Source organism: Rhizobium sp. 01L410 (genome assembly GCF_056400165.1).
The window spans coordinates 1-113,493 of record NZ_JBFTST010000012.1 but is presented as its reverse complement, the minus strand read 5'-3'; the positions used below and the strand labels follow the sequence as shown (position 1 = coordinate 113,493).

Sequence of the window (113,493 nt, the reverse complement as noted above, 5' to 3'; positions counted from 1 at the left end):
GTCGCCGTCGCGCTCGTCGGCGGCGCGTGGCTGGTGTTGCGCGGCAGCGGGATCACGCTGACGCAGGCAACGCACGCCATGGAGATCGCCAGCTTCGTCATGGTGATTGCCTTCGGCGGCTGGCTTCTCTTCCGCAAGCTGCGCTCGATGATCTCTGGCATGCCGAAACGCGAAGTCGTGGCGACGCCGGAAGGACCGATCAGCATGATGCTCGACTGGAAAGATAACGAGACGGAAAAGAACGCCTACGCATTCGGCGAGGTCCAGGCCCGCACCGCCGGCCACAATTTCATATCGGGCATGGCCTGTGAAACCTGTGGCCAGTCACATATGCCGGATCCGTCATTGCTTGGCTCCGATACGTTCAGTATTCGCGAAGCCTGGTCGGCGATCATCGCCGTCGGACTGCGTCCCTGTTCCGGCGCGTTGCTGGTCATGACTTTTTCGCTGCTGAACGGGCTTTATCTCGGCGGCGTGCTTTCCGTGCTCGCCATGTCCTTCGGCACGGCGATCACTGTCGCGATCCTCGCAACGCTTGCCGTGACAGCCAAGGGTGCTGCCGTTCGCATCGCCGGCCGGGGCTCCGTGACATCGGTCTGGATCGGAAATGCGATCGAGATTCTCGGCGCCATACTCGTCATCTGCTTCGGCGCCTTGCTTCTTGGCGCCTCCCTGCAGGGCTGACGCTCAGCGGCTCTTGTTTCGCTGATAGCGGGCGCGCAGCCAGAAGATCGCGAAGAAACCAAGCAGCAGGATCGCGCCGACCGCAAACGCAAGCGGCGGCGAATATTGGCCGATCCACAAAACCAGGGTCGGCAGGAAATAGATGACCAGCCCTGCAACCAGGAGAATGACGGCGGCGGCGACGGCCTGCGAACGGCTTTCCGGACTCATGCCAGCCGTTCCTTTTCCAGGTCGGCGCGAATGTCCTGCAGCTTGCGCTTCTGGTCTCCGTTTCCATCGAAATTATCAGGCGACAGCCATGCCTTGAAGGCATCGTCGAGCAGCGGCCACTCGCTGTCGATCATCGAAAACCAGGCGGTATCACGGTTGCGGCGCTTCGAGATCATGTGCTGACGAAAGACGCCTTCGAAGGTGAAGCCATAGCGGGCCGCGGTTGTCTTGCTCGGCTCGTTGTTGTTGTCGCACTTCCATTCGTAGCGGCGATAGCCGAGGTCCTCGAACACATGCTTGGCCATCAGGTAATGCGCTTCTGTGGACAGCGGCGAACGCTTCATCGCGGCGCCATGAGCAACACCGCCGATTTCGACAACGCCATTCGCGGGATCGGCGCGCATATAGTTCGCCATCCCGACGATTTCGCCAGTCGCGTTGTCACGGAAGATATGCGTCAGCCAGCCGCCCTTCTTGGCGTTGTCGAGCCACGTACCGAAATCCTCGATACCGCCGAAATCGTCCTGTGCGAAATAGAGAAGCAGCGGATTGATGCCCATGCCGCCAAGACCGTCCCACAAGGCCTGCAGATGCTGTTCGCGAACGAACGGCTCAACCGTCACATAGCGGCCCTTCAGCGTCACATAGCCGGGGGCGGAAACCTTGTAGGTGGAAAGATCGCGCATGGTCACTCCTCTGGTGGAAGAGTGGATAGGCCAGCCGCCCCGGAAAGGCAACCGGCCCCTTTGTCACTGTGACAGCGTCACCTTCGCGGAAGACACAGTTGCCTCTATATGATCGACCAGCGCATCGGCAAGACCGAGACGGCCCGCCAGCAGATCGAGATAGCCGCGCTCGGCACGGGAATCCGGCTCGATCGTCAGGCGCGAGGCGGTATAGAGTTCCACCTTCTGCTCCTCGGTCCGGGCAGCGCCAACAAGCGCGTCGAGATCGGTTGGCGAGGCCAATTCCTTCTCAATGAAAGCGGCAGCTTCGCCGCTGACATCAGCGGCCTTCATCTTGCCCATGATCAGCGCACGTTCGCCATCGTCGATGTGGCCGTCGGCTTTCGCAGCGGCGATCATGGCACGGATCAGCACCAGCACGAACTCATTGCTGGCAGCAGGCGACTGCGGGCCGAAACCGGAATCGGCAGGCGGAGCAAGAACAAGCGGCGGCGATGAAGGAGTAGCCTCGGCAGGAGCGGCAGGCGTCTGCCCGGCCTGATAATTCTTGTAGGCCTGATAGCCGAGACCGGCGATAGCGGCCAGTCCGCCGATCGTCAGCGCATTGCCGGCAATGCTGCGGCCGGTCTTGGTGCCGAGAAGGGCTGTCGCCAGCGCTCCGGCCTTCCATGGATTGTCCTTGGCAAGCTGCACCGCGCCGCCCGCGCGATCGCGAACACTGCCGCCAACACCCGGGATCTGCGATCCCAAAAACTGATCAAGAAGCTTCTTTGCGTCGAACATTCCCCGTCGTCTCCCTGTTTTAAGGCTGGGATGAACATAGGAAGTGCAACTGTAAATACAAATGCAGGCGCAAGGCGCCTGCATCAATAGCGATCACTTAAATGTCAGGCCTGCAGCGCTGCGGCTTCGGCGGCAAGCTTGGTGATGCCTGCCCAGTCGCCCGCGGCAACCAGCTCCTTCGGCGCAACCCAGGAGCCGCCGACGCAGACAACGTTCGGCAGCGACAGGTAATCATTGGCGTTCTTCAGCGAAATGCCGCCGGTCGGGCAAAACAGCATGCCGGCGAGCGGCGAGGACAGAGCCTTGAGATAGGCGGCGCCGCCTGCCTGTTCGGCGGGGAAGAACTTGAGGACTTGGTAGCCCTCTTCGCGAAGTGCCATCACTTCACTCACCGTTGCTGCGCCCGGCAGCAGCGGAACGGGAGACTGGGCCGCGGCATCGAGCAGTTCCTGCGTCGCGCCGGGGCTGACGATGAACTTCGAGCCTGCGGCAACGGCAGCTTCCCAATGGGCGGCATTAAGGATGGTGCCGGCACCAACTTCAGCGCCTTCCACTTCGTCGGCAACGGCGCGCACGGCTTCGAGCGCAACCGGGGTCCGCATGGTGATCTCGATGGCCTTCAGACCGCCGGCGACCAGCGCACGCGCCAGAGAAACGCCGGACTTCACGTCGTCGATGATGAGCACCGGAACGACCGGCTGAAGCTTGAGGATGGAAAGGAGCTTCTGTGTCTTTTCGCCCATGGCCAAGATCCTTTGAAACGATTGAAATTCGGGCTCCGAGATACGCCCAAGGGTACACTTTGTCGAGACCAAACCGATCTTTGGCATAAATGGGTTTGAACCATTATTTTTTTGCGCTAGCTTAGCCCCTCGTCACGAAAGGTCACTGGCAATGGCGAAGGAAATCGAGCGGAAGTTTCTGGTACGCACCGATGGATGGCGCGCCAGGGCCGTATCGAAGGCAATTCTCAAGCAGGCTTACGTCGCCTCAATGGACGACCGTTCCGTCCGGGTGCGTATCCTCGATGACAGCAGCGCCCGGCTGACGATGAAGATCGGCCGCAGCACGTTGACGCGCGACGAATTCGAATATGACATTCCCGTCCCCGATGCCGAGGAACTGATGGAAAACGCCATCGGTATTGTCATCGAGAAGACCCGCTACCGCGTGCCCCACGAAGGCTTCATCTGGGAAGTCGATGTCTTTGGCGGCCCCCATCGCGGCCTCGTGATTGCAGAAGTCGAACTGAAGGCGGAAACTGACAGCCCCTCCCTGCCCTCATGGCTCGGCCGCGAGGTCACCGGCGATTTCCACTACTCGAACCAGGCGCTGGCGACCGAATACCAGTACGACCGCCATGCCCTTCCGCATTCGGCCTGACGCGGATTTTACCGAGAGCTTCAAGGATGCTGCGACCGGCGAACTGCTGGAAGCGATCCGCATGCTCGAACAGCGTCCGGATGGCACACACGAGGCAATCCATGCCTTCCGCAAGAACCTGAAAAAGGTGCGATCGCTCTACAGGCTGGTGGCCCGCGAGATGGGTGAAATCCGGAAACGCGAGAATATCCGGCTAAGGGATGCCGCCAGGGCGCTCTCCACCATTCGCGATGCCGAAGCGCTGATCGAAACCGTCCGCTATCTGCAATCTCTTGCGCGCGATGACGACGAGCGCGCCTCACTCGAGCGGATAGCTGTCATCCTCGAAACCCGACGGAACTGGATGACCGAGGCCGAGGCGGGCATCGAGCCGAAGCTTCGGGAAACCAGCGGCATTCTGAAAGAGGCGATCGCAGCGCTGGATGGCCTCTCTTTCCCGGGCAAACGTGACAAGACTGCGAAAATGATTGCCAAGGGGTGGGAGCGGACAGCGGTGAAAGCACGAGCCGCGCTTGACGCCTGCCATGGCGAGGCGTCCGACAGCGCCTTCCATGAGTTGCGCAAGCGAACGCAGGATTACCGTGCCAATCATAAACTCCTGACCGCCCTCTGGCCTGCTGCGATGAAAGCCAAGCGCGATGCTGCCAAGGCACTGGTGGATCGTCTGGGACACGTCCACGATCTGTCCGTGCTCAGCGATCTGGTAGAGGCCGAGCCGCAGCTCTTCACCCGCAACGACGATCTTGCGCGCCTGCTCGATGCGATCATCCATCGCCAGCAGGACGACCGCCGCGAGGCGTTGATCATCGCAGAGACCATCTTTGCCGACGATCCCGGTGAAGAGGCCAGGCGCATCCGGCTCCTCTGGAACGCAGCGGCAAAGTGACTTGAGCGCCCGGCCAACAGGCAATTGCACTGACGGGCCGAAAGCTGTATTTCCACCGCCCATGACCGACAGCATCAATAGCTCAAGCTCGTTCCTCGTGGCGGCGCTCTATCATTTCGTTTCCGTGCCGCGCTTCGAAAGCCTGCGTGAGCCGCTGCAGGCGCTCTGTGAGGCAAACGGCGTGAAGGGAACGCTACTGCTTGCCCATGAGGGCATCAACGGCACGATCGGCGGACCGGATGAAGGCGTCAGGACGGTACTGACCCATCTGCGCGCCCAGCCGGAATTCGCGACACTTGAGCACAAGGAAAGCCGCGCATCGAAGATGCCGTTCCTGCGCATGAAGGTGAAGCTGAAGAAAGAGATCGTCACCATGGGCGTCGAGAACATCGACCCCAACCAGGTGGTCGGTACCTATGTCGCGGCAAAAGACTGGAACGAATTGATTTCCGATCCCGACACGATCGTGATCGACACCCGCAACGACTACGAGACGGCCATCGGCGTCTTCCGCGGCGCCGTCGATCCGCAGACCAAGACCTTCCGCGAGTTTCCGGATTGGGTGCGCAACAATCCCGGCCTGCACAACAAGCCGAAGATCGCCATGTACTGCACCGGCGGCATCCGCTGCGAAAAGGCAACCGCCTTCATGAAGGAACAGGGCTTCGACGAGGTTTATCACCTCAAGGGCGGTATCCTGAAATACCTTGAGGAAGTGCCGCAGGAAGAAAGCCTGTGGGAGGGCGCCTGCTTTGTCTTCGACGAGCGGGTTTCGGTCGAGCACGGCCTGAAGGAAGGCGAGCACAAGCTCTGCCACGCCTGCCGCAACCCGATCACCACGGAAGAGATCACCTCACCACACTATGAGGAAGGCGTTTCCTGCAGCCATTGCTACGGCACGCGCAGCGAGGAAGATCGCCTGCGCTACCGTCAGCGCCAGCATCAGATCGCGCTTGCCAGGAAGCGCGGCCAGAAGCACATCGGAACCTAGGCTGCACTCGTCCGGCGCGGCGGGCGGCGCTGCTCGCGCCGCTCCTCCAGCATTTCGGTGATCTTGTCGGCCGTTACCGGCCGGCTGAAGTGATAGCCTTGCAGGCTGTCGCAACCGAAGAGACGGACGGCGACCGCCTGGGCTTCCGTCTCGATACCCTCGGCCGTCACCGGAATATTGAGCGATCGTGCAAGCGCGACGGTTGCCTGCAGCATCTCGCGCTGGCTCTCGCTCTCGGTAACGCCATCGACCAGCGAACGGTCGATCTTGATGCGGTCGAAGCCGAACTGGCGCAGGTAACCGATCGACGAAAAACCAGAACCGAAATCGTCGAGCGCAATCTTCACGCCGAGCGTCTTCAGCCGTTCGATCGACTGGCGCGTGCGCTGCGGGTTCTGGATCATGTAGCCTTCGGTGATCTCGAGCGTCACCCGGCGCGCTTCGATCTCCGTCTGCTTCAGAACGTAGCGCACATAATCGGTAAATGCCGGATTGCGGAACTGGCCGGGTGAGACGTTGACCGAGATCCGCAGATCCGGCCACTGCTTGGCCGTCTCGCAGGCCTTTCGCAAGACGAACAGGCCGAGCGCTTCGATCAGCCCGCTGGTTTCGGCGACCGGAATGAAGACATCGGGCGAAATAGGACCGAAGCCGGGACGGTTCCAGCGCACCAGCGCTTCCACCCCGTTCATCTCATAGGTCTCGGCATCGATCAGCGGCTGATAGGCAAGCGTCAGATCGCCGCTCTCGATCGCCGCGCGCAGATCGATCTCCAGCGCGTTGCGCTCTTCGCGGTCTGCATCCATCTCCGGATCATAAAGCATCATACGGGCACGGCCGGCCTCCTTGGCCTTGTACATCGCGAGATCGGCACGGCGCACCAGCTCTTCGCGGTCAGCAACGCCTTCGGGCGACATCGCGATGCCGATGCTGGCGCCGATGACGACGACACGGCGGCCGATTTCCAGCGGCTCGGCGAGGAAGTCGAGAATCTGTTCCGAGAGCTGCAGAGCTTCGGCATTGCCGCCTTCGGAATGGAAGGCAATGGCAAACTCGTCGCCACCGATACGGGCGAGAACCGCATGCGGCGGGATCAGAACCTTCAACCCGGCCGCAACGGCACGGATCAGCTGATCGCCAGTGCCATGGCCGTAGCTGTCGTTGACTTCCTTGAAGCCATCGAGATCGAGGTAGAGAATGAGGATGTTCTTCTTGTTCTGCTGGGCTTCCTCGACCATCGCGTCGATGGCGATCCCCAGCCCCTCGCGATTCCAGAGGCCGCTCAGCCGGTCGCGAAGCGCCTCTTCGCGGGCGGTGATTTCTTCCGCCTTGAGACGCCGTCCGGCCATCCAGCCGATCACCAGAAGCACGGCGAAGAACAAGCCCACTAGGCCCAAGGCTTTCACCACGGTCGGCCGCACCTGATCATAGCCGATGTCTCCCGGCGACCGCGACGTCCAGACGAGCTTACCGAGTGTGACACCCGCAGCATCATCGATCCTGACGGAATATTTTGCGGCGTAGTCCGCGGGCACGAGCTTCATGCCATGGATCACATAGGTGTCGCCAAGACCGGTCACCTTGGCATCATCGAGATGCCGCGCGAATATCAGGTAGCGGCGGCTGCCAGCTGGCTTGTCCAACGCGCCGGATTTCTCGCGTACCAGCGCGATGCCTGCAGCGGCGATGCCCGACTTCGTACCGACAAAACCGACCGCCTCCGGATCAGTAAGATCTGCCGCTCGAACCTTGTCGAGCAGGGTCCAGAGCGATGGTGCGAAGAAGTCGTCGAGACGGCCCTCCATCGCCTTGCCATCACGAAAGGCCATCAGCGGTTTCTTGTTGTCATCAATGACGATGGCCATGTCGAACAGCGAACTGTTGACGGACATCTCGCCGTAATTGCTGATCGTCCATGCCATGCCGCCATCGGCATAGACATTGGCGGCAGCATCGTCCCATGCGGCATAATCGTTGAGGGTCGCGCCGAGCTGCTCTTCGAAAGTCTTCAGCGCTCCAGCGGTGGTCTCCCGCGAGCGCTCGTCGTCGAGCACGTTGGCATTGTCTGCGACGCGCGAAATTGCGGTCAGGATCATCACAGTGACGATCGCGACGATGACGGCGAAGGTCAGCAACACGCCCGTGACGGTCGTGTGCCGGCCTATCCCCAAGGCCTGATTTTTTTGCCCGAATAACTTAGGCATTTATTGCTCCCCGATGGCAGGGACTGTGCCAGTCAAGAGTTCAAGAAACTGTTAAAAATCACGGCAAAACGATTAATCAGCGGGTGTTTTAAAGATAAATTTCGCTATCTATGCAAGAACCGCCCCCGGAGCACCGGAAGCGGCTGACTTTGCTGCATATTTTGCGGCCGCACCATGCTGCTTATTCAGCGCCGTGACGCGGAAAAACCGGATCAGAAACCGATTTCTGGACCCCATTCCGGTGGCCAAAACCACTCGTAAAACCCAGAGGCGATTTTCCGCATTTCTTGCTAAACGCCAGAGTAGAGCCAAGGCTTCGGTCAGGCTGTCTTATGGTTGCTCTTGGGGAACTGGGCAGCGAGATCGCGATACCACTTGCCGCTCTTCTTCACGGTGCGGACCTGGGTGTTGTAATCGACATGAACGAGGCCGAAACGCATCTTGTAGCCTTCCGCCCATTCGAAATTATCCATCAGGCTCCAGGCGAAGTAGCCGCGCATCGGATAGCCATCCTTGATCAGGTTGGCGACGACGTCGAGGTGGTCGCTGACATAGTCGAGGCGCATCGTGTCATCAACCTCGCCATCAGCAACGTCAGTGTTGTCGCAGGCGCCGTTCTCGATGATGTAGCATTCCGGCAGTTCGTAGCGGCGGTAGAGATCCTCGACCAGATGCTTGAGACCGGGCGCGTAGACTTCCCAGCCGATATCGGTCTTGATGTCACTCGCCGGTGCCGCCTCGACAGTCCAGGGGAAATCGCCCTTCTTCGAGGCATCGTCGTGGACGCGGTCCGGCTTGTAGTAGTTGAGGCCCCACCAATCGAGCTTCTGGTTGATGATCTTCAGGTCGCCGTCTTCGATGACGGGCATCCGATCGTCGAGTGCCTCGACGAATTCCTTCGGATATTCGCCCTTGAAAACCGGATCGAAGAACGCGCCGTTATGAAACTGATGGGCGCGCTCGGCAGCAGCCAGATCGGCCGGACTGTCGGAACCCGGAATGATCGACGAGGCGTTGAGCACCAGACCGACAGGAACATTCGGCGCCTCGGAGCGGATCGCTTCGACACCGAGACCATGGGCGAGATTCATGTAGTGCATCGCATGGAGCGCTGCCTGCATGTTGCGCTCGCCCGGAGCATGGATGCCATAGAGGTGGCTGAGCCAAACGATGCACCACGGCTCGTTGAAGGTTGCGACCGTATCGAGGCGGTCGCCGAGGCGGGCCATAACCGTCTTGGCATAGCGCTGGAATGCATAGGCGGTCGAGCGCGCCGTCCAGCCGCCGTCGCCGGCGAGCAGCAGCGGCAGATCCCAATGGTAAAGCGTCGCGAAGGTCTTGATGCCGCGCGCCTTGCAGCCGTCGACGAGGCGGTCGTAAAAATCGAGACCAGCCTCGTTCACCGGGCCGGTACCGTCAGGGATGATGCGCGGCCAAGCGATCGAGAAACGGTAGGCTGAAACGCCCATCTCCTTGATCAGATCGAGGTCCTCGTCGAGGCGGTTATAGTGATCGCAGGCGACATCGCCGTTGTCCCGGTTATAGACGCGGCCGGGCATGTTGCAGAACGCATCCCAGATGGAGGGCTTACGGCCATCGGCCTTGGAGGCGCCTTCGATCTGGAAGGCGGCTGTCGCTACGCCGAAGGTGAAGTCGCCCGGGAAGCGGGCTGCGAGAAGCTTCGGATCGATCATAATGTTTTCCGTCTTTAGTGCTGTTCAGGTCGGCCGGCGCGGCCATCGTTGGCGGCGGTTTAGCCAAGCCGGAATGTCTTGTACAGGTCTCGAATGTCAAAACTGTAACGTTGCAGATAGATTCCGGCTTCAGGACCGGCTTCCCGCTACGCTTCGTCCGGCCATCAGAGCATGGTTGCGCCCGACGGCATCAGAACCCGTCTCGTGATCCCGATATTGTCCAGAAACACTTCGTCATGGCTGACGACCAGAAGCGCGCCGTCATAGGCCGCGAGCCCGGCTTCGACGGCCGCAATCGAGTCGATGTCCAGATGGTTGGTCGGCTCGTCCAAGATGAGCAGCGGCGGCGGCTTCGGTCCGCCGAGCACGCAAGCGAGCCCGGCCCGCAACAGCTGCCCGCCGCTCAGCGTCGAGACTTGCTGCAGTGCTGCGTCGGCGCGGAACATGAACCTTGCCAGCGCCGCCCGACAGGCATTCTCATCCGCGCCCGGATTGAGGGCACGGAAATTCTCACGGACACTGAGCCCGGGATCGAGCAGGCTGACGCCCTGATCGAAGAACGCATGCCCGGCAGGAACCGAGACCGTGCCCTCCCATGGGGCGAGCGCGCAGGTGATCAGCGCCAGGAGCGTCGTCTTGCCGGAGCCGTTCGGACCAGCGACCGCCACGCGCTCCGGCCCGGTGAGCATAAGCGACAGATTGCGGATGACAGGCCGCCCCGGCTCATATCCAGCCGTCACGCCTTCGAGCCTCAGCACCACACGCGACGGCGGCAAGCCGATCGGTTTCAGCCTGATGGCAAAAGGCTGCAGGACTTCGATCTTGCCACGCGCCGCCGATGCCTCGCCAAGTGCCTGCTCCCGCCGTTTCTCGCCGAGCCGCACGCGCTCGCCGCGGGTATTCTCGGCCTTGCGTTTCAGCCCGCCGGCGACAATCCGAGGCATGTCGCCACGCGCCGCCTTGATCCGCCCGCCGCGATCGCTTCGCGCCTGCCGCTCGGCCGCAAGCTGGGCGCTGCGATTGACCTCGTCGATCCGCTTCTCGGCGTCGGCGAGATCATGTTCGGCAGCGGCAAGCTCGATCGCCTTGCGCTCCTGAAAAGCGCTCCAGCCGCCGCCATAGCGCCTAGCACCCAGCGCCGTCAGTTCGACGATCGCATCCATCGTCTCCAGCAGCTCGCGGTCATGGCTGACAACAAGCGCGCCGCCGCGCCAATCGCGCAGCAACGCAATCACCGCATCCCTGCCCTCGCGGTCGAGATTGTTGGTCGGCTCATCAAGGATGAGAAAATCGGGTTCGGCAAAAATCAGCACCGCCAAACCCGCTCGGGTGCGTTGACCGCCGGAAAGCGACGAAAGCACTGTTTCTGGCAGAGCATCGAGGCCGACGCGTTCGAGGGCCGAAGCCATGCGGGACTCGAGCGTCCAGTCGGCATGGGCAAGCTCCTCGCCACTCGCCTCGCCACGCTCGGCCCTCATAAGGACGGCGAGAGCATCGCTGGCGTCGAAGAGATCGGCGATTGTTGCCCCGGCTTCGACCTGAACCGACTGGCGGAGAACGCCGAGGCGCCCGTCGAAGGCGATGTTGCCGGACAGCGGCTGCAGCTCGCCGGTCACCAACTTCAGCAGCGTCGTCTTGCCGGCGCCATTGCGCCCGACAAGTCCTGTGCGCTCGGCACCGAAGCTCAGATCGAGACCAGAAAGAAGCGGCCGCCCGTCAGGCGTCGACCACGAAAGATTGGAAAGAGTGATGGAGGCAGGCATGGATAGAGAACTCCCGGATGGCAAGGCGAGACGGCATTGCGATCTGGGTGAAATCCATGGTGGCACACATCCTGTTGGTATTGCGGGATGACGGCAATCTAGGCAGGCAAGGCGGTCAAATCAAGGCGCATGCGGATGGCGCGCTCGCAGCGTGATAACGCTGATGTCAGAAGTCGTGACTTGAGATCGCCGGTGTGCCGGGTGAGAGCGGAGTGGGAGATAACAACGAAAGGAACCCGATGCTCGCTTCCATCCACCTGCTGCAGCCGCATCTTCTCAGCCTGCTGCGCATCGTCTCGTCGCTCGTACTCTTCAGCTACGGGACGCAGAAGATTCTGCATTTCCCTGCCGCGGCAAGCGTACCGCCGGTTGGCTCCATGTCATGGATTGCCGGCATGCTGGAACTGGTTCTCGGTTTCCTGGTGCTGATCGGCTTCAAGACGCGAGCCGCCGCCTTCGTTCTCTCGGGCCTGATGGCCTTCGCCTATTTCATCGCCCATGCGCCGAAGAGCTTCTACCCGGCGCAGAACGGTGGCGTCGCCGCGATCCTGTTCTGCTTCGTCATGCTGTATTTCGTCGCCGCGGGCGCCGGCTCGTTCAGCATTGATGCGCTCTTGAAGCGCAAGCAGGCCGCTGTCGCAGCCTGAAGCAGATCGCAAGGCTGAAGCGGCTTTCCGCTTCAGCCTGATAGGGCTTACGGCTTGTCGGCCTGACCCTTGAGCTTGACGGCCATCGTAACGGTGCCACGCACCGTGATGAAACTGCCATTGCCGCGATTAAGATCGGCATTGTTGCTGAGATTGGTGATCTGGCAGCTCTCGCCCACCGTCTCCAGAACCAGCGAGCACTGCCGCCCGGCCATAGCATAGAAGGTCTTCTGCGCCAGTTCGATCTGTTCGGAAGGGTTCTGCGTCGCGTCAGCCGGAACCGACATCGACATCGTCGATTGAACATTGACGGTTCCGGGCACACGCTGCCCGCCAGGAATGAGCTGTTGCGCCGATGCCGGAACGGCTGCCAGCGCCAGAATGCACGTCATGATGCGGAAAGAGAATGTCATCGGGCCTCCCCATATGGTTGCGGCCTTCTTCTTTCACAATCCCCTTAAACGCGAATGAGCGCATTCCCTAAGATTGAAGGGAATGCGCTCATTTGAAACGAACCGACCTTAGATCAGACCTTGACCCAGCCGCCGTTCTTCTTGGAAGACGCAACGCAGGCTTCGACGAAGGCCACGCCCTTCACGCCGTCATCGACCGTCGGGTAGACCACGGCCTTGTCGACCGGCTTGCCCTTCTTGGCAGCGTTGATGGCATGGGCCGCTTCCGTGTAGATCGTCGCGAAGGCTTCGAGATAGCCTTCGGGGTGACCGGATGGAACGCGCGAGACGCGGGCAGCCGCAGCACCCGAACCGGCGCCATTGCGGGTGATCAGCCGCTTCGGCTCGCCGAACGGCGTGAACCACAGATAGTTGGGGTCGGCCTGAACCCACTCGATACCACCCTTGGTGCCATAGACGCGAACCTTCAGACCGTTCTCATGGCCCGGCGCCACCTGGCTACACCAGAGCATGCCCTTGGCCGGCTTTTCCTTGCCCTTGGCCTTGTAGCGCAGCATCACATGCGCATTGTCATCGAGACGGCGTCCCTCGACGAAGCTGTCGAGATCGGCGGCGAGGCTGTCGAGCTCCAGGCCGGAGACGAAGCAGCCGAGATTATAGGCATGCGTGCCAATGTCGCCGGTCGAACCGCCGGCGCCCGATTGGGCCGGATCGGTGCGCCAGACGGCCTGCTTGGCGCCCTGCTGCTCGACGGCTTCCGTCAGCCAGTCCTGCGGATACTCGGCTTGCACCAGGCGGATATCGCCAAGCTCGCCATTGGCGATCATCTCGCGCGCCTGGCGGACCATCGGATAGCCGGTGTAGTTATGCGTCAGGATGAAGAGAGCACTGCTCTCGTCGGCGATCTTCTTCAGCTTCTTGGCATCGGCAAGATTCGACGTCAGCGGCTTGTCGCAGATGACGTGGATGCCGCGGCGGAGAAACTCCTTGGCGGCATCGTAATGCACATGGTTCGGCGTCACGATCGACACCGCTTCGATGCCATTCTTCAGCTTCGCCTCGCGGATCGCCATCTCGCGATAGCTGGAATATGTCCGCGACGGATCGAGACCGAGATCGCGGCCGGAGGCCTGCGCCTTTTCCGGCGTCGAGGACAGCGCCCCGGCGATCAGTTCATATTGGTCGTCCAGACGGGCCGCCATGCGGTGCACGGCGCCGATGAATGCGCCAGCCCCGCCGCCGACCATGCCGAGGCGAATGCGCGGTTCGCGCGTCTGTTCGTTTGATGCTTCGATTGCCATTGTGTCCTCCTCGAAATCAAATCTCGCGAAAGTCCCCTCTGCCCTGCCGGGCATCTCCCCCACAAGGGGGGAGAAAACTCGCCGCGCTGCCCCGCACCAATAATAGGTCGTAGCAACGCCGCGAGAAGCCCCTCCCCTTTGTGGGGAGGGGTTGGGGAGGGGTATTTTCGTTAAATCCCCAGCATCCGCCGGTTGGCTGCCTGATCGGTGCCGCCCGCGGCGAAGTCGTCGAACGCCTTCTCGGTGACGCGGATGATATGTGCCTTGACGAATTCGGCGCCTTCACGGGCACCGTCTTCCGGATGCTTGAGCGCGCATTCCCATTCGACCACGGCCCAGCCGTCGAAATTGTTGGCGGTCATCTTCGAGAAGACGGCGCCGAAATCGACCTGGCCATCACCCAGCGAACGGAAGCGGCCCGCACGCTCGACCCAGCCCTGATAGCCGCCATAGACGCCCTGCCGCCCGGTCGGGTTGAACTCGGCATCCTTGACGTGGAACATCTTGATCCGGTCTTTGTAGATGTCGATGTTCTCAAGATAGTCCAGGCACTGCAGGACGTAGTGCGACGGGTCATAGAGCATGTTGGCGCGTGGATGGTTCTTCACGCGCTCCAGGAACATCTCGAAGGTGACGCCATCATGCAGGTCTTCGCCCGGATGGATTTCGTAGCAGACATCGACGCCGCAGGAATCGGCATGATCGAGGATCGGCGTCCAGCGCTTGGCGAGTTCGTCGAAAGCGGTTTCGACCAGACCGGCCGGGCGCTGCGGCCACGGATAGATGAACGGCCAAGCCAGCGCGCCCGAAAAGGTCGCATGCGCCTTGATGCCGAGATGCTTGGACGCTGTCAGCGCCATCTTCACCTGCTCGACAGCCCATGCCTGACGCGCCTTCGGATTGCCGCGCACTTCAGGCGCCGCAAAGCCATCGAAGGCTTCGTCATAGGCGGGGTGAACGGCAACGAGCTGGCCCTGCAGATGCGTCGAAAGCTCGGTGATCTCGACGCCGTTCTGGCGCGCCACACCGGCAAACTCGTCGCAGTAATCCTTGGAGGATGCGGCCTTCTTGAGGTCGATGAGCTGGCTTGCCCAGGTCGGAACCTGGACGCCCTTATAACCGGTATCGGCCGCCCATTTGGTGATCGCATCCCATGAGTTGAAAGGCGCGGTATCGCCTGCGAACTGGCCGAGGAACAGGCCCGGCCCCTTGATCGTCTTCATGTCAGAAATCCTCCCTGATTAGCGACCGTAAACGTTTATGATAATCTGTCACACGCATTTTGGCGGGAGCAAGGCGCCTCCACGCACTTGCGGCAAATGTGGCTGGATAGCCGGAAGTCAAATGGTGAGCGAACTAAACACGCCTCACCGGCAGCTGCAAGAGGTACGTGCCGCAAATTCGTCCGCATGCGAAATCGGAACATGAAAAATGCGCCCATCCTTGCGAATGGGCGCATCTGAAGGCGAATGATCAGAACGGAGAATCCGGGAAGTAGAAGTCCTTGGCGTTGTCCTTGGTGACGAGCGTCGCATCAAGAACGAAGGTGCCGCGAACCGGAACCTGATCGTAGAGACCAGCAGCCGTCAGTTCCATGGCCGTACCGACCATTGCCGGCGGATAGAGAACGTCGACCGGAATCATCTTGTCGCCGTCCATGACCTTCTTGATCATGTCCTTGGAGCCTGCACCGGCGACGACATACTTGATGTCGGTGCGCTTGGCCTGCTCGATGGCCTGGAGTACGCCGACAGCCATGTCATCGTCCTGGCACCATACAACGTCGATCTTCTGATACTTGGTCAGGTAGTCCTGCATGACCTTGAAGGCATCATCGCGGTTCCAGTTGCCGTACTGGCGGTCGAGAACCTTGACCTTGGAGCCTGCAATGCCCTTATCGAAGCCGTCCTGACGCTGCTGATCGATCGGGATCGGCAGGCCGCGGATGATGACGACTTCGGCGTCCGGCGTCTGGGCAGCGATGTACTTGCCGGCGACTTCGCCGAGCGCCGGGTTGTTACCGGCAACATAGAGATCGCGAACCGAATCGTCGTTGGTGGACGGTGCACGGTCGACGAGAGCGACATACTTGCCCTTGCCCTTGACTTCCTTGATGGCGTTGACCAGCGGATCCGGATCCGACGGCAGGATGACGAGGGCATCGATGCCCTGCGTATCAAGGTCCTGCACGGCGTTTGCCTGGCTGGCAGCGTCCGGCGAGGTCTTGACGATGACGTTCAGGCCAGGATGCTCTTCCATCAGCTTCTTGGCGACGCGTTCGGCATGGAACACCACACCAGAGGTCCAGCCGTGGTCGGCGGCCGGAATGGACACGCCGATGGTGAACTTCTTGTCCTGTGCGTATGCGGAACCCGCCACTGCGACGGCCGCAACCGCAAGACCCAACATGAGTTTGCGCATGCTATTCTCCTCCCAACATAACTTCAGGGACTTTCCTACCCGTAAACCGGACGCCCTGTGAGCCCGGCCAATGGCTGTTGCGGTCCGTTATCCCTTCCGGACCAGCGAGCGCTGCACCAGCATGGCGATGATGATGATCGCACCCTGGATCGCACCGATGAGATATTCGCTGATGAAGTTCGACAGCAGCATGATGTTGCCGACGAGCTCGAGGATGAAGGCGCCGCAAATCGTGCCCCAGACACGCCCCGCCCCACCCTTGAGCGCCGTGCCGCCGACGACGACAGCCGTGATTGCCTGCAGCTCCCAGAGGATGCCGGTGGTGGCCGAGGTCGAACCGAGACGGGGCACGTAAAGAAGAACGGCGATCGCCACGCAAAGCCCCTGGATGACGAAGGCAATGGTGCGCACCTTGTTGACCGCAATGCCCGAGTAGCGGGCGACATCGCTGTTCGAACCGACGGCGACGACATGGCGACCGTAACGCGTGCGGTAGAGAATAAAGGCGGCAACGGCGGTGACCGCCAGAATGACGACGATCGGAACCGGCACGCCGAGGAAGCTGCCGAAATAGGCCGGACGGTAGAGCGTCTGGATTTCAGGCGAGCGCAGCGTGATAGCGCCGCCCTGCGACAGCCACGTCGTCAGGCCGCGATAGATGCCCATCGTGCCGAGTGTCGCAATGAACGGCTCGATCTTGCCCATGGTGGTGATCAGACCGTTTGCCAAGCCACAGAGCGCGCCCGCAACGACAGCGAACACAACGGCAACGACAAGCATCATCGTCGGATCGGCAATGACGCCGGAGTTGAGCAAAAGGATCATCAGGCTGGCGACGAAGGCCACCATCGAGCCGACGGACAGATCGAGGTCACCGGCGGAAATGACGAATGTGGCACCGACTGCGATGATGGCGATGAATGCACAGCGCGTCGCGACATTGGCGAGATTGGTGATGCCGATGAAATTCGGATTGACCAGGGCGCCGACGATCAAAAGCAGGAACAGCGCGGCGAACGGCGCTACGGCGCGCAGATCGACGTCCCGCCAGGAGCGGCGCCGGATCTCTCTGGTCTCCTCGTTGATGCTCATTGTCAAAACCAACCTCCCGACCCAAACCCTGTGGGCATCTTATCGTTGAAACGCGTGCCGAAGCGGCGCCTGCCGAATTGTCAGGCGGCCTTCCTCTTCAGGCCCGCGGCATAGCGCATGATTTCCTGTTCGGAGATTTCGTCGCCCTCCAGCACACCGACGATACGCCCCTCGCGCATCACACAGACCCGGGTGCAGAGACCGATAACCTCCGGCATTTCCGACGAGACGACAATGATCGACCTGCCATCGCGGGCGAGCGCCGAAATGAAATGATAAATCTGCTGCTTGGTGCCGACATCGATCCCGCGCGTGGGCTCATCGATGATGATGATGTCGGGCTCGGTCTCCATCACCTTGGCGAGCAACAGCTTCTGCTGGTTGCCGCCGGACATGCGGCCGGCAACGATATTGGCGTCGCGGACGCGGATATCGAAACGGCGCTTTGCCTTGGCCAGCGCCGCAGCCTCGCTGTTGGGGCTGAGATAACCGTGGGCCACATGCTGTCCAAGCGACTGCAGCGTCAGGTTCGTCACCATGTTGGAGCGCAGCAGCAGCCCCTTCGACTTGCGGTCCTTGGTCATATAGGCGAGACCGGCGCGATTGGCGGCATGCACGTCGCCGGACGCAACCTCTTGCCCCTTGATCACGACATCGCCGGAGAGGCGCGAACGCAGGCCGGCGATCGCCTCCATGAGCTCGGTACGGCCGGAGCCGATCAGGCCTGAGAAGCCGATGACTTCACCCTTGCGGACCTCGAAACTAGCATCCTGCACGTAGCCGGTCGCAACACCGCTGACGCTCAGCACCACTTCTTCATCGACATTGGGCTCGACCTTGGTCGGGTAGAGACTGGAAAGCTCACGGCCGACCATCAGCTGCGCAATGGATTCACCATCGAGAATGGAGGTCGGCGCCGTCTTGACCCACTGCCCATCGCGCAGAACCGTGACCCGGTCGGTCAATTCCATGACTTCATCGAGCTTGTGCGAGACGAACACGAAGCTCGTCCCCTTGTCGCGCAGCTTGCGGACCTGCTCGAAGAGAATGTTGGTTTCTTCGCGCGACAGAACCGCAGTCGGCTCGTCCATGAAGACCACGCGCGCATCGCGGCTGATCGCCTTGGCGATCTCGACCATCTGCTTGTCGGCGATCGACAGCGTGCTGATCAGCGCATCTTCATCGACATGCGAACCGAGCATATCGAGCACCCGGCGCGTTTCCTTGCGCATATAGCGCCGGTCAAGGACACCAAAATGCGTCACTTCACGACCGAGAAACAGGCTTTCGGTGACCGTCAGATGGTCGGCAAGATTGAATTCCTGGTGGATGATGACAATGCCAAGCGCTTCGGCGCCGCCATTGGGCGGCAGAACGATCGGCTGACCGTCGAGAAGGATCTCGCCTGATGTCGGCTGTTCGAAACCGGACAGGACTTTGACGAGGGTGGACTTGCCCGCGCCGTTCTCGCCCATCAGCGCATGGACTTCGCCAGCGCGCAGATCGAAATTGACGCTGAAGAGAACCTGTACCCCATTGAAGGATTTGCAAATTCGCTTCGCGGACAGCACCAAAGGCGCAGCCTCTGCAGGCTCCACAACCATCATTTCCTCCCTGCGGCTCCCCACCGCTTGAGAATGATGTAAACCTTTACATATGGGATGTAAAGGTTTACATCATTGATTTACACAGATCTGTGACTGGCTGCCTTTGACCTGTCGGCAAGTCTGTGTAGTGTCGCGGCGAAGACAGCCTATGGCGAGCCCCCAGTGTCGAATTCCACGCCCGCAACGATCGAAGACGTCGCCCGGATTGCCGAGGTTTCCATCGCGACCGTATCGCGCGCGATCCATATGCCTGAGAAGGTTGCGAACTCGACGCGATTGAAGGTCAATCAGGCGATCGCCATCACCGGCTACACGACGAATGCCATGGCGCGCAGCCTGCGCCTCGGCCGGTCGAACATGATTCTTGTGGTGGCGCCCGATATCGGCGACCCGAATTTCTCCAACATTCTCGTCGGCCTGGAAAACGAGGCGCGCGCCCATGGCTATGGGGTGCTGATCGGCCATACGCAGAACGACGCCCAGCGCGGCCTCGAATATCTGAAGTTCTTCAATTCGAACCAGGCGGCGGGCCTCATCCTCTTCACCGGCATCCTGCCCTTCGGCCACCAGACGATGACGGCCCGGCTGCCGCCGAGCGTCGGCGTCTTCGAACCCGTCTTTAATGGCGGCATTCCCTATGTCGGCGTCGATGACACAGAAGGTGCGCGCAAGGCTGTCGATCTCCTGCTGGCCGAGGGCCACCGCAAGATCGCCTTCATCGGCGATTCCCGCACCCGCCTTGCCTATACCCGCCGCCGCGAAGGGTACGAGGCAGGACTTGACGCCGCAGGTGTGCCGAAGGAAACCCGCATCGTTCTCGAAGGCGATGGCACGATCGAAAGCGGCCGGCATGCCGTCGAGCAGCTTTTCATGCGCGACACGCTGCCGACGGCCTTCATGTGCGTCAACGACCAGACGGCGATCGGCGTGATGATCGGCCTCAATGCGCGCGGCTACGATATCCCGCGCGACTTCTCGGTCACCGGTTTCGACGACGTGCCACAGGCCGTGTTCATGAGCCCGTCGCTGACCACCATCCGCCAGCCGCGAACGGCAATCGGCAAGCAGGCGATGGCGCTGCTGCTCGAACTCTTAGGCGATGGCCAGCCCTCGGAGACGGAAATCCTGCTGCGCCCGGATCTCGTCGTGCGCAACTCCGTGTCATCGCCGCCGAAGAACTGGCAGAGGCGATAATCGCGCAGCATTGCTGCCAAAATCCGGAAATCGGCGAAAGCCGCGGGAACAATTGCGAGGTTCAGCCGTTTGCTGACCCGGACGCTGGCTGCATCAGTCGATATTGTGGTTTGCACCCAGCGGCTGGCGTCCAATCAAAATGCGAAAGCCGGTCAGGCATTCGTTGTCCTTAATGCCGGGCGCTCGTTCCGGCTCACTTCCATTGAATAGCAATCTGTCGAGGCCGAAGATCTTTTTTGGACTCTCTGATGTTTCCGCTAGAAAATTCCGCCACCTGCCTACATTCAAGAATTGAAACAGCCACATAGGACCTGGGAATTCTGTGCCGCCGATACCCGATCGACACCATGCCGAAAATCAGAAGCGACTTGATGCGCTTGAAGCCTTCGACATTCTCGACACGGCTCCGGAACCAGAATTCGACGACATAGTCTTCGTTGCCTCCTCGGTTTGCCATACGCCCGTAGCGTTGATCAGCCTCGTCGAGATCGACCGGCAATGGTTCAAGGCGGCAGTCGGACTTGAAAGCTGCGAGACGCCGATCGACCAGTCCGTCTGCGCTCATGCGCTATCGAGTCCCCAGCCGCTCATTATCCCCGATCTGACGAAAGACGAGCGAACCAGAGACAACGTGCTGGTGACAGCACCGCCCGGTATTCGTTTCTACGCCGGAGCGCCGCTGGTGACCGCTGACGGTACGATCATTGGCACGCTCTGCGTCATCGACACGGTTGCACGCCCTGAAGGCCTGGCCCCGGATCAGCTGAAGATCCTTCAGGCACTCTCCCGGCAGGTGGTGGCGCTGCTGGAGGCACGGCGGATTTCGAGCCGCAAGGACGAACTCTTCCGCCGCCAGAAAAGCATCAGCTCGGCGATGCGCTCATCCGTCAACAAGAACATGGCGGCGCAGGAAGCCGGCCGTATCGGAACGTTCGATCTCGATATCGCCACAAGCCAGATGCGCGTATCACCCGAATTCTGCAGGATCTTCGACGTGCCGATCGCCGAAAGCTATCCGGCATCGAAATTCGAAGACATGGTGATTCCCGACGACCAGTCCGTCAAGACGAGTGCCTCGACGCGGATGGACGGCACGGCGCTGCTGGATGTGGAATACCGCATCAGCACCAAGCATCGAAGCGTGCGCTGGATATCCCGGCATGCCGCCTTCACGACCGACGCGGACGGCAAACCGATTGCTCTTCGCGGAACCGTCCAGGACGTCACCGCCGAGAAGCGCGCCAGCGCCCGCGCGCAGGCCTTGCTCGATCTTGGAGACCGGCTGAGAAATCTTGACGATATCGAATCGATGGCAATCGCCGCAGCTGATCTTATGGCCAAGGCGCTGGATGCCACGCGAGCAGGCTTCGGTCTGGTCGATGCCGGTAATGAGACTGTGTCGGTGCAGCCAGAATGGCAGGCGCCCGGCATCGCCTCGCTTGCAGGCATCCATAGTTTCCGCGACTACGGAAATTTCATCGACGATCTGAAACTTGGCGACACCGTGATCATCGAGGATGTCAGCTTGGATCCCCGAACCAGCGATCACGCCAGAGCGCTTCTGGATCTCGATATCCGGGTCCTGGTCAATGTGCCGATCTTCGACCACGGACATTTCAGCCTGGTGGTTTTCGTCCATCACAACCACCCCTACGACTGGTCGAACGAGGAGCTCGCCTTCGTGCGCAGCTTCGGCGATCGCATTCAGCTCGCCATTGCCCGCGTCAGGGCCGATGCCGAGCAGGATATTCTCAATCGCGAGATCAATCACCGCCTGAAGAACACCTTCGCGATGATCCAGGCCATTGCCACCCAGACCCTCAAGCCAGTGGCCGAGCGGGAGCATGTCGAGAATTTCGAGCGCCGCCTGCATGCTCTGAGCCGCGCCCACGACATCCTGCTGCAGGACAACTGGCTGAGCGCCAATGTCCACGACCTCGTCGTCAAGGCGATCGAATCGCTGGGCGTCATCGATCGTGTGACGATAGCCGGGCCGAAAACCTCTGTTGGCCCCAAGGGCTCGCTATCGATTTCCCTGCTTCTGCACGAGCTCGCCACCAACGCTGTCAAATACGGCTCTCTTTCGGCCGAAAGAGGCGCAGCTTATGTGCACTGGACCATTGAAGGTCGAGGTGAACAGGCTACATTCCACCTATCGTGGCGTGAAGAAGGCGGCCCGACCGCCTTCGAACCAACCAAAAAGGGCTTCGGTTCCAAGCTTATAAAAATGGGCCTCATAGGGTCCGGCGGGACGGAAACCAGTTACAGCCCGGATGGCTACTCGGTCAAAATGTCCGCGTCGCTCTCGCAAATGCAAAGGAGCGACTGAGTTATGGGCGATGATCACACAGGCACGAGACTACACGTTCTCGTTGTCGAAGACGAGCCGCTGCAGCGGATGATGGCCATCGACCTTGTTGAAGACGCCGGTTTCGAGGCGATCGGCGCCGCCGATGCAGAGGAAGCGGTGCGCATTCTGGAAGCACGCAGCGATATCTGCATCGTTTTCACCGATATCGACATGCCGGGAAGCATCGATGGAATGATGCTGGCCGCCGCGATCCGCGATCGCTGGCCGCCGATCGAAATCATCATCACCTCTGGCCATATCCGCGAAGAGGAAGTGGTCCTTCCGGTACGGGGCGTGTTTTTCCCGAAGCCTTACGATACCCGCCGGGTCACGCAGAAACTGGTCGAGTTCGGCGCACCGCACTGATCGGTCCATTGTTGTCTCATGAAAAAAGCCGGGAAGCTTTCGCTTCCCGGCTTTCTGTTTAGACGATCGACGCAATCAAACGTAACGGTTGACGACGTTCTCGAGCAGTTCCTGCTTGCCGGAACGCGGCTGCGGGTTGATGTCCTTGCTCTCGACCCAGCCGGTGATCTCTTCCAGCGAATATTCGCCGCGGAAAAGTTTCTGTCCTTCGGCCGAATCCCAGCCGGCATAGCGGTCCGCGAGCGGCTTGGAGAGAGCCTTTTCCTCAACCATCTTGGCAGCAGCCTTGAGGCCACGGGCGCAGCAATCCATGCCGCCGATATGACCGATCAGCAGGTCTGCCGGATCGAGCGACTGGCGGCGCAGCTTGGCGTCGAAATTTGTGCCGCCGGTGGTGAAGCCGCCTGCCTGCAGAACCTGGTAGTAGGCGAGCGCCATTTCCGGAACGTTGTTCGGGAACTGGTCGGTATCCCAGCCGGACTGGTAGTCGTTGCGGTTCATGTCGATCGAGCCGAAGATGCCGAGCGCGTTGGCCAGCGCGAGCTCGTGCTCGAAGGAATGGCCGGCGAGGATCGCGTGGCCCTGCTCGATGTTGAGCTTCACTTCGTTTTCCAGGCCGTGCTTCTTCAGGAAGCCGTAAACCGTCGCGACGTCGTAGTCGTACTGGTGCTTGGTCGGCTCCTGCGGCTTCGGCTCGATCAGGATCGTGCCCTTGAAGCCGATCTTGTGCTTGTACTCGACCACGAGGTTGAGGAAGCGGCCCATCTGGTCGAGTTCGCGCTTCAGGTCGGTGTTGAGCAGCGTCTCGTAACCTTCGCGGCCGCCCCAGAGAACGTAGTTCTCGCCGCCGAGCTTCTGCGTCGCGTCGAGGCAGGTCTTCACCGTCGCAGCGGCAAAGCCGAAGACTTCGGGATCCGGGTTGGTGGCGGCACCCGACATATAGCGGCGGTTCGAGAACAGGTTCGCCGTGCCCCAGAGCAGCTTGGTGCCGGTGGCAGCCTGCTTTTCGGCGAAGTAATCGACGATTTCGTTCAGGTTCTTGGTGTTCTCGGCAAAATTATTGCCTTCCGGGCGCACGTCGGCGTCATGGAAGCAGTAGTAGGGTGCGCCGAGCAGCTGGAAGAATTCGAAGGCAACATCAGCCTTCAGCTTCGCAGCCTTCATCGTGTCCTCGAACCACGGGCGCAGGAAGGTCTGACCACCGAAGGGGTCGCCGCCCGGCCAGGTGAACGTATGCCAATAGGCAACGGCAAAGCGCAGATGGTCTTCCATCCGCTTGCCGAGAACGATTTCGTCCGGCTGGTAGTAACGGAAAGCCAGCGGATTGGTGCTGTCTGGGCCTTCGTATTTGATCTTCTGGATGTCGCCGAAAAATCCGGTGCTCATGGTTGTTTCCTCCTATGGAACGATCGCGAGTGTCAAAAGTCCCCTTCTGCCTGCCGGCATCTCCCCCACAAGGGGGGAGAAAGCTGGTGGCACTGCCTTGCCCAATCGGCAAAGCAGGAACTCGGGGCAAAGCCCCTCCCCCTTGCGGGGAGGGGTTGGGGAGGGGTCTTTCAACGCACCTCCCGTCGAATGGAGTTCAATGCGCCAGCGACTTGATGGCCGGATAAAGCGCGCGGTAGCGCTTGTAGGCGTCCTCGTAGGCGCCCGTCAGCGCCGTCTCGGGCTCAATCGTGCCATCCGTCTCCGGCGGCGTGCAGACGGCAACCGGGTCTGCCCCTGTCGCTGCGATCAGGCCGAGACGCGCAGCACCGAAGGCCGCGCCGAAATCACCATCGGCCGGCAGATCGACCGGAACACCGAGCGCCGTCGCGATCGAGGCCAGCCAATAACGCGAACGCGAGCCGCCGCCGATCGCGGTGACGCGGGAGATCCCCGTGCCGGCCGAACGCAGCGCTTCGAGATTATCGCGGATCGCGAAGGAGACACCTTCTAGCACCGCCTGGGTGAGAACGGCACGGCTGCTCTCATGCTCGAGGCCGATAAAGGCACCACGGATGACCGCATCGTTATGCGGCGTACGCTCTCCGGAGAGATAGGGAAGGAAGGTGACACCCGACGGTGCCTTCAGCGCGTCGCCAAGCTCGCCCGTCAAATCGGCAGCGGACTTGCCCGTCACATGCGAATGCCAGTTGAGCGCATCCGTGGCCGACAGAATGACGCCCATCTGGTGCCATGTGTTCGGAAGCGCGTGGCAGAAGGCGTGAACGGCGCTTTCCGGCTTCGGCAGATAGGAGCCGTTGGCCGCGAAGAGCACACCCGACGTGCCGAGCGACACGAAGGCAGCACCATGGCTGACCGTACCCATGCCGCAGGCCGAGGCCGCATTGTCCCCTGCCCCGCCGGCGACGACGACGGTGCTCGCGATGCCCCACTTGGAGGCTAGCTCGCCGCGCAGCTTGCCGGCCTGCTCGGTGCCTTCGACCAGCGACGGCATCTGCTTTTCATCGAGGCCGGTTGCCGCGAGCAGTTCGGACGACCAGGCGCGCTTGCCGGTATCGAGCCAGGACGTGCCGGCAGAGTCCGACATTTCCGAAATATGTTCACCGGTCAGCCACAGGCGCAGATAGTCCTTCGGCAAGAGAACCTTGGCGACCTTGGCGAAAATCTCCGGCTCGTTCTTCGCCACCCAGACGAGCTTCGGCGCGGTAAAGCCGGGGAAAACGATGTTGCCGGTGAGCTTGCGGAAGCGCGGATCGGCATCGAGTGCGGCGGCTTCATGATAGCTGCGTGTGTCATTCCAGAGAATGCAGGGGCGCAGCACCTTGTCGTCAGCATCGAGCAAGGTCGCGCCGTGCATCTGGCCGGACAGGCCGATGCCCTTGACGGCGGCAAGCTCCTTCGGATGCTTGGCCTTCAAGCCGGCCACCGCCTCTTCGGTCGCGCGGATCCAGTGCGACGGCTCCTGCTCCGACCAGCCGGAATGCGGACGCGAGATATCGAGTGCGCCATTGGCCGAACCGATGATCTTCTGATCACCGTCGATCAGCATCGCCTTGACGCCGGAGGTTCCGAGATCGAGACCCAGATACATGTCATTCTCCCTTTGCCGTTACGGCAGATTGTCTTTCAAGAATATGTCGAGGCGGATGCGTTCCTGCGCATCGATCAGCGAAAGCCCGTCCGCCTTTGCCTTCAGAACACGGATGGCGCTGCGCACCTCATGTCCGGCATCCTGGTTCAAGATTGCGTCAATCGTTCCGTCGAGAAGGGCGGCGCGCGTATTCGGCGTCAGCTCATGCGCCACGACAGTCACCTGCCGCCCCGCGCCCTTGGCCTTCAAAGCCTTGATCAGGCCGCGGTTACCGGCGCCGAGGCTGTAGATGCCGACGATGCGATCGTTCTTCGAAAGCGCATCCGAGACCAGCATATGCGCCATCTCCGGATCGTCGCGCCCCTCGATGACGGGCAGGATGGAAAGACCGGGGAATTCCTGCGCCATCAGCGCCGCAAAGCCTTCCAGCCGCTCACGATGGTCGCGCACCAGCATGGAACCGGCAAGCACCGCGATCTCGCCCTTTGCGCCGCCAAGGAACCGCCCAAGCAAACGTGCCGCCGTGCGCCCGGCAGCGATGTTGTCGACGCCCGCATAGTGGTGGCGCAAGGAGCCCGTCAGATCGGAAACGAGGGTGACGACGGGAATGCCATCGCGCACCAGCGCATCGACGGCAGCAACGACTTCGGGCGCATCAGTCGCCACCAGCGCAATGCCCGCCGGACGCTCGGCGCCGAGCGCCTGCAGCGCCTTGACCAGCGCGTCGGGATCGAACGCCGGAACCTCGACCGTGCGGATCTGCGTGCGCTCCACCGGCGAACGGGCAACCGCGTCGCGGATCTCGGCCGTCAGTCCATGCATGAAGGAATTGTCGGAAGCCGGAAGGATGAAAACGAAGGAATAGGTCCGGCCCTTGGCGAGATTGGCGGCCGCCACATCCCTGACATAGCCGATCTCGCGAATGGCGTTTTCCACCTTCTCGCGGGTCACGTGGCGCACGCCCGGACGCTGGTTCAGCACGCGATCGACAGTCGCAAGGCTGACCCCCGCATGGGCGGCGATATCATGGACAGTAGGCTTCATCACTCCTCCTGACGAAACCCTTTAGCGCCAATTCTGATGTACGTAAATCAGAAAATCTCATCGACGCCGAAGCATCGATACCAGCCTTTGAAAAGATTGACTATTTCTTGCCGTCCCCGGCGATACGCGCCTCGATCGCCAAGGTGATCTTCCCTAGATTCCGACGCTTTCCGCCAAGCGTTTCGATCGCGGCAACGGCAAGGTCGCGGGCGACATAATCCGACTTGTGCCCGAGATTATGCACGACGATCAGCCGCGCGCCCCTGATATCCCTGGCCAGATGGGTGGAGTGGATAGTTGGCGAGACGACGCTATCGGTATCGCCGGTGATGATAATCGTCGGCGCCTTGATCTGCCGGTAGCGCAGCGAGGCCTTCTTGGTCCACTCCAGCAGGTTCGCGACATCCGTGGCATTGTTGTAGAATTCGGCTGGACGCAGCGCCAGAAGCGTTCGCGCCTTGGAAATATAGCCGGGCGGCCGCTTGTTCGGCGCAAACACGCCATTTGTCGCGCCGTTGACCATCGCCAGCCCGACCGGCGGCACGACCAGCGCGCTAAACAGCGGCCCGGTCACCGGCGCGGTCGCTGCGTCGTAGTACCAGGCGATCCCACCTGGCCACGGATAAACAGCGGGCGACAGGAACACGAGACCGGCAACCATATCGGGATGATCAAGCGCGAAAGCCGCCGCAACGGCGCCGCCAAAGGAATGGCTGACGATGATCGCACGGCTGATCCCGCGCTTCTTCATCAACGCTGCAATCGCATCCGCCTGCCCATCCGGAAAGGCATTCTGCGGCCCGCCCCGATCGGAGTGGCCATGACCCGGACGATCGACGAACAGCAGATCCGCCTTGCCCTCCAGCTTTTCACGGAAGGAAAACATCGGGTCATAGAGATTGGCGCTGGCGCCATGGATGAAGACGATGGGTGGAAGCGACGGCTTGCCGGATGCCGGAATGAAGACGCTGTTCAGCTTGTAGCCACCGACATCTATTCTCTCTTCCTTGACGGCGGCCTTGGCAGGCGTGGATGCGAACAGGGGCAGGACGATGCAGAGCCAGGCCATTGCCCTGGCGGAAGACTGAAACATAAGGCGGCATCCGCTGGAGAGATATGCAGCCCTATACGCAAAACGGCCGGCTTTGGTTTCCCAAGCCGGCCGTTATTTTGAAACTCAGACGTCAGTGGCCTCCGCCACCGCCCCCGCCGCCTTGCGGTGCGGGCTTGGCAATCATCGCAACGCCGAGAACCATCGCCAGGAACAGCACGGTCAGCATCAGGAAGATATCGCCGAACGACAGGATCACCGCCTGCTTCGTCGCCAGCCCGACCATCTGCTTGATCGCCACCGACGCGCCATCCATCCCGTAGGAATTGAAGTTGGCAGTCAGATTGTTCAGCTGGTCGATCGCGGCCGGATGACCCCAATCCATGTTCTCGCGAAGACGCTCGTAGTGAACATCCTGGCGATTGGTGAGCACCGTGTTGATGATCGCAAGACCCACGGCGCCGCCGAGGTTACGCGTCAGATTGAAGAGACCGGAGGCACCGCGCATACGGGCCGGCGGCATCGTGCCGAGCGCGATATTGTTGATCGGCACCATGCACATCATCAGCCCAAAACCGCGGAACAGCTGCGGCACGAGAAGCTCGTAGAAGTCCCAGTCGTCGGTCAAGCCGGTCATGATATAGGTACCGGCCGCAAAGCTGACGAAGCCGATGACCATCATCAGGCGCAAGTCCATCTTCGTCGAAAGCTTGCCGGCGATCGGCGCGGTGAAGAACATCGCCAGACCCGAGACGAACATCGTCTCGCCGATCATCAGCGAGTCATAGCCGCGGATGCGTCCGAGATAGACCGGGTAGATATAGGTCAGGCCATAGAGACCGATGCCCATGACGAAGGAGAAGACCGAGCCGAAGGCGAAGTTCCTATTGGCAAAGGCCCTGAGATCGACCACCGGAAAATCGACGGTGAACGCGCGGTAGAAGAAGACGACACAGGCGATCGCCGAGGCGATGGCGCCGATGACGATATAATTGTCGTTGAACCAGTCGTTCGAATTGCCCTCTTCGAGAACATATTCCAGCGCGCCCAGGAACACGCCCATCGAGATCAGGCCCCACCAGTCGAACTTCTTGAACAGCGAAAGCTCAGGCTTGTCGAAGTCGATGAAGTTCCAGGTGACGGTGGCGACGATGATGCCGGGAATGACGTTGACGAGGAACAGCCAGTGCCAGGAGAAGGCGTGGCTTAGATAGCCGCCGACCGTCGGGCCAATGGTTGGCGCCAGCGTGGCGATCAGGCCGATGATCGGCGAGACAACGCTGCGCTTCGACGGCGGGAAGATGGTGAAAGCAGCGGCAAACACCGACGGGATCATGCCACCGCCGATAAAGCCCTGGATCGCACGGTAGACGATCATCTGGTCGATATTCGTCGCCGTAGCACAGAGCACGCTCGACAGCGTGAAACCGGCCGCCGAAACGGCGAAGAGATAGCGCGTCGAGACGATACGAGCGAGCGTACCCGACAGCGGAATCATGATGACTTCCGCGATCAGATACGAGGTCTGCACCCAGCCAATTTCATCCGAGCCGGCGGAGAGGCCGGCCTGGATTTCGGCCAGCGAAGCCGAGACGATCTGAATGTCAAGGATCGACATGAACATACCGAGCACCATCGCAAAGAATGCGATGAGCTTGCGCGGGTCCATCCGTTCCTCGGCTCCGACGCCGGGAACGGTTCCTGCAGTGGTGGTCGCGGCCATTGGCCTTACTCCGGCTGGCTGATTACTTTGCCTGCTGTGCGTCCGGCGCCGTGCGCGTGTCGACATCGACGACGACGCTCAGGCCTGCACGCAGACGGCCGGTATCCAGTGCATCCTGCGGGAGCGCGATGCGAACCGGCACACGCTGGATGATCTTTGTGAAGTTGCCCGTCGCATTTTCAGGCGGCAGCAGCGAGAAGACCGAGCCGGAGGCCGGCGAGATCGACTCGACGGTGCCGACGATCGCATGATCGTCATAAGCGTCGACATGGACATTGACCTTCGAACCCGGAACCAGATGCTGGATCTGCGTTTCCTTGAAGTTCGCGTCGATATAGAGCTGGCGGGTCGGGACGAGTGCCATCAGGCGCTGACCGGGAGAAACCAGATCCCCTTCCTGAACCGAGCGATTGCCGACAACGCCGTCATAGGGCGCCTTCAGAACCGTGAAGGACAGGTCGCGGGCGGCCTTGTCGCGCTGCAGTTCCAGCGTCCGGACAGAGCCTTCGGCTTCCTTGCGCTGCGCTTCCAGGATGGTGATGTTGGCTTCGGCCGACTTGATGTTGGCGTCACCGCCAACGAGGTTTGCCTTAGCCTGATCGAGCGCGATGTTGGCGGTATCGAGATCGGCAGCGGTGCCGACCGACTTCGCCTGCAGGTCGCTCTGGCGCTTCTGGGTGATCTCGGCGCCGCGAACGGCGGCATCGAGAGACACCTTCTGTGCCTGGGCCTGGGCGAGAGCCGCCTTGGCACCGTCAACCTGTGCATCGATACGGCTCAGCGACAGCTTTTCCGTGGCGATCTGCGCTTCGGCCTGATCGAGAGCGTTCTGATAGTCGCCATTGTCGAGCGTCGCCAGAACGTCGCCGGCCTTGACCAGCTGGTTGGCAACGACATTGACCTTGGCAACATAGCCGGTGACCTTCGGCGAGATCGTCGCGATATCGCCTTCGATATAGGCGTCATCGGTCGAGACCATGAAGCGGCCGTTGGTCCACCATTCGTAGCCATACCAGCCACCGCCTGCGAGGAGCGCGAGCGCAACGATCGGCAGAACGAGACTGCGCTTCTTCTTGGCGGGCGCCTGTTCGGCAGCCTTCACTTCAGGTGCAGGCGCCTGCTGAGGAGCACTGCGAGCCTCCGCGGTGGGGGTGTCCGCGGAGGCTGCAGTTTCCGGCTTAGCCGCTTCGGCTTCGGCGGAATCGCTAACAATGCGTGCGACATTGGTTTTCTGAGTGGACATAGACGGACACCGGATAATGGAGTAGATTTAATCGAACTGAACGGTTCGGTTCAGTTGACATAGGCTCTTTTTACATCCATATCAAGTCATATCGAACCGAGCGGTTCGATTTTAGTAAAGAATCTTCGCAAGTGCGAAAAATGGTTAAGGAGAAGATGACAGAAGTGTCCAAGGTTTCAGCCGCCGAAACATCAGCTGCCACTGGCCGCTGGGCAGCCGGAGAAGATCCGGCCAAGCGCACGCAGATCCTCGAGGGCGCCAAGCACGTCTTCATGAAGATGGGCTTCGACGCGGCGAGCATGAACGACGTGACCCGCGAAGCCGGCGTCTCGAAAGGCACTCTCTATGTCTACTTCGCCAATAAGGAAGAGCTCTTCACGGCAATGATCGAGACCGAGCGCGCCGCCTTCGTGGCCGCGCTGCGTGTCGCTCTCGAGCACCATGATAACATCGAGGAAGGCCTTTACGACTTCGGCCTGAGCTTCATTGCTCACGTGACCAGCGAGAAGGTGATTAGCGCCATGCGCACGGTTCTCGGCGTTCGAGATCGGATGCCGGTGCTCTGTCAGCGCTTCTTCAATGGCCCGGAAAATCTGCGCACGGTCTTGCACGACTATCTCACGCGATATGTGAAGGCGGGTGAGCTCAATATCGATGACGTCGATCTTGCCGCCGGACAGTTCCTCGATCTCGCCAGCGGCAGCTTCTTCAAGTTCCGCCTGTTCGGCAGCATGCCCGAGCCGCCGTCCGAGGCCGAGAGGAAGCGTGTTATCGACGGTGCCATCCGTGTTTTCATGGCCGCTTATGGCGCCAAGCAGAACGAGCCCGCCTGACGAAGCGTGCCTCGCGGCATCGGAACTGCGTCATTCTTCATATGACTGACGGAATAAATACCCTCCTGCTTTCGTATACCCCTTGCGGCGCTTGCATCTCTGCGCCTTCACTCTAGATTTCGGCGTCAGCTGTCTGTGGCGCAAGGGAAAGACAATCATGCAAGATATCATGATCCTGGTTCAGGATCCGGCCGCCTGGGTGGCGCTGGTGACCCTGGTCGTCATGGAAGTCGTTCTGGGTATCGACAACCTTATCTTCATCTCCATCCTCACCAACAAGCTGCCGCCCGAACACCGTGAAAAGGCCCGCAAGGTCGGTATCGGTCTGGCGCTGATCATGCGTCTGGCGCTGCTCGGCACCGTTGCGTGGATCGTCAAGCTCACCACGCCGGTCTTCGAGGTCTTCGGCCACGGCTTCTCGTGGAAGGACCTGATTCTGATCGCCGGTGGTCTCTTCCTGCTCTGGAAGGCGACGAAGGAAATTCACCACAGCGTCGATCCCGCCGATCACAACGAGGATTTCATCGCGAACTCTGCGACGACGACCTTCGGCTCGGCGATCGTGCAGATCCTGATCCTCGACCTTGTTTTCTCGGTCGACAGCATCATCACCGCCGTCGGCATGACGCCGCATCTGCCGATCATGGTCATCGCCGTTCTGGCCGCCGTCACCGTCATGCTGGTAGCCGCAACGCCGCTGGCAAACTTCATCGAGAAGAACCCGACCATCGTCATGCTGGCGCTTGCCTTCCTGATGATGATCGGCACGACGCTGATCGCCGAGGGCATGGGCTTCCATGTTCCGAAGGGCTACGTCTACGCCGCCATGGCCTTCTCGGCGCTGGTCGAGGTGCTGAACATGTTCGCGAGAAATGCTCGAAAACGGAAGAAAGGCGAGAGCCACTAGCTCACAGGGCGCGGCTCCGGCCGCGCCTAGGACCCCGGCGGACATCCGGCCCTAGAGCATGTCCCCCAGGCTCCAATGATTGCCCCAGCGCGCATCGATCTCGTCGTCGACATTCTGGTAGCGGATATCGGTCGATAGACGGATCAGCCGCCCGGGGCTTTCATTCGCCGTCGAGGCATGGATCATGTAGGGGCTGTGCAGCATCACATCGCCGGCCTCGTAGTCGGCGATCAGCCAGCGCGTATCGAAGCGTTCGGCCATATCGGGCAGGTCTTTCGATACCCAGCCACCTTCGGTCATGTTGCGATTATAGGCGCTGATCCGCTCTTCGGCCGAAAGCCCGGCGCTCCCAGCGGCAAACTCCTTCTCCATCTGCCTGCCGATCGCATGCGACCCCTCCAGATAGACGAGCCCACCCATATCGACGGGAACATCGCCAAGCGGAATCCAGGCGGTGACGATGCGGCTGGTTCCGCCGCGCAGATAGACGAGATCGTAATGCGCCGGCGTCGTAGTAGAACTGCCAGGCAGCGTGTGACGCATGATCTTGCGCTTATGCAGATAGGAAATGCCGGACAAGAATTCGTCCATGAAAGCCGCGAGCCGCGGCTGGGCGCAAAAACCTTCATAGGCGACGGAGCGGACGAGCGACATGAGGATGCGGTTGGCCTGCTGCGGATCGCTCTCCGCAGTGGCGGCCAGACCGAGACACGGATCCGATCCCGGCTCGATCAACCCTGCGCCTGCCAGATGCCGGAACACCCAGCCGCGAAACGCATTGACGGCATCAGGATCGAGAAACCGCTTCAGCCAGACATAACCATGCTCTTCGTAGCGCTCGAGGATAGCCGCGATGCCGATCGCGGGATCGGTCGGAACAAGATAGCCAAGCCTGTTCCCGGCTGTCGAGAGCACCTTGCCACCGGCCCTCAGCACTGGCATCTCAGACATGGTCTTCATGGCCAAACTTGACATTTCGATCGTCCTCCTCTCCGAATTCAGGCCACAATGCTGCAGCGATAAAACGCAGATGGCCATGGATAGAATTCACAGCTGGACTTTTCGCTCATGAAATCCGCGCCGCTCGCGCTCTACCGCTCGCCACCATCGATCAACCCGCCCGCCTTATCGGTGACCGGCTTTGGGCGGCAGCGGATCGCCGTGCACGTCCGGGAGCGACGCCTGCCTTGCTATGCGGTGGTGCTTGTCGAGTCGGGGCACGGCACGCTGGAAACCGAACAGGCAGGCAGGCTCGCAATCGAAGCGCCGGCGCTGTTCTGGCTAACGCCGGGCAGCCTGCATTCCTATGGCCCGACCGAGGGCGAAAGCTGGGAGGAGCAATGGGCGCTGTTCGAAGGCTCTTTCGCTTCGAGCCTGATCCGCCAGCGTCTGATCTCCGAGACGGCACCGCATGTGGCACTCAACAATCTGCACGAGATGCAGCAGCTCTTTGCGGCGCTCCGCGCTGATTTCACCGATGGCAGCACATTGGCGCTGAGCTCGGCCGCGGCCACGCTTCACCGCATCGTCATCCAGGCCGCAAGGCAGGTGGATTCAGCCACAAACGACACTGTGAATGGCACCAGGATCGAGGCAGCCGTTTCCGCCCTTGCCGGGCGCGCCTTCGAGGAGCTCGACATGCAGAAATTCGCCGCCGAATTCGCAATGTCACCGGCAACGTTCCGCCGCCGCTTCATGGCGGCAACCGGACTTTCGCCAAAAGCATTCCAGCTCCGGCTGCGGAACGACCATGCCAAGCAATTGCTGACCACCTCCGATCTCCCGATCGAAGCCATCGCCCGGGAGATCGGCATCGGTGATGCCTTCTATTTCTCGCGGCTCTTCCAGAACCGCGAGGGCATGGCGCCGACCACTTTCCGCAGCCGCTTTCGCAGGCAGTAATCAGGTCTTGGACAATTCCTTGTCGATCGCCGTCACCAGCCGCTGATCGTCGGCGGTCACATCGGGCGCAAAACGCGCAATGATGTCGCCGTTGCGGCCGATCAGGAATTTCTCGAAATTCCAGAGAATTTCACTGTCAGCATCGCCTGCAAGGCCGTTGCCGCGCAACCGCTCGCGCATCGGTCCTTCGCCGGTGGTTGGCAGAGGTGCGGCGGTCAGCTGACGGTAGAGCGGATGCTTGTCGTCACCCTTGACGGAGATCTTCGAATAGATCGGGAATTTCACGTCATAGGTCAGCTGGCAGAACTCGACGATCTCGGCATCGGTTCCCGGCTCCTGACCCTTGAAATTGTTGGCCGGGAAGGCCGCAATGACGAAGCCGCGCTCGCGCTTGTCCTCGTAGAGCTTTTCCAGACCTTCATACTGCGCCGTCAGCCCGCATTTCGATGCAACATTGACGACGAGCATAACCTTGCCGCGATGTTCGTTGAGGCTTGTCTCGCGGCCGTCTGCGAGCTTTACGGCGATGTCGAGGATCTCGGTCATATCAGTCTCCATTCACGTCGGGCGGTGAAGCTATACCCGTGCTGCGCTTTGTCCAGCCTTCAAAACCGCCCTGATGCCAAAATCTTCCGCATGCGCTAACGTGCCCCACGGAGAGAAGAGAGGGGAAATCTCGGGTGCGTGAGATCATTGTTGCGGGATCAGTGTTCGTCTGCCTGACTATCGCCTCGATCGGCACCATGGTCGCCTATCCGCGGCTGCCGGCGCGCCACCGCGAAGAAGAAACCAATACCGTTGTCCGCCTCGTCGCCAACATCTTCGTCGTCATGACCTCGCTGGTCTTCGGTCTGATGATCAATTCCTCGAAGAACACATTTGCCGGCATCGACGACAGCGTCCATTCCTTCGCCACCGAAATCATCCTGCTCGACCGCACCTTGCGAACCTATGGCCTGGAAGCCGACGACACCCGCGCCAGCCTGATCCACTATGTCGAGCAAGCGCTGGCCAGCCCAATGCGCCTCGTGGATCCGGTACTCCAGAGCGATCGCAAATCGGAAATGGCACTGAATGCCATCGGCAACAACATTGCCGTCATGAACCCGACCGATCCCAATCACATGGCGCTCTGGACCGACGCCCGGCAACAATACAAGACCATCGTCGAGCGGCGATGGGTGATCGTCGAGCAGTCGGAAGGCGTCATTCCGATGCCGCTGGTCTTCATGCTGATGGCCTGGCTGACGCTGATCTTCGCGAGTTTCGGGTTCCGGGCGCCCAAGAATATCATCGTGCTGTCGATGTTCCTGATTGCTGCCTTTCTGATTTCCGCGTCGATCTACCTCGTGCTCGATATGGATATCCCCTTTGCCGGCATGATCCAGATTTCCGACGCGCCGCTTCGCCGGGCGCTCGCCGAACTGCAGCAATGATGCACGGGCGGGATTGATAAGCGCAGGCGGCGTTACAGTTACTCCTGTCGCGGAGCTTCTTCGCGTTCGGAATTCCAGCCTCTGGAGCAGCATGACCACCCCGCAGATTCTCGCCTTCGGCGTCATTGGCCTGATGATGGCCGTCTTCATCTGGGACCGCTTCCGCTATGATCTTGTCGCCTGCTGCGCGCTGGTGCTGGCGATCTGCGTCGGCATCGTCCCCTTCGACAAGGCCTTCTCGGGGTTCAGCGATGACATCGTCATCATCGTCGGCAGCGCCCTGGTGGTAAGCGCCGGCGTCGCCCGCTCCGGCATCGTCGACAGCGCCATCAAACGCTTCTTCCCGAACCTCAATTCGCTGCATACGCAGCTGGCGCTGCTGCTGATCGTCGTCGCCGTGCTCTCCGCTTTCATCAAGAATATCGGCGCATTGGCGATCATGATCCCGGTCGCCTTCCAGTTCTCGAAGAAGACAGGGAAATCGCCATCGCTCTATCTGATGCCGATGAGTTTTGCGGCCCTCCTCGGCGGCCTGATGACGCAGATCGGCACCTCGCCGAACATCGTCGTCTCCCGGCTGCGGGAGGAAATCACCGGCACATCCTTCACGATGTTCGACTTCACCCCCGTCGGCGCGACACTGGCCGTCGTCGGCGTGCTCTTCCTGATCTTCTTTCACTGGCTTGTCCCGGAGCGAGAAAACGAAAACCCGTCGCTGGAAGAAGCGCTGGGTTTGAAGACCTATTTCTCGGAAGCCACCGTCGTCGATGACTCCGGCTTCGATGGCAAGAAGCTCCGCGATATCCTCCAACTCGGCGATGGCGAGGTGGTGGCGACGGCCATCCTGCGGGGACATTCCCGCCTGTCGCCCTTTCCCGATGTGACGCTGAAATTAGGCGACACGATCCTGCTCGAAGGCGGCCCGGAGGCACTCGACCGGGTGGTTTCCAACGCCAAGCTCAAACTATCAGGAAAGCAGATACCGGCAGCGAAGGAAGAAGGCGACGTCACCTCGATCGAAGCCGTCGTGTCGTCGGAATCGACGCTCATCGGCTGGTCGGCGCGCCAGCTTTCGCTGTTCAACCGCCGCCGCATCAATCTGCTCGCCGTTAGCCGCCAGGGTCATCGGCTGACCGAGCGGCTGAGCGAAGTCACGCTGAAATCGGGCGACGTCCTCGTGCTCCAGGGCAGCCGCAAGAGCCTTCCGGCCTTCCTGCAGGAATTCGCCTGCCTGCCGCTTGCCCAGCGCGATATCCTGCTCGGCACCCAGCGCCGCGCCTATGTTCCGCTGCTGATCCTGGCGGCCGCCATGGGCGCCACCGCAGCAGGCCTTGCGCCGGTCGCAACCGCCTTCTTCTGCGCCGCGTTGGCTATGGTGGTCTTCCGCGTCATCCCACTGGCCGATGTCTACAAGGCGCTCGACGGCCCGATCCTGATCATGCTCGCCGCCCTCATTCCGGTCTCGGATTCGCTGCGGACGACGGGCGGCAGCGAGCTGATCGCCGGCTGGCTCGGCCATTTCGCGGCACAGATGCCGCCGTTCGGGGCGCTGGCGCTCATCCTGATCACCGCGATGGCGGTGACGCCGTTCCTCAACAACGCCGCCACCGTGCTGGTGATGGCGCCGATTGCCGCCAGCTTTGCCCAGACGCTCGGCTACAAGCCGGAGGCCTTCCTGATGGCGGTGGCGATCGGTGCTGGCTGTGATTTCCTCACCCCGATCGGCCACCAGTGCAACACGCTGGTCTTCGGCCCGGGCGGCTATCGCTTCAGCGACTACCCCCGTCTCGGCCTGCCGCTTTCCTTCATCATCATCCTCGTCAGCGTCCCCATGCTGCTCTACGTCTGGCCGCTGCAATGAGCCGAAGCGCCCATTTTTCTTGACGTCCGCGGTCGAATATGGCCTTAAGGCCAGCCAAACGGACAATCGCCGGGCGAAGTGCGCAACTTGCCCTCATCCGGCCGGTTTCCTGATCCAGTTATCTGCATTCTTCCTGCCGCACGCCGCTTTTCACAGCAAAAGCCGTCGGCATTCATTTGACGGGCACAAAACAAATGACAGCTTCCGGCGTCCGCGTCCGCATTGCTCCCTCGCCGACCGGCGAGCCGCATGTCGGCACCGCATATATTGCACTCTTCAACTATCTCTTCGCCAAGAAGAACGGTGGCGAGTTCATCCTGCGCATCGAAGATACCGATGCCACCCGCTCGACCCCGGAATTCGAGCAGAAGGTGCTGGACGCGCTGAAGTGGTGCGGTCTCGAATGGTCGGAAGGACCTGACGTCGGTGGACCCTACGGTCCCTACCGCCAGTCCGACCGCAAGGACATGTACACGCCCTACGGCCAGGAACTGCTCGACAAGGGCCATGCCTTCCGCTGTTTCTGCACGCCCGAGCGTCTGGAACAGATGCGCGAAGCCCAGCGCGCCGCCGGCAAGGCGCCGAAATATGATGGTCTCTGCCTGAAATACTCGGCCGAAGAAGTCAGCGCCAAGATGGCTGCAGGCGAAAGCTCGGTGATCCGTATGAAGATCCCTGCTGAGGGCTCCTGCGACTTCAACGACGGCGTCTACGGCGACGTGTCGATCCCGTGGGACAGTGTCGATATGCAGGTGCTCATCAAGGGCGACGGCATGCCGACCTATCACATGGCAAACGTCATCGACGACCATCTGATGAAGATCACCCACGTCGCCCGCGGCGAAGAGTGGCTGGCCTCGGTGCCGAAGCACATCCTGCTCTACCGCTATTTCGGCTGGGAAGCGCCTGTCTTCATGCACCTGTCGCTGATGCGCAATGCCGACAAGTCGAAGCTGTCGAAGCGCAAGAACCCGACCTCGATTTCCTATTACTCCGCTCTCGGCTATATCCCGGAAGCGCTGATGAACTTCCTCGGCCTGTTCTTCGTGCAGATCGCCGAAGGCGAGGAGCTGCTCGATATCGAGGAGCTCGCTGCCAAGTTCGACCCGGAGAACCTTTCCAAGGCCGGCGCCATTTTTGACATTCAGAAGCTCGACTGGCTGAACGGCCGCTGGATCCGCGAGAAGATGTCGGAAGAGGAATTCCAGGCTCGCGTCCTGACCTGGGCGATGGAGAACGATCGCCTGAAGGCCGGTCTTCGCCTGTCGCAGTCGCGCATCTCCAAGCTCGGAGAACTGCCGGAGCTCGCAGGCTTCCTGCTGAAGTCCGACCTCGGCCTCGATCCCTCGGCCTTTGCCAAGATCAAGTCGCCGCCGGAAGAGATCCTCGAGATCCTCAACACTGTTCAGCCGGATCTCGAAAAGATCCTCGAATGGAATGTCGAGACGATCGAAGCCGAACTGCGCGCGATTGCCGACCGCATGGGCAAGAAGCTGAAGGTCGTGGTAGCGCCGCTCTTCGTCGCCGTCTCCGGCTCGTCGCGCTCGCTGCCGCTCTTCGATTCCATGGCGATCCTCGGCCGCTCGGTCGTGCGTCAGCGCCTCAAGCTCGCATCCCAGGCAGTCGCCTCTCTCGTCGGCCCGAAGAACTGAACCGGACATTTGCACCATGACCGAAAAGACCGAAACAGCGACCCTTTCCTCCGACGCCACTGAAGTGCGCGCCCAGAAGCTCAAGCTGCTACGCGAGCAGATCGGCGACGTCTATCCGGCGCATTTCCACCGGACGATGACCAACGCCGAGCTGTCAGAAAAGTACAAGGATCTGGAATCCGACGTCGAGACGCAGGATGTCGTCACCGTCGCCGGCCGCGTCTATTCCTCGCGCAACTCGGGAATGTTCATGGATATCCATGACGCCGGCGGCAAGATCCAGATCTTCAGCCACAAGGACGTGACGCCGGAAGAAGCCCGCAACATGCTTGGCATGATCGATATGGGCGACATCATCGGCGTCACCGGCACCGTGCGCCGCACCAAGCGCGGCGAGCTGTCGATCAATGCCCGCAAAATCACCATGCTGACCAAGTCGCTTCTCCCCATGCCGGAGAAGTGGCACGGCATTTCCGACATCGAGATCCGCTATCGCAAGCGCCATCTCGACATCATGACCAACGAAGAGTCCAAGCTCCGCTTCCAGCAGCGCTCGAAGATCGTTTCGGGCGTGCGCCGCTTCATGGAAAATGACGGCTTCATGGAAATCGAGACGCCGATGCTGCATTCGGTCTATGGCGGCGCCACCGCCGAGCCGTTCAAGACGCATCACAACACGCTGAAGCTCGACATGTACCTGCGCATTGCGCCGGAACTGTTTTTGAAGCGTACGCTGGTTTCGGGCCTGACCGACAAGGTCTTCGAAATCAACCGCAACTTCCGCAACGAAGGCGTTTCCACCCGGCACAATCCTGAATTCACAATGATGGAGTGCTACTGGGCCTATGCCGACTACGAGGACATCATGGACCTCGTCGAGCGGCTGTTCGAAACGCTCGCACTGCAGATCCACGGCTCGACCGAATTCCCGTTCGGCGACAAGACGCTGTCCTTCAAGGGTCCGTTCAAACGCGTGCCGATGCCTGATGCCGTCAAGGAAGTGACCGGCATCGATTTCCTGGCAATGAAGACCGACGAAGAAGCCCGCGCGGCCGCCAAGGCTGCCGGTTTCGAAGTCGAGAAGGATTGGACCTGGGGCGAATGCCTGGCCTTCATCTTTGAAGAAAAGGTCGAGGCCACGCTGATCCAGCCGAGCCATGTCACTCACTTCCCGAAGGACATCTCGCCCTTCGCCAAGGAAGTGCCGGGCGAACCGCGCCTCGTCGAACGCTTCGAGACCTATTGCAACGCCTGGGAACTGGGCAATGCCTTCTCGGAACTGAACGATCCCGAAGAACAGCGCCGCCGCATGGTCGAGCAGCTGGAGCAGGCGCACGCCCGCGGTGAAAAGGACAAGCAGCTCGACGACGAATTCCTCGACGCCATCGACCAGGGCATGCCGCCCGCGGGTGGCCTCGGCATCGGTATCGACCGCCTGATCATGCTGCTCACCAACGCACCTTCGATCCGCGACGTCATTCTCTTCCCGGCCCGCCGCGCCAAGGCAGACTGAGAACAGATACTCTAAACGACAAAAGCGGAGCGCCCGAAAGGACGCTCCGCTTTTTCTTTGCCGTCACCGGCTGAACTGTTGAAAATCTCAGTGCCCGCTTTTGGCAGGCGCGGCCTCGCCGCCTTCGCCGCCACCTTCGGCTGCTGGCACTTCGCCTTCCTTGCCCTCGGCCGCGGGTGCTTCGCCCTCGCCCTCGCCGCCCTTGGCCTTCTGGCCCTTGCCGCCCTTCTTGCCGCCACCTTCTCCGCCTTCGGTCGAGGCGACAGCGGTCGGGTCGATGCAATCGGAATGCTCGTTGAACGAGGCGTTCAGCGCCTGGATTTCGGTTTCGGGAAGATCGACGCGCTCGCCGAAGAACAGACCGTTGGCACTTGCCTGGCCGTCGTAGTAGCGCGCCGTGAACGGCTTGTCGTCGATACCCTCGATCATCTTTTCGGGATGCGGAATATAGACGACATCGGCGCCGATCGCCCGGCCGCGGATATCCGAACGCACGGTCGGGCCGTTCTGATCCAGCACCACGACCTGCACCAGATCGGGCTTGCTGTCGTTATAGAGTGCCTGCGCCACGCGAAGCGCGGTGCGGACACGCGTGACGCCATCGGTCGGTTCTGTCTTGATGTATTTGCGGAGCCAGACATGGTCCTGTTTCTTGATCGTCACCAGCGTGACATCGGTACAGGAAACGCCGTTGACCTCCTCCGCCGGAGGGCCGAGAATCTTGTCCTTGCCAATATAAAGCGCTGCGCCGCCGGAAGCGCCCGCGAAAAGCGCCATGCCGCCGATAACGATTGCCAGCTTCCGGGAAGGCCGGAATATGCGCAGTAAGGCCTTCACGCCAACTGCTCCGCCATCGACAAGACTCCAACTCGATACATGTTCGGAAAGCTAGTGAAACGACGTTTCGGAATGCTTAAGTGGCATCAGTAAAAACGCATCGGTGAGAATAAAACACCAAAAAAGGTCCGGATATTCACAGACTTGTCAGGCTGTATTTCGGCATGCTCTAAAGCCGCATGGCCTTCACGCTTCGTCAGCTCCAATATTTTGTCGCCGTTGCCGAACAGGGTTCGGTGACGCGCGCGGCGCAGAATCTTTCGATCTCCCAATCGTCGGTCACGGAAGCCTTGAAGGAGCTGGAAACGGATCTCGGCGTCACGCTCTTCGATCGCCACCCGCGCGGACTGACCATCACCCATAATGGCCACCAGTTTCTGCGCCATGCGACGAAAATCCTCGCAACTGTTTCGGATGCCCGCACCAGCTTTTCCGGACAGCAGAGCGCGCTGTCGGGAACGCTCAATATCGGCGTCACCTCGCTGGTCGCCGGCTATGTGCTCTCCGATCTCCTGGCGCGCTACCGCCGCGCCTGCCCGGGCGTCGATGTCAGCGCCATTGAGGACAACGGCGGCTATCTGGAACATCTCCTCGTCGGCGGCGAACTCGATGTCGCCGTCATGGTGATCTCCAACCTGCGCGACCGCATGGCGCTTCAGGCGGAAATCCTGGAGACTTCGCCCTACCGCCTGTGGCTGCCGATGGGGCATCCGCTCGTCTCCGCCGACATCATCTCCGTCGCCGATATCGCCCGCGAGCCGCTGATCATGCTGACGGTCGATGAAATCGAGGAGAATACCGGCAAGCTGCTCTCGGCGCTCGGCGCCCGCCCGCATGTCGCCTTCCGTACACGCTCGGTCGAAGCGGTGCGAAGCCTCGTCGCAACCGGCGCTGGTGTCGCACTACTGCCCGACCTCGTTTACCGTCCCTGGTCGCTGGAAGGCGACCGTATCGAGAGCCGCGATGTCTCGGGCTCCCTGCCGGTGGTGCAGGTTGGCATGGTCTGGCGCAAGGGATCGAGCCTGCCGCAGGCGGCGCGGGATTTCGTCGGCATCGCTGAAAGCATGCGCTCAGGCCGTATCCGCTCCTGATCTATCGGAATTTCCGATATCACCTTTCTGATAAATGAATTTGCGAAAGCGGATTTTTCATCGCAACTTTTCAACCGGGAACAAAATGCCGCAACAAGCGGCTCAAACCGGGAGACAGACGATGACGAATCTCTTGAAATCCTGCACGGCCGCACTCGCGTGCCTGAGTTTCGCAACGCAGGTGATTGCCGCAGAACCGCTGAAGACATTGGGCAAGGGTGAAGGTGCTGTCAGCATCGTTGCCTGGGCCGGCTATATCGAGCGGGGCGAAACCGACAAGAATTACGACTGGGTCACCGGCTTCGAAAAGGACACCGGCTGCAAGGTCACCGTAAAGACCGCGGCGACGTCGGATGAAATGGTCTCGCTGATGAACGAAGGCGGCTTCGACCTCGTCACCGCCTCCGGCGACGCTTCGCTTCGCCTCATTGCCGGCAAGCGCGTCCAGCCGATCAACACCGATCTGATCCCTAGCTTCAAGAATGTCGATCCGCGCCTGCAGCAGGGTCCGTGGTACACGGTCGGCGGCGTGCATTACGGCGTTCCCTACCTCTGGGGACCGAACGTGCTGATGTACAACACCGACGCCTTCAAGGATAAGGCGCCGACCAGCTGGAAGGTGGTCTTCGAGGAAGAAACCCTGCCGGACGGCAAGTCCAACAAAGGCCGCGTCCAGGCCTATGACGGCGCGATCTATATCGCCGATGCCGCCATGTATCTCATGGCCCACAAGCCGGAGCTCGGCATCAAGGATCCCTACGAACTCAACGAAGACCAGTATAAGGCAGCTCTCGACCTGCTGCGCGGCCAGCGCAAGCTCGTTTCCCGTTACTGGCATGATGCCATGATCCAGATCGACGACTTCAAGAACGAAGGCGTCGTCGCTTCCGGTTCCTGGCCGTTCCAGGTCAACCTGATGCAGGCCGACAAGCAGAAGATTGCCTCGACCTTCCCTGAAGAGGGCGTCACCGGCTGGGCCGATACGACGATGCTGCATGCCGACGCCGAGCATCCGAATTGCGCCTACATGTGGATGGAACACTCGCTGTCCGCCAAGGTTCAGGGCGATGCCGCCGCCTGGTTCGGCGCCGTTCCCTCGGTCCCGGCCGCCTGCAAGGGCAACGAGTTGATGACCGACACCGGTTGCGCCACCAACGGCTTCGACCATTTCGACAAGATCAAGTTCTGGAAGACCCCGGTTGCCAAGTGCACGACGCAGAGCGAATGCGTGCCGTACCATCGTTGGGTATCTGATTATGTCGGCGTGATCGGCGGGCGGTAAACGCTAACCTCGGCGCTCGCAGCGCCCCCTCTGCCCTGCCGGGCATCTCCCCCACAGGTGGGGAGATTGGCTGGGCGGAGCCGCTCGCTCTGCGCCCACCGTTTTAGCGAGGCGCAAGCAACAGGTCGATCTCCCCCCTTGTGGGGGAGATGTCCGGCAGGACAGAGGGGGTGAGCCCCACGGCAGAACCGTCTCTCCGTCGACCGCCATCTTATAAATTGCGAGGAGCTTTCCCCCACATGACACCCGCCGTCCGTTTCCAGAAGGTCTCGCGTCACTTCGGCCAGGTCCGCGCCGTCGATGGCGTCGATCTCGAGATCGCGCCGGGCGAGTTCTTCGCCATGCTCGGCCCCTCCGGCTCCGGCAAGACCACCTGCCTCCGGCTGATCGCCGGCTTCGAGCAGCCGACCAGCGGCCACATCCAGATTTTCGGCGAAACTGCCGAAGGCGTTCCGCCCTACCGCCGCAACGTCAACACCGTCTTCCAGGACTACGCGCTCTTCCCGCACCTGAACATTCTCGACAATGTCGCCTACGGGCTGATGGTCAAGGGCGTCGGCAAGGCTGAGCGGCTGCGGGAAGCCGAAAAGGCGCTGGAACTGGTCAAGTTGCCCGGCTACGGCGCCCGCCGCCCCGGCCAGCTCTCGGGCGGCCAGCGGCAGCGTGTGGCGCTGGCGCGTGCCCTCGTCAACAAGCCGAAGGTGCTGCTCCTCGACGAGCCGCTCGGCGCGCTCGATCTCAAACTCCGCGAACAGATGCAGGAAGAGCTGAAGAGCCTGCAGCGCGCCCTCGGCATCACCTTCGTCTTCGTCACCCACGATCAGGGGGAGGCGCTGTCCATGGCCGACCGTGTTGCCGTCTTCAACGATGGCGGCATCGTTCAGGAAGGCACGCCGCACGATATCTACCGCCGCCCGAAAACGCGTTTCGTCGCCGATTTCGTCGGCTCGTCCAACGTCATCGCCCCTGAATTCATGGCCTCTCTCGGCGGCGAAAAGCGCTGGGCGAGCCTTCGCCCCGAAGCAATCCGCCTCGGCGATGGCGCAGAGGCAAGGGTCGAGAATGCCAGCTTCCTCGGCGCTGCAACCCGGTTGACCGTTGATATCCGCGGCACCCGCCTGCATGTGATGCTGCCCGCCGGCGCCGATGTGCCAGACGTTGGCTCCAGCGTCCGCCTCGGCTGGCAGCCGGGCGACGTCCACTACATGGATGACGCGGCATGAGCGCCATTGCGATGACAGGCAAGGACACGTCGATCCTGCCCGGCCGCGGCGGCTTCTTCGGCAGCCTCTCCGACGCCTTCTGGCGGCACCCGAAACTGCTTCTGTTCCTGATGCTGACACCGCCGCTGCTCTGGCTTGGCATCATCTATATCGGCTCGCTGATCGCTCTTTTGCTGCAAAGCTTCTTCTCGATCGACGATTTCTCGGGGATGATCAGCTATGAGTTCACGCTGTCCACCTATGCGCAGCTGCTGAACCCGACCAATTTCGACATCATCGTCCGCACGGTGGTCATGGCGGCTCTTGTCACCATCGCCTCCGCCTTCATCGCCTTCCCGATCGCCTATTATGCGGCGCGTTACGCGCAGGGAAAATGGAAAGCGCTCTTCTATCTCGGCATCATGCTGCCGCTCTGGTCGAGCTATCTGGTGAAGATCTACGCCTGGAAGCTCATCCTCGCCAAGGAAGGCATCCTCACCTGGTTCTTCGACAAGCTCTATCTCTCCTGGCTGCTCGACGGCATCCTGAACCTGCCCGTTATCGGCGGCAATTCGCTCTCCGTCAGCTACCTCGGCACCTTCATCGTCTTCGTCTATATCTGGCTGCCCTACATGATCCTGCCGACGCAGGCCGCCCTCGAGCGCGTGCCGGGCAACCTGATCGAGGCCTCCTCGGATCTCGGCGCCACCCCGCGCCAGACCTTCCGCACCGTGCTCTTCCCTTTGGCGTTGCCGGGCATCGTCGCCGGATCGATCTTCACTTTCTCGCTGACGCTCGGTGATTACATCATCCCGCAGATCATCGGCTCCTCGCGCCTCTTCATTGGCCAGGCCGTCTATACGCAGCAGGGCACGGCCGGAAACGTACCGCTCGCCGCTGCCTTCTCCGTCGTGCCGATCGTCATCATGGCTATCTATCTCTGGCTTGCCAAAAAACAGGGAGCTTTCGATGCGCTCTGATCGCGGACAACGATCCCCTCTGATCCTCAAGATCGCCGCCGCAGGCGGGCTGCTCTTCCTGCATCTGCCGATCCTGCTGATCTTCGTCTATGCCTTCACGACGGAAGAGAAGAGCTACCAGTGGCCGCCGCCCGGCCTGACCCTGCAGTGGTTCGGCATTGCCTGGAACCGCCCGGACGTCTGGTCGGCACTCGGGCTGTCCGTTCAGGTCGCCTGCATCGCCACCGCCATCGCGCTGGTGCTCGGCACGCTCTGCGCCGCAGCCGTCAGCCAGACGAAATTCTTCGGCCGTGAGGCGATCTCGCTGCTCGTCATCCTGCCGATCGCCCTGCCCGGCATCATCACCGGCATTGCGCTGCGCTCGGCCTTCAGCCTGTTCGATATCCCGTTCTCGGTCTGGACGATCGTGCTCGGCCACGCCACCTTCTGCGTCGTGGTCGTCTATAACAACGCGGTTGCCCGCTTCCGCCGCACATCGGGGTCGCTGATCGAGGCCTCGATGGATCTCGGCGCCGATGGCTTCCAGACCTTCCGCCATGTCGTCCTGCCGAATATCGGCACGGCACTCTTGGCCGGTGGCATGCTTGCCTTTGCACTGTCTTTCGACGAAGTCATCGTCACCACATTCACCGGTGGCCAGCAATCGACGCTGCCGATCTGGATGCTGGAAGAGCTGATCCGCCCGCGCCAACGCCCCGTCACCAACGTGGTCGCCATGGTCGTCGTGCTGGTTACCTTCCTGCCGATCCTCGCAGCCTATTACCTCACCCGCGACGGCGACCAGATTGCCGGCGCCGGAAAATAACCAGAGTGGGATGCCCCCATCCGCTCGCTGAACAAAAGGGAGAACATCATGGACACCCAAATGCTGATCGGCTCGCGCTTCGAAGCGGGCACGGAAACGGAAGAACACGTCCTGAACCCGAAGACGGGCGGAAAGGTGCTGGATCTGCCGGAAGCGTCGCTCGGCCAGGTCGACGCCGCCGTCGATTCCGCCGAGAAGGCCTTCAAGAGCTGGTCGCAGACGACGCCCGGCGAGCGCTCCTCCTACCTCCTGAAGATCGCCGACGCGATCGAGCGGGATGCGCAGGGTTTCGCGGCGCTGGAAGCGCTGAACTGCGGCAAGCCGATCAACGCCGTTCTCAACGATGAAATCCCGGCGATCGTCGATTGCTACCGCTTCTTTGCGGGCGCCGTGCGCAATCTGCACACACCCGCCGCCGGCGAATACCTGCCCGGTCACACCTCGATGATCCGCCGCGATCCGATCGGCATCGTCGGCTCGATCGCGCCCTGGAACTACCCGCTGATGATGATGGCCTGGAAGCTGGCCCCGGCGATCGCCGGTGGCAACACCGTTGTCTTCAAGCCCTCCGAACAGACGCCGCTGACGGCGCTGAAGATGGCCAAGCTGCTCTCCGAAATCCTGCCCGAAGGCGTCGTCAACGTCATCCTCGGCCGCGGCGAGAGCGTCGGCAACGCGCTGATCAACCATCCGAAGATCGGCATGGTCTCGATCACCGGCGATGTCGCCACCGGCAAGAAAGTGCTGCAGGCCGCTGCCAAAACCGTCAAGCGCACCCATCTGGAACTCGGCGGCAAAGCCCCGGTCATTGTCTTCGACGATGCCGATATCGACGCTGTGGTCGCCGGCATCCGTACCTTCGGCTATTACAATGCCGGTCAGGACTGCACCGCCGCCTGCCGCATCTATGCCGACGCCAAGGTCTACGACAAATTCGTCGCCGACCTCTCCTCCGCCGTCTCCTCGATCAAGTTCAACCAAGCCGACGACATCGAAAACGAAATCGGCCCGCTGATCTCCAAGCGTCAGCGCGACCGCGTCGAAAGTTTCGTCGCGCGGGCTTCCGAGCACAAGCACATGGAAGTCACCACCGGTGGCAAGGCGTCCGGCGACAGGGGCTTTTTCTTCACCCCGACGGTCATTGCCGGCGCGACGCAGGACGATGAGATCGTCCGCCGCGAAGTCTTCGGTCCCGTTGTCTCGGTCACCCGCTTCAGCGATGTCGAGGATGCCGTCACCTGGGCGAATGACAGCGACTACGGCCTGGCCTCTTCCGTCTGGACCAAGGATATCGGCCGCGGCATGAAGACGGCAGCCCGCCTGCAGTACGGCTGCACCTGGATCAACACGCATTTCATGCTGGTCAACGAGATGCCGCATGGTGGCGTCAAGCAATCCGGCTACGGCAAGGACATGTCGGTCTATGCTTTGGAAGACTACACGGCGGTCCGCCACGTAATGATCAACCACGGCTGAAATAACCCGAAGGGGTTATTGCAATAACATATTTGTGATACGAGGCCGCCGTGAACAACTACGGCGGTCTTTTTGTTGATATATTTCAATATTGCGTTGAACGAACATCTGCTCCATATTTGAGCAAAGCCTTGGCAATGGCCGCGGGGGGCTATGAAGGCTGATAAGTTTCAATGGCATCGGTAATTAATATTGCAGAACTCGAGCGCGCACTTGCCGGCTTGATGGATTCCGCATTGATGCCGGAGACTTGGGCCGGCACGCTGGAGGCGATCAGCCGCGCGACCGGTTCGACCGGCGCGCACATCATGCCCGTGCGTGGAAAATTCGAAGCTGGCGTGCTCACCACCCCCAATTTTCTGGAGGCCTTCGACGTCTATTTCGCCGAAGGCTGGTACAAGCGCGACTTTCGCGAGCGCGGCCTGCCGATCGGCCTCAGCAAGGGCGTGGTGATCGAACACGACATCGCAAACAGCGCCGATTTTGAGCGCCAAGCCTTCTACACCGATTTCCTGGCGCGCTTCGGCCTGCGCTATTCCGCAATGGTCCTCTTCGAAATCAGGGGCAGCACCCTCAGCATCAATCTGCAGCGGGGCATGAACGACACGCCCTTCGACCGCTCCGACGAACCGCTGCTGCTCGCCATGCAATCCCGGCTCTCGGCCGCCGCGGAGATCGTCCGGACCCTCGATGCGGCAAAGGTCGGCGGCATGGGAGACGCCTTCGACCTCACTGCCGCCGCAGCAATCTTCTTCGACCGCAAAGGACGGATTACCTATCTCAACAGCCGGGCCGAAAAGCTACTCGATGACGAAGTCCGCGTCGCAGGCGGGGAGTTCTTCTCGGCAAAGCAGAGCGAGGCGGCGCAGCTGCAGCGGCAGGTCCTGTCGGCGGCCGATGGTGCGCTGTTCATCGATCTTCCCTCTGTCCGCATATCCCGAAGCGGAAAGCCGCCGCTGGTCGCCCGCGTCCAGAAGCTTCAGGGTCTCGCCGCAGACCTCTTTGCCCATTCCAGCGTTGTCGTTCTGATCACCGACCTTGCAGAACGCGAAGGACCGAGCATTGAGCTGCTGCGCAGCACCTTTGCACTCACACCGCAGGAGGCCACGGTGGCAAAACTGCTGCTTGACGGCTCCTCGCCGCGGGAGATCGCCACCATTTGCGGACTGCAATATGAAACGGCGCGCGGCTACGTCAAACGCGTACTCGCCAAGACGGGCACTCAACGGCAGGCGCAGCTGATCGCCCTGCTTTCAGGCCTGAAGTCTTAGGTGACCACCTGGGCACCATAGAGCGCCCATAGCTCCCAGCCGCCTTCCCAGATCATGTCGAGCGCCACATAGACGATGATGGCAAGACCGATCCAGCCGATCCAGCGGAAGCGGCTGAGCAGCTTGGCGACGAAGTTCGAGGCGACGCCCATGAGAACGACCGAGAGAATGAGGCCGAAAACCAGCGCCGTCATGTTCGATTTCGCGGCACCCGCCACCGCCAGAACGTTATCGAGCGACATCGAAAGATCGGCGAAGATGATCTGCCCGATCGCCTGACGCAGAAGTTTCGGCTTGTGCGCATGATGCCCGGCCGCGTCATCGCCACCCTCTTCTTCGCCCGCCTCCCGAAGTTCCTTGAACATCGTCCAGCAGATCCAGAGCAGCAGGAAGCCGCCGATCAGGTTGATCCCCTTGATGACGAGCAGTTCGGCGGCGATGATGGCGAAGACGATGCGGATCACTGCAGCCGCGGCAATGCCTGCGACGATCGCCTTGCCGCGCAGCTCGGGCGCCAGACCGGCCGCCGCCATGCCGATGACAATCACATTATCCCCGGAGAGGATGATGTTGATCATGATGACTTCGAGATAGATGGAAATGACGGCGGGATCAAAGAAGGAGGACATCAAGGCACTTTCGTCGATGGGGCAAATCGATGAGAAAATCCCCACGCCTTCAGCGCGCCTGCAGCGCAGATACGCGGCAGATCGCGACCCTTAGGAATTGGGGGCTCTTCCTGGAAAAAGTTTGAAACAGATCAAGGCCCGGTTGAAAAGCCCTGCGACCGGCCGATGAAGGCAGATTGGAAAATCGCCTGTTATTTCAATCGATTTTATTATGCGACGGGAACAAATTGCCGTCTTCCGCGTCTTCTTCTGCGTCCAACACAGAGGAAACCTCCATGCTTAAGTGGGCTCTCATATTTTTCGTCATTTCGCTGATCGCCGGCTTCTTCGGCTTCTCGGGCATATCCGCTGCGACCGCGACGATCGCGCGCGTCCTCTTCGGCATTGCCCTGGTGATCTTCCTGATCTTCCTCGTCCTTGCACTGATGGCAGGACAGGCGATCCTCTAGCGCAAAAAGCGGCGAGCCTCAGAGCAGGCTCGCCCCGACATTGATCGCCAGCGCCAGGATTGTCGTGTTGAAGAGAAACGAAAGCACGGCATGCAGCAGCGCGATCTTGCGCATGGTGCGCGACGACAGGCCGATATCGGCCGTCTGCGCGGCGACACCGATGGTGAAGGAGAAATAGAGGAAGTCCCAATAGATGGGCTCCTCTATCTTGTCGGGGAAAACCAGACCTTCAGCCTTGTCCCGCCCGCCATAAAAACGGTGGGCATAGTGGATGGTGAAGAGCGTGTGCAGGAAAACCCAGGAAATCAGGATGGTGACGATCGCCGCCATGGCCCGTCTCAGCGCCACATCGGCTGGCGCGTCCTTCACCGAATGAAGCTCGAGACCGATACCGGCAATGCTCGCAACGGCGGCGGCGATCGACAGGAACAGCACGAACGTATCGGAAAAATCGAGGTCTTCGGAGCGGCGGCGGATATCGGAAACGGTCGCCCGCAGCATCTTGCGCCAGCTGATGGCGATGAAGACGATCGCCGTCACATTCCAGCCGACCAGCACGTTCTTGGCATTCACGTCGCGGGACGTCAGCAGCAGGAACACAGCAAACCCGGCAGCGAAAGCGATGATGAAACTGCCATGCCTGATTGCATAGGTCATAAACCCGGAGCGCTTCCCGCCTGCCATTCCGCTTCTCCCGTCTCAGCTGATGAAATGAAACATGAAAAAGGCCCGGGCACCATCGGCGTCCGGGCCTTTCAAGGACTTGTGCAAAGGCCTTAGGCAGCAGCGAGCTGCAGTTCCTTCTGCACCATGCCGCGCAGCGTGCCGAGATCCTTGGCGAACGCGCGGATGCCTTCGGCGAGCTTTTCGGTCGCCATCGCATCTTCGTTCATCATCCAGCGGAACGTCTTTTCATCGACGCTGATCTTCGCAGCCGGCTTCACCGTCTCCGGCGACAGCTTGCGCTCGAGCTTGCCCTGGTCGTTCGACAGTTCATCGAGCAGGTTCGGCGCAATCGTCAGGCGATCGCAACCGGCCAGCGCTTCGATTTCACCGGCGCTGCGGAACGAGGCACCCATGACGATCGTCTTGATGTCGTTGGCCTTGTAGTAGTTGTAGATATCGCGAACGGAGACCACGCCCGGATCTTCCTCAGGCGTGTAATCCTTGCCCGTCGACTTCTTGTACCAGTCGAGAATACGGCCGACGAAGGGCGAGATCAGGAACACCTTGGCGTCAGCGCAGGCGACGGCCTGTGCCTTCGAGAAGAGCAGCGTCAGGTTGCAGTCGATGCCTTCCTTCTGCAGCACTTCGGCAGCGCGGATGCCTTCCCAGGTGGATGCGAGCTTGATCAGGATACGGTCCTTCTCGATGCCACGTTCCTTGTAGCCGGCGATGATGCTGTGAGCCTTGTCGATCGAAGCCTTGGTGTCGAAGGAAAGGTCGGCATCGACTTCCGTCGAGACGCGGCCAGGCACCAGCTTCGAGAGCGCGGCACCAACGGAGATCGCCAGGCGATCGGCAACGGCGGCCGAAACAGCCTCGGCATTGCCGCCCTGCTTCTTGCCCCAGGCAACGCCTTCCTTGATCGCATCGGCAAACATCGGCGTGCCGAGTGCCTTCAGAACGATACTCGGGTTCGTGGTGCAATCGACGGGCTTCAGGCGCGCCACCGCCTCGATGTCGCCGGTATCGGCAACCACCGTGGTTATCTCGCGGAGTTGGTCAAGCTTGGATGTCATGGTCAAAATCCTTTGTGACTGAGCTGCGAACCGGCGCGACCTTCGCCCGGAAAAGAGGTGATCTACGGAATGCTGACGTTCGTGTTGCAGGCGAAGAAGCGCGGCTCCATCACGGCTGTTGAGCTAACGGGAGTTGCACCGGCAATGTTCCGGGCCGGAGCCGAAAGAATGGCGCGATAATTCGGCGCAGGCAATGCCTGCGGCACCAAGGCCGGTCCTGACTTTCCGTATGCCCGCACACTGTCCTCCTCGGACGGACAAGAACGACGTCTGTCGCGGATAATATCGCAATTCCGTTCATCGAAAGTCAAGGACATTTGTGCATTTCAATTGACATAAGTGTCACACCCGTCATTATCGGCGGGAACAATGCGATGCCCGAGCGCCTTTCGCTTGCTGCAGGCAATTAGGGTGAAATTCTCGCGGGAGAAGATGTGGTCAAGCTGAAGCGCGGCACGCACACCGCCTATTCCGAAGCTTCCTCGCTGAGGCTCAGGGCGGCGTGGCTCTATTACAATCAGGGCCTCACGCAGAAGGACGTTGCCGAGCAGCTCGGCATCAGCCGTACCACCGTCATCCGCCTCCTCGACGAAGCGATGAAGCGCAGCGAAGTGCAGATCTGGATCAACGATTCGATCGGCGACTGTGTCGAGCTTTCGGTCAAGCTCGAGCGCGCCTACGGCCTTGATGAGGCAATTGTCGTGCCCTCCCCCGCAAACAGCGACGTTAATGCGCTGGCGAAAAGCGTCGGCCTGGCGCTCGGCCAGTTTCTCTCCGAAGCCATCCCCGACAATTACACGATCGGCGTCGGCTGGGGCCGCACGATGACCGCTTCGCTCTCAAGCTTCCGCTCGCCCCGGCGCGACAATTGCAAGGTCGTCTCGCTGCTTGGCGGCGTCGTTGCCGTGCATCAGACCAATCCCATAGATTACACTTGGCGGCTGGCGAGCCAGCTCGGCGCCGAGTGCTACATGTTCCTGGCGCCACTGCTGGTCGATTCCATCGAGACCAAACGCAACCTGATCGATAAATGCGGCCTGGACTCGATCTACCGTCTCGCCGAAAACCTCGATCTGGCAATCGTCTCCTGCGGCGATATCGGCCCGCATTCGACCTCGCTGTCCGAGGGATGGATTTCGAAGGCCGAGCTGCAGGAGCTTATCGACGCCGGCTGCGTCTGCGACACGATGTTCAACTTCCTCGACAGGGACGGAAACACAGTCAATCACTCGATCAACAGCCGCGTCATGTCGGTCGATCTCGACACGCTGAAAAAGGCAAAGCACATAGTACTCTCCTCCGGCGGCGCGCACCGCGCCACCGCCATCCGCGCCACGATCAAGCGGATCGGCTGCAATACGCTGATCACCGACGAGAGCGCGGCGAAGGCATTGTTGGAACTGGCCGAAGCCTGAACGCCCTCAGGCGTGCGCCGACTCCCAGCCGAGCATCGCCCGCTTGCGCGTCAGACCCCAGTGATATCCCGTCAGCGCTCCGCTCTTGCCAAGCGCGCGGTGACACGGCACGACGAAGGAGATCGGGTTGGCGCCGACAGCCGCACCGACTGCACGCATGGCCTTCGGGCTGCCAATGTCATTGGCGATGTCGCTATAGGTCACGGCCTTGCCGAAGGGAATCTTCAGCAGGCTTTCCCAAACCCGAACCTGAAAATCGGTGCCGATCAGCACGACGCGAAGCGGCTGCTCGGATGACCATTTTCCGGGCTGGAATATCCGCTCGGCATAAGGCGCCGTCGCCTGCCGGTCTTCGACATACTCGGCATTCGGCCAACGGCAGGTCATATCCTCCAGGCAGGCCGCCTCGTCGCCGAGATCGCTGAAGGCGAGCCCGGCCAGCCCGCGATCGGTGGCCATTACCAGCGCGACGCCGAAGGGCGAGGTGTGGAAACCGTAGCGAATGGTCAGCCCGCCGCCCCTTGCTTTCCACTCCCCCGGAGACATGGCCTCATGGGTTACGAACAGATCGTGCAGACGGCTGGGGCCGGAGAGACCGACCTCGAAGGAGGTCTCCAGCAACGGCAGCTCTTCCTGGCGCAGCAGCCGCTTGGCGTGATCGAGCGTCACCGCCTGCAGGAAGGCCTTGGGCGAAAGCCCGGCCCAGCGCGTGAAGGTCTTCTGTAGTTGCGTCGGCGATTGGTTGAGGCGCGCTGCGATGTCTTCCAGCGAAGGCTGGTCGCGATAATCCTCGGTGATCAATTCGATGACCCGGCGAACGGTCTCGTAATCGGGACCATCAGGCGTGATGTCTCTGTTCAGATTTGCGATCATGTTCATCGTGTTTCTCCTTGTATAAGGAGATAATCAAGCGGGATCTGCGAAACCACCCGTTTCTTGCGCTGCTTTCAGATCCGCTGCTTCACTGTCGCCAGCGCACCCTTGAAGGCCTTGGCAAAACTTTCGCGATCATCGGGATTGAGGAATGAGCCGATATCCGTGCGCCGCCCCTCACCCGCAACATGCATGGAGAGAATGCCGATCTCCTCATGCCGCCGCACCAGGAAGCGGGTCCAGAACGGATTGAAATGGTGTTCGATCATCTTGCCTGAAGGCGCAAACTTGCGGATCGCCACGTCGCTTCGCGAAACGGTGACCTCCTCCCGCGCACGGCCGGAGCGGTAGTTCAGCCAGAAGGCACCGTAGAGAAGCGCGAAATCGAGACCGAAGAAAAAGCCGATCGGCCAGGCGCCAGTCGCGACGAAGAATACCGCATGCATGAAGCAGACGGCGCCAGAGAGCACCAGCAGCACACGAAATCCCTTGCGGCCGAGCGACCGGTAGGGGAAGAGTTCGGCGGCGAAAACAGGCTGTTCGACCGCGCTGTCGGCGTTGCTTTCCGTCATGGCTGGTGAGTATAGATTGTCGATGGCCGAACCGAAACTCAAATCCGCTTCCCGCATTTCGCAAAACTCAAAAGTGATCGCCCGCCGCAAGACGGCGGCGGTCCGAAGCGCCTATTCCGAAGCCGAGCGGGAAGAGATTTTCCGCCGCTTCTCGATCCAGCGGCCGGAACCGAAGGGCGAGCTGGAGTATAGCAACCCCTTCACCCTGGTGGTTGCCGTGGCGCTCTCGGCGCAGGCGACGGATGCCGGCGTCAACAAGGCGACGCGCGCCCTGTTCAAGGCTGCCGATACGCCGGAAAGGATGCTTGTCCTCGGCGAGGAAAAGGTCCGCGATTACATCAAGACGATCGGCCTCTATCGCAACAAGGCGAAGAACGTCATTGCCTTGTCGCAGATGCTGGTCGATAAATTCGGCGGTGTCGTGCCGCAGACGCGCGAAGAGCTGATCCGCCTGCCGGGCGTCGGCCGCAAGACCGCGAATGTCGTGCTCTCCATGGCATTCGGCCAGGCGACGATGGCCGTCGATACCCACATCTTCCGCATCGCCAATCGCATCAGGCTCGCGCCGGGCAAGACGCCCGATGAGGTCGAAGAGCGCATGATGAAGGTGGTGCCGAAGCAGTATCTCTACCACGCCCACCACTGGCTGATCCTGCATGGCCGCTATACCTGCAAGGCGAGACGCCCCGAATGCGAGCGCTGCGTCATCGCCGATATCTGCAAGTCTGCCGAGAAGACGTGGGACATCCCCGCGCCGCTCGTCGAGCTACCGCCGCAGATGATCGGTGAGGCCGTCGACTAGGCTGGCGATCGCCTGCTCGTAGTCCTCCCGCACCCCACCCTGCTCGATCTCGATAGCAGCGCGATCGAAGGCGGCCGACAACAATGCCGTCAGCGGTCCAAGCTGCGCCGCCGCTGCGGGCAGCATCGCCGCCAAACCCCGGCGCAGGCTTTCCTCCGCATTCTCCCGGTCGATCGCCGAAGCCTCGGCGCCGAGAACCGCTGGCGCCTCCAGCAGCAACAGCCGTGTACGTCCCTCAGCCGCCATGGCATCGAAATAGGCCGATGCACCCGTGAGCAGTGCATCCCTTGGAGATCCCGCATCCGCCGAGCGACTCTCGATCTCCTCCGCCACCTTTTCTGCCTCGAGCTCGATGACCGCCCGGAACAGCGCCCGTTTGTCTTCGAAATGGTGATAGAGCGCCCCCCGCGTCACGCCCGCCGCCGAGACGATGTCCGGCGTCGCGGTCTCGGCATAGCCTTTGTCGACAAAGAGGCGCCGTGCAGCCGCGATCAGTGCCTGCTGCGTCTGTTCGGTTCGTTCGCGATTGGTCCTGGTCATATCGCCTATTTACATACACACCGCATGTATGTTAAACGAAAAAACATACAAACTGTATGTAAATTGAAAAGGAGCAATGAAATGAAATCGACGAGCTGTTATCCGGTCATCATGACCGGCGACGTGGCGGCAACGGCGGCTTTCTACATGACGCATTTCCGCTTTCAGGCGCTTTTCGAAAGCGACTGGTATGTCCACCTGCAATCCGCCGAAGACGAGCGGGTCAACCTCGCGATCCTGGACGGCAGCCACAAGACCATCCCCGAGCAGGCGCGCGGCAAGGTCTCCGGCCTGCTTCTGAATTTCGAGGTCGAGGATGTCGATACAATCTACGCGGCCTGCAAGGCCGCGGGATTGCCGATCATGCGCGATTTGCGTGACGAGGATTTCGGCCAGCGGCACTTCATCACCGCCGACCCCAACGGCGTGCTGATCGACATCATCAAGCCGATCCCACCGAGCGCCGAATTCGCCGCCATGTACGACGCTTCGGCACTGCCAGCCTGATTCAGACTTTGAAAGCGGCATCCTTCTGCGACACCAGCTTGTGCAGGTGCACCATCATGCCTGCGGCAAAGAGCGGCGTCAGAAGGTTGAGAAACGGCACAGCAAGGAAGGCCGCGATGACAAGGCCGCCCAGGAAGACCGTCGATCCGTGCTTTGCCCGGAAGGCGCGGGCCTCCTCCGGCGGCCGGAAGCGCATTGCCGCAAACTCGAAGAATTCCCGCCCGAGCAGGTAACCGTTCACCACGAAGAAGGCGATCAGATTGACGCCGGGGATGAAGAGCAGAAACAGCGCGATCATATTGCCGAGGATCACCACGCCGAGGAACTTGATCGAACTCGTCAACGCCGGTCCAAGCGGCATTGCCGTGCCCGGCCGGTCGTTCGGATAATCGCGTTTCTCCACAACCTCTGCAACGTCATCCAGAAACAGTCCGGCAATCAACGCCGTCACCGGCGACAGAAGCAGGGCAAGGCCGAGCGCCAGCCCAAGGCCGGCGAGAATGGCTAAGACGAAGCTCAGCCAACCCGCCCATTCGGGCATCTGTGGAAAGAAACCAGCAATCCAGGGAAAGAGCAGCGTCGCAAACAGGCTGCGCAGCACGAACCACAGCCCGACCAGCACCAGAAGCGTCAAACCCAGCACCTTCCAGAACACTGAGCGTGTCTCGGGAGCAAGCAGGTTGCGGAAGGACAGGCGGGCGGCGTCAGGGATCATGCGTGGCGTCTCCGTGGTTTGACCCAGGATGTAGGAATCCCCGCGCAGAACGGCAAGCCGAAATAAAAGTACATGCAGCAATGGAAAACTTGTCTGCAATTGAACACTAATATATACTGGAAAATATTCGATCTAAACTTGAGCCTGAGACGCAGCTTCCGGAAATAGTTGCAAACGGCAAGTCTCGCCCGCGCGCATCCGCAAGACGCGTTTTCGCCAGTGAGGGGCCCGTTGCGTGGAAGACTTCGTCCAGAAGCTCAGGCATTACGTGAAGTCCGGCACGCCAGCGGAGCGCCGGATCGCGAAGTATTTCACCGAGCATCTGAACGACCTGCCCTTTGAAACCGCAGCCTCGGTGGCCGACCGGCTGGATCTTAGCCCAATGACGGTCGGGCGCTTCCTGCGGGCGCTCGGCTATCAGGGCCTCGACAGCGTCAAGATCCATATCCGCGAAACGGCGGTCACATCGCCGGTTCAGTTGCAGACCTCGCTCAACGAGCTGCAGACCGACGCATCGAGCGGCAAGCCGCTAGCGCTGCTGGTTACCGAACAGATCCAGGCGATGCACCATATCTACCACCTGACCGCGCAGCCCCAATGGGCCGAGGCGGCGTCAATGATTTCAAGCGCCCGAGAAGTCTTCATCGCCACCCATGTACGCCTGACCGGTTTCGCTTCGCATTTTGCCCAGCGCCTTACCCACGCACGCGATGGCGTTCGCGCGCTCGATGGATCGGGGAGCCGCTTTGCCGAACTCTTCGCCCGACAGACCGGCGAAGGCGCCCTGCTCGTCATCATCGATTGCCGGCGCTTTGCCCGCGCTAGGCTGCTTGCCAGAACAGCAAGGCGCTACGGCTACCGGGTGGTGCTGATCACTGCGGAAAACAATGACTGGATGCCGGAACAGTCGAACATCATGCTGACACTGCCGCCGTCACGCGTGCCGGATGAAGACAACCTGCCGCCGCTGATGGCCCTGCTCGATTGCCTTTCGGAAACGGTGATCGCCGCGGCCGGCGACGAGGCCTTCCAGCGCGAACGCCGCATGGCGGAATTCGGCGCCATCCTCGGCGAAGGCCGCGGCGGCGGCTAATCCATGGCTTCCAGTTCGGCGCGATGCCGGTACATGGCCAGCAGCCGCCGGTATTCGCGGTCGTACATCGCCCGCTTGGCCGCATTCGGGCTGCGTTCGTCGCCGCCGGGATACATTGCGGTTCCGGCCGCTGCCAGATCCTTGTGTAATCCGCAGGCGGCGGAAGCCGCGATCGCCGTACCGAGCAGGACGGCTTCATTCATTTTCGGCACCACAACCTTACATCCCGTCGCGTCGGAATAAAGCTCCATCAGCACAGGGTTCTTCACGTGGCCGCCGGCCACATGCAGCGTATCCGGAACGTAGCCGTATTCTTTCATCGTCTCGAGGATATGGCGGATACCAAGCGCAATCCCGACGGCAGTCCGCCAATAGAGCGCGCAAAGACCGTCGAAGGACGTATCGAGCGTCAGCCCACTGACGACGCCGACGGCGTGGGGATCGGCAAGCGGCGAGCGGTTGCCATGAAAATCCGGTAGCACGAAGATCCTGGCGCCAAGCGCATCGTCGCCTTCTTCAGCACGGAGCTGAGCGACACGGGCGGCGATCTTCTGATGCAGCGCCGCCGTCGGCTCGCCGCCGGCCGCATGCATGCGCACGATATGATCAAGCAGGGCGCCGGTCGCAGACTGGCCGCCTTCGACAAGCCAGGACTGCGGAAACACCGCTTCGTAATATGGCCCCCACATGCCGTGGCTCGGCCGCCGTTCGCGCGAAAACGAAACGATGCAGCTTGATGTGCCGGCAATCAGTGCCAGCTGGCGTTCAAGCTCGCGCGGATCGGCCGCATAGCCGCCAAGAGTGCCGAGTGCGCCCGCATAGGCATCGACCATCCCGGCAGCAACATGGCAGGCCGTTGTCAGGCCGAGCGCCGAGGCCGCCTCCTGCGTCAACGTGCCGACGCTGGAACCGACCGGCACCGTCTCATCAGGCAGGTGTCCCCGCTCTAGCAGATCGTCGAGACCGATCTGCGCCAGGAAGTCCTTCCGCCAGCCGCCTTTCTCATGCGACAGATAATTCCATTTCGCCGTCAGCGTGCAGCGTGAGCGCGCCAGCGATCCGGTCGCCTTCCAGGTCATGAAATCGGCAAGATCGAAGAAGTAGCCGGCATTCATCCAGGTGCCCGGCAGCTTCGTCTTCAGCCACATCAGCTTCGGCATCTCCATCTCAGGAGACATGAAATGCCCGGAATGTTCGAGAACGGCATGCTGCGTCGCCGTGCAGAAATCCGCTTCCTGCAGCGCCCGGTGATCCAGCCAGACGATGGTGTCAAAGCGCTTCTCGCCGCCGGTCGAAACAGAAATCTGCCTGCCCTCGACATCGCGCACGACGAGCGAGCACGTCCCGTCAAAGCCGATCGCACCGATTGAAGCAGGCGCCACGCCCGATTGCTCAACGGCCTTGCGCACCGAGATGCAGACGGCGGACCAGATATTTTCGGAATCGTGCTCGGCGTGGTTTTCCCGCGGCCTGTTCATGATGATTGGATGCTCGGCCTTGCCCAGCAACCGGCCGCCGGCATCGAAGACGCCGGCGCGCGCACTGCCGGTGCCAACATCCACCGCAACCACGTGATCATGCATCAGGGGTGCATCCCATCCAGCTTTTGTTTCTGGATAAGGTGTATCAATTCAGGCATCACGTCAAACACGGCTTCGGGCGAAAGCCGGTCAAGTTCAGCACGATAGCCCTCGAAATTGGCGTGGGAACCGCCTGTAAAGGCAAAGACGCGCATACCGGCGGCCTTTGCCGCCTCGATGCCCGCCGGGCTGTCTTCGATCACCACGCAATTCTTCGGCTCGACCTGCATTTCACGCGCTGCATGCAGAAAAAGGTCCGGTGCCGGCTTGCCGTTTTTCACCATGCTGGCGCTAAAGATATTCGGCAGCTTGCCGATCAGCCCGGTGACGGAAAGTGAAAGCTTGATACGCTCGACTTGGCTCGACGAGGCGACACAGCAGGGAATATCGAGCGCGTCGATGGTCTCGCCGATGCCTTCGATCGGCTTCAGCTCCTTACGGAACCGGCCATAAAGATCGACCCGCATCCGCTCGAGAAACTCCTCGCCGGCATGGACGTGATAGTCGCTCTTCATCGTTTCGATGACAGTCGCGAGGCTCTTGCCCAGAAATCGGCCATAGACCTCGTCTTCGGTGATCGGCACGCCGAGATCGTTCATCGCCTTGACGAGAACGTTGACGGATATCGGCTCGCTATCGACGAGCACGCCGTCGCAATCGAAAATGACAAGCCGTGTCTCAGCATCAGTCATGGAAGACCAACCATCGTTCTAGGACGCATGACCGTCCTGCATCCCGCCAGGCGGCAACGGCGGCATGTGCCGCCGTCATATCTGCTTACACTGCAAGCTTGCCGTCGAGATAGAGCTGCAGCGTCTCGCGAGTGCCCTTTTCCCACAGCGTTTTCAGGGCATGGGCGAAGCGCTTGCGGAAGAGCTCCGACTTGGCGGCTTCACCGAAGATATCGTCGAAGGCGAGGAAGGCCATCGGATCGTCCTTGGCCTTGACCGCCGCCGCATGCAGGCGGTCGGCGCTGGCATCGTTGAAGACGATCTCCTTGCCGCTATCTGTCTTGCCAGCGAAGTAGCGGCACCAGAGCGCCGAAACCAGCGACAGGCCCACCACGTCCCTGCCCTGGCTAAGATTGTCGAGCGTCGAGGGCAGGATGAATTTCGGCTGCCGGTTGGAACCGTCCTGCGCCAGGCGCGGGATGGTGTCGGCAATCTTCGGGTTCAGCAGGCGGCGCTCGATCAGCTCGAAATAGTCCTGCAGCGAGGTATTCGGTACCGGCGGCACGATCGGGATGATCTCGTCCTTCTCGAGCTTCGCCAGGAAAGCGCGGATCAGCGGATCTTCCATCGAGTCGTGAACGAAGTGGATGTCCATCAGCGCCGCGGGATAGGCAATCGCCGCGTGGCCGCCGTTCAGGATGCGGATCTTCATGTGCTCGTAGGGCGTCACATCGGACACGAAGGTGACGCCGACCTTTTCGAGCGCCGGACGGCCTGCGGTGAACTTGTCTTCCAGCACCCACTGCTTGAATTCTTCGCAGTAGACGGGCCAGTTGTCCTCGATGCCGAACTGATCCTTCAGCAGGTCGATCTCGCGCTGGCCGGTTGCCGGCGTGATGCGGTCGACCATGGCATTCGGGAAGGCGACATTGGCCTTGATCCAATCGGCGAAGGCCGGATCCGACAGCTTCGCCGTACCGACGACGGCGTTGGTGGTGACCACGCCGTTATGCGGAATGTTGTCACAGGACATCACCGTGAAGGGAACAAGGCCCTTGTCCTTGCGCGCCTTCAGACCGGCGACGATCAGGCCGAACACGGTCTTCGGCTCGGACGGGTTCTTGCCGTCGGCGGCGATCGCCGGATGCTCCGGATTGAACTTGCCCGATGCGTCGATGAAATAGCCGCCCTCGGTAATCGTCATCGAGACGATCTTGATCGCGGGATCCGCAAGCTTGGCGATGATCGCCTTGGAATCGCCGACCGGCAGAATGTCGATCATCGGTCCGGTAACCCGGGCCGCCGTCTTGTTGTTGTCCTGCTCGACCACCGTCGTCAGGAAATCCTGCGCCGCGAGCTTTTCGCGCATCGACGCATCCGACGGCAGCATGCCGGCGCCGACAAGCGCCCAGTCGTGATCCTGCCCCTCGTTGAAGAGATCGTCGAGATAGATCGCCTGGTGGGCGCGATGAAAATTGCCGACGCCGAAGTGCAGGATGCCGGCTGAGAGCGACGCCCGGCCATAGGTCGGAACCGTGGCCGTCTTGGCCGCCTCGGTAAGCGTTGCCAGCGATAGTTTGCACGTCATGATACAGTCCTCTTGAGGTCTTCCGGAGCGGCCTCCCGCTCCAGGTCTCGGCGGACCGGGCACCGCGCCCGCTCCGCATGGCCACCCCGGCCCGGTCCCGCCTCAGATGGCGAGGCCGCCCTCGTTGAATTTGTGGATACGCGCCTTGTCGGGCGTCACATAAACGGTATCGCCCGCCTTGGCCGCAAAGTCGCCTCCGGCACGCGCGGTCACCGCACCGATGCCCTCGACATCGATATGCAGGAATGTGTCGGAGCCGAGATGTTCGGCAACCGTGACCCGGCCCTTCCAGTCGCCGCTTTCCAGCGACAGCAGCACATGCTCGGGGCGAACGCCGATCGTATGCGCGCCGAGCTGAGCGGCAAGCTGGCCCTTGACGAAATTCATCTTCGGCGAACCGATGAAGCCGGCGACGAAGAGGTTGCGCGGGTTCTTGTAGAGCTCCAGCGGCGAGCCCACCTGCTCGATATTGCCGCGGTTGAGAACGACGATCTTGTCGGCCATGGTCATGGCTTCCACCTGGTCGTGGGTGACGTAGATCATCGTCGTCTTCAGCTGCTGGTGCAGCTCGCTGATCTCCAGACGCATGTTGACGCGCAGCGCTGCATCGAGGTTTGACAACGGCTCGTCGAACAGGAAGGCCGACGGTTGGCGAACGATGGCGCGGCCGATGGCGACACGCTGGCGCTGACCACCCGAAAGCTGACGCGGCTTGCGCTCCAGATAGTCGGTGAGGTTCAGCACGCGCGCGGCGTCGCCGACCTTGCGATCGATCTCAGCCTTGTCCATCCCCGCCATCTTCAGGGGGAAGGCGATATTGTTGCGCACGCTCATATGCGGATAAAGCGCATAGGACTGGAACACCATCGCCAGCCGGCGTTCGGACGACGCCTGCTCGGTCGCGTCCTTACCGTCGATGACGATCTTGCCGCCGCTGACATCCTCGAGCCCGGCGATCAGCCGCAGCAGCGTGGACTTGCCACAGCCCGATGGTCCCACGAAGACGACGAACTCGCCGTCCTTGATTTCGAGATCGATCGAAGGGATGACCTTGGCTTCGCCGAAGACCTTCGAGACTTTCTGAAGGGTAATGCTGCCCATGTTTCTCTCCCTGTCGTCTTATTTCACCGCGCCGAAGGTCAGGCCGCGGACGAGTTGTTTCTGCGAGAACCAGCCGAGGATCAGGATCGGGGCAATCGCCATGGTCGATGCTGCCGAGAGCTTGGCGTAGAAAAGGCCCTCGGGGCTGGAATAGGACGCGATGAAGGCCGTCAGCGGCGCTGCCTTGGAGGCAGACAGGTTGAGGGTCCAGAAGGCTTCGTTCCAGGCCAGAATGATATTGAGCAGCAGCGTCGAGGCAATTCCGGGAATGGCCATCGGCGTCAGCACATAGATGATTTCCTTGGCGAGCGAGGCACCGTCCATACGGGCGGCCTCAAGAATTTCGCCAGGGATTTCCTTGAAGTAGGTGTAGAGCATCCAGACGATGATCGGCAGGTTGATGAGCGTCAGCACGATCACCAGGCCCATTCGGCTGTCAAGCAATCCGGTGTTGCGGAACATCAGATAGATCGGGATGAGCGCGCCAACCGGCGGCATCATCTTCGTCGACAGCATCCACATCAGAACGTCCTTGGTCCGCTTGGTCGGCGAAAACGCCATGGCCCAGGCGGCCGGAATGGCGATGATCAGGCCGAGCAGCGTCGAGCCGAAGGAGATGATCACCGAGTTCATGAAGTGGCCGAGATAGTTCGACCGGCTCTGCACTTCCGCATAGTTCTCCGTCGTCCAGTGGAAGAACAGGAACTGCGGCGGCGAGGCGATCGCATCGGCTTCGGACTTGAAGCTCGTCAGGAACGTCCAGAGGATCGGGAAGAAGATCAGGATCCCGAGCGTCCAGGCGATCGCGGTCATGATGACCTTGCGTTGTGTGGTGACTTTGCGGGCCATCTTACGCCTCCAGGTTCTTGCCGACGAGGCGGACAAGGAAGATCGCGACGATATTGGCGAGGATGACAGCGACGATACCGCCTGCCGAAGCACCGCCGATATCGAACTGCAGGAGCGCCTGGACATAGACCAGATAGGTCAGGTTGGTGCTCTGCGTGCCGGGGCCGCCATTGGTGGTGACCAGGATTTCGGCGAAGACCGAAAGCAGGAAGATCGTCTGGATCAGGATGACCACGGTGATGGCGCGCGCCATATGCGGCAGGACGATATAGATGAATTTCGAAACGACACCCGCACCATCCATTTCGGCGGCTTCTTGCTGTTCCTCATCGAGCGACTGCAGTGCCGTCAGCATGATCAGCGTGGCAAACGGCAGCCACTGCCAGGCGACGATCAGGATGATCGAGAAAAGCGGAGCATTGGCCAGCCAGTCGTAAGGCTGCAATCCGAGCGCCTTGGCGAGATGCGCGAAGAGCCCGTTGACCGGGTTCATGAACATGTTCTTCCAGACAAGCGCTGCCACCGTCGGCATGACGAAGAAGGGCGCGATGACCAGGATGCGAACGATGCCCTGCCCGTAGATGTCCTGGTTCAGCAGGATCGCGAAGGCGATACCGCCGACGACGGTGATCAACAGGACGCCGAGCACCAGCAGCAGCGTATTTGCCAGAGCGGAGAAGAAGGCCGGATCCGTCAGGAAGTACTGATAGTTCAGGAAGCCGACAAAGCTTTCCATGCCCGGGCTGAGCAGATTGTAGTTCAGCAGCGAGAAGTAGATCGTCATCGCCAGCGGGATGAGCGACCACAGCAGCAGAAGAATGACCGAAGGCGCCATCATCATGCGCGCGGCTGAGCGGGTGTGTAACGTTGCCATGGCAATTACCGATCATGTCTGGAGTGGCGAACGGCTGCAGGGCAGCAAAGAAAAAAAGGGGGCCGCCGATGCAGTTCGGGCAATTCGGCGGCCCAGTTGAGTGGAATGTCAAGCATTCCAACCCGTTCTCAGGAGGTTATTACTTGATGTAACCAGCCTTCGTCATTTCACGCGTGGTCAGCTGCTGTGCGCTCTGCAGAGCCTGGTCGACCGAAAGCTGGCCGGCAAGCGCTGCGGAGAACTGCTGTCCAACGGCCGTACCGATGCCCTGGAATTCCGGGATCGCCACGAACTGGACGCCGACATAGGGGACCGGTTTGACGGTCGGCTTGGTCGGGTCAGCCGAGTTGATGCTATCAAGCGTCATCTTCGCGAAAGGTGCTGCCTTCTGGTAGTCGGCATTCGCATAGAGCGAAGAACGGGTACCGGGAGGTGCATTCAGCCAGCCTTCCTTTGCAGCGACCAGCTCGGTGTAATGCTTGCTGGTAGCCCAGGCGACGAACTTTTCAGCCGCTTCGACCTTCTGCGAGCCTGCCGGGATGGCGAGGTTCCAGGCCCAGAGCCAGTTGCCGCGCTTGCCGAGCCCCTTATCCGGAGCCAGAGCGAAACCGACCTTGTCGGCAACCTGCGATTCCTTCGGGTTGCTGACGAAGGATGCTGCCACGGTGGCATCGATCCACATGCCGCACTTGCCGGTCTGGAAGAGCGCCAGGTTTTCGTTGAAGCCGTTGGAAGAAGCACCCGGAGGGCCGGCTTCCTTCATCAGGTTGACGTAGAAGTTCAGCGTGTCCTTCCACTCGGGCTGGTCGAACTGCGGCTTCCATTGCTCATCGAACCAGCGTGCGCCGAAGGAGTTCGACATGGCCGTCAGGAACGCCATGTTTTCGCCCCAGCCAGCCTTGCCGCGAAGGCAGATGCCGTAGACTTCCTTGTCCTTGTTGGTGATCTTCTTCGCAGCGTCTGCGATGAAGTCCCAGGTCGGAGCGTCGGGCATCTTGAGACCGGCAGCTTCGAACAGGTCCTTGCGGTACATGACCATCGAGCTTTCGCCGTAGAACGGCGCTGCATAGAGCTTGCCGTCTGCTGTCAGACCGCTGCGGATTGCCGGCAGCAGGTCGTCGGCATCGTAGTCGGCGCCGAGATTGTCGAGCGGCAGAAGCCAGCCCTGCTTTGCCCAGATCGGAACTTCGTAAGTGCCGATCGTCAGAACGTCATACTGACCGCCCTTGGTGGCGATGTCAGTGGTGACCTTCTGGCGGAGCACGTTCTCTTCGAGCGTGACCCATTCCAGGTCGATGTCGGGATTGGATTTTTTGAAGTCATCCGTCAGCTTCTGCATACGGATCATGTCGCCGTTGTTCACGGTCGCGATTGTGAGCGTTTCAGCCGAGGCCATGCCCGCAAACGCCAGTGCCGAGCAGGCGCCCAGCAGAAGAGTTCTCAATGTCATATCTTCCTCCCAGAAGATGAGTGTGAGCATTCGCTTTGCTCATGGGCAATTACTCACAGAAGGTTACAGAATGTCAATCCGCATTCGTTGCTGCGGTAGCGAAAGGGACACTTATGGCGTTGATTTAAAACAAAATAATTTTTGCTCAGGCTGTGAGCAAAAACTCGGCAGTTGCCTCATCGGTGATCAAAGCGTTGATCTGGCGGCCGACGATGGCGGCCCGTATCGCCTTGAATTTGCGCTTTCCCTTGGCGATTCCGATGACGGTCGACGAGTCGCGCGGCGGTATAGGCGCCGAGGCGACGCGCTCGTTGATCGGGTTGTCGAGAAGCTTGCCGTCGCCATCGAAAATCCAGCCACAGATCTCGCCGACGGCGCCATTGCGCATCAGCTCCATCATCTCGTCCTTCTCAAGGAACCCATCGACGCAGAGCGGACCATCGATGCCCAGTTCCCCGATACCGACGAAGGTGACATCCGACTGCGAGCTGATCTCCAGCGTCGAGCGCACCAGCTGCTGACTGTGCAGCATTTCACGCTCTTCCGCCGACGTGACGAGAACCGGTAGCGGCATCGGGAAATGCCGCGCCTTGACGGCATCGGCCATGCTGAAAATCACGTTGTAATAGGCGGCCGACCCATCGGGTGTGATGTTGCCGGTCAGGGAGACGATGCGGTGTTCGGGACATTCGAGCTGCGGCAGCTGATCGACGGCCGCTTTCAACGTGCGGCCGGTACCGACGGCAAGCACGATCGGTTCGGGCCGCTTCAGCCAACGCTCGATTTCCGCAGCCGCCGCCTCGGCAATGCCGATCGTCGTTGAGGAAGAGCCGGGATCGCTGGGCACGATTTCCACGTAACGCAGATCGAATTTCTTGCGCAGCTGATTGCCGAGTTCGAGACAGGCGGCGATCGGATGATCGAGCCGCACCTTGATCAGCTTCTCGGCAACGGCAAGCGAAACGAGACGCTGCGCCGACTGGCGCGAGATGCCCATCGTCGAAGCAATCTCATCCTGCGTCCGGCCCGCGACATAATAGAGCCACCCTGCTCGCGCCGCGTCATCCAGCCGTCCCGGAGTGTCGGTTCTCTTTGCCATCTAGCTTCTACCGCGCAAAATAAGCCGGCGTTCTACCGGGTGAATATGACCATGAATCTCTAATGCGCCAGATCAAAACAAAAATGGGCAAATGTCGAGTGTGTTGAAGAAATGCGTGACAGATTTCGTCTTGGCGACCTGTCAGGCAAACCAGTTGGCGATGACGAAAGCTGCCGCCTTGATGATCCCATAGACCATCCCGCCGACGACGGTCGCCGACAGTCCGGCAGCGATCACGCCGAGGATTACGAACAAGCCGTCGCGGCCGAGAATACCGAAGGAGAACAGGCAGATCGCCAGCGCCGGAAGCATATTCCCAAGCGGAATCGGCAGCGTCAGGATGATCGCCATCACCAGACAGAGGAAGCCGGCAAGATATTCTGCCGGCGGCTCGACAAGCACCGAAAGCCGCGGCTTCAGCATCCGCTCGGCGAAAGCCAGCTTCCGATGGATACGCGAAATGATCGCCTCGAAATCCTCGCGGCGCATCGACCGGTCGGCAATCACCTTCGGCAGCCATGGTCTGAGGCCGAAGGTCAACTGAGCGGCAAGAAAGAGCAGCGGCGCCCCGAGGATCGCCGAGGTGCCGGGCGGCGTCGGCACGAGGTTCGGCAGCGCGAAAACCAGCATCAGAGCGCCGATCGCCCGGTCGCCCATCGTTTCGAAAATATCCCGGATGGAGATGCGCTCGCGCGAGCGGTCACTGGCCATCTGCCTGAGAATTGCTGACAGGCGGCGCGCCCTCGGCCGTGGATTACGCGGCAGGCGCCCCCGCGCCATATCCATGCTTTCGATTGTCATAAAACCCCGGAAACTCGATTTCGTGTGCTTGATACCATCCAAATATGAACCTTCTCTGCTGAATGTGCCGCCATCATGACGGCGCCGGTTCCCGATCGCGGCCATTGCAAGGCCATTTTTCGCCGTCACGCCATGCTTGACCCCCGCCAGCGCCAGGCGCTACTCATTCTCCAGGGAGAAATTGCGTGCGAATTCTGCTGGTTGAAGACGATGGAATGATTGGCGAAGCGGTGCGCGACCATGTGGCCGCCGCTGGCCACGCCATCGACTGGATGCGCACGATCGGCGACGCGCAGGCGGCGGAAAAATCCGTCGATTACGGGCTGATCCTGCTCGACCTGCAGCTGCCGGATGGCACAGGCATAGAATTCCTGAAGGCAATGAGGGGGCGCGGCAAGACGGTACCCGTCATCATCCTGACGGCACGCGACCAGATTTCCGACCGCATCGAGGGGCTGAATGCCGGTGCCGACGATTATCTCGTCAAACCGTTCAATCTCGGTGAACTCGAAGCCCGCATCATGGCGGTGGCCCGCCGCTACGGCGCCAATCCGCACCCGATCATCAAGATCGCCGATATCGAGATCGACCGCCCCCAGCATAGGCTTGCGGTCGCTGGTGAGCCGATCGTCCTGACCAGCCGCGAATGGGCGGTGCTCGACCTCTTGGTTGCCAGGCCGGGCGCGATCGTGCCCAAGGACCGCATCGAGGAGGCACTCTACGCTTTCGGATCGGAAATCGAGAGCAACACCGTCGAAGTCTATGTCAGCCGGCTGCGCAAGAAGATCGGCAAGGACCGCATCCGCACCGCCCGCGGCATCGGCTACACGCTGGGCGAAGCATGAGACGCGAGCCAAGCATCACCCGGCCGCTGATCCTGGCGCTGACCAGTATCGTCGTGCTCTTCTGGCTGATTGCCATCGGCCTCAGCATCCGCGTCATGCAGCATGAGTTCTCGGAGATATTCGACAGCGCTCAGGAAGAAACGACGCAGCGGCTGCTGGCACTGATCGTCGACGACCTCGACCAACGCACGGTCACCGATCCCCGCAGCGTGGCGATGCTGAATACGGCCGCCAGCCGCGAATATCTGACCTATCAGCTGCGCGACAAGACCGGAAAGGTCGTGCTGCGTTCCAATGATGCGCCGGCCGAGCCGTTTGGCGCACCGCTCGTCCACGGATTTCACGACACACAAACGCACCGGATCTATACTGAGGCGACAGCCGATGGCGCCCTGTTCATGCAGGTCGCGGACCGCTTTGGAAACCGTCGCGAGGCGGTGCGCGAAAGTGCCGCCACCCTTCTCTGGCCGCTCATCGTCCTGATCCCCGCAAGCATCTTCGCCGTCTGGTTCGTGGTCGGCCGCGCGCTGAAACCGATCGAAACACTGCGCCAGGACATCGCCACCAAGGACGGTGGCAACATGGCGCCGATCGAGAGCGGCAGCTTGCCCCGCGAGATCAAACCGATCGGCCGTTCCGTCAATCTGCTGCTGGCCCGGCTGCGGTCGGCGCTGGAAGCCGAGCGCGAATTTACAGCCAATAGCGCGCACGAGCTGCGCACCCCGATCGCCGGTGCTCTGGCGCAGACGCAGCGACTTGCAGAAGAGCTTCCGCCCGGCCCGGTGCGGCAGCGGGCCAAGCAGGTTGAGACTTCATTGGTCAATCTCAGCCGGCTGGCGGAGAAGCTGCTGCAGCTCTCCCGCGCCGAAGCCGGGATCGGCAAGAGCGATGTAGCCTCCGACCTGAAGCCGGTGCTCGACATGCTGATGACCGACTATGCCCGCGACAGCCGCACCGAGGGCCGCATCGCCTATCAGGCCGGAAACGGCGCAACGCTTGTGCGCAACGCCGACGTCGATGCCTTCGGCATCGTTATCCGCAATCTGGTCGAAAACGCCCTCTCTCATGGAGACCCTGGGCAGGAGGTTTCGGTCTCACTGGATGGGGAAGGCACCATTCGCGTGGTCAACGACAGTCCGGTGATTTCTGCGGCAGACCTCGGCAATCTCAAGCGGCGCTTCCGCCGAGGTGCGACCAACGCGCCGGGATCGGGTCTCGGCCTCGCGATCGCCGATCGCATCACCGCCCAGATGGGCGGGACGCTGGAACTGCTGTCACCGGCAAGCGGCAGGCAATCCGGCTTCGAAGCGCGGGTCACGCTCCCCGCATAGGGCTTGCAAATCCACGCAAACGATGCGAGCAGACGCCGGTAATCGCGAGGCGGCAAGACATGATCATTTCCTTCGATATCGGCGGCTCAGCCATCAAGGGCGGCATTGCCCGCTCCGAAGCGGACATCACTCCCATGGGCCGCAAGCCGACCCCCAAGGACGACTTCGCTGCCTTCGTCGAAACCATTCGCAGTTTCATCACGGAAAGCGGCGAACACCCCTCGCGTGTTGCACTTTCAATCGCCGGTGTCGTCGATCCGGATACCCAGCGGCTCACCTGCGCCAACATCCCCTGCATCCACGGCCGCGATCTCGCAGCCGAACTGGAGGCAGAACTCGGCCTGCCGGTGCTGATCGCCAATGATGCAGATTGTTTCGCCATGGCAGAAGCCGAACTCGGCGCCGGACGCGGCCATCGTATCGTGCTCGGCGCCATTCTCGGCACCGGCGTCGGTGGTGGCCTTGTCTCCGACGGGCGGTTGATCAATGCCTCGGGCGGCTTTGCCGGTGAATGGGGCCACGGCCCGATCATCGCCTCCGAAGCCGGAAATCCGCCCGCCAAGATCCCGGCCTATCCCTGCGGCTGCGGCCAGAAGGGCTGTGTCGACACCGTCGGCGGCGCCCGCGGCCTCGAGCGCCTGCACAAGACGCTGCATGATCTCGATTTCTCCAGCGAGGAGATCATTGCGCAATGGCAGCAGGGTGATGAGAAGGCGACGCGAACAATCGACGTCTATACCGATCTCGTGGCCTCGCCACTCGCCCTGACCATCAACATCACAGGCGCAACGATCGTCCCTGTCGGCGGCGGCTTGTCGAATGTCGAACAGCTGCTTGCCGAACTCGACAAGGCGGTCCGCCAGCGGATCCTGCGCAAGTTCGACCGGCCGCTGGTTGTTCGCAGCGAATGCCGCGTCGAACCCGGCCTGATCGGCGCAGCCATCCTCGGCCTCAAGGCCGAGGCGGCCTGAACGCACCTGATCTGAAAGCGAAAACGGCGCGGCCGGAACCGCGCCATCTTCACTCTGCGGCCATCGCCGGCGGATGATGCTCATCCGCGTCTTCCTGGTCGGCGCTGGCCTGCCCGCCCGTCGCATCCTTCGGCTCACGGCCGAAGAACAGCGCATAGCCGGCGGGCAGAACGAAGATCGTCAGCAGGGTGGCAACCAGAATGCCGCCCATCATGGCGTAGGCAAGCGGCCCCCAGAAAACGCCGCGTGAGATCGGGATCAGCGCCAGGACAGCGGTCAGCGCCGTCAGCATGATCGGCCTGAAACGGCGGACGGCGGCACCAACGATCGCTTCCTGCCGGTGCATCCCCGCCTTGATATCCTGATCGATCTGATCGACGAGGATGATCGAGTTGCGGATGATGATACCAAGCAGCGCGATGACGCCAAGGATCGCCACGAAGCCGAACGGCGCACCGCTGATCAGCAACGCGCTAGCCGCGCCGATGATGCCGAGCGGACCGGTCGCGAAGACCAGCATCGCCTTGCCGAAATGCTGCAGCTGCGCCATCAGCAGGATCATGATGACGACGAGCATGATCGGCGCCTTGGCGGCAATCGAATCCTGGCTCTCGGCAGCATCTTCAGCACCGCCCTGGATCTGCACCTGGTAGCCGGCGGGCAAGCTGTCGCGCAGACCCTTCATGTCGGCATACATCTTCATGGCAACGTCGTTCGGTTGCACGCCGTCAGGCAGCGTGGCACGCACACTGATCGTCGGCAGGCGGTTGCGGCGCCATTCGATGCCCTGCTCCATCACTGGAACAACCTTGGCAATCTGCGACACCGGCACGAAGCCGCCGAAATCCGTCGGCACATAGACCGAGTTGACGGCCGAGAGCAGCGAGCGGCTCGTCTCCGGCTCCCGGGCGACGATCGAAACCGTCTCTTCGCCGTCACGGAAATCATCGAGCGGCGCGCCGGACATCGCTGTCTGCAGCATCTGCCGGACGCGCTGCGAGGTGACACCCAGCGAACGGGCGCGATCCTGGTCGATGATGAGCTTCATCGCCGGCACCGGTTCCAGCCAGTCGTCATGGATCGCACCGAGTTCGGGGTTTTCGGCAAACTTGGCCTTCACCTCGTCGGCAATCCGGCGCACTTCCTGGCGGTCGGGGCCCATGACGCGCATCTGCACGGGCCAACCGGTCGGCGGCCCCAAGAACAGGCGGTCGACCTTGCCGCGAATATCGGGGAAGTCTTCGGCAAGGATCGTTCTGAGCTTGAGGATCAGCCGCTCGCGCGCCGGTTCGTCATTCGCCATGATCAGGAGCTGGGCGAAGTTCGGATTGGCAAGCTGCTGGTCGAGCGGCAGGAAGAAGCGCGGCGCGCCTTCGCCGATATAGGTGGCGATGAACTTCTTGTCCGTATCCGCCATCATCTTGGCTTCGAGCGCCTTGGCCTTGGTCTCGACGTCCTTGATGCTGGTGCCTTCAGGCAGCCAGAGATCAACGAGGATTTCGGGACGCGAGGACTGCGGGAAGAAGTTCTGCGGAATGAACTGGAAACTCCAGAGACTGGTGACAAAGGCACCGACGGTGATCAGGAGCACGATGGCGCGATGGCGCACAGCCCAGCCGACGCTGTTGCGCAGGCCGCGGTAGAAGCGCGTATCGAAGACATCGTGATGCTCCCCGGTATGATGCCGTTGCTTCAGGATCATGTAGCCGAGCCATGGCGTGAAATAGACTGCCACGAACCATGAAACGATAAGCGCGATACCGACGACATAGAACAGCGAACGGACATACTCACCGGCCGTCGATGCCGCAAAACCAACGGGAATGAACCCGGCCGTGGTAATCAATGTGCCAGTCAGCATCGGGAAGGCGGTCGATGAATAGGCGAAACTTGCCGCCTCGACCTTCACCAGTCCCTCTTCGAGTTTTCGCTCCATCATCTCGACGACGATCATCGCATCATCGACGAGAAGACCGAGCGCGATGATCAATGCACCGAGCGAGATGCGCTGCAGGTCGATACCAAGCTCGTACATAATGGCGAATGTGGCCGCGAGCACCAAGGGGATCGCAATGGCGATCACCAGACCGGAGCGCCAGCCGATTGACAGGAACGAGACGATAAGCACGATGACCAGTGCTTCGCCCAGCGCATGCATGAACTCGCTGATCGCATCGGTCACGACATCGGGCTGGTTGGAGATCTGATCGACAGCCACGCCATAGGGCAGCGCTTTCTCGAAGCGCTCGTAGGTCGCTTCGACATCCTTGCCGACATCGGTGACCTTGAAGCCCTTGGCCATGACGACACCGACCTGGACGCTCTCATGACCGTTGAAGCGGTACTTGCGCTGATAGGGATCCTCAAGACCGGAATAGACGGTGGCGATATCGCCGAGGCGGGTCACCTGATTGCCGGAGCGCAGCCGCAGCTCCCGGATATCCTCGACCTTGCGGACATCGCCTTCGACCGAGATGCGCACGGACCGCAGACCGGTATCGACCGAACCTGCCGGATCGACATTGTTCTGGCCCTTAATCGCGTTCTGTAGATCGATGACGGTCAGGCCGCGCTCGGCCAGCGCCTTGGAGGAGACGTCGATATAGATCTTCTCCGGCTGATCGCCGATGATGACAGCCTTCTCGACGCCCGGCGTCGTCAGCAGCATGTCACGCGCCTGGATCGCGAATTTCTTCAGCTCCGGATAGGAATAACCGTCGCCACTGATCGAATGCAGGGTGATGAAGGTATCGCCGAACTCATCGTTGAAATAGGGGCCGAGCAGGCCCTGCGGCAGCTCGCTGGCGATATCGCCGACCTTCTTGCGGACCTGGTAGAACGCGTCGGCGACATCGGCCGAACTGGTGTCGCCCTTCACCTGAACGGTGATGATAGAGCTGCCGGCACGGGTATAGGATTTCACCCAGTCGAGATGCGGGGTTTCCTGCAGCTTGCGCTCGATCTTGTTGGTGACCTGGTCTTCCATCTCTTGAATGGAGGAGCCCGGCCAGACGGCCTGCACGACCATGACGCGGAAGGTGAAATCCGGGTCTTCCTTCTGGCCCATGCGCATCAGCCCGAGCACCCCGGTGATCAGGATGAGGCCGAAGAGGAAGCGGGCGATGCTCGGATGGCCGATTGCCCAGCGCGACAGATTGAACGGGCGCTTCTCGGTGGTGTCGTTGCTGTCCATGATCTGTGTCCCTCTCGCTACGCCTTACTCGACGGCGCTGGTCGCTTCGGTGGAAGCGGCCTGCTGATCGGGCAGCTTGACCTTGAGGTTCTCGGTCATGAACTGCGTGCCGGCAGCAACGACGATATCGCCACTCTGCAGGCCTTCGGTGACGCTGACGCCATCGCCGGTGAAATCGGCAATCTTGATCTCGCGGGCATGGACGGCCGCCGCATTGCGGTCGACGATCCAGACGATCTTCTTGCCATCCTTTTCCGCCAATGCCGTCAGCGGCACGGCGACGTTAGGATTGGTATTGGTGACATTGGCCTCGACAGTCGCGGTCATGCCGAGAAGCACGCGCGGATCATTCGGCAGGCTGACGCGGACGGAGAAAGTCCGTGACTGCGGATCAGCCGCACCCGAGACTTCGCGAACCTTGCCCTGCAGAACCAGCTTGTCATCGGACCAGAAGCTTGCCTTTACGGGTTTGCCAGGCTTGAACTCGGCAATATCGTTTTCCGGCACGGCGATCTGCACTTCCTTCTCGCCATCGACCGCCACCGCGACGACGGGCGTACCCGAAGCCACGACCTGACCGGTATCGGCATTGATCGCGGTCACGATGCCGTTCTGATCGGCCTGCAGCGCAGCGTAGCTCACCTGGTTTTTCGCCTGGTCGAGCGACGACAGAGCGGCATCGCGCGTCGATACCGCCTGATCGTAGGTCAGCGACGCTTGTTCAAGCTGTGATTTCGAGGCGACGCTCTTGTCGAAGAGCTGGATGGCACGCTTGTTGGCCAGATCGGCGGTCTGTACGCCCTTTTCAGCCGCAGCCAGATTGGCTTCAGCACTCTTCACCGCAAGCTCGTAGTCGGTCGCATCGACGCGCGCCAGAAGGTCACCCGGCTTCACGCGGTCGCCGATATTGACGGCGCGTTCGGTGATCTTGCCGGCAACGCGGAAGCCGAGATTCATCTCGGTGCGCGCCTTGACGGCGCCGGAATAATCAAGCGCCCGCGTGTCGCCAGCCTTGGCGATCTCGACGACCTTCACGGGCCGCAACACTTGCGGGGCTTCCGCTTTCTTCTCGTCGCTGCAGCCGGAAAGGCCGAGACTGAGAGCGCCAGCGAGCGCAAGACTGAAAATGGACGGCATGAGGCGGCTATTGAGCGAAATCATCTTCGCGCTCCCGATCTTTCGAATGTTATACGGCGGCCGAACCGCCTGTTATTTCAATGCTTTCAGAGAGAATTCGACGAGCTCGTCAATCGTCGCCCGATTGGTCTTGGCAAGACACTGAGCAACGATTTGCGGATGGCACAGGGTGACCGTCGCCGCACCGAAACAACGCGAAGCCGCATCCGCGTCCTGTTCGGCAAACTCACCGGCCGCAATCCCCTCGCGGATCACGTCGGCAAGCAATGCATGAATGCTGTCGATATGCTTGTCGATCACGTGCCAATCGCGCTCGATCGCGACGACCACCATTTCGTGAACCTTTTCGCGATCGAGCATGGTGTCGACCGTCATCTGATACTGGCCATGCACGAAAAGCCGCAGCCGCTCCGAAGCGCTGAGCGGCAAATGGCAGGCGTCATAGGCCTGCTTGTAGCCTGCGGCCAGCATGCGTCCGCAGATCGCCTGGTGGATTTCCACCTTGGATGCAAAGAAGCGGTAGATGTTGGCAGGCGACATTCCCAGATCGCGGGCCACGTCGGCAACGGTCGTCTTGGCATAACCGTAGTGACGGAACAGCTTTTCCGCCGAATCCAGAATGCGCGTCACATTCTCCTGACGGCTGCTTTCGATCGTGGCTTCTGCAATTTCGCCCATGCTTTGGGTGGCCTCACTTACGACTGACGAATTTTGAATTTCGTCAGTCGTAAGATATCAGCCATCACATGTCAATCAGTGAATCAAACGTAAAAATGCCGCGGCCATCGGGCGCGCGGCATTGTATGAATGTTTTCAAATGGATCAGGAAAGCGTCACATCGAGCGTGATCGGCACGGCCGACAGCGCCTTGGAAACCGGGCACCCGGCCTTGGCCTTGTTGGCAAGTTCGGTGAATTTCGCCTGATCGGCACCCGGCACCTTGCCGGACAGCGAAAGATGGATGGCGGTGATCGCAAAGCCGCCTTCGACGCTTTCCAGCGTCACCTTCGCCGTCGTCTCCATGCTCTCGGCCGTCAGCCCGGCTTCACCGAGGATCAGTGAAAGCGCCATCGTGAAGCAACCGGCATGCGCCGCGCCGATCAGCTCTTCCGGGTTCGTACCGGGAACGCCTTCGAAACGCGTTGCAAAGCCATAGGGCTGCTCCTTGAGAGCGCCGCTCTGGGTCGAAATCTTGCCCTTGCCATCCTTGAGCCCGCCGGACCATTGGGCCGATGCTGTGCGATTGATCTGCATGCCGTCCTCCGTTGCGATTGAAACCTGAAGTGGCCAATGCCGCCACCGCGGAAGGCATCACCTTCCTTCGCGCAATATAAGGCTCGATCTCGCGTTGGCGACCACCGCGCGAAAATCATTCAGGCCGGATGCTGCTGCACGCTCAAACCGCCATCAACAGTCAGGCAGGTGGCATTCATGAACGGGCATTCGTCAGAGATCATGAAGACGGCGGCCATGGCGATCTCCTCCGGCGTGGCGATCCGCCCGCCGGGATGAAGCTTCATCGTCTCGGCCTTGGCCGCCTCCGGATCGGGAAAACCGTTCCAGTAATCGATGACCTTCTGGGTCGCGACATAGCCCGGCGCCAGCGCGTTCACACGGATGTTCTTCGCCGCATATTCAAGCCCCAGCGACTTGGTCATGCCGAGTAGCGCATGCTTTGCAAGCGGATAGGGAAATGTATGCTGGATGATGGTGAAGGCATGCGTAGAGGCGATATTGAGGATTACGCCGCCACCCTGCTCGATCAATCCCGGCAGCACGGATTTCGTGCAGTTCCAGGCCCCCTTGAGGTTGATGTCGAAGCAGCGGTCCCATTCCGCATCGCTTGTCTCAAGCGGCTCGGCAAAGACATTGACGCCGGCATTATTGACCAGCGCGTTGATCGGCCCGGTTTCCGAGGCAGCCTGTGAAACGGCAACCGCGATCGCCGGAACATCGGTAATATCGGCGCGCATATACCCAACGCGGCCGCCCTTTGCACGAAGCCCGGCCGCGGCTGCGGCAAGACGCGCCTCGTCGGTATCGATGAGAAAGACGGCAGCATCCTCGCGCACGAAGGCCTCGGCAATCGCCAGACCGATGCCCTGCGCCGCACCTGTGATCAGCACGCGCTTTCCCTTGAGACGCTCCACCAAAATTTCCTCCGTCAGATTTCCAAGGCCGAAAGGCTGATCGCCATTTGCCCCGAGAGGCTCTCGCCGGGCGGCAGCAAGACGAGGCCGCCAAAATCGGGCATGTGATGGCCATTCGGCAAGTGGGTCATCGGCTCGAAGCAGAAGAAATCCGCCTCGCCGCCGGGCGTATAGATCATGTAGTTGCCGAAGACCGGATCCGCCTCGATATCAGCCACAAGCTTCAGCTCCGGCCAGACGATCCGGGCATGGCCATCCCAGCCTTCGAGGGCATTGTTCACCCACTGCGGCTGAACGGTTCGGGGCCGCGAAAAGTCGAGCAGTTCGGGCACCGCTCGCCGCTTGTCCGGCAGGTGGCCGTCCCGCTCCGTCCAGAAATGCCGCGCTGGAGCGGTCAACGACATCTGCGGCGTCAACAGGAAATAGGGATGAAAGCCGAGACCGAACGGCAGCGGCGCATCACCGCTGTTCGTCACGCCGAGCGTATTCACCAGGCAATTGCCCGAGATCGAAAAACGCTGCGATGCCTGATAGCTATACGGCGAAAGATCATCGGCAGCGTGGCGGAAGGTCATTTCCGCCTTCTGGCGGCTGTGGGAGACGATATCCCAAAGCCCGAGCCACCCATCCCCATGCAGATAGAGCGGATCGGCCGTGTTGGCGCGGAAGCAATAATCGCGGCCGCCAACGGTCATCACATTGTCGCCGACCCGGTTGCCGAAAGGCACCAGAGGGAAACTGGCAGCGCCGCCATCGGCACCGCCAGCGGCCACCATGAAGGCACGGCCGCGAAAACTGGCGCTGTGGATCGCGCCGCCAAGACGGGACAGGGAGATTTGAAGATCGCCATCGGCGATCCGGATCTCTTCCATATCCGCAGACCCGCTCACCCGCGCCGTCCGGCCGCCGACGATCTCAGATTGTCGAGCAGAACGGCAATCAGCAGGATCAGGCCGCGCACGACATACTGGTAGAAGGCCTGAATGTTCAGCAGGTTCATGACGTTTTCGGCAATCCCCATGATCAGCACGCCGACAATGACACCAGTCATCGCCGCACGCCCACCGGCTAGCGACACGCCGCCGAGGACGCAGGCGGAAATGACCGAAAGCTCAAGCCCGGTCGCCGCATTCGGCTGACCGGAGGTGATGCGCGAGGCCAGCAGAATGCCGGCGATGGCGCAGACCAGACCCTGCAGCGCAAAGATCCAGATGCGCATGTTGACGACGTTGACGCCGGCAAGACGTGAGGCTTCCGGATTGCCGCCGATGGCGAGCGTGTTCTTGCCGAAGACCGTGCGGTTCAGCACGAAGCCGAAGACGATAAACAGCGCGATCATGATCCAGATCGGCGTCGGCACCGTCAGGAAGCGCGACAGCGCCAGCTGGTAAAACGAAGGATCGTTGATGCCGACAGCACGGCCATCCGAAGCGATCAGCGCGAAGCCGCGGACGATCTGCATCGTCGCCAGCGTAGTGATCAACGCATTGATGCGGAACTTGGCGATAACCACACCGTTGATGACGCCGACGATGCTGCCGCAGATCAGCGCCGCCAGCAGGCCGAGCGGGATCGAGCCGGTGGAATTCGACACCATCACCGCGATCATACCGGAGAAGGCGACCGTCGAGCCGACCGAGAGGTCGAAGTCGCGCGACGCCAGGCAGAACATCATCGTGCAGGCAACGATGCCGATGGTGACCACCGACTGCAGCAGGCCGAGCATGTTGCGTTCCGTCAGGAAGCTCGGAACAAAGATCGAGACGATGACGAAGGCAATGGCGAAGATCACCACGAGGCCTTGTTCGCCGAGAAGGATTTTTTTCAACGAGTTCATCGTGCTGTTCCTGAATTAGATTGTGCCGGCGGCATTCTTGTCGGGCAGGGCCGCGGTCAGAATGCTGCGTTCGTCGAAATCGGCGCGCGCCACATTGGCGGCAACGCGGCCCTGGCACATGACCATGATGCGATCCGAAATACCCATCACCTCCGGCAATTCGCTGGAGATGACGACGATCGCCATGCCACCGGCCGCAAGCTCATAGAGGATTTCGTAAATCTCGGACTTGGCGCCGACATCGATACCGCGCGTCGGCTCGTCGATGACGAGGACCTTGACGCCCTGTTCCGAAAGCCAGCGGCCAAGGATCACCTTCTGCTGGTTGCCACCCGACAGATTGATGATGTCCTGCTTGCGCGACGGCGTGCGCACCCGAAGCTTGGCGATGAATTGATCGGCGACCGACGCTTCCTTCTTCGGGTTCAGCACACCGAAGGGCGAGAAGTGGCGGCGCGAGGAAATCGCGATATTTTCCTGGATCGACCGTCCTTGGATGATCCCGTCGAACTTGCGATCCTCAGGGCATAGAACCATCCCGGCATTGATTGCCGCCTTGGGATTGTTGGGCGAGACGGCAACGCCGTCGATCGTCACCGCGCCCTGATGCCGGTTATCGGCGCCATAGAGCAGCCGCGCCATTTCACTGCGCCCCGCCCCAATAAGGCCGAAAAAGCCGAGGATCTCGCCCTGACGGACAGAGAAGCTGATCGGGTTGCGCAGCTTCGAACCGGAGAGGTTCTTGACCTCCAGCCTGACGCCGCCAAGCGGGCGCTCGCGCCAGCCCCAGATATTGCTGATCTCGCGCCCAACCATCTCGGCGATGATCTGGTCGCGCGTCGTATCGGCGACTTTTGGATGGTGGGCCGCAAGCTTGCCGTCACGCAAAACGGTCAGGCTGTCGCAGAGACGGAAGATTTCGTCCAGCCGGTGCGAGACATAGAGAATGACCGTGCCTTTGGACTTCAGCTTCTCGATCAGCGAGAAGAGAATCTCGCTTTCGCGTGACGACAGCGAAGATGTCGGCTCATCGAGCGCGATTACCCGCGCATCCAGCATCACAGCCTTGGCGATCTCCACCATCTGGCGGGCACCGATCGACAGCGTCGCAACCTTTGCCGAGGGATCGACGTCGATGCCGATATCATCGAGCTTGGCGCGCACCGTCTCGATCAGCGTCTTGCTGTCGATGACCCCGGCCTTGCCCGGGAAGCGGCCGAGCCAGAGGTTTTCGGCAACGGTCAGCTCGGGAACGAGCTGAAGTTCCTGGTGAATGACGATAACGCCAGCGTTAAAGGCATCGCGGACGGAGCCGTATTTCTGCTCCTCACCATCGATGACGATCGTGCCCTCATCTGCCGACTGATCGCCCGAGAGTATCCGGATCAGTGTCGACTTGCCGGCGCCGTTCTCACCCATCAGTCCATGGACGGCGCCCTTTTCGACACCGAACGAGACATTGGAGAGCGCTTGCACGCCCGGATAGCCTTTGGAAATGGTCTTGAATTCGAGGAAAGCCATCATCGCTCCATCGAGAAAGAGCCCGGCGGCAGACATGCGCCGCCGGGATTAAAATCACCTTGGGAGGATGATTATTCGATGCCGAGGTCCTTGCGAACCTTTTCGTAATCGCCGCGCAGTGCCAGCGAACCGGAAGTCAGCGTCAGCTTGGCCGGTTCCTTGCCGTTGGCGATCCAGTCGTACATGTTCATGGCGGTTTCGTAGCCATGACGCTTCGGCGAGATGATGACGGTACCGAAGAAGCCAGTTGCGGCAGGCTTCTTGAACTCGTTGATCGCCGAGTCAGCGCCACCGATGCCAACGCCGATCACGTGGTCGGCAGCGATACCGACCGATTCCGATGCGCGGACCGCGCCGAGAACGGCTTCGTCATTGAGACCGAAAGCAACCCAGTATTTCACGTCGGCATGCTTGTTGAGAACGGTGGTCGCAGCGTTCAGAGCGGCTTCCGTATCGGTCTTGGCCTGCGGCGCATCGAAGATGTTTTCAGCCGGGAAGCCTGCGGTCTTCAGAACCGAGATCGCGCCTTCGACACGATCGACGGCGGTCGGAAGCTGGTCGTAGGAAACGCGGATCGCGCCGACATTCTTCATGTCCCAGCCGCGCTTCTTGATCTCGTCGACAATCGCCTGGCCGACGGTTTCACCGATCTTGGTGGCGGAGATACCCATATGTGGAACATCTTCCAGCGGCTTGCCATCGGCATCGACCAGGCGGTCATCGACGGTCATGACCTTGAGCTGGTTGGCGGCAGCCTTGGCGATGATGCCGGGGCCGAGCTTGACGTCAGGCGTGCAGACGATGAAGCCCTGGGCGCCCTGGGCACCGAGATTGTCTATCGCCGACTGAACCTTCTCGCCGTCTTCGGCGCCGATCTTGACGACCGTGAAGCCCTTTTCCTTGGCGGCCTGGTCGGCGAATTTCCATTCGTCCTGGAACCACGGCTCTTCCGGCTGCTTGACGATGAAGCCGATCTTGACGTCTTCGGCAAAGGCGGAGCCGGCGGCCAGAATGGCAAATGTGCCAGCCAGGATGGCTGCTTTGAACAAGCGCATGTCTCTCTCCCTAACTCTCAAAAATGAGCATCTGCCTCCCAGGCAGTGCGCTAGAATTAAGTTAAATCATCATACCAGTCAATTGCTTTTGTATGATGATTGGAATAATAAGATAATATCAAGCGTGCCGGGAGGAGCCGTCGCAAAGGAAATCGAATTCGGCTAAGACGGTTCGGTTTGCTTCGCGGGCAAGGGAAAGCGGAGAAGTCATTTGGATTCCATCGAGCAGCAGAGTGGGGATGCAAGTCCGCGCATCGGAAGCCGTCCGCGCGTCCGCAAGAACGTGACAGCCGCCATGGCCGAAGACATCTTCTCGGAGCGCTACCCTGCCGGATCGCCGCTGCCGCGCGAAAACGATCTCTGCGAGCTCTATGGCGTCAGCCGCACTGTCATCCGCGAATCCCTCAAGGTGCTGGAATCCAAGGGGCTCGTACGCGGCAAGCCGCGGATCGGCACCTCGGTTTGCGACCGTGACGACTGGAATATCATCGACGCCGAAGTACTCGAATGGATGGGACCTTATATCAAGGACTTCGATCTGCTCGGCTGCATTCTGGAGGCACGCCGCACGATCGAACCGGCTGCAGCAGAATATGCCGCCGAACGGGCAACGACCCAGGAGATCGCCGATCTCGACAGCGCCTGGCGCCAGATGCGGGATTCCGCCGGCGATCCCGAAGCCTTCACCGATGCCGACGTGACCTTCCATGCCGTGCTTCTCAAGGCGAGCCATAACCAGGTCTTCCGGCGCCTGCTCAGCGCCATCCATGCTGCGCTGAAATATGCGCTGCATGCCTCGAACATTGCCGTCGAAAGCCGCGAGGACGCCGTTGCCGTGCATGGCGAGCTTGTCGAGGCGCTGAGGCTGCGCAACCGCGCCAAGGCGCGTGAATGCGCCAATCGCATGCTGGATCTGGCCGTGCGCGATCTGGCCGCCGCCGAAAAGGCGATCGGCCGGACCAAGTAAACAGACAGGCGGCACCGCCGCAGACGCAACACGAGATGAATGAAAGCCCGACCCCATGAAGATCACCAAGCTCACGACCTACATCGTTCCGCCGCGCTGGCTGTTTCTGAAGATCGAGACGGATGAGGGCGTCGTCGGCTGGGGCGAACCGGTTGTCGAGGGACGGGCGCTGACGGTCGAGGCCGCCGTCCACGAGCTGGCCGATTATCTCGTCGGCAAGGATCCCTTCCTGATCGAGGACCACTGGACGGTCATGTATCGCGGCGGCTTCTACCGTGGCGGCGCCGTCCACATGAGCGCGATTTCCGGCATCGACCAGGCGCTATGGGACATCAAGGGCAAGGCGCTCGGCCAGCCCATCCACTCGCTCCTCGGCGGCCAGGTGCGCGACCGTATCAAAGTGTATTCCTGGATCGGCGGCGACCGCCCATCCGACGTTGCCCGCAACGCCAAGGATGTCGTCGCCCGCGGTTTCAAAGCGATCAAGCTCAACGGCTGCGAGGAAATGCAGATCGTCGACTCCAACGAGAAGATCGATCGCGCCGTCGAGACCATCGCCACTATCCGCGAAGCGATCGGCCCGCATATCGGCATCGGCGTCGATTTCCATGGCCGCGTCCACAAGCCGATGGCCAAGGTGCTCGCCAAGGAGCTCGAGCCCTATAAGCTGATGTTCATCGAGGAACCGGTGCTCTCGGAACACCGCGAAACGCTGAAGGAAATCGCCAACCATTGCTCGACGCCGATCGCGCTCGGCGAGCGGCTCTATTCGCGCTGGGACTTCAAGTCGGTTCTGGCCGACGGCTATGTCGATATCATCCAGCCGGATCTCTCGCATGCCGGCGGCATCACCGAATGCCGCAAGATCGCCTCGATGGCCGAAGCCTATGACGTGGCGCTCGCCCCGCATTGCCCGCTCGGTCCGATCGCTCTCGCCGCCTGCCTGCAGGTCGATGCCATCAGCTACAACGCCTTCATCCAGGAGCAGAGCCTCGGCATCCACTACAACAAGGGCAACGACATCCTCGATTACATCTCCAATAAGGAGGTGTTTCAGTATGCCGACGGTTTCGTCTCCATCCCGCAGGGACCGGGTCTCGGCATCGAGGTGGACGAAGCCTATGTCATCGAACGCGCCAAGGAAGGCCACCGCTGGCGCAACCCGATCTGGCGCCACGAAGATGGCAGCTTCGCCGAATGGTAAGATAGCAAGGGCCGCCAAAGCGGCCCTTCTCTTTTAGGAGCGGCGGCAGGAACCAGACAACGGCACTAAACTGTGCCCTTAGTTGCCTGCGCCCAGCCAGGCTGTCTCCAGCGTATAAAGAGCTTGCGGGCGCTTGACGCCGCGCAGCGCATAGCGCCCGATGCAGGCAAGTTCGGCGCGATCCGCGCTCGGGATCGTATCGGCGAATTCCGACGAAATGAGCACGTTGAAATCCACCGACCGACACATCGAGGCGATACGGCTGACCTCGTTGACGGCAGGGCCGATGACGGTGAAGTCGAGCCGCTCCTGGCTGCCTATATTGCCGTAGAAGACGTCGCCGATATGCAGGCCAAGATAGACATCGGTCGTTGGCCGGCTATCGATCGTGCGCGCTGCATTGAGCTTGGCGAGCTTTTCGCGAAGCAGCCGTTCGGCCTTCAGCGCTGCGCAGCAGGCTTCCGAGGGATCCTCGCCCTTGAAGATCGCCAGCACGCCATCGCCGATCAGCTTCAAAACGTTGCCGCCGGACTCGTGGATCGCCGAGATCACCACTTCGCTGTACTCGTTCAGAAACGGCAGGATCTCTTCCGGCGAGGCGTTGTCGGAAATCTTCGTATAGTTCAGCAGGTCCGAGAACCAGAGAGCCGCCGAGATTCGTTCCGATTTACCGCGGCTGATCTTTCCTTCCATGACCTGACGCGCCGCGTCTTCCCCGAGATAGACCTCTGCGATGGTGCGGGCGATGCGGCCGAGCGCGATACACTTGATCGCCAGCGCCAGTACCGGCACCAGCTTGCGCAGGATGACGAGATCGTGGTCCGAAAAGCCTTCCGGGTGACGCGTCGAGAAATGCGAGAAGAAGCAGTCCATCTCGCCGATGGTGCCTTCCTTCTCGAAGCGGTGGATCAACGCGACGTAATCGGTATGGCCGAGCTCGGCCATCTTCTCCAGCATCTGGAAATCGGCGGGATCGCCGAAGCCGATACGGCGGCGAACCTCGTTCTCGGTGCCGGCCCAGAGATAATAGAAGGCGGAGCGCTTCCAGCTTTCCAGCGCTTCCCCTTCGCCGGTCGGCCCATACTCGAATTCGGATTCGATCTCCTGCTCGCTGTCAAAGCGAAAGGCGCGTCCCTCATGAACCGGATGCAGCGTATCCATCAGCGCCATGCCGCGGTCGATCTGCAGACCCTTGTCACGGCAGGCGATGCAGAAGCCGTCGAGCAGTTCGGATTCGGTTGCGCCCTTCAGGCCCTGTTCCGTCAGCCAGGTCGCGATGGTTCCAATGTCGCTGTATTCCATGCCATCCACCTCCCTGTTTTGCCAACAACTATCCGGATTTCGTCCCATGAGAAAGAAAAACAAGAGAGTGGCAGTCAGCCACCGGATGGCATGTTGAACGGCGTGATGATCTCGACGGCCGAAAGCGGCCCGTGGCCGCTTCGCTGCGCCTTCGAGGAGCGGTCGAGGATGGCGCGAAAGGCCGAGCGTGCATCGGTGCGCAAATCGTGGTGCAAAACGAAGTTGATCTTGCCCGCTGCCAGCAGCGTGCGGTTATCGGCATCGAGATCATGCGCCACGAACACCCGCAACGGCCGCCCCAACGCCTCGAAGGCGGCAAGCACCGCCCGGTTGCCGCCGCCGATCGAGTAGACGGCATCGATCGCCCGGTTCGCTGCGAGCGCCTCGGCCGCCAGCGTCCCCGTTGCCGCATCCGTCCCATGCCCCTCGCTGATTTCGGTGATCCCGATCGACGGATAGCGCTCGCGGATGATGCGGCGAAAGCCGATCTCACGCTCTTCCTCCCCCCTGAACCGTCCGCTTGACAGCGTCACCAGCACATGACCCGGCCGCTCTCCCATCTGCGAACCGATCAGATAGGCAGCCGTCTCCCCCGCTGCCCGGTTGTCGGCGCCGGCATAGGCCGCGCGCGGCGAGTTCGGCAGATCGGTGACCAGCGTGACGACAGGAATGTTGGCCTCGTCGGCACGCCGCACGGCGGCAATGACGTCGGGCACATCGGGCGCCTTCAGCACGATGCCGTGCGTTCCGCGAAGCCGGATGCGATCGATCAGCTGCACCAGCTCGGCCGGCCTCATCACTTCGGCGAAGTGAAACCGGCAGCGAAAAACGGTCGGCAGCAGCGTCGCGACTTCCGCCTCGAACGCGGCCCGGACAGCATCGCTGAACCGCTCCGGCGTTTCCATGACGATATCGATCGACAGCTTCCGGCTGGCGGCCTCCCGCCTGCTGCTTTTCCAGTTCGGCAATCGCCGCTTTCACGCGCTGCTCGGTCTGGCGGCGCACCCCGGGCCGCTCGTTCAGCACCCGATCGACGGTCGCCGTGCTGAGCCCGGCCTGAAAGGCGATATCCTTGACGAGGAAATGGTGCGGCATCGGCGCAGTTCTGATGGTTTTTTGATGGATCGCTGATCTATATCAGCAAATGCTGCGGCGTATAGTGCCCTCCATCAGCGATTGGAGGAGCACCTGATGAAAACCGACAACCTGCAGAAACTGAGAGCCGACCGCGTCTGGCTGACCGAAGACGCTTGCGATCTCGGCGATTTTCGCGATCTGGCCGAGAAGACGACCTTGCTCGCAGACTACCCAAATGCCGATAGCGTCGAGAAGAACGTGCTGATCTACGACAGCCGTAAGGTCGTCGCAGCGATCGCCGATCCCGAGGGCCGCCGCGCTGTGCTGGCGGAAATCTGTGAAGCCTTCGGTGCAGGCCCTGGCGTCGTCGTCTTCAAGCGCGCCTACGAGGATACCTCGATCATCGACCGCGCCAGCAAGATCTTCGACGAGATCATCGAGGAACAGCACCGCACATCGACCGGCGGCGGCGACCACTTTGCCAAGCCGGGCGCAAATGATCGCATCTGGAATTCGCTGGAAAAGCACTGCCTCGCCGATCCCGAGAATTTCGCCCGCTACTACGCCAATCCGATCATTGCGATCGCCAGCGAAGCCTGGCTCGGGCCGAGCTATCAGATGACGGCACAGGTCAACCGGGTCAATCCGGGCGGCGCCGCCCAGTCCGCCCACCGCGATTATCACCTTGGCTTCCAGTCTTCCAAGGTCATTGAGCAGTTTCCCGCCCACGTCCACAAGCTCTCACCGGTGCTGACGCTGCAGGGCGCGGTCGCCCATTGCGACATGCCGCTCGAAAGCGGACCGACGCTCTTCCTGCCGCATAGCCAGACCTATGTGCCGGGCTACCTCGCGCTCAAGCGCCAGGAATTCAAGGATTACTTCGACAAGCACCATATCCAGCTGCCGCTGCAGAAGGGCGACCTGGTCTTCTTCAACCCGGCCCTTTTCCACGCCGCCGGCACCAACCGCTCCGCCGATATCAAGCGCGTCGCAAACCTCCTGCAGGTCTCCTCCGCCTTCGGCCGCGCCATGGAGACGGTCAACCGCGAACGCATGAGCGCCAAGCTGTTCCCGGCGCTGAAAAAGCTGAAAGGACAGCTTTCGGAAACCGATATCGTCAACGCCGTCGCCTCCTGCGCCGAGGGCTATTCCTTCCCGACCAACCTCGACCGCGACCCGCCGGTCGGTGGCCTGGCGCCGAAGACGCAGGCGCAGCTTATGCATGAGGCGCTGAAGGAAGGCTGGAGCGATGAAGCCTTCACCAAGGCGCTTGCAGATCAGGCGCAAAAGAAGCTGACGTAAGAACAAGGCCCCCTCATCCGCCCTTCGAGCACCTTCTCCCCGCTAGGGAGAAGGGGAAACCTGAGAGCGCGGCAAATCCCTTCTCCCCTCGGGGAGAAGGTGGCGGCAGCCGGATGAGGGGGCCACACGCACGAACCAAACCGCCTCTCGCACCCGCGAGGGGCTATTTGCATATCAACCAACGGAGGAACCACATGAGCACAGACTTGAGCCGCCTGGACGGCAAGATCGCCATCGTCACCGGCGGCACCCAGGGCCTTGGCGCCACCATCGCGCGGCTGTTTGCCGAACGCGGCGCCAAGGGCATCGTCATCTGCGGCCGCAATGAAGCGAAAGGCAAGGCCAAGGCGGAAGAACTCTCGGCCGAAACCGGCGCCAAGGTGGTCTACGTCAAGGCAGATCTTGGCAAGGTCGAGGACGCGCAGAACGTCGTGCGCGCCTGCGACCAGGCCTTCGGCCGCGTCGATGCACTGGTCAACGCCGCGGCGATCACCGACCGCGGCACGATCCTCGACACGAGCCCGGAGCTCTTCGACCAGATGTTCGCCGTCAACGTCAAGGCGCCGTTCTTCCTGATCCAGGAGGCGATCAAGGTGATGCGCCGTGCGAAGATCGAAGGCACGATCGTCAATATCGGCTCGATGTCGGCGAAAGCCGGTCAGCCCTTCATCGCCGCCTATTGCGCTTCCAAGGGCGCGCTGGAGACGCTGACCAAGAACACCGCCTATGCGCTGCTGCGCAATCGCATCCGCGTCAACGGCCTGAACATCGGCTGGATGTCCTCTGAGGGCGAAGACCGGATCCAGCGGGAATACCATGGCGCCGCCGAGGACTGGCTGGCGAAGGCCGCCGCAAGCCAGCCCTTCGGCCGCCTTGTCGACCCCGAGGAAGTGGCCCGCGCCTGCGCTTATCTCTCGTCTGCGGAATCGGGCCTGATGACAGGTTCGGTCATCTGCTTCGACCAATCGATCTGGGGCGCTTATGACGGCTCGCCGCATCCGGTTGCCGCTCTCTAAGTGACTGCCGGAGCCCGGTAATTTTCAGCGCCGGGCTCTGGCACGTCTCACCGTTTGTCGCTACGAAAGACGCATCCATTGCTTTGGGAGGAGCATATCCGTGTCCGAAAAACCGCTCTACGATATCCGTGATGAACGCTTCAATGGCCTGATCGCCGGCAGTGCCCGGCTTGAAGAGCTCTATAGCGGCTGCCGCTGGGCCGAAGGTCCCGTCTGGTTCTCCGATTGGAACTGCCTGCTCTGGAGCGATATTCCGAACGAGCGGATGATGCGCTGGGTGCCCGACGGTACGGTCTCCGTCTTCCGCTCGCCTTCCAACTACGTGAACGGCAATACCCGCGACCGCCAGGGACGGCTGGTCTCCTGCGAGCATGGCGGACGGCGGGTGACGCGCACCGAACCGGATGGCCGCATCACGGTTCTTGCCGACAGCTACGAAGGCAAGCGGCTGAACTCTCCCAACGACGTCGTCGTCAAATCCGATGGCTCGATCTGGTTCACCGACCCGAGCTACGGCATCATGTCGGACTATGAAGGCCACAAGGCCGAGCCCGAGCAGGAAACCCGCAACGTCTATCGCATCGACCCGCAAAGCGGCAAAATCGATGCCGTCGTCACCGACTTCATCCAGCCGAACGGCCTTGCCTTCTCGCCCGATGAAAAACAGCTCTATATCGCCGATTCAGGTTCGTCGAACCATGATGTGCCCCGCCACATCCGCGTCTTCGACGTTGTCGATGGCAAGACGTTGGCAAACAGCCGCTACTTCTGCTCGATCGACAAGGGCGTGCCTGACGGTTTCCGGTTCGATCTCTCAGGCAATCTCTGGAGCAGTGCCGCCGACGGCGTCCACTGCTTTGCGCCCGATGGCACTCTCCTCGGCAAGATCCTGGTGCCGCAGACGGTCTCGAACATCTGCTTCGGCGGCATCAAGAAGAACCGCCTTTTCATCACCGCGACACAGTCGCTCTATTCGATCTACACGACCGTCAATGGTGCACAGTACCCGTAACTGATCACGAGGCGCGACGGGCGGATTGGCGGAGCCCCCGCTGAAACACCTGCTTCATCTCGGCAAACCCGTCAAAGCCAAGATGCTGGGCGAAGCGGACGACGCTTGTCTGCGAGACATTGCAGCGCTCGGCGATCTTCTGGCTGCTTTCGAAAGCGAAAACGTCGGGCCGCTCGGCAGCCAGCCGGGCAAGCGCTGCCAGCCGCTCCGGCACGTTTCGATAGACGACAGCCCAGAACGTCTTGCTGATGAGAAACTCGTGAACGTCGCTTTCGGCCTTCAGCGATATCAGCTGCATCGTCTCTCTCCTTGAAGGACCCGCCCGCGGAGGCCGGAGCAAATCCGCCCCAACCCCCACGGGAGGAAGCTCAGACTTTTCCGTCGGGACGGCCGTGAAGCGCCTCGGCGCGATGCCAGTTTTCCAGGATGCGGCCATCCCTGTGCTTCTGCTGCGCCCAGCGGATACCGTTCGAGATGACCTGATGGATGATCTTGTCGTGATAGATGGGATAGGTCTCATGGCCCGGGCTGAAGAAGAAGATGCGCCCGCGGCCGCGCTGCCAGGTGCAGCCGCTGCGGAACACTTCGCCGCCCGAATACCAGGAGATGAAGATCAGCTCGTCCGGCTGCGGAATGTCGAAGGGCTCGCCATACATTTCCGAGGCGTTGACCTCGAAATAGGGCGGCAGTCCCTCGGCGATCGGATGCGAGGGATTGATGACCCAGACGCGCTCCAGATCGCCAGCCGGCGACTCGCGCCAGGAGAGATTGGCATTGGTGCCCATCAGGCGGCGGAACAGCTTCGAGTGGTGGCCGGAATGCAGGATAACGAGACCCATGCCCTTCAGCACCCGCTGCTGGATGCGGTCGATCAACCCGTCGCTTACCTCTTCATGCGCCATGTGGCCCCACCAGAGCAGCACGTCGGTATCATTGAGCAGCGCGTCAGGCAGGCCTTCATCCGGATCATCGAGCGTGCCGCGGCGGATCTCGAAATCGGCATGCTTGATGCCGGCGGCAATCGCGCCGTCGATACGGTCGGGATAGATATCCTGTACTTCCTTGTGCACCTGCTCGTGGCGGCCTTCGTTCCAGATCGTAACCTTGATCGTCATGGTATCCTCGAATGTTATCAAGCTTGAGCCGGACGGATGACCCGTCCCGACGCGTCGAAGAGATGGCAGGCCGCAGGATCTGCCGAGAGCGAAACGCGGTCGCCGGGCCGGACCGCAACATCGCCATCCGAGCGGACGACGATCGGATCCTTGGTGGTGCCGACGGTGATGTAGGTCTCGACGCCGAGACGCTCGACGATCGCCACCTCGGCATTGAAGTTACCCTGCCCATCGGCCGCGATTTTCAGATGCTCGGGCCGGACGCCGAGGCGCACCTCGCCCTGGGGAACATCGGCCGCACCGGACATGTCCATCGCCAGGCCGATCGTGCTTTCCAGATGCAGATTTCCGCCCTGCCGTGTCGCAGTCATCGGAATGACGTTCATCTTCGGCGAGCCGATGAAGGTAGCGACGAACTCGTTTTCAGGCTTGTGATAGAGATCCATCGGCGCACCCTGCTGAGCCACGGTTCCCTTGTTCAGCACGACGATCCGGTCAGCCATCGTCATCGCCTCCACCTGATCGTGGGTGACGTAGACGACCGTCGCCTTCAGCTCCCTATGTAGCCGCTGCAGCTCGGCGCGCATCTGCACGCGCAGTGCGGAATCGAGGTTGGAGAGCGGCTCGTCGAACAGGATCAGCGACGGCTTCTTGATGATTGCCCGGCCGATGGCGACGCGCTGGCGCTGGCCGCCGGAAAGGGCAGCCGGGCGGCGATTGAGGTAGTCCGTCAGCTGCAGGGTTTCGGCGACGCCTTCGACCTGTTTGCGGATCTCCGCCTCCGGCACCTTCTTCAGGCTGAGCGAGAAGCCAATATTCTCGGCGACCGTCATATGCGGATAAAGTGCATAGGACTGGAACACCATGGCAATGCCGCGCTTGTCTGGCGGCACGTCGTTGATGCGCTGGCCGTTGAGGATGAGATCACCGTCATCGATGCCCTCGAGACCGGCGATCATCCGCAGCAATGTGGACTTGCCGCAACCGGAGGGGCCGACAAAGACGGCGAATTCGCCATCATTGACGGTGATATCGACGCCCTTGATGACTTCGAGCGCACCGTAGAATTTGCGGACGTTCTTCAGATTGATCATTCGGTTTCTCTTTCTTGTCTCAGCCCTTCACGCCGCCAGAGAATGTCTGGACGAGGAAGCGCCGCGCGAAGCCGAAGGCAATGACGGCAGGCAGGAGGTAGATGAAGGCAAGGGCGGCGAGCAGGCCGTAATCGATCTCGTTGATGCGCAGGAAGGCGCGGAAGAGACCGAGCGGCAGCGTCTGCAGCTCTGGCGACGACAGGAAGATCAGCGGCAGCAGGAAATCGCCCCAGGCCGACATGAAGGTGAAGAGGCCAGCTGCGGCAAGACCAGGCAGCGCCAGCGGGATCAGCACCCGGCGGATGCGCTGCACCATCGTGGCGCCGTCCATGACGGCCGCCTCTTCATAGTCGCGCGGCAGACCATCAAAGAAGGTCTTCATGATCCACAGCGCCAGCGGCAGCTGCATGGTGGCCAGCACTAGCATGATGCCGAGATAGCCGTCGATGAAGCCTGTCCAGCGCATGATGTCACGCGCATAGCTGCCGAAAATCGGCCGGAGGATCGCGCCTTCGGCATTGTTGAGCGTCAGCAGGAACTTGTAGAGGGGCACTACCAGCGCTGTTGGCGGCAGCACACGGATTAGCAGGATCGTGTAGAGGAACGGCAGCTTCCACCAGGCGCGGGTCCGCGACAGCGCATAGCCGCCAAGCCCTGCCAGAACCATGACGATAAGGGTCGCGCCGCCAACGATGAACAGCGAGTTGAACAGCCACCGGCCACCATCTTCCTTGATGAAGACGCGGGCATAATTCCCAAGGCTCCACTGCTCCGGCCAGCGCAGGAAGAGCTGGGCATTGCCATCGAGGGAGGCGAGAAGTACCCAGAAGAACGGCACGGCGCAAAAGATCGAGATGACCGACAGCGTGGCATAGGCCATGAGATCGGAGCGCGTCTTGTTGGCGCCTTCGCTCGGAGAGATCACCGCCATATCAGATCTCCACCTTCATGGCCCGGACATAGCCGATGCCGAGGATCAGCGAGATGATCAACGCGACGACCGCGACAGCAGCGCCGTAGCCCAGCTGGAACGCCGTGAAGGACTGGTTGTAGATATAGATGCTGACGAGTTCCGTCGCGCCGCCCGGGCCGCCGCGCGTCAGGGCATAGACGAGACCGAACACGGCGATCGTCGAGACGGCAGAGATCAGCATGTAGAGCAGGATCGTCGGCATCATCAGCGGCAGCGTGATGCGGCGGAACATCTGCGATGGGGTAGCACCATCCATGCGGGCAGCCTCATAGATTTCGTTGGGAATAGTGCTGAGACCCGCGGTCAGCAGGATCATCGCCGTTGCGATACCGCGCCAGGTGTTGACGATGATGATCATCGCCAGCGGAAAGGTGTTCAGCCAGTCAGCCGGCGCAATGCCGAAGAAGCTGACGATGCGCGACAGCGTCGCATGCTCGCCGCCCGCCAGCATCGAGATCCACATGAAGCCGGCGACGACCTCAGGAGCGGCGTTCGGCAGCAGGATGATCGACGAGAAGATCTGCCGGAAACGGATCTCGCGGCGCAGCGCCATGGCGGATACGAGACCGAGCACGAACTGACCGATGACGGCCGAGCCGACCACGAAGAAGAAGGTAACGAGCAGCGAATTCCAGAACTTCGCATCATTGAACAGCCGCGCGTAGTTGCGCAAACCGACGAAACGGGGCCGCAGCGCAGCCGCACCGGTCAGCGCCTCGTTGGTGAAGCTCAGATAGACCGAGTACAGCGCGGGGTAGATGACGAAGGCAAGCAGCAGAACCAGCGACGGCAGCAGGATGATGAGAAGCTGGCGCTCGGCGCGGCGTTCATGAGAGTTTCTGATCATCGAAGCTCACAACCTTATCGAATGAAGCGGAAGACGCGGCAGACTTGCCGCGCCTCCCAATCTTGGGCGGGAGAAAGTACCCAAGCTTATTTCACGGCATCGTCGCCGAGCGTTTCCTTGACGTAGTCGACCAGGATCTTCTGGGCGCCGGCTGCATCGGTTTCCTTGCGCAGCAGCGCTTCGGTGGCGCGGGCAACACCTTCCGAAACGGTGCCGAAGCCGGAAGCCTGCTTCAGGAACACGCCGTTTCCGGCAGCCGCATGGATCGGCACCAGTTCCGTCAGCTTCTGGAAGTCGGCATTCGAAGCCGCATCCTTGCTCGCCGGAATATTGCCGATCCGGGCCGCATAGGAGACCTGCGTTTCGACGGAGCCGATTTCCATCAGCGCCTTGATGGCCAGTTCCGCGTTAGCCGACTTGGAATTGACGGCCCACGGAGCCGCCAGGTTGGCGAGTACGTACTGGCCGCCGTTCTGGCCCGGAACCGTCCAGGTGCCGACAATCTTGGTCACGTCAGGGATCGGGTTCTTGCTCTCGCGGCCCCAGTCGAAAATGTAGCACCAGGAGCCGCATGTGGTGGCGGCAAGCTTGCCCTGCGGAAACATCTCATACTTCGGCACGACCCACGGCTCGGGGCCGAGCAGCGGCTGAACCGGCATCAGATCGTTATCGATCAGCTGCTTGTAGACATCGAAGACATCCTTGACGCCTTCGCCGTTGAGATCGAACTTGCCATCGGCATCGACGATCTGCGGCGTCTTCGAGCCGACGATCAGATGCTGGAAGCCCTCGTCGAAGGCACCGCCGCCCCAGGCCACACCGGCCGGGAAGAGCAGGCCATAGGCGCCGGTCTTCTTCTTGATCTCGGCAGCGCGGTCGAGCAGGTCTTTCCAGTCCTTCGGCTGCTCGGTCGAAATACCGGCCTTATCGAGCACATCCTTGCGATAGTAGATTTCCTGGATGCCGAGCATGAAGGGCATCACATAGGTCTCGCCATCGGGGCTGACGGCCAGCTGCTTGGCCACATCGTAGAGGCCGTTATAGCCTTCCCAGGCCTTGAATTCCTTGGTGACAGGAGCGAGGTAACCGGCTTCCACCATATCGGCGACGGCAGATGCAGTCGGGATGGAGAACAAGTCGGGCGCGTTGCCTGCGCCGAGCTCGGTCAGCAGTTTCGTCAGATAATCCTTGTCCGGCGCCGGGTATTCGACGACCTCGACCGTGACACCGTATTTCTTCTCGATGCGCTCGACCGTCGACTTCATGGCGTCGATACCCGACTGGCCATGGTTCGCAATCCGGATCGTTTCAGCATGAGCCAGCGTCGATACTGCGCTGAGCAATATGGCGCAAAGGCCACCGATAACCGTCTTCTTCAACGGAAGTCCTCCCTCTTGTTCACAATGGCGCCCTCCAGCACCTGTCGAAAATGTACACGCATTCCCATGCCTGACAAGATGATTTTGCAATCGTTTCCAACGCAAAATTTAAGTTATTGTTTTTATGTGATTATTTATAGCTTGCAACAAATACAACGTTTGTGTAATCGTTTGCACAATCGCATTCGGGAGGATTTTGCATGGTACAGAAACTGCGCCTCGGCGTGATTGGCGCCGGGCTGAAGGCGGCCGAATATGCCCATAGCTGGGCCAAGATGCCGGAGATCGAATTTGCCGCTCTCGCCGATACCATCCCGGGATCGCGCAAACGGCTGATCGACGTCTGCAAGGAAGCCGGCGCACCCGAACCGGAAGCCTTTGAAGACTATCGCGACATGCTGGCGAAGCGCCGCGACGCGCTGGATATCATCTATATCTCCACCCCGCATGCATTCCATGGCGAACAGGCCGTCGCCGTCGCCGAGGCTGGACTCGACCTCTTCCTGGAAAAACCGATGGTCACAACCGTCCCCGAAGCCGAACGGCTGATCGCCGCACAGAAGAAGACCAGCGTCACCATCGTCACCGCCTTCCAGGGCGGACTCTCGCCGCTGGTGCTCGACACCCGCAAGCGGGCGCTGTCAGGCGAGTTCGGTGACCTGATCGCCATATCGGGCATGATCTGGGAAAGCTGGGCCGCCAACTATGAAGGTCACTGGAAGCAGCAGCCGGAAATATCCGGCGGCGGCTTCATGTTCGATACCGGCGCTCACATGATGAACACCGTCTGCCTGCTCGCCAATTCGGACTTCGAGAGCGTTTCGGCCTACATGCACAATCATGGCCGCAAGGTGGATATCGCCACAGCCGTTTCCGCTCGGCTGAAGAATGGCGCACTGGCGACGCTGACGGCAGCCGGCGAAGGCCCTCCCGGCTGCGCCTCCTACATCACCTTCTTCTATTCCAAGGCCATCGTGCGCATCGACGCCTGGGGCGGCTGGCGCGAGATCAGCTTCGGCCGGACCAGCGAACCCCGCGAAGAAGCCGAGATTCTCGGCAATCCGATGAAGAACTTCCTCGCCATCCGCGCCGGAAGCATGGAAAACTCCGGCTCCGTTGAAATGGGCCTGCGATTCGCTAGGCTCTGGGACGCAATCAAGGAGTCGGCGGCGGCGGAGGGAGTGCCCGTCAGGATCGCCGTCTAAGCAATTCCAGCAAAACTGCGTAGCGGTTTTGCGTCCGGAATTGCGTAACAACAGAGGTAGACCCGCTCCGCGATACGGAGAAGAGCGGAATGGGTCTAGACGGGGTGGAAGCAGCATGAGCAGGAAACGCATCACATCCAAGGAGCTGGCAAAACTCGCCGGTGTGTCCTCGGCGACGATCTCGCGCGCCTTCTCACCTGATTCCCGCATCGGCAGCGCCACGCGCGACCGCATCCTCGCTGTCGCCCGCGAGCACGGCTACCAGCCGAACGCCATTGCCCGGTCGCTCAACAACCAGCGCTCCCGCCTGGTCGCCCTGGTGGTCAACGCCATCGGCAATCCTTGCGAGGCGGAAGAGCAGCAGCTGCTCGTCCATCGCCTGCAGGCACGCCAGCTTCTGCCGATCATTCTCTGCTGCGCCGATCATTCCGACCGGCTCCAGCTGATGCGGCTGGCCTCGACCTATCAGGTCGATCACGTCGTCGTCTTCTCCGACATGGTGTCGATGCAGGATGCCGTCGATATCTTCCATACGACAAAACCGATCATCGTCTCCTTCGAGCCGCTCGAAAACGAGAATGTCTCCAGCATCCGCATCGATGGCGCCGTCGGCGCTGCCGAGATCATCGACAAGATCGTCAAGGATGGAAAGAAGCGCTTCGCCTATCTTTCCGGAACGAAATCCAGTTGGATCGACAAGCTGCGCCGCAAATGGTTTGCCGACGGTCTCGCCAAGCACGGCCTGGCTTTCGAGGCAGAGGCGTTCGGCGACTATTCCTACGATTCCGGCTTCAAGGAAGCCGTCATGCTGCTGCACCGCTCGAAGGTGGATGCGATCATTTGCGGCAACGACGTGATGGCGATCGGTGCGCGCGACGCGGCCCGGCGCGTCCTCGGCAAGCAGACGCCCGGCGATATCGCCATCGTCGGCCAGGACGGCATCGCCATGGCCGCCTGGGACTGCAACGACCTGACAACGTTGAGCCTTGACCATGCCGCTTTCATGGATGCCGTGGTGGAAGTGATCGAACGCCATGAGCAGGATATCGAAGGCCCGCACAACATCACGCTTGCCTGCACGCCCCGCTGGGGCTCCACCGCGTAAGGCAGCGCTTTTCATTGCATCGAGGAGGAATTTCCATGACCATGATTTCACGCGCGCGCGCCTCGCGCCGCATCATTGCCCGCGCCTGCAGCAAGGAAGCCTGATATGCGTTCCGTCGTCTCCTTCAATGAATCCTGGAGCTTCCACGAGGGCTTCGGCCAGCGGCTGCTCGAAGCTTTCGACGGCAGCACAACCGTCAGCCTGCCGCACACGGCCGTCGAACTGCCGTTCAACTATTTCGACGAGAAGAGCTATCAGCGGCCGTTCACCTATCAGAAGCTGCTGCGCTGGATGCCGGAATTCGAAGGCCGCGAAGTCTCCATCGTCTTCGACGGCGCCATGGCCGACAGCGTCGTCTACCTGAACGGCGAAGAGATCATCGCCCACAAGGATGGCTACACGCCGTTCGAGGCGCGACTGACAGGCAAGCTTGTTAAGGGCGACAACCTGATCACCGTCAAGATCGACGGCAGCGAGAACCCTGCCATCCCGCCCTTCGGCGGCCGTATCGATTACCTGACCTACGCCGGCATCTATCGCGAAGTCTGGCTGAAAGTCACCGGCGCCGTCTCGCTCAGCAACATCAAGATCGAGACGCAGAACGCCCTTGCCGAAACGAAGTCGGCGACCGTTCGCTGCAAGCTCGCCAATCCGCAGGACGCGACGTTCCTCGGCACGATATCCGGCACGATCCGCGATGCCTCGGGCATCGTCATCGCCACGGCAACGGCTGAGACCACGGGCGAGGACGTGACGCTCGGCTTCAGCGATCTAAGCGGCATCGCGGTCTGGGATATCGCCAATCCGGCTCTCTACGAGCTCACAGTCGACCTCAAGACCAGCCATGGTTCGGATCGCCTCTCCTCGAATTTCGGCTTCCGCACCGCCGAGTTCACGCCCGAAGGTTTTCTGTTGAACGGCAAGCCGCTGAAGCTGCGCGGCCTCAACCGTCACCAGGCCTACCCCTATGTCGGCTATGCCGCCGGACGTTCCGCCCAGGAACTCGACGCGACGATCATGAAGACGGTGTTGAAGTGCAATATCGTCCGCACCTCGCATTATCCGCAATCCAAATGGTTCCTCGACCAGTGCGACCGCCTCGGCCTGCTGGTCTTCGAGGAAATCCCCGGCTGGCAGCATATCGGCGACCTCGACTGGCAGAAGGAATCGATCGAGAACGTGCGCCGGATGATCGAGCGCGACTGGAACCATCCGTCGATCATCATCTGGGGCGTGCGCATCAACGAGTCGCTCGACAGCCACGACTTCTATGCCGAGACCAACCGCCTCGCCCGCGAGCTCGACCCGACCCGTCAGACCGGCGGTGTCCGGTACCTGACGGAAAGCGAGCTGCTGGAAGACGTCTATACGATGAACGACTTCATCCTCGGCAACGAGGAACTGCCGGGCGCCAACCGCCCACGCACCGCGCTGCGCCCGCAGCAGGAAAATACCGGCCTGGCGCACAAGGTGCCCTACCTGATCACCGAGTATAACGGGCATATGCATCCAACCAAGATGCACGATCCGGAACAGCGCCAAGCCGAACATGTGCGCCGTCATCTGGAAGTTCTGAACGCCGCCTATGACGATCCTGACATCTCAGGCGCGATCGGCTGGTGCATGTTCGACTACAACACGCACAAGGATTTCGGCTCCGGCGACCGCATCTGCTACCACGGCGTCATGGACATGTTCCGCGAACCGAAATTCGCGGCTTACGTCTATGCCAGCCAGTGCGAGCCTTCAGACGAGGTCATCATGAAGCCGGTGACCTTCTGGGCGCGCGGCGAGCGCAGCATCGGCGGCGTACTGCCGCTGATCATCCTGACCAATTGCGACGAAGTCGAATTGAAGTATGGAACGCTGACCAAGCGGATCGGCCCCGACCGCGAGAACTACCCGCATCTGCCGCATCCCCCTGTTGTTCTCGACCACCGACATTTCACCGCCGATGAGCTCGGCACGTGGGGTCTGGAATGGATCGATGGAGAATTCACCGGCTTCATCGATGGCGAGCCGGTGGCGCATCTGACGCTCGCAGCCGATCCGCTGCCAGCAAGGCTTGAACTCGCACCCGATGCGATCGCTCTGAAAGCCCGGGAGCGCGACAGCACCCGCGTCATCATTCGCGCGCTCGACCAGCGCGATCAGCGCCTGCCCTTCATGGATGACAGCGTCACGCTGCGCGTCGAGGGACCGGCGAAGATCGTCGGCCCGAGCAGCGTGCCGCTGCAGGGTGGCACGGCTGGTTTCTGGCTGGAAGCAACGGGACTGACAGGCACGATCACCGTGGAAGCGACCTCAAGCCGCTTCCCGTCTGTCAGTTTCACCGTAACCGCACAGTGACGGATCAGGCGATCCGCAGCTGGCTCTGCGGATCGAAGAACACCGCCTTGTCGAGATTGAAGGCAAGGCGGGTGTTCGTGCCCGCATCGATGCCGGCATCGGCGCCGAGGCGCGCGACGACGGATTTGCCGCCGAGCTTGGTGACGGCGAATGTATCGGCACCCGCGGGCTCGACAACTTCGATCATGCAATCACCATGCGACACCGATTTCGCCTTGCGATCGACGCCATCGAGATCGGTGAGCGCTTCCGGGCGGATGCCGAAGATCACCGGCTTGCCATTGTAGCTCGTCAGGCTGTTGTTGCCTGAGGGCACCGGCAGCTTCAGCGGTTCCGCATTCGGGCGGTCGAGCGAAACCTGCAGACCTCCGGCACCGTTTTCGACGGTCGCGTTCAGCAGGTTCATCGCCGGCGAACCCATGAAGTCGGCGACGAAGACGTTGGCAGGGCTGTTGTAGATTTCGGCAGGCGTGCCGAACTGCTGCAGGACGCCATCGCGCAGGACGGCAATCTTGGTTGCCAGCGTCATGGCCTCGATCTGATCATGCGTCACGTAGACGATCGTCGTGCCCATCCGCTGGTGCAGGCGCTTGATTTCCGTGCGCATGTCGACGCGAAGCTTGGCATCCAGATTGGACAGCGGCTCGTCGAACAGGAAGACCTGCGGGTTGCGCACCAGAGCACGGCCCATGGCAACGCGCTGGCGCTGGCCGCCGGAAAGCTGGCTCGGCTTACGATCCAGTAGATGGCCAATCTGCAGCATCTCGGAAACCTGCTTGATCGCCTTCTCGCGCTCTTCCTTCGGCACGCCACGGATTTCCATGCCGAAGGCGATGTTTCCCGCCACCGTCATGTTAGGATAGAGCGCATAGCTCTGGAACACCATGGCGATATCGCGCTTCGATGGATGCAGGTCGTTGATCGCCCGGCCGTTGACGCGGATTTCGCCTTCGGTGATCGTCTCAAGACCGGCGATGGTGTTGAGCAGCGTGGACTTGCCGCAACCGGACGGGCCGACGAGCACGAGGAAGCCGCCCTCTTCGAGCTCGAGATCGATCCCCTTGAGGATATCGACGGCGCCGAAGCGCTTCTTGAGACCGGAAATTTCAAGGAAAGCCATGGATTATCCTTTGACGGCGCCCGCCATGAGACCGCGCACGAAATAGCGGCCGGCGAGAATGTAAACGAAGAGCGTCGGCACGGCGGCGATCATCGCCGCGGCCATGTTGACATTGTATTCGACCACGCCGGTCGAGGTGTTGACGACGTTGTTCAGCGCCACCGTCATCGGCATGGACTCGCCGGTGCCTGCGTAAGCCGAGGCGAACAGGAAGTCGTTCCAGATGTTGGTGAACTGGTAGATGACCGTCACCACGATGATCGGCAGAGAGTTCGGCAGCATGATGCGGCGGAAGATCTGGAAGAAGCTGGCGCCATCGACCTGGGCAGCGCGCACCAGCTCCGTCGGGAAGGCTTCATAGAAATTCCGGAAGAACAGCGTCGTGAACCCGAGACCGTAGACGACATGGACGAAAACCAGGTTGACCGTGGGGTTGCCGAAGCCGAAGTTCATGCCCGTCGCGTTCTGCAGCGTCATGCCGAAACGGCCGAACATGCCGAGGATCGTCGCCATCGGCAACAGCACCGACTGGAACGGAATGAAGCAGGCAAACAGCATCAGGCCGAAAACCAGCGTATGACCCGGAAACCGCCACTTCGTCAGCACGTAACCGTTCAGCGCACCGAGCACGGTGGAGATCGCGACGGCCGGCACGACCATCTTGATCGAGTTCCAGAAGTAGCCCTTGATCCCGGCGCAGGTCAGGCCGACGCAGGTCTCGCCCCAGGCCTTGAACCAGGGATCGAGCGTCGGCGACTGCGGCAGCGACAGCATGTTGCCGTTCTGGATCTCGTCCATCGTCTTGAACGAGGTGACGAGCATCACGAACAGCGGCATCAGATAGAGGATCGCGAAGATGATCAGCAATCCGTAGATCGCCGTGCGGCCGATCCAGCGATTGTTGTTGCCGTTGGAAACGGCGGGAGAGACGACGCTGCTCATCGGGATTTCTCCCTCAGTTCGGAATAGAGATAGGGAACGATAATCGCTGAGATCGTCATCAGCATGATGATCGCGCTGGCCGAACCGACCGCCATCTCGTTCCGCTTGAAAGTGTATTCATACATGAAGTTCGACGGCAGCCAGGCCGAACCGCCGGGTCCGCCCGACGTCAGCGCGACCACCAGGTCGTAGGACTTGATCGCCATGTGGGCGAGCACGATAAAGGCAGACAGGAACACCGGGCGCAGCATCGGAATGATGATCCGGCGGTAGAGCTGCAACGTTGAAGCACCGTCGATCTGCGCCGCCTTGATGATCTCGCCATCGATCCCGCGCAGACCCGCCAGGAACATCGCCATGACGAAACCGGACGCCTGCCAGACACCGGCGATGACGACGGTATAGATCACGAAATCCTTGTTCTTGATCCAGTCGAAATGGAAGCTCGTCCAGCCGAACTGGTGCAGCGTCTGCTCCAGGCCGAGGCCCGGATCGAGGAACCATTTCCAGGCAACGCCGGTGACAATGAAGGACAGCGCCATCGGATAGAGGAAGATCGGGCGCAACACGCCCTCGCCACGGATCTTCTGGTCGAGCAGGATCGCCAGCAGCAGACCGAGCCCCAGGCAGATACCGATATAGAGGAAGCCGAAGATCCCCATATTGGTGATCGACGTGTACCAGGACGACGGCGGATCGCCCTCGAACGTCCAGCGCCAGAGGCGCTGATAGGCGCGCGGCCCTGTCAGTGCGTAGGACGGAAAGGTCTTGGAATTGGTGAAGGAAAGATACGCCGTCCAGACGATGAAGCCATAGACGAAAACGATCGTGATCAGGAAGCTCGGCGCCAGCACGATTTTCGGCAGGGCATCCTGCAACCGGCCGCGAATGGACGCGCGGGTCGAAGGACTGGAGGTCAGGACCGGATCGGTGGTCGCAACAGTGCTCATGAAATCAATCTCCTCCCCACAGCATACCTGCAGGGCGCAAAGGCCTCCCCGCACTGTGCGGGGAGGCCGGATGTCGAACAGGTATTAGCGAGCGTCGTCGATCGCCTGGACGAGCTGGGTCACAGCTTCGTCGGAGGTCTTGATCTGGCCGTGAACGAACTTCGAGACGACGTCCTTATAGGCGTTGGCGATGGCCGGAGGCGCGCCGTAGCCCTGAGCGAGCGAACCGAACAGCGTGCCGCCGTCGTTTGCCTTCTTCAGGTCAGCGATACCCTTCTTGCCGCAGGCGTCGAAAGCCGTATCAGGAACGTCGGTACGGGCCGGAACCGAACCCTTGACCACGTTGAAGGCCGACTGGAAGCTCTTCGACAGCGTTGCCGTTGCGAGCGCCACCTGAGCGGCCTTGCGGTCTTCAGGAACGTTGAACATGCCGAACATGTCGGAGTTGTAGATCACGCTGCCATCGGTGCCCGGGAAGCGGTAGCACAGGAAGTCCTTATCCGGGGTCTTCTTGGCAGCGACGAATTCGCCCTTCGCCCAGTCGCCCATGACCTGAACCAGAGCGTCACCCTTGATGACCATTGCGGTTGCCAGGTTCCAGTCGCGGCCCGAGAAGTTCGGGTCGACATACTTGATGATCTTGGCGAGGTTGTCGAAGGACTTCTTCATCGTGTCGGACTTCAGAGAGTCTTCGTCGAGATCGTTGAAGGCCTTCTTGTAGAATTCAGGACCGCCGGTCGACAGGACGATCGAGTCGAACATCGTGGCTTCCTGCCAGTTCTGACCGCCAAGAGCGAGCGGGATGACGCCAGCTGCCTTGGCCTTGTCGAGAAGCGCGATCAGGTCGTCGAAGGTCTTTGGCTCGGTGCCGCCGATCTTGTCCATGACGGCCTTGTTGATCCACAGCCAGTTGACGGAGTGAACGTTAACAGGGGCAGCGACCCACTTGCCGTCGTAAACGGAGAACTTCTGGAGAGCCGCCGGAACCGACTTGTCCCAGCCTTCCTTCTTCGCGGTCTCGGTCAGGTCGCCCATGACGCCTGCCTGAGCATAGTCGAGAACGGTGTAGCCCAGCATCTGCGATGCGGTCGGGTAGGTACCGGCAGCAACCATCGCCTTCAGCGCGGTCATTGCAGCATCACCACCACCACCAGCAACCGGTACATCCTTCCAGGCGTAACCTTCCTTGGAGAGGTCGCCCTTCAAGACGTTGAGCGCCGCGGCTTCACCGCCCGAAGTCCACCAGTGCAGCATCTGCACTTCCTTGACGTCGGCCGCATGGGCGCCGAACGCAGCCATCATCACGGCAGCAGCAGCCACCGAGCCCAAAAACTTGCGCATAGTCTTCCTCCCGTTTGCAAGTCGGCAGCGAAAGCCTTTTCCGCCACCCTGATGCTTCCCACTCGCCGAGTGAGCAAACATGCCGCCGCCTCCCGGCTGCGGTTGACAATTTAAAACGATATAAATTACGCGGCGTCAAGTCTTTCTCGACTTCCGAGAAAAAAGATTATTAATGAACCAAACTACTGAAATTGCTATATAATGCGAATTATCGCGCTAAAATCGCAAAAATTTAAAACGTTTTCATAACTTTATTGCTTGCAATGCATCTGCCCGTTATGTTGATTGCCGCAGCCCAGGAAGGCCAAGTTGACCGATCCGATGAAGCCGCCCCGCGGCGAAAACCAAGACAATCTTCTGAGACGTGGCAAGCCGACGCTGCGCACGATCGCCAACCTGACCGGTTTGGCGGTGACGACGGTGTCGCGCGCGCTCAGCGACGCACCGCAAATCTCGCTGGAAACCCGCGAGCGGGTGCACAAGATCGCCAGCGAAATCGGCTATCTCCCGGATCGCGCGGCGCAGCGCCTGAAGACCGGCCGCACCAATGTCATCAGCATCCTGCTCGACTCGCACCAGGAAGTCGTCGGCTTCGGCACCTCGATCATGTACGGCATTGCCAAGGCTCTGAAAGAGACCTCTTACCATCTGGTCGTCGCGCCGAACTTCCTCTCGACCACCGAGCTCGAGGCTGCCGAATACATCGTCCGCAACAGCTTCGCCGATGGCGTCATCTTTACCCGCACCGAACCCTTCGATGCCCGTGTCCGCATGCTGATCGAAACCGGCTTTCCGTTCGTCAGCCACGGCCGCACCGAATTTTCGACGCAGCATCCCTATGTCGACTACGACAATTATGCCTTTGCCTATGAGGCGACGCGCCGCTTGATCACCAAGGGCCGCAAGAAGGTGACGCTCCTGCTGCCGCCACGGCGGCTGACATTCTACCAGCACCTGCTGCACGGCTTCATGACCGCCGTGCGCGAGGCGGGCGCCAGCTACGAAATCTCCGAGGAGATCACGCTCGATTCACCGGCAAGTGCCATCCGCGACTATGTCCGTACGCGCGCTGCTGCCCCTGATGCCCCGGATGGCTTCATCTGTCCTGGCGAGGTGTCGGCCCTTGCGACGATCACCGGCATGAGCGATGCCGGGCTTCAACTGGCCGAGGATTACGATATCGTCGCCAAGGAGCATTCGCGCCTACTGACCCAGCTGCAGCCAAAGGTCGAGACGATCTACGAAGACCTCGTTGCCGCCGGCGAATTGCTCGGCCGGATGCTGATCGAACGCATCAACGACCCGGAAGCAGCGGGCAACCGCCAGCTCATCCAGACGCCACAGATCGTGTTTCCGCCCTTGTGAGCGCTGCCGACGGCTCGATCTCCGCAAGCAGCGGCAGATGATCGGACGCGCGGCGTGCCAGCGGATCGGCGATCGCCGTCACCCGCCTGACACCAAGCCCTTCCGAGACGAAGACGTGGTCGATCCGCAGCACTGGCAGCCGCGACGGATAGGTCGGCCGCGGCTTACCACCGGCAAGCAGCTGCACGTCACGAAACTGCCGCGCCAGCATCCGGTAGGCGGGTGACAGCGGAATGGCATTGAGATCGCCGCAGATGATGGCCGGTGCCGCCTGAAATGCCGGCGACCCGATCCAGTCGCTGCCGAGCAACGCCGCTATTTGCTGCGCCCTGTCCACGCCTCTGAGACCAAGATGCGTGTTTAGAACGTTGAGCGTCAGGCCTTTGACATAGACCTGCACCCAGATCGCCCCGCGGGTCTCGCCGACGGAAGGCAGCGGCCCTGCCCGCATCAGCTTGGTTGGCAGCGCCGTCAGGATGGCGTCACCATACTTCTCTTCCTCGACATGCAAGGCTGGATGGAAATGCGACTCCATCTTCAGAAGGCCCGCGATGAGATGCGCCTGATCGACGCCTCCCGTTCGCTTGCGGCCAACGTCCAGCTCCTGCAGCGCAATGATATCGGCACCCGACTGGGCGATGACATCGGCGACCCGGTGCGGATCGATCCGCCGGTCGGTGCCGACGCAGCTATGCACGTTGTAGGTCAGGATCCTGATCGATCGGCCGCCCTGCAAAGGTGAAATACCGGAGAATGTGCTCATGCTGGGGGAACCCGCATTCCGCTTGTTTCGTTCCATAAACTGGAAACTGCAACGCAAGACGGAAAACTCATGCCAGGCAAACGCCTCATCATCAATGCCACACTCATTCTTGGCCTGCTGCTGGCCGCCTACCTTCTCTACAAGGTCTTCAGCCGCTACTCGCTGGACGAGGTGATGCAGTCGATCGCGGCGATCCCAGTGTCCAGGCTCGCCGCCGGGACGGGCTTTGCAGCACTCTCCTATCTCTGCCTTACCGGCTTCGACTGGATGGGCTTGCGCTATGCCGGCAAACCGCTGAGCTACCCGAAAGCAGCGATTGCCTCATTTACCGGCCTGTCAATCGGCCACAATCTCGGCATCGCCGCCCTGAGCAGCGGCGCCGTCCGTTACCGCTACTACGCCCGCTGGGGACTGAACACCGAGGAAGTCGCCAAGGTGATCCTCTTCTGCGGCGTCACCGTCGGCATCGGCCTGTCGGCCCTCGCCGGCATCGCGCTTCTCGTCAATCCCGGCGATGCAGCCAATCTGTTGCACCTCAGCTCGACCGGCTTGTTCTTTCTCGGCCTCGCGTGCCTCGGCATTCCCGCGGTCTACGTTCTTCTGGCTGCCACCGTTCGCGCGCCGCTCAAACTGTGGAAATGGCAGTTCCAGATGCCGGAGGTTAAGCTGGCCGCCGGGCAGGTGGTGATCGGAACGCTGAACTTCATCTGCGTTTCCGCCTGTCTGCATCAGATGCTGGCGGCGCAGGGCGAAGCCAGCTTCGTGCAGACAGCAACCGCCTTCGTGCTCGCAAATATCGCCATCCTGCTCACCCATGTTCCGGGCGGACTGGGCGTGCTGGAGGGAACCGTCAGCCACGTTCTTCCGGGCGCCGCATCGATCGGCGCACTTGTGGCCTTCAGGGTGATCTATTTCATTCTGCCCCTGCTGATCGGCCTGCCGGTCTTCGCCATCAGCGAAATCGTCATCCGCAAGCGGAAAACGGCAAGCTCAGAAAAACACGCTGACCAGACGGCCGACGCGCAGGCGCAACCGCTGTAACGGCCAGTACGGCCTGCGCGGATCGACGATCCCGGTCCCCGGCAACGGACTGATCCCACCATGGGCAATATCAACAGCGAATTCGCGCAACCCGCGTGGGCCGCGATTCAGCGCCTTTATAGTATCCAGCACCGATCGCTTTTCACTCTCCATCCGCCGCACCTCTTCGGGCTGCGCATCGAGATGCTCAGCCATCAGCCGGTGGCGAAGCGCGGTGATCGCCTGGCGGTGACCATCAGTCTCCGCCTCGATCGCCAGATCGCATTCCGTATCCAAGCCCTCGGAGCGGTTGTTGAGGTTCGACGAGCCGATGCGGATAAATGCATCATCGACGATCATCAGCTTGGAGTGGATGACGATTTCCTGCTCGCCGCCCTTCTCGTCAGGCACCACGGCATACATGACACGCAGCCGGTCATAACGGTCGATCCGTTTTAGCCGGCGGATCAGGCGATCGCGATTGTTGCCCATCGTCAGTTTCTCAATGAAGCCGTGCGAACTGCGGGTGACAAGAACCGCGATTTCAGGACCTTCGATCTCCTTCAGCCGCTTGGCGATCTCGCGCGCCACACCGAAGGAGGCCAGATATTGGGTTTCGATATAGATATGCTTGCGCGCCGCCCGGATCGCATCCCGCGTCAGCCGGAAAGCTTCGTAATGCCCGCGCTTGCCGATCAGCCCGGGTTCGGTCAACGCGATCGCGGCCGTCGCATTGGTCATTTCTGCCGGGACGGCCAACGGCCATTCGGTGTCGCTTGCAGCGCCGGGCTCTATCCGCTCGCCGGTCGCCTTCCGCCACCTGCGGCGGGCGACATCGCCGATCAGGCCCGCGGCCTCACCTGACACCATCGACTGCATGTCATGAACGGGTTCATAGGGCGTGCCGTCAGGCGCCTTGCGCAGCGGATTGCCGATCCGGTGATCCGGCTCGTCCCATCGCCGCGCGGTAAGGTCGATGCCGCCCAGGAAACCCAGACTGTCGTCGATCGAAACCAATTTCTGGTGATGACAACCGCGCAACGGATGGCGCAGATCGAAACGCATGCTGATCTGCGGATGAGACGAGAACCCGCTCTCGCGGAAAAGCCGCAGCGACTTGCCCGAATAGATCGGCCCCATACCCCAGACCAGAATCCGGATCTGCAAACCCGGATGCTCATCGGCAAGCGACAGCAACAATTCCCCGAGCGTTTCGGAACTCTGCTTTGGCCGGAGACGTATATCGGGATTGAAATCCCAGCCGACGATCCAGATTGTCTGCCGCGCTTTCCTGAGCGCCTGATCCAGGGCGGAAAAATAGGCAGATCCATCCACCAGGAACGCCACTTTCTCGGCTTTGCCGGCACGCCAGGCATTGCGGCCAGTGCGAATGATGCCACCCGGGATGGCCGTGACCGCGGCCTTCATCGTGCGCCGGGCCGCTCCGGCAATCAGATCGATTGCATTTGCCGTCTTGCGGCTATCGCCGGCCGCTTGAAAATCCATCATCCTGTGCCGGTGCCCCACGCTTTTTCGATGCGTGCCTCAACGTGCGAAACGCCGCCACAGTTCCCGTACACCGAACAAAAATTATGGCTCTACAGGGCCTTGCCGCCGTGCCGTAGCGATCGGGCCCTTGCCGAGCCGATGCATTTCCCGCATGCCTTGGATAAATCAGGGAGGATGCCGCATGCGAAACTACTCAGCCTGCATCGAATGGCTGTTTGCCGAACCGGGCGACGAATTCTCAAGCCGCATCGATAGCGCCGCAGAGGCCGGTCTGCATTTCATCGAATTCTGGCGTTGGACCGACAAGGATCTCGACGCCATCGAGCGCAAACTGAAGAGCACCGGCCTCAAGGTTTCGAGCCTCGTAGCCGAACCGATGATTCCGCTGACAGACATCGCTAATCGCGAAGCTTGGCTCGAAGGCCTGAAGCAATCCGTCGAGGTCGCAAAGCGGCTCGGCGCCCCGGTGCTGATCGCGCAAGCCGGAGACGACCTGCCGGGCCTGTCGCGCGAGGAGCAGCGTGCCGCGCTGACAGACACGCTGCGCGCCGCCGCCGATATCCTGAAAGGCACCAGCGTCCGCCTCGGCGTCGAGCCGCTCAACACGCGCATCGACCATATCGGCTATTTCCTCGGCTCGACGGAGGAAGCGCTCGATATCGTCGATGACATCGACCGGCCGGAAATTGGCATCGTCTACGATATCTACCATTCCGCAGTGATGGACGAGAAAACCGAAGATGTCATCGGCGGGCGCGTCTCCCGCGTCGTCCACCTCCACATTGCCGACCATCCCGGCCGCAACGATCCCGGCACAGGAACGATCGACCTCAAGCATCGACTCGATTGGCTCTACGCGAAAGGCTATGAGGGTGTCGTGGGAATGGAGTACCGGCCCGTAAAACCCGGCCGCGACGGCGTCACGGCAGCAATCGACTCGCTTGGCGGCTGAACAGCGGCGGCCTATTGATCGCTGCCTGCCTCCACACTCCATGGGCTCTCCGCCACCAGCTTTTCCAGCCAGTTGCGAAAGGAGACCAGTGGCGGATAGTTTGCGCGCGATTGCGGCCAGGCGAGCCAGTAGGTTCCGCTGCCGGTTACCGACGGTTTCAGTAGCGAAAGAAGCCGCCCCTGCTGGATTTCATCCCTAGCCAGATAGTCGGGCAGCAGCGCCACGCCCAGTCCCGCGATCGCAGCCTGGGTCATCGTCGCGAACTGATCGAAAAGCATGCCGGTGACGTTTTTCGGTTTGATCCCCTGGGCTTCGAACCAGATTGCCCAGGCCTTCGTCCGCGTTTCGAGCTGCAGCAGCGGCAGGTCCAGCACGTCGCTGGCATCGTTGACAGGCTTTTCTCTCAGCAGCGCCGGTGAGATGCAAGCCGTCAGGCGCTCCTCGAAGAGCTCGAGATGATCGGCGTCGCGCCAATCGGCGGCGCCAAAATGGATTGCCGCGTCGAACCCTTCGGCCGCGAAATTGAAGCGCTTCAGGCGTGTCGCCAGGCTGACATTGATCCCGGGATGGTCCTTGAGGAAATCTCCGAGCCGCGGCGCAAGCCATCGTGTACCGAAGGCCGGCAGGATGGCGAGCGTCAGCGTGCCGCCGCCGGGATTGGCGGAAAATTCCATGCTTCCGCGCTGGATGAGATCGAGTGCCCGGCTGATGTCGCGGCCATAGGCCTGCGCCGCCTCGGTCGGCACCAGGCGCTGCCTGTACCTGTCGAAAAGCGGGCGGCCGAGCTGCTGTTCCAGCGTCTGGATCAGCCGGCTGACCGTGCTTTGCGTCAGATTGAGCTCGCGCGCAGCCGCCGCCGTGGATCCATTGCGCAGCACCGCCTCGAAGGCCGAGAGATGGCTGATATGGGGAAGAAATCGTCTCTGGCGCATGGTCAACCTATGCATCGCATGCATCAACTCATTCGCAAATACAGTTTCCATAGACATCAGGCAATCGATAGACGCATAATTCCGGATGAAACCCATGTCTTTGCCGTGAGGATCGCTTGTCAAACTCTGCCAACACAGTTTCCAAATCGTCGTCGAGCGCCTTTGCCTGGGATGATCCTTTCCTGCTGGACGAGCAACTGAGCGAAGATGAGCGGATGATTCGCGACTCGGCAGCCGCTTTCGCCAAGGCCGAGCTGCTGCCCCGCGTCCAGGAAGCCTATCTCGACGAGCAAACCGACAAGGGCCTCTTCAAGCTGATGGGCCAGACCGGCCTGCTCGGCGTCACGCTGCCGGAAGAATATGGCGCTGCCAACGCCTCCTACGTCGCCTACGGCCTCGTCGCCCGGGAGATCGAGCGCATCGATAGCGGCTACCGCTCGATGATGAGCGTCCAGTCCTCGCTGGTCATTTACCCGATCTATGCCTACGGCTCCGACGAGCAGAGGAAGAAATATCTGCCAGGCCTCGTTTCGGGCGAGCTGATCGGCTGTTTCGGCCTCACCGAGCCGGATGCAGGCTCCGATCCGGGCGGCATGAAGACCCGTGCCGAGAAGATCGAGGGCGGTTATCGCCTGCGCGGCTCCAAGATGTGGATCTCAAACGCGCCGATCGCCGATGTCTTCGTCGTCTGGGCGAAATCCGAAGCCCACAACAATGAGATCCGCGGCTTCGTGCTTGAAAAGGGCATGAAGGGCCTCTCAGCGCCAAAAATCGGCGGCAAGCTGTCGCTGCGCGCCTCGGTCACCGGCGAGATCGTGCTGGACAGCGTCGAAGTTGGCGAAGACGCGATCCTGCCCGGCGTCTCGGGTCTCAAAGGCCCCTTCGGCTGCCTCAACCGCGCCCGCTACGGCATCTCCTGGGGTGTGATGGGTGCGGCCGAAGACTGCTGGTTCCGCGCCCGCCAATACGGCCTCGACCGCAAGCAGTTCGGCAAGCCGCTCGCCGGCATGCAGCTCTACCAGAAGAAGCTCGCCGACATGCAGACCGAGATCGCCCTTGGCCTGCAGGGATCTCTGCGCGTCGGCCAGCTGATGGACCAGCACAAGATGGCGCCGGAGATGATCTCCATCGTCAAGCGCAACAATTGCGGCAAGGCGCTCGACATCGCGCGCCAGGCCCGCGACATGCACGGCGGCAACGGCATCCAGATCGAATTCCACGTCATGCGCCATTCGCAGAACCTGGAAACGGTCAACACCTACGAAGGCACGCACGACGTCCACGCGCTGATCCTGGGCCGGGCGCAGACCGGCATTCAGGCGTTCTTCTAGAGAATAGAGTTAAAACGCAAAAAGCCCGCTTAACGCGGGTTCTGTCTATTCTGTTGTACGTATCCATGAAGAGGATTTGGTTGCGGGGGCAGGATTTGAACCTGCGGCCT

General features: G+C 61.1%; 103 protein-coding genes and 1 pseudogene (1 of these 104 only partly in view). 42 read left to right on the top strand and 62 right to left on the bottom strand.

Annotated features, from left to right (window positions below):
* On the top strand, positions 1 to 684 hold the 3' portion of the coding sequence (locus tag AC1DV9_RS23475; RefSeq protein ID WP_477950273.1) for a nickel/cobalt transporter. The gene continues 363 nt to the left of window position 1, outside the view; only the last 684 of its 1,047 coding nucleotides appear in the window; its start codon lies beyond the left edge, outside the window; its stop codon occupies positions 682 to 684.
* A gap of 3 nt (positions 685 to 687) precedes the next feature.
* Here the strand turns inward: AC1DV9_RS23475 and AC1DV9_RS23470 are convergent, their stop codons facing one another.
* The 4 genes from AC1DV9_RS23470 to AC1DV9_RS23455 all read right to left on the bottom strand — a co-directional run bounded on the left by AC1DV9_RS23470 (position 688) and on the right by AC1DV9_RS23455 (position 3,106).
* Entirely contained in the window at positions 688 to 894 is a 207-nt protein-coding gene (locus AC1DV9_RS23470; protein WP_112385603.1) for a hypothetical protein, read from the bottom strand.
* Positions 891 to 1,580 (bottom strand): GNAT family N-acetyltransferase, encoded by a 690-nt coding sequence (locus tag AC1DV9_RS23465; protein WP_112385604.1) that lies wholly within the window; start codon positions 1,578 to 1,580, stop codon positions 891 to 893. Before AC1DV9_RS23465 ends, AC1DV9_RS23470 begins: the two co-directional genes overlap by 4 nt.
* Before the next feature lie 63 nt (positions 1,581 to 1,643).
* A complete protein-coding gene (locus AC1DV9_RS23460) occupies positions 1,644 to 2,363 on the bottom strand; it encodes a tellurite resistance TerB family protein (protein ID WP_477950231.1) in 720 nt (239 codons plus the stop codon).
* A gap of 104 nt (positions 2,364 to 2,467) precedes the next feature.
* Positions 2,468 to 3,106: a 2-dehydro-3-deoxy-phosphogluconate aldolase gene (locus AC1DV9_RS23455; RefSeq protein ID WP_112385606.1), complete on the bottom strand. Its 639-nt coding sequence runs from the start codon at positions 3,104 to 3,106 to the stop codon at positions 2,468 to 2,470.
* Between the two features lie 151 nt (positions 3,107 to 3,257).
* Between AC1DV9_RS23455 and AC1DV9_RS23450 the strand changes: the two genes are divergently transcribed.
* From AC1DV9_RS23450 to trhO, 3 genes are all read left to right on the top strand, one after another.
* A complete protein-coding gene (locus AC1DV9_RS23450) occupies positions 3,258 to 3,746 on the top strand; it encodes a CYTH domain-containing protein (RefSeq protein ID WP_477950230.1) in 489 nt (162 codons plus the stop codon).
* Positions 3,724 to 4,632, top strand: coding sequence for a CHAD domain-containing protein (locus AC1DV9_RS23445; RefSeq protein WP_112516829.1), 909 nt, complete (start codon positions 3,724 to 3,726; stop codon positions 4,630 to 4,632). Before AC1DV9_RS23450 ends, AC1DV9_RS23445 begins: the two co-directional genes overlap by 23 nt.
* Positions 4,633 to 4,693: 61 nt before the next feature.
* Entirely contained in the window at positions 4,694 to 5,623 is a 930-nt protein-coding gene (trhO, locus tag AC1DV9_RS23440) for an oxygen-dependent tRNA uridine(34) hydroxylase TrhO (RefSeq protein WP_477950229.1), read from the top strand.
* On the opposite strand, the gene AC1DV9_RS23435 is transcribed toward trhO, so the two are convergent.
* The 3 genes from AC1DV9_RS23435 to AC1DV9_RS23425 all read right to left on the bottom strand — a co-directional run bounded on the left by AC1DV9_RS23435 (position 5,620) and on the right by AC1DV9_RS23425 (position 11,284).
* On the bottom strand, positions 5,620 to 7,827 hold the full coding sequence (locus tag AC1DV9_RS23435) for an EAL domain-containing protein (RefSeq protein ID WP_112385610.1): 2,208 nt from the start codon (positions 7,825 to 7,827) through the stop codon (positions 5,620 to 5,622). The genes trhO and AC1DV9_RS23435 overlap by 4 nt on opposite strands.
* 320 nt (positions 7,828 to 8,147) lie before the next feature.
* Entirely contained in the window at positions 8,148 to 9,521 is a 1,374-nt protein-coding gene (locus AC1DV9_RS23430; RefSeq protein ID WP_477950228.1) for a GH1 family beta-glucosidase, read from the bottom strand.
* Positions 9,522 to 9,685: 164 nt separating this feature from the next.
* Positions 9,686 to 11,284 (bottom strand): ABC-F family ATP-binding cassette domain-containing protein, encoded by a 1,599-nt coding sequence (locus AC1DV9_RS23425; protein ID WP_477950227.1) that lies wholly within the window; start codon positions 11,282 to 11,284, stop codon positions 9,686 to 9,688.
* Positions 11,285 to 11,523: 239 nt separating this feature from the next.
* On the opposite strand from AC1DV9_RS23425, the gene AC1DV9_RS23420 reads away from it, so the two are divergent.
* Positions 11,524 to 11,931, top strand: coding sequence for a DoxX family protein (locus AC1DV9_RS23420; RefSeq protein ID WP_477950226.1), 408 nt, complete (start codon positions 11,524 to 11,526; stop codon positions 11,929 to 11,931).
* A 47-nt stretch (positions 11,932 to 11,978) separates the two neighbouring features.
* On the opposite strand, the gene AC1DV9_RS23415 is transcribed toward AC1DV9_RS23420, so the two are convergent.
* The 6 genes from AC1DV9_RS23415 to AC1DV9_RS23390 all read right to left on the bottom strand — a co-directional run bounded on the left by AC1DV9_RS23415 (position 11,979) and on the right by AC1DV9_RS23390 (position 18,762).
* Positions 11,979 to 12,344: a hypothetical protein gene (locus AC1DV9_RS23415; RefSeq protein WP_477940772.1), complete on the bottom strand. Its 366-nt coding sequence runs from the start codon at positions 12,342 to 12,344 to the stop codon at positions 11,979 to 11,981.
* 113 nt (positions 12,345 to 12,457) lie between these two features.
* Positions 12,458 to 13,645, bottom strand: coding sequence for a Gfo/Idh/MocA family protein (locus AC1DV9_RS23410; RefSeq protein ID WP_477950225.1), 1,188 nt, complete (start codon positions 13,643 to 13,645; stop codon positions 12,458 to 12,460).
* 170 nt (positions 13,646 to 13,815) lie between these two features.
* Positions 13,816 to 14,868: a sugar phosphate isomerase/epimerase family protein gene (locus AC1DV9_RS23405; protein WP_112385615.1), complete on the bottom strand. Its 1,053-nt coding sequence runs from the start codon at positions 14,866 to 14,868 to the stop codon at positions 13,816 to 13,818.
* A gap of 250 nt (positions 14,869 to 15,118) precedes the next feature.
* Positions 15,119 to 16,066, bottom strand: a complete 948-nt coding sequence (locus AC1DV9_RS23400; RefSeq protein ID WP_477950224.1) for a substrate-binding domain-containing protein — start codon at positions 16,064 to 16,066, stop codon at positions 15,119 to 15,121.
* An 87-nt stretch (positions 16,067 to 16,153) separates the two neighbouring features.
* Positions 16,154 to 17,158, bottom strand: coding sequence for an ABC transporter permease (locus AC1DV9_RS23395; protein ID WP_112385617.1), 1,005 nt, complete (start codon positions 17,156 to 17,158; stop codon positions 16,154 to 16,156).
* Between the two features lie 80 nt (positions 17,159 to 17,238).
* The gene (locus tag AC1DV9_RS23390; protein ID WP_477950272.1) at positions 17,239 to 18,762 is read right to left on the bottom strand and encodes a sugar ABC transporter ATP-binding protein; all 1,524 of its coding nucleotides are present in this window, start codon (positions 18,760 to 18,762) and stop codon (positions 17,239 to 17,241) included.
* A 165-nt stretch (positions 18,763 to 18,927) separates the two neighbouring features.
* On the opposite strand from AC1DV9_RS23390, the gene AC1DV9_RS23385 reads away from it, so the two are divergent.
* From AC1DV9_RS23385 to AC1DV9_RS23375, 3 genes are all read left to right on the top strand, one after another.
* Entirely contained in the window at positions 18,928 to 19,959 is a 1,032-nt protein-coding gene (locus AC1DV9_RS23385) for a LacI family DNA-binding transcriptional regulator (protein ID WP_112385619.1), read from the top strand.
* Positions 19,960 to 20,281: 322 nt separating this feature from the next.
* Positions 20,282 to 22,288 (top strand): GAF domain-containing protein, encoded by a 2,007-nt coding sequence (locus AC1DV9_RS23380; RefSeq protein ID WP_477950223.1) that lies wholly within the window; start codon positions 20,282 to 20,284, stop codon positions 22,286 to 22,288.
* Positions 22,289 to 22,291: 3 nt separating this feature from the next.
* Entirely contained in the window at positions 22,292 to 22,675 is a 384-nt protein-coding gene (locus AC1DV9_RS23375; RefSeq protein WP_477950222.1) for a response regulator, read from the top strand.
* A gap of 75 nt (positions 22,676 to 22,750) precedes the next feature.
* Here AC1DV9_RS23375 and xylA read toward each other — a convergent pair whose 3' ends face one another.
* The 6 genes from xylA to AC1DV9_RS23345 all read right to left on the bottom strand — a co-directional run bounded on the left by xylA (position 22,751) and on the right by AC1DV9_RS23345 (position 30,773).
* Positions 22,751 to 24,061, bottom strand: a complete 1,311-nt coding sequence (xylA, locus tag AC1DV9_RS23370) for a xylose isomerase (RefSeq protein ID WP_112516837.1) — start codon at positions 24,059 to 24,061, stop codon at positions 22,751 to 22,753.
* 196 nt (positions 24,062 to 24,257) lie between these two features.
* Positions 24,258 to 25,712 carry a xylulokinase gene (xylB, locus tag AC1DV9_RS23365; RefSeq protein ID WP_477950221.1) on the bottom strand — a complete coding sequence of 485 codons (1,455 nt, stop codon included), beginning with the start codon at positions 25,710 to 25,712 and terminating at the stop codon, positions 24,258 to 24,260.
* 18 nt (positions 25,713 to 25,730) lie between these two features.
* On the bottom strand, positions 25,731 to 26,756 hold the full coding sequence (locus tag AC1DV9_RS23360) for a LacI family DNA-binding transcriptional regulator (RefSeq protein WP_477940781.1): 1,026 nt from the start codon (positions 26,754 to 26,756) through the stop codon (positions 25,731 to 25,733).
* Positions 26,757 to 26,856: 100 nt separating this feature from the next.
* The gene (locus AC1DV9_RS23355) at positions 26,857 to 27,849 is read right to left on the bottom strand and encodes an alpha/beta fold hydrolase (protein ID WP_477950220.1); all 993 of its coding nucleotides are present in this window, start codon (positions 27,847 to 27,849) and stop codon (positions 26,857 to 26,859) included.
* Positions 27,850 to 27,940: 91 nt separating this feature from the next.
* The gene (locus AC1DV9_RS23350; protein ID WP_112537064.1) at positions 27,941 to 29,530 is read right to left on the bottom strand and encodes a DHA2 family efflux MFS transporter permease subunit; all 1,590 of its coding nucleotides are present in this window, start codon (positions 29,528 to 29,530) and stop codon (positions 27,941 to 27,943) included.
* A gap of 22 nt (positions 29,531 to 29,552) precedes the next feature.
* A complete protein-coding gene (locus tag AC1DV9_RS23345) occupies positions 29,553 to 30,773 on the bottom strand; it encodes an HlyD family secretion protein (RefSeq protein ID WP_477950219.1) in 1,221 nt (406 codons plus the stop codon).
* Between the two features lie 155 nt (positions 30,774 to 30,928).
* On the opposite strand from AC1DV9_RS23345, the gene AC1DV9_RS23340 reads away from it, so the two are divergent.
* Positions 30,929 to 31,606, top strand: coding sequence for a TetR/AcrR family transcriptional regulator (locus tag AC1DV9_RS23340; protein WP_477950218.1), 678 nt, complete (start codon positions 30,929 to 30,931; stop codon positions 31,604 to 31,606).
* 157 nt (positions 31,607 to 31,763) lie between these two features.
* Entirely contained in the window at positions 31,764 to 32,513 is a 750-nt protein-coding gene (locus tag AC1DV9_RS23335; protein ID WP_477950217.1) for a TerC family protein, read from the top strand.
* Positions 32,514 to 32,564: 51 nt separating this feature from the next.
* Here the strand turns inward: AC1DV9_RS23335 and AC1DV9_RS23330 are convergent, their stop codons facing one another.
* Complete coding sequence (locus tag AC1DV9_RS23330; protein ID WP_477950216.1) at positions 32,565 to 33,488, bottom strand: phytanoyl-CoA dioxygenase family protein; 924 nt, start codon at positions 33,486 to 33,488, stop codon at positions 32,565 to 32,567.
* A 93-nt stretch (positions 33,489 to 33,581) separates the two neighbouring features.
* On the opposite strand from AC1DV9_RS23330, the gene AC1DV9_RS23325 reads away from it, so the two are divergent.
* Positions 33,582 to 34,415, top strand: coding sequence for a helix-turn-helix domain-containing protein (locus AC1DV9_RS23325; RefSeq protein ID WP_477950215.1), 834 nt, complete (start codon positions 33,582 to 33,584; stop codon positions 34,413 to 34,415).
* On the opposite strand, the gene AC1DV9_RS23320 is transcribed toward AC1DV9_RS23325, so the two are convergent.
* Positions 34,416 to 34,961 (bottom strand): glutathione peroxidase, encoded by a 546-nt coding sequence (locus AC1DV9_RS23320; RefSeq protein ID WP_477950214.1) that lies wholly within the window; start codon positions 34,959 to 34,961, stop codon positions 34,416 to 34,418. It lies immediately after the preceding gene.
* A gap of 134 nt (positions 34,962 to 35,095) precedes the next feature.
* Between AC1DV9_RS23320 and AC1DV9_RS23315 the strand changes: the two genes are divergently transcribed.
* The 4 genes from AC1DV9_RS23315 to lysS all read left to right on the top strand — a co-directional run bounded on the left by AC1DV9_RS23315 (position 35,096) and on the right by lysS (position 40,877).
* Positions 35,096 to 35,851, top strand: a complete 756-nt coding sequence (locus AC1DV9_RS23315) for a bestrophin-like domain (RefSeq protein ID WP_162705920.1) — start codon at positions 35,096 to 35,098, stop codon at positions 35,849 to 35,851.
* 91 nt (positions 35,852 to 35,942) lie between these two features.
* Positions 35,943 to 37,712 carry an SLC13 family permease gene (locus tag AC1DV9_RS23310; RefSeq protein ID WP_477950213.1) on the top strand — a complete coding sequence of 590 codons (1,770 nt, stop codon included), beginning with the start codon at positions 35,943 to 35,945 and terminating at the stop codon, positions 37,710 to 37,712.
* A gap of 194 nt (positions 37,713 to 37,906) precedes the next feature.
* On the top strand, positions 37,907 to 39,364 hold the full coding sequence (gene gltX / locus AC1DV9_RS23305) for a glutamate--tRNA ligase (protein ID WP_112516845.1): 1,458 nt from the start codon (positions 37,907 to 37,909) through the stop codon (positions 39,362 to 39,364).
* A 16-nt stretch (positions 39,365 to 39,380) separates the two neighbouring features.
* Complete coding sequence (gene lysS, locus AC1DV9_RS23300; RefSeq protein ID WP_477950212.1) at positions 39,381 to 40,877, top strand: lysine--tRNA ligase; 1,497 nt, start codon at positions 39,381 to 39,383, stop codon at positions 40,875 to 40,877.
* A gap of 87 nt (positions 40,878 to 40,964) precedes the next feature.
* On the opposite strand, the gene AC1DV9_RS23295 is transcribed toward lysS, so the two are convergent.
* Positions 40,965 to 41,714: a hypothetical protein gene (locus AC1DV9_RS23295; RefSeq protein ID WP_477950211.1), complete on the bottom strand. Its 750-nt coding sequence runs from the start codon at positions 41,712 to 41,714 to the stop codon at positions 40,965 to 40,967.
* Positions 41,715 to 41,893: 179 nt separating this feature from the next.
* Here AC1DV9_RS23295 and AC1DV9_RS23290 point away from each other — a divergent pair, with 179 nt between their 5' ends.
* The 7 genes from AC1DV9_RS23290 to AC1DV9_RS23260 all read left to right on the top strand — a co-directional run bounded on the left by AC1DV9_RS23290 (position 41,894) and on the right by AC1DV9_RS23260 (position 49,821).
* Positions 41,894 to 42,805: a LysR family transcriptional regulator gene (locus AC1DV9_RS23290; RefSeq protein ID WP_112385636.1), complete on the top strand. Its 912-nt coding sequence runs from the start codon at positions 41,894 to 41,896 to the stop codon at positions 42,803 to 42,805.
* A 121-nt stretch (positions 42,806 to 42,926) separates the two neighbouring features.
* Positions 42,927 to 44,087 (top strand): ABC transporter substrate-binding protein, encoded by a 1,161-nt coding sequence (locus tag AC1DV9_RS23285; protein WP_112537075.1) that lies wholly within the window; start codon positions 42,927 to 42,929, stop codon positions 44,085 to 44,087.
* Between the two features lie 239 nt (positions 44,088 to 44,326).
* Positions 44,327 to 45,310, top strand: a complete 984-nt coding sequence (locus AC1DV9_RS23280; protein ID WP_477950210.1) for an ABC transporter ATP-binding protein — start codon at positions 44,327 to 44,329, stop codon at positions 45,308 to 45,310.
* On the top strand, positions 45,307 to 46,269 hold the full coding sequence (locus AC1DV9_RS23275) for an ABC transporter permease (protein ID WP_112516850.1): 963 nt from the start codon (positions 45,307 to 45,309) through the stop codon (positions 46,267 to 46,269). Before AC1DV9_RS23280 ends, AC1DV9_RS23275 begins: the two co-directional genes overlap by 4 nt.
* Entirely contained in the window at positions 46,259 to 47,074 is an 816-nt protein-coding gene (locus AC1DV9_RS23270; RefSeq protein WP_112385640.1) for an ABC transporter permease, read from the top strand. Before AC1DV9_RS23275 ends, AC1DV9_RS23270 begins: the two co-directional genes overlap by 11 nt.
* A gap of 48 nt (positions 47,075 to 47,122) precedes the next feature.
* Positions 47,123 to 48,550: a gamma-aminobutyraldehyde dehydrogenase gene (locus AC1DV9_RS23265; protein WP_477950209.1), complete on the top strand. Its 1,428-nt coding sequence runs from the start codon at positions 47,123 to 47,125 to the stop codon at positions 48,548 to 48,550.
* 173 nt (positions 48,551 to 48,723) lie between these two features.
* On the top strand, positions 48,724 to 49,821 hold the full coding sequence (locus tag AC1DV9_RS23260) for a helix-turn-helix transcriptional regulator (protein ID WP_477950208.1): 1,098 nt from the start codon (positions 48,724 to 48,726) through the stop codon (positions 49,819 to 49,821).
* Here AC1DV9_RS23260 and AC1DV9_RS23255 read toward each other — a convergent pair.
* Complete coding sequence (locus tag AC1DV9_RS23255; protein ID WP_310296816.1) at positions 49,818 to 50,450, bottom strand: YjbE family putative metal transport protein; 633 nt, start codon at positions 50,448 to 50,450, stop codon at positions 49,818 to 49,820. The two genes, AC1DV9_RS23260 and AC1DV9_RS23255, sit on opposite strands and share 4 nt — an antisense overlap.
* A 275-nt stretch (positions 50,451 to 50,725) precedes the next feature.
* Between AC1DV9_RS23255 and AC1DV9_RS23250 the strand changes: the two genes are divergently transcribed.
* Entirely contained in the window at positions 50,726 to 50,899 is a 174-nt protein-coding gene (locus AC1DV9_RS23250; RefSeq protein WP_112385643.1) for a DUF1328 domain-containing protein, read from the top strand.
* An 18-nt stretch (positions 50,900 to 50,917) separates the two neighbouring features.
* On the opposite strand, the gene AC1DV9_RS23245 is transcribed toward AC1DV9_RS23250, so the two are convergent.
* Both AC1DV9_RS23245 and tal read right to left on the bottom strand, forming a co-directional pair.
* A complete protein-coding gene (locus AC1DV9_RS23245) occupies positions 50,918 to 51,583 on the bottom strand; it encodes a DUF1345 domain-containing protein (protein ID WP_477950207.1) in 666 nt (221 codons plus the stop codon).
* Positions 51,584 to 51,675: 92 nt separating this feature from the next.
* Positions 51,676 to 52,641 (bottom strand): transaldolase, encoded by a 966-nt coding sequence (gene tal, locus AC1DV9_RS23240; protein ID WP_112385645.1) that lies wholly within the window; start codon positions 52,639 to 52,641, stop codon positions 51,676 to 51,678.
* Between the two features lie 434 nt (positions 52,642 to 53,075).
* Here tal and AC1DV9_RS23235 point away from each other — a divergent pair, with 434 nt between their 5' ends.
* Positions 53,076 to 54,056, top strand: coding sequence for a sugar-binding transcriptional regulator (locus tag AC1DV9_RS23235; RefSeq protein WP_477950206.1), 981 nt, complete (start codon positions 53,076 to 53,078; stop codon positions 54,054 to 54,056).
* Between the two features lie 6 nt (positions 54,057 to 54,062).
* On the opposite strand, the gene AC1DV9_RS23230 is transcribed toward AC1DV9_RS23235, so the two are convergent.
* Positions 54,063 to 54,935 (bottom strand): methylated-DNA--[protein]-cysteine S-methyltransferase, encoded by an 873-nt coding sequence (locus AC1DV9_RS23230; RefSeq protein ID WP_310296808.1) that lies wholly within the window; start codon positions 54,933 to 54,935, stop codon positions 54,063 to 54,065.
* Between the two features lie 68 nt (positions 54,936 to 55,003).
* Positions 55,004 to 55,501 (bottom strand): DUF2244 domain-containing protein, encoded by a 498-nt coding sequence (locus tag AC1DV9_RS23225; protein WP_112537121.1) that lies wholly within the window; start codon positions 55,499 to 55,501, stop codon positions 55,004 to 55,006.
* 22 nt (positions 55,502 to 55,523) lie between these two features.
* On the opposite strand from AC1DV9_RS23225, the gene nth reads away from it, so the two are divergent.
* Positions 55,524 to 56,303, top strand: coding sequence for an endonuclease III (gene nth, locus AC1DV9_RS23220; RefSeq protein WP_477950205.1), 780 nt, complete (start codon positions 55,524 to 55,526; stop codon positions 56,301 to 56,303).
* Here the strand turns inward: nth and AC1DV9_RS23215 are convergent.
* A complete protein-coding gene (locus AC1DV9_RS23215) occupies positions 56,268 to 56,843 on the bottom strand; it encodes a TetR/AcrR family transcriptional regulator (RefSeq protein WP_477950204.1) in 576 nt (191 codons plus the stop codon). The genes nth and AC1DV9_RS23215 overlap by 36 nt on opposite strands.
* A gap of 81 nt (positions 56,844 to 56,924) precedes the next feature.
* On the opposite strand from AC1DV9_RS23215, the gene AC1DV9_RS23210 reads away from it, so the two are divergent.
* Entirely contained in the window at positions 56,925 to 57,350 is a 426-nt protein-coding gene (locus AC1DV9_RS23210) for a VOC family protein (RefSeq protein WP_477950203.1), read from the top strand.
* 1 nt (position 57,351) lies between these two features.
* On the opposite strand, the gene AC1DV9_RS23205 is transcribed toward AC1DV9_RS23210, so the two are convergent.
* On the bottom strand, positions 57,352 to 58,065 hold the full coding sequence (locus AC1DV9_RS23205; protein ID WP_477950202.1) for a sulfate transporter family protein: 714 nt from the start codon (positions 58,063 to 58,065) through the stop codon (positions 57,352 to 57,354).
* 235 nt (positions 58,066 to 58,300) lie between these two features.
* Here AC1DV9_RS23205 and AC1DV9_RS23200 point away from each other — a divergent pair, with 235 nt between their 5' ends.
* Complete coding sequence (locus AC1DV9_RS23200) at positions 58,301 to 59,158, top strand: MurR/RpiR family transcriptional regulator (protein ID WP_112385652.1); 858 nt, start codon at positions 58,301 to 58,303, stop codon at positions 59,156 to 59,158.
* Here the strand turns inward: AC1DV9_RS23200 and AC1DV9_RS23195 are convergent.
* From AC1DV9_RS23195 to AC1DV9_RS23155, 9 genes are all read right to left on the bottom strand, one after another.
* The gene (locus AC1DV9_RS23195; RefSeq protein WP_477950201.1) at positions 59,155 to 60,741 is read right to left on the bottom strand and encodes an FGGY-family carbohydrate kinase; all 1,587 of its coding nucleotides are present in this window, start codon (positions 60,739 to 60,741) and stop codon (positions 59,155 to 59,157) included. The genes AC1DV9_RS23200 and AC1DV9_RS23195 overlap by 4 nt on opposite strands.
* The gene (locus tag AC1DV9_RS23190) at positions 60,741 to 61,430 is read right to left on the bottom strand and encodes an HAD family hydrolase (protein WP_477950200.1); all 690 of its coding nucleotides are present in this window, start codon (positions 61,428 to 61,430) and stop codon (positions 60,741 to 60,743) included. Before AC1DV9_RS23190 ends, AC1DV9_RS23195 begins: the two co-directional genes overlap by 1 nt.
* 85 nt (positions 61,431 to 61,515) lie before the next feature.
* Entirely contained in the window at positions 61,516 to 62,997 is a 1,482-nt protein-coding gene (locus AC1DV9_RS23185; protein WP_477950199.1) for a mannitol dehydrogenase family protein, read from the bottom strand.
* A 102-nt stretch (positions 62,998 to 63,099) separates the two neighbouring features.
* Positions 63,100 to 64,098 (bottom strand): ABC transporter ATP-binding protein, encoded by a 999-nt coding sequence (locus AC1DV9_RS23180; protein ID WP_477950198.1) that lies wholly within the window; start codon positions 64,096 to 64,098, stop codon positions 63,100 to 63,102.
* Between the two features lie 18 nt (positions 64,099 to 64,116).
* On the bottom strand, positions 64,117 to 64,947 hold the full coding sequence (locus AC1DV9_RS23175; protein WP_112385657.1) for a carbohydrate ABC transporter permease: 831 nt from the start codon (positions 64,945 to 64,947) through the stop codon (positions 64,117 to 64,119).
* Position 64,948: 1 nt separating this feature from the next.
* Positions 64,949 to 65,821, bottom strand: coding sequence for a carbohydrate ABC transporter permease (locus tag AC1DV9_RS23170; protein WP_112385658.1), 873 nt, complete (start codon positions 65,819 to 65,821; stop codon positions 64,949 to 64,951).
* Between the two features lie 139 nt (positions 65,822 to 65,960).
* Positions 65,961 to 67,271, bottom strand: a complete 1,311-nt coding sequence (locus tag AC1DV9_RS23165; protein ID WP_112385730.1) for an ABC transporter substrate-binding protein — start codon at positions 67,269 to 67,271, stop codon at positions 65,961 to 65,963.
* A 145-nt stretch (positions 67,272 to 67,416) separates the two neighbouring features.
* Positions 67,417 to 68,370 carry a sugar-binding transcriptional regulator gene (locus tag AC1DV9_RS23160; RefSeq protein ID WP_310296791.1) on the bottom strand — a complete coding sequence of 318 codons (954 nt, stop codon included), beginning with the start codon at positions 68,368 to 68,370 and terminating at the stop codon, positions 67,417 to 67,419.
* Between the two features lie 141 nt (positions 68,371 to 68,511).
* Entirely contained in the window at positions 68,512 to 69,171 is a 660-nt protein-coding gene (locus AC1DV9_RS23155) for an exopolysaccharide biosynthesis protein (RefSeq protein WP_112385731.1), read from the bottom strand.
* Positions 69,172 to 69,356: 185 nt separating this feature from the next.
* On the opposite strand from AC1DV9_RS23155, the gene AC1DV9_RS23150 reads away from it, so the two are divergent.
* From AC1DV9_RS23150 to AC1DV9_RS23140, 3 genes are read left to right on the top strand one after another with little or no spacing between them, the layout of a single operon-like run.
* Positions 69,357 to 70,016, top strand: coding sequence for a response regulator (locus tag AC1DV9_RS23150; protein ID WP_477950197.1), 660 nt, complete (start codon positions 69,357 to 69,359; stop codon positions 70,014 to 70,016).
* Entirely contained in the window at positions 70,013 to 71,347 is a 1,335-nt protein-coding gene (locus AC1DV9_RS23145) for a sensor histidine kinase (protein ID WP_477950196.1), read from the top strand. The genes AC1DV9_RS23150 and AC1DV9_RS23145 overlap by 4 nt, the downstream gene beginning before the upstream one ends.
* Before the next feature lie 59 nt (positions 71,348 to 71,406).
* The gene (locus AC1DV9_RS23140) at positions 71,407 to 72,318 is read left to right on the top strand and encodes an ROK family protein (RefSeq protein WP_477950195.1); all 912 of its coding nucleotides are present in this window, start codon (positions 71,407 to 71,409) and stop codon (positions 72,316 to 72,318) included.
* 49 nt (positions 72,319 to 72,367) lie between these two features.
* Here AC1DV9_RS23140 and AC1DV9_RS23135 read toward each other — a convergent pair whose 3' ends face one another.
* The 9 genes from AC1DV9_RS23135 to AC1DV9_RS23095 all read right to left on the bottom strand — a co-directional run bounded on the left by AC1DV9_RS23135 (position 72,368) and on the right by AC1DV9_RS23095 (position 83,211).
* Entirely contained in the window at positions 72,368 to 75,511 is a 3,144-nt protein-coding gene (locus tag AC1DV9_RS23135; protein WP_477950194.1) for an efflux RND transporter permease subunit, read from the bottom strand.
* A gap of 24 nt (positions 75,512 to 75,535) precedes the next feature.
* A complete protein-coding gene (locus AC1DV9_RS23130) occupies positions 75,536 to 76,672 on the bottom strand; it encodes an efflux RND transporter periplasmic adaptor subunit (RefSeq protein WP_477950193.1) in 1,137 nt (378 codons plus the stop codon).
* Between the two features lie 48 nt (positions 76,673 to 76,720).
* The gene (locus AC1DV9_RS23125; RefSeq protein WP_112385665.1) at positions 76,721 to 77,326 is read right to left on the bottom strand and encodes a TetR/AcrR family transcriptional regulator; all 606 of its coding nucleotides are present in this window, start codon (positions 77,324 to 77,326) and stop codon (positions 76,721 to 76,723) included.
* 144 nt (positions 77,327 to 77,470) lie between these two features.
* Entirely contained in the window at positions 77,471 to 77,902 is a 432-nt protein-coding gene (locus tag AC1DV9_RS23120) for an OsmC family protein (protein WP_112516875.1), read from the bottom strand.
* A 119-nt stretch (positions 77,903 to 78,021) separates the two neighbouring features.
* Positions 78,022 to 78,801: an SDR family oxidoreductase gene (locus tag AC1DV9_RS23115; protein ID WP_477950192.1), complete on the bottom strand. Its 780-nt coding sequence runs from the start codon at positions 78,799 to 78,801 to the stop codon at positions 78,022 to 78,024.
* An 11-nt stretch (positions 78,802 to 78,812) separates the two neighbouring features.
* Positions 78,813 to 79,688 carry an aldose 1-epimerase gene (locus tag AC1DV9_RS23110; RefSeq protein WP_477950191.1) on the bottom strand — a complete coding sequence of 292 codons (876 nt, stop codon included), beginning with the start codon at positions 79,686 to 79,688 and terminating at the stop codon, positions 78,813 to 78,815.
* Positions 79,685 to 80,635: an L-arabinose ABC transporter permease AraH gene (gene araH / locus AC1DV9_RS23105; RefSeq protein WP_112385669.1), complete on the bottom strand. Its 951-nt coding sequence runs from the start codon at positions 80,633 to 80,635 to the stop codon at positions 79,685 to 79,687. The genes AC1DV9_RS23110 and araH overlap by 4 nt, the downstream gene beginning before the upstream one ends.
* Positions 80,636 to 80,650: 15 nt before the next feature.
* Positions 80,651 to 82,156, bottom strand: a complete 1,506-nt coding sequence (gene araG / locus AC1DV9_RS23100; protein ID WP_477950271.1) for an L-arabinose ABC transporter ATP-binding protein AraG — start codon at positions 82,154 to 82,156, stop codon at positions 80,651 to 80,653.
* A gap of 71 nt (positions 82,157 to 82,227) precedes the next feature.
* On the bottom strand, positions 82,228 to 83,211 hold the full coding sequence (locus tag AC1DV9_RS23095; protein ID WP_477950190.1) for an arabinose ABC transporter substrate-binding protein: 984 nt from the start codon (positions 83,209 to 83,211) through the stop codon (positions 82,228 to 82,230).
* 211 nt (positions 83,212 to 83,422) lie between these two features.
* On the opposite strand from AC1DV9_RS23095, the gene AC1DV9_RS23090 reads away from it, so the two are divergent.
* On the top strand, positions 83,423 to 84,178 hold the full coding sequence (locus tag AC1DV9_RS23090; RefSeq protein ID WP_477950189.1) for a FadR/GntR family transcriptional regulator: 756 nt from the start codon (positions 83,423 to 83,425) through the stop codon (positions 84,176 to 84,178).
* Between the two features lie 55 nt (positions 84,179 to 84,233).
* Positions 84,234 to 85,382 (top strand): galactonate dehydratase, encoded by a 1,149-nt coding sequence (gene dgoD, locus AC1DV9_RS23085; RefSeq protein WP_477950188.1) that lies wholly within the window; start codon positions 84,234 to 84,236, stop codon positions 85,380 to 85,382.
* Between the two features lie 78 nt (positions 85,383 to 85,460).
* Here dgoD and AC1DV9_RS23080 read toward each other — a convergent pair whose 3' ends face one another.
* Together AC1DV9_RS23080 and AC1DV9_RS23075 are read right to left on the bottom strand one after the other, a co-directional pair.
* A complete protein-coding gene (locus tag AC1DV9_RS23080; protein WP_477950187.1) occupies positions 85,461 to 86,684 on the bottom strand; it encodes an adenylate/guanylate cyclase domain-containing protein in 1,224 nt (407 codons plus the stop codon).
* Between the two features lie 74 nt (positions 86,685 to 86,758).
* Positions 86,759 to 87,779: pseudogene (locus tag AC1DV9_RS23075) on the bottom strand (LacI family DNA-binding transcriptional regulator).
* A 96-nt stretch (positions 87,780 to 87,875) separates the two neighbouring features.
* Between AC1DV9_RS23075 and AC1DV9_RS23070 the strand changes: the two are divergent.
* The 3 genes from AC1DV9_RS23070 to AC1DV9_RS23060 all read left to right on the top strand — a co-directional run bounded on the left by AC1DV9_RS23070 (position 87,876) and on the right by AC1DV9_RS23060 (position 91,091).
* Positions 87,876 to 89,063 carry a phytanoyl-CoA dioxygenase family protein gene (locus AC1DV9_RS23070; protein ID WP_477950186.1) on the top strand — a complete coding sequence of 396 codons (1,188 nt, stop codon included), beginning with the start codon at positions 87,876 to 87,878 and terminating at the stop codon, positions 89,061 to 89,063.
* 194 nt (positions 89,064 to 89,257) lie between these two features.
* Positions 89,258 to 90,079 (top strand): SDR family oxidoreductase, encoded by an 822-nt coding sequence (locus AC1DV9_RS23065; protein ID WP_477950185.1) that lies wholly within the window; start codon positions 89,258 to 89,260, stop codon positions 90,077 to 90,079.
* Positions 90,080 to 90,179: 100 nt separating this feature from the next.
* A complete protein-coding gene (locus AC1DV9_RS23060) occupies positions 90,180 to 91,091 on the top strand; it encodes an SMP-30/gluconolactonase/LRE family protein (RefSeq protein WP_477950184.1) in 912 nt (303 codons plus the stop codon).
* A gap of 4 nt (positions 91,092 to 91,095) precedes the next feature.
* Here the strand turns inward: AC1DV9_RS23060 and AC1DV9_RS23055 are convergent, their stop codons facing one another.
* The 6 genes from AC1DV9_RS23055 to AC1DV9_RS23030 form a co-directional block, all read right to left on the bottom strand.
* A complete protein-coding gene (locus AC1DV9_RS23055) occupies positions 91,096 to 91,389 on the bottom strand; it encodes a MurR/RpiR family transcriptional regulator (protein ID WP_310296758.1) in 294 nt (97 codons plus the stop codon).
* A 70-nt stretch (positions 91,390 to 91,459) separates the two neighbouring features.
* Positions 91,460 to 92,206 (bottom strand): ThuA domain-containing protein, encoded by a 747-nt coding sequence (locus AC1DV9_RS23050; RefSeq protein WP_310296756.1) that lies wholly within the window; start codon positions 92,204 to 92,206, stop codon positions 91,460 to 91,462.
* Positions 92,207 to 92,223: 17 nt separating this feature from the next.
* Positions 92,224 to 93,300 carry an ABC transporter ATP-binding protein gene (locus tag AC1DV9_RS23045; RefSeq protein WP_477950183.1) on the bottom strand — a complete coding sequence of 359 codons (1,077 nt, stop codon included), beginning with the start codon at positions 93,298 to 93,300 and terminating at the stop codon, positions 92,224 to 92,226.
* A gap of 19 nt (positions 93,301 to 93,319) precedes the next feature.
* The gene (locus AC1DV9_RS23040) at positions 93,320 to 94,231 is read right to left on the bottom strand and encodes a carbohydrate ABC transporter permease (RefSeq protein ID WP_477950182.1); all 912 of its coding nucleotides are present in this window, start codon (positions 94,229 to 94,231) and stop codon (positions 93,320 to 93,322) included.
* 1 nt (position 94,232) lies between these two features.
* Positions 94,233 to 95,120 carry a carbohydrate ABC transporter permease gene (locus tag AC1DV9_RS23035; RefSeq protein ID WP_112516886.1) on the bottom strand — a complete coding sequence of 296 codons (888 nt, stop codon included), beginning with the start codon at positions 95,118 to 95,120 and terminating at the stop codon, positions 94,233 to 94,235.
* 86 nt (positions 95,121 to 95,206) lie between these two features.
* Positions 95,207 to 96,499 carry an ABC transporter substrate-binding protein gene (locus AC1DV9_RS23030; protein ID WP_477950181.1) on the bottom strand — a complete coding sequence of 431 codons (1,293 nt, stop codon included), beginning with the start codon at positions 96,497 to 96,499 and terminating at the stop codon, positions 95,207 to 95,209.
* Between the two features lie 200 nt (positions 96,500 to 96,699).
* On the opposite strand from AC1DV9_RS23030, the gene AC1DV9_RS23025 reads away from it, so the two are divergent.
* From AC1DV9_RS23025 to AC1DV9_RS23015, 3 genes are all read left to right on the top strand, one after another.
* The gene (locus tag AC1DV9_RS23025; protein ID WP_477950180.1) at positions 96,700 to 97,704 is read left to right on the top strand and encodes a Gfo/Idh/MocA family protein; all 1,005 of its coding nucleotides are present in this window, start codon (positions 96,700 to 96,702) and stop codon (positions 97,702 to 97,704) included.
* Between the two features lie 115 nt (positions 97,705 to 97,819).
* The gene (locus tag AC1DV9_RS23020; RefSeq protein WP_477940867.1) at positions 97,820 to 98,809 is read left to right on the top strand and encodes a LacI family DNA-binding transcriptional regulator; all 990 of its coding nucleotides are present in this window, start codon (positions 97,820 to 97,822) and stop codon (positions 98,807 to 98,809) included.
* Positions 98,810 to 98,914: 105 nt separating this feature from the next.
* Positions 98,915 to 101,158: a glycoside hydrolase family 2 protein gene (locus tag AC1DV9_RS23015; protein ID WP_477950179.1), complete on the top strand. Its 2,244-nt coding sequence runs from the start codon at positions 98,915 to 98,917 to the stop codon at positions 101,156 to 101,158.
* A 4-nt stretch (positions 101,159 to 101,162) separates the two neighbouring features.
* Here AC1DV9_RS23015 and AC1DV9_RS23010 read toward each other — a convergent pair whose 3' ends face one another.
* From AC1DV9_RS23010 to AC1DV9_RS22995, 4 genes are all read right to left on the bottom strand, one after another.
* Entirely contained in the window at positions 101,163 to 102,278 is a 1,116-nt protein-coding gene (locus tag AC1DV9_RS23010; protein ID WP_477950178.1) for an ABC transporter ATP-binding protein, read from the bottom strand.
* Between the two features lie 3 nt (positions 102,279 to 102,281).
* The gene (locus AC1DV9_RS23005) at positions 102,282 to 103,220 is read right to left on the bottom strand and encodes a carbohydrate ABC transporter permease (protein ID WP_477950177.1); all 939 of its coding nucleotides are present in this window, start codon (positions 103,218 to 103,220) and stop codon (positions 102,282 to 102,284) included.
* A complete protein-coding gene (locus AC1DV9_RS23000; RefSeq protein ID WP_477950176.1) occupies positions 103,217 to 104,170 on the bottom strand; it encodes a carbohydrate ABC transporter permease in 954 nt (317 codons plus the stop codon). Before AC1DV9_RS23000 ends, AC1DV9_RS23005 begins: the two co-directional genes overlap by 4 nt.
* Positions 104,171 to 104,254: 84 nt before the next feature.
* Positions 104,255 to 105,511: an ABC transporter substrate-binding protein gene (locus AC1DV9_RS22995; protein ID WP_112537114.1), complete on the bottom strand. Its 1,257-nt coding sequence runs from the start codon at positions 105,509 to 105,511 to the stop codon at positions 104,255 to 104,257.
* A gap of 309 nt (positions 105,512 to 105,820) precedes the next feature.
* Here AC1DV9_RS22995 and AC1DV9_RS22990 point away from each other — a divergent pair, with 309 nt between their 5' ends.
* Entirely contained in the window at positions 105,821 to 106,876 is a 1,056-nt protein-coding gene (locus AC1DV9_RS22990) for a LacI family transcriptional regulator (RefSeq protein WP_477950175.1), read from the top strand.
* Here the strand turns inward: AC1DV9_RS22990 and AC1DV9_RS22985 are convergent.
* Entirely contained in the window at positions 106,839 to 107,639 is an 801-nt protein-coding gene (locus AC1DV9_RS22985; protein WP_477950174.1) for an endonuclease/exonuclease/phosphatase family protein, read from the bottom strand. The genes AC1DV9_RS22990 and AC1DV9_RS22985 overlap by 38 nt on opposite strands.
* A gap of 69 nt (positions 107,640 to 107,708) precedes the next feature.
* Here AC1DV9_RS22985 and AC1DV9_RS22980 point away from each other — a divergent pair, with 69 nt between their 5' ends.
* Positions 107,709 to 108,680 carry a lysylphosphatidylglycerol synthase domain-containing protein gene (locus AC1DV9_RS22980; RefSeq protein WP_477950173.1) on the top strand — a complete coding sequence of 324 codons (972 nt, stop codon included), beginning with the start codon at positions 107,709 to 107,711 and terminating at the stop codon, positions 108,678 to 108,680.
* Here the strand turns inward: AC1DV9_RS22980 and AC1DV9_RS22975 are convergent.
* Entirely contained in the window at positions 108,630 to 110,168 is a 1,539-nt protein-coding gene (locus AC1DV9_RS22975; RefSeq protein ID WP_477950172.1) for a phospholipase D-like domain-containing protein, read from the bottom strand. The genes AC1DV9_RS22980 and AC1DV9_RS22975 overlap by 51 nt on opposite strands.
* Positions 110,169 to 110,349: 181 nt before the next feature.
* On the opposite strand from AC1DV9_RS22975, the gene AC1DV9_RS22970 reads away from it, so the two are divergent.
* Positions 110,350 to 111,120, top strand: a complete 771-nt coding sequence (locus AC1DV9_RS22970) for a TIM barrel protein (RefSeq protein ID WP_477950171.1) — start codon at positions 110,350 to 110,352, stop codon at positions 111,118 to 111,120.
* Between the two features lie 11 nt (positions 111,121 to 111,131).
* Here the strand turns inward: AC1DV9_RS22970 and AC1DV9_RS22965 are convergent, their stop codons facing one another.
* Positions 111,132 to 112,052 (bottom strand): LysR family transcriptional regulator, encoded by a 921-nt coding sequence (locus AC1DV9_RS22965; RefSeq protein ID WP_477950170.1) that lies wholly within the window; start codon positions 112,050 to 112,052, stop codon positions 111,132 to 111,134.
* A gap of 116 nt (positions 112,053 to 112,168) precedes the next feature.
* Here AC1DV9_RS22965 and AC1DV9_RS22960 point away from each other — a divergent pair, with 116 nt between their 5' ends.
* The gene (locus AC1DV9_RS22960; RefSeq protein ID WP_477950169.1) at positions 112,169 to 113,383 is read left to right on the top strand and encodes an acyl-CoA dehydrogenase; all 1,215 of its coding nucleotides are present in this window, start codon (positions 112,169 to 112,171) and stop codon (positions 113,381 to 113,383) included.
* The last annotated feature ends 110 nt before the right edge of the window (positions 113,384 to 113,493 follow it).

Excerpts from the sequence above, each read along its gene's own strand:
- AC1DV9_RS23470 (WP_112385603.1), bottom strand. The coding sequence starts at position 894 with ATGAGTCCGGAAAGCCGTTCGCAGGCCGTCGCCGCCGCCGTCATTCTC.
- AC1DV9_RS23465 (WP_112385604.1), bottom strand. The coding sequence starts at position 1,580 with ATGCGCGATCTTTCCACCTACAAGGTTTCCGCCCCCGGCTATGTGACG.
- AC1DV9_RS23460 (WP_477950231.1), bottom strand. The coding sequence starts at position 2,363 with ATGTTCGACGCAAAGAAGCTTCTTGATCAGTTTTTGGGATCGCAGATC.
- AC1DV9_RS23455 (WP_112385606.1), bottom strand. The coding sequence starts at position 3,106 with ATGGGCGAAAAGACACAGAAGCTCCTTTCCATCCTCAAGCTTCAGCCG.
- AC1DV9_RS23450 (WP_477950230.1), top strand. The coding sequence starts at position 3,258 with ATGGCGAAGGAAATCGAGCGGAAGTTTCTGGTACGCACCGATGGATGG.
- AC1DV9_RS23445 (WP_112516829.1), top strand. The coding sequence starts at position 3,724 with ATGCCCTTCCGCATTCGGCCTGACGCGGATTTTACCGAGAGCTTCAAG.
- trhO (WP_477950229.1), top strand. The coding sequence starts at position 4,694 with ATGACCGACAGCATCAATAGCTCAAGCTCGTTCCTCGTGGCGGCGCTC.
- AC1DV9_RS23435 (WP_112385610.1), bottom strand. The coding sequence starts at position 7,827 with ATGCCTAAGTTATTCGGGCAAAAAAATCAGGCCTTGGGGATAGGCCGG.
- AC1DV9_RS23430 (WP_477950228.1), bottom strand. The coding sequence starts at position 9,521 with ATGATCGATCCGAAGCTTCTCGCAGCCCGCTTCCCGGGCGACTTCACC.
- AC1DV9_RS23425 (WP_477950227.1), bottom strand. The coding sequence starts at position 11,284 with ATGCCTGCCTCCATCACTCTTTCCAATCTTTCGTGGTCGACGCCTGAC.
- AC1DV9_RS23420 (WP_477950226.1), top strand. The coding sequence starts at position 11,524 with ATGCTCGCTTCCATCCACCTGCTGCAGCCGCATCTTCTCAGCCTGCTG.
- AC1DV9_RS23415 (WP_477940772.1), bottom strand. The coding sequence starts at position 12,344 with ATGACATTCTCTTTCCGCATCATGACGTGCATTCTGGCGCTGGCAGCC.
- AC1DV9_RS23410 (WP_477950225.1), bottom strand. The coding sequence starts at position 13,645 with ATGGCAATCGAAGCATCAAACGAACAGACGCGCGAACCGCGCATTCGC.
- AC1DV9_RS23405 (WP_112385615.1), bottom strand. The coding sequence starts at position 14,868 with ATGAAGACGATCAAGGGGCCGGGCCTGTTCCTCGGCCAGTTCGCAGGC.
- AC1DV9_RS23400 (WP_477950224.1), bottom strand. The coding sequence starts at position 16,066 with ATGCGCAAACTCATGTTGGGTCTTGCGGTTGCGGCCGTCGCAGTGGCG.
- AC1DV9_RS23395 (WP_112385617.1), bottom strand. The coding sequence starts at position 17,158 with ATGAGCATCAACGAGGAGACCAGAGAGATCCGGCGCCGCTCCTGGCGG.
- AC1DV9_RS23390 (WP_477950272.1), bottom strand. The coding sequence starts at position 18,762 with ATGGTTGTGGAGCCTGCAGAGGCTGCGCCTTTGGTGCTGTCCGCGAAG.
- AC1DV9_RS23375 (WP_477950222.1), top strand. The coding sequence starts at position 22,292 with ATGGGCGATGATCACACAGGCACGAGACTACACGTTCTCGTTGTCGAA.
- xylA (WP_112516837.1), bottom strand. The coding sequence starts at position 24,061 with ATGAGCACCGGATTTTTCGGCGACATCCAGAAGATCAAATACGAAGGC.
- xylB (WP_477950221.1), bottom strand. The coding sequence starts at position 25,712 with ATGTATCTGGGTCTCGATCTCGGAACCTCCGGCGTCAAGGCGATGCTG.
- AC1DV9_RS23360 (WP_477940781.1), bottom strand. The coding sequence starts at position 26,756 with ATGAAGCCTACTGTCCATGATATCGCCGCCCATGCGGGGGTCAGCCTT.
- AC1DV9_RS23355 (WP_477950220.1), bottom strand. The coding sequence starts at position 27,849 with ATGTTTCAGTCTTCCGCCAGGGCAATGGCCTGGCTCTGCATCGTCCTG.
- AC1DV9_RS23350 (WP_112537064.1), bottom strand. The coding sequence starts at position 29,530 with ATGGCCGCGACCACCACTGCAGGAACCGTTCCCGGCGTCGGAGCCGAG.
- AC1DV9_RS23345 (WP_477950219.1), bottom strand. The coding sequence starts at position 30,773 with ATGTCCACTCAGAAAACCAATGTCGCACGCATTGTTAGCGATTCCGCC.
- AC1DV9_RS23340 (WP_477950218.1), top strand. The coding sequence starts at position 30,929 with ATGACAGAAGTGTCCAAGGTTTCAGCCGCCGAAACATCAGCTGCCACT.
- AC1DV9_RS23335 (WP_477950217.1), top strand. The coding sequence starts at position 31,764 with ATGCAAGATATCATGATCCTGGTTCAGGATCCGGCCGCCTGGGTGGCG.
- AC1DV9_RS23330 (WP_477950216.1), bottom strand. The coding sequence starts at position 33,488 with ATGTCAAGTTTGGCCATGAAGACCATGTCTGAGATGCCAGTGCTGAGG.
- AC1DV9_RS23325 (WP_477950215.1), top strand. The coding sequence starts at position 33,582 with ATGAAATCCGCGCCGCTCGCGCTCTACCGCTCGCCACCATCGATCAAC.
- AC1DV9_RS23320 (WP_477950214.1), bottom strand. The coding sequence starts at position 34,961 with ATGACCGAGATCCTCGACATCGCCGTAAAGCTCGCAGACGGCCGCGAG.
- AC1DV9_RS23310 (WP_477950213.1), top strand. The coding sequence starts at position 35,943 with ATGACCACCCCGCAGATTCTCGCCTTCGGCGTCATTGGCCTGATGATG.
- gltX (WP_112516845.1), top strand. The coding sequence starts at position 37,907 with ATGACAGCTTCCGGCGTCCGCGTCCGCATTGCTCCCTCGCCGACCGGC.
- lysS (WP_477950212.1), top strand. The coding sequence starts at position 39,381 with ATGACCGAAAAGACCGAAACAGCGACCCTTTCCTCCGACGCCACTGAA.
- AC1DV9_RS23290 (WP_112385636.1), top strand. The coding sequence starts at position 41,894 with ATGGCCTTCACGCTTCGTCAGCTCCAATATTTTGTCGCCGTTGCCGAA.
- AC1DV9_RS23285 (WP_112537075.1), top strand. The coding sequence starts at position 42,927 with ATGACGAATCTCTTGAAATCCTGCACGGCCGCACTCGCGTGCCTGAGT.
- AC1DV9_RS23280 (WP_477950210.1), top strand. The coding sequence starts at position 44,327 with ATGACACCCGCCGTCCGTTTCCAGAAGGTCTCGCGTCACTTCGGCCAG.
- AC1DV9_RS23275 (WP_112516850.1), top strand. The coding sequence starts at position 45,307 with ATGAGCGCCATTGCGATGACAGGCAAGGACACGTCGATCCTGCCCGGC.
- AC1DV9_RS23270 (WP_112385640.1), top strand. The coding sequence starts at position 46,259 with ATGCGCTCTGATCGCGGACAACGATCCCCTCTGATCCTCAAGATCGCC.
- AC1DV9_RS23265 (WP_477950209.1), top strand. The coding sequence starts at position 47,123 with ATGGACACCCAAATGCTGATCGGCTCGCGCTTCGAAGCGGGCACGGAA.
- AC1DV9_RS23260 (WP_477950208.1), top strand. The coding sequence starts at position 48,724 with ATGGCATCGGTAATTAATATTGCAGAACTCGAGCGCGCACTTGCCGGC.
- AC1DV9_RS23255 (WP_310296816.1), bottom strand. The coding sequence starts at position 50,450 with ATGTCCTCCTTCTTTGATCCCGCCGTCATTTCCATCTATCTCGAAGTC.
- AC1DV9_RS23250 (WP_112385643.1), top strand. The coding sequence starts at position 50,726 with ATGCTTAAGTGGGCTCTCATATTTTTCGTCATTTCGCTGATCGCCGGC.
- AC1DV9_RS23245 (WP_477950207.1), bottom strand. The coding sequence starts at position 51,583 with ATGGCAGGCGGGAAGCGCTCCGGGTTTATGACCTATGCAATCAGGCAT.
- tal (WP_112385645.1), bottom strand. The coding sequence starts at position 52,641 with ATGACATCCAAGCTTGACCAACTCCGCGAGATAACCACGGTGGTTGCC.
- AC1DV9_RS23230 (WP_310296808.1), bottom strand. The coding sequence starts at position 54,935 with ATGAACATGATCGCAAATCTGAACAGAGACATCACGCCTGATGGTCCC.
- AC1DV9_RS23225 (WP_112537121.1), bottom strand. The coding sequence starts at position 55,501 with ATGACGGAAAGCAACGCCGACAGCGCGGTCGAACAGCCTGTTTTCGCC.
- nth (WP_477950205.1), top strand. The coding sequence starts at position 55,524 with ATGGCCGAACCGAAACTCAAATCCGCTTCCCGCATTTCGCAAAACTCA.
- AC1DV9_RS23215 (WP_477950204.1), bottom strand. The coding sequence starts at position 56,843 with ATGACCAGGACCAATCGCGAACGAACCGAACAGACGCAGCAGGCACTG.
- AC1DV9_RS23210 (WP_477950203.1), top strand. The coding sequence starts at position 56,925 with ATGAAATCGACGAGCTGTTATCCGGTCATCATGACCGGCGACGTGGCG.
- AC1DV9_RS23205 (WP_477950202.1), bottom strand. The coding sequence starts at position 58,065 with ATGATCCCTGACGCCGCCCGCCTGTCCTTCCGCAACCTGCTTGCTCCC.
- AC1DV9_RS23195 (WP_477950201.1), bottom strand. The coding sequence starts at position 60,741 with ATGCATGATCACGTGGTTGCGGTGGATGTTGGCACCGGCAGTGCGCGC.
- AC1DV9_RS23190 (WP_477950200.1), bottom strand. The coding sequence starts at position 61,430 with ATGACTGATGCTGAGACACGGCTTGTCATTTTCGATTGCGACGGCGTG.
- AC1DV9_RS23185 (WP_477950199.1), bottom strand. The coding sequence starts at position 62,997 with ATGACGTGCAAACTATCGCTGGCAACGCTTACCGAGGCGGCCAAGACG.
- AC1DV9_RS23180 (WP_477950198.1), bottom strand. The coding sequence starts at position 64,098 with ATGGGCAGCATTACCCTTCAGAAAGTCTCGAAGGTCTTCGGCGAAGCC.
- AC1DV9_RS23175 (WP_112385657.1), bottom strand. The coding sequence starts at position 64,947 with ATGGCCCGCAAAGTCACCACACAACGCAAGGTCATCATGACCGCGATC.
- AC1DV9_RS23170 (WP_112385658.1), bottom strand. The coding sequence starts at position 65,821 with ATGGCAACGTTACACACCCGCTCAGCCGCGCGCATGATGATGGCGCCT.
- AC1DV9_RS23165 (WP_112385730.1), bottom strand. The coding sequence starts at position 67,271 with ATGACATTGAGAACTCTTCTGCTGGGCGCCTGCTCGGCACTGGCGTTT.
- AC1DV9_RS23160 (WP_310296791.1), bottom strand. The coding sequence starts at position 68,370 with ATGGCAAAGAGAACCGACACTCCGGGACGGCTGGATGACGCGGCGCGA.
- AC1DV9_RS23155 (WP_112385731.1), bottom strand. The coding sequence starts at position 69,171 with ATGACAATCGAAAGCATGGATATGGCGCGGGGGCGCCTGCCGCGTAAT.
- AC1DV9_RS23145 (WP_477950196.1), top strand. The coding sequence starts at position 70,013 with ATGAGACGCGAGCCAAGCATCACCCGGCCGCTGATCCTGGCGCTGACC.
- AC1DV9_RS23140 (WP_477950195.1), top strand. The coding sequence starts at position 71,407 with ATGATCATTTCCTTCGATATCGGCGGCTCAGCCATCAAGGGCGGCATT.
- AC1DV9_RS23135 (WP_477950194.1), bottom strand. The coding sequence starts at position 75,511 with ATGGACAGCAACGACACCACCGAGAAGCGCCCGTTCAATCTGTCGCGC.
- AC1DV9_RS23130 (WP_477950193.1), bottom strand. The coding sequence starts at position 76,672 with ATGATTTCGCTCAATAGCCGCCTCATGCCGTCCATTTTCAGTCTTGCG.
- AC1DV9_RS23125 (WP_112385665.1), bottom strand. The coding sequence starts at position 77,326 with ATGGGCGAAATTGCAGAAGCCACGATCGAAAGCAGCCGTCAGGAGAAT.
- AC1DV9_RS23120 (WP_112516875.1), bottom strand. The coding sequence starts at position 77,902 with ATGCAGATCAATCGCACAGCATCGGCCCAATGGTCCGGCGGGCTCAAG.
- araH (WP_112385669.1), bottom strand. The coding sequence starts at position 80,635 with ATGAACTCGTTGAAAAAAATCCTTCTCGGCGAACAAGGCCTCGTGGTG.
- araG (WP_477950271.1), bottom strand. The coding sequence starts at position 82,156 with ATGGCTTTCCTCGAATTCAAGACCATTTCCAAAGGCTATCCGGGCGTG.
- AC1DV9_RS23095 (WP_477950190.1), bottom strand. The coding sequence starts at position 83,211 with ATGCGCTTGTTCAAAGCAGCCATCCTGGCTGGCACATTTGCCATTCTG.
- dgoD (WP_477950188.1), top strand. The coding sequence starts at position 84,234 with ATGAAGATCACCAAGCTCACGACCTACATCGTTCCGCCGCGCTGGCTG.
- AC1DV9_RS23080 (WP_477950187.1), bottom strand. The coding sequence starts at position 86,684 with ATGGAATACAGCGACATTGGAACCATCGCGACCTGGCTGACGGAACAG.
- AC1DV9_RS23070 (WP_477950186.1), top strand. The coding sequence starts at position 87,876 with ATGAAAACCGACAACCTGCAGAAACTGAGAGCCGACCGCGTCTGGCTG.
- AC1DV9_RS23065 (WP_477950185.1), top strand. The coding sequence starts at position 89,258 with ATGAGCACAGACTTGAGCCGCCTGGACGGCAAGATCGCCATCGTCACC.
- AC1DV9_RS23055 (WP_310296758.1), bottom strand. The coding sequence starts at position 91,389 with ATGCAGCTGATATCGCTGAAGGCCGAAAGCGACGTTCACGAGTTTCTC.
- AC1DV9_RS23050 (WP_310296756.1), bottom strand. The coding sequence starts at position 92,206 with ATGACGATCAAGGTTACGATCTGGAACGAAGGCCGCCACGAGCAGGTG.
- AC1DV9_RS23045 (WP_477950183.1), bottom strand. The coding sequence starts at position 93,300 with ATGATCAATCTGAAGAACGTCCGCAAATTCTACGGTGCGCTCGAAGTC.
- AC1DV9_RS23040 (WP_477950182.1), bottom strand. The coding sequence starts at position 94,231 with ATGGCGGTGATCTCTCCGAGCGAAGGCGCCAACAAGACGCGCTCCGAT.
- AC1DV9_RS23035 (WP_112516886.1), bottom strand. The coding sequence starts at position 95,120 with ATGATCAGAAACTCTCATGAACGCCGCGCCGAGCGCCAGCTTCTCATC.
- AC1DV9_RS23025 (WP_477950180.1), top strand. The coding sequence starts at position 96,700 with ATGGTACAGAAACTGCGCCTCGGCGTGATTGGCGCCGGGCTGAAGGCG.
- AC1DV9_RS23020 (WP_477940867.1), top strand. The coding sequence starts at position 97,820 with ATGAGCAGGAAACGCATCACATCCAAGGAGCTGGCAAAACTCGCCGGT.
- AC1DV9_RS23015 (WP_477950179.1), top strand. The coding sequence starts at position 98,915 with ATGCGTTCCGTCGTCTCCTTCAATGAATCCTGGAGCTTCCACGAGGGC.
- AC1DV9_RS23010 (WP_477950178.1), bottom strand. The coding sequence starts at position 102,278 with ATGGCTTTCCTTGAAATTTCCGGTCTCAAGAAGCGCTTCGGCGCCGTC.
- AC1DV9_RS23005 (WP_477950177.1), bottom strand. The coding sequence starts at position 103,220 with ATGAGCAGCGTCGTCTCTCCCGCCGTTTCCAACGGCAACAACAATCGC.
- AC1DV9_RS23000 (WP_477950176.1), bottom strand. The coding sequence starts at position 104,170 with ATGAGCACTGTTGCGACCACCGATCCGGTCCTGACCTCCAGTCCTTCG.
- AC1DV9_RS22995 (WP_112537114.1), bottom strand. The coding sequence starts at position 105,511 with ATGCGCAAGTTTTTGGGCTCGGTGGCTGCTGCTGCCGTGATGATGGCT.
- AC1DV9_RS22985 (WP_477950174.1), bottom strand. The coding sequence starts at position 107,639 with ATGAGCACATTCTCCGGTATTTCACCTTTGCAGGGCGGCCGATCGATC.
- AC1DV9_RS22980 (WP_477950173.1), top strand. The coding sequence starts at position 107,709 with ATGCCAGGCAAACGCCTCATCATCAATGCCACACTCATTCTTGGCCTG.
- AC1DV9_RS22975 (WP_477950172.1), bottom strand. The coding sequence starts at position 110,168 with ATGATGGATTTTCAAGCGGCCGGCGATAGCCGCAAGACGGCAAATGCA.
- AC1DV9_RS22970 (WP_477950171.1), top strand. The coding sequence starts at position 110,350 with ATGCGAAACTACTCAGCCTGCATCGAATGGCTGTTTGCCGAACCGGGC.
- AC1DV9_RS22965 (WP_477950170.1), bottom strand. The coding sequence starts at position 112,052 with ATGCGCCAGAGACGATTTCTTCCCCATATCAGCCATCTCTCGGCCTTC.